This is a genomic window from Lentzea sp. NPDC004789 (assembly GCF_053601075.1).
Window position 1 is genome coordinate 1 of record NZ_JBSGBE010000027.1, and the last position, 107,074, is coordinate 107,074.

At 70.8% G+C, this 107,074-nt stretch carries 99 protein-coding genes and 1 pseudogene; 44 read left to right on the forward strand and 56 right to left on the reverse strand.

What is annotated here, in order from left to right; translation table 11 throughout:
- Window positions 1–183: 183 nt before the first annotated feature.
- Window positions 184–480, forward strand: coding sequence for a YiaA/YiaB family inner membrane protein (locus ACWEIJ_RS40215; RefSeq protein ID WP_449842536.1), 297 nt, complete (start codon window positions 184–186; stop codon window positions 478–480).
- Window position 481: 1 nt separating this feature from the next.
- Here ACWEIJ_RS40215 and ACWEIJ_RS40220 read toward each other — a convergent pair whose 3' ends face one another.
- From ACWEIJ_RS40220 to ACWEIJ_RS40230, 3 genes are read right to left on the reverse strand one after another with little or no spacing between them, the layout of a single operon-like run.
- Window positions 482–1,039, reverse strand: a complete 558-nt coding sequence (locus tag ACWEIJ_RS40220) for a hemerythrin domain-containing protein (RefSeq protein WP_449842537.1) — start codon at window positions 1,037–1,039, stop codon at window positions 482–484.
- A 13-nt stretch (window positions 1,040–1,052) separates the two neighbouring features.
- Window positions 1,053–1,709, reverse strand: coding sequence for a hypothetical protein (locus ACWEIJ_RS40225; protein WP_449842538.1), 657 nt, complete (start codon window positions 1,707–1,709; stop codon window positions 1,053–1,055).
- Between the two features lies 1 nt (window position 1,710).
- A complete protein-coding gene (locus ACWEIJ_RS40230; RefSeq protein ID WP_355455131.1) occupies window positions 1,711–2,037 on the reverse strand; it encodes a plasmid stabilization protein in 327 nt (108 codons plus the stop codon).
- A gap of 144 nt (window positions 2,038–2,181) precedes the next feature.
- On the opposite strand from ACWEIJ_RS40230, the gene ACWEIJ_RS40235 reads away from it, so the two are divergent.
- The 3 genes from ACWEIJ_RS40235 to ACWEIJ_RS40245 are packed head-to-tail and all read left to right on the forward strand — an operon-like array spanning window position 2,182 to window position 4,717.
- On the forward strand, window positions 2,182–3,330 hold the full coding sequence (locus tag ACWEIJ_RS40235) for a cytochrome P450 (protein WP_449842633.1): 1,149 nt from the start codon (window positions 2,182–2,184) through the stop codon (window positions 3,328–3,330).
- Complete coding sequence (locus tag ACWEIJ_RS40240; protein WP_449842539.1) at window positions 3,327–4,121, forward strand: SDR family oxidoreductase; 795 nt, start codon at window positions 3,327–3,329, stop codon at window positions 4,119–4,121. The genes ACWEIJ_RS40235 and ACWEIJ_RS40240 overlap by 4 nt, the downstream gene beginning before the upstream one ends.
- Window positions 4,121–4,717: a flavodoxin family protein gene (locus ACWEIJ_RS40245; protein WP_449842540.1), complete on the forward strand. Its 597-nt coding sequence runs from the start codon at window positions 4,121–4,123 to the stop codon at window positions 4,715–4,717. Before ACWEIJ_RS40240 ends, ACWEIJ_RS40245 begins: the two co-directional genes overlap by 1 nt.
- On the opposite strand, the gene ACWEIJ_RS40250 is transcribed toward ACWEIJ_RS40245, so the two are convergent.
- From ACWEIJ_RS40250 to ACWEIJ_RS40300, 11 genes are read right to left on the reverse strand one after another with little or no spacing between them, the layout of a single operon-like run.
- The gene (locus ACWEIJ_RS40250) at window positions 4,627–5,214 is read right to left on the reverse strand and encodes a phosphatase PAP2 family protein (RefSeq protein WP_449842541.1); all 588 of its coding nucleotides are present in this window, start codon (window positions 5,212–5,214) and stop codon (window positions 4,627–4,629) included. The two genes, ACWEIJ_RS40245 and ACWEIJ_RS40250, sit on opposite strands and share 91 nt — an antisense overlap.
- Before the next feature lie 35 nt (window positions 5,215–5,249).
- Window positions 5,250–5,921 carry an SDR family oxidoreductase gene (locus tag ACWEIJ_RS40255; RefSeq protein ID WP_449842542.1) on the reverse strand — a complete coding sequence of 224 codons (672 nt, stop codon included), beginning with the start codon at window positions 5,919–5,921 and terminating at the stop codon, window positions 5,250–5,252.
- On the reverse strand, window positions 5,921–7,198 hold the full coding sequence (gene rfaE2, locus ACWEIJ_RS40260) for a D-glycero-beta-D-manno-heptose 1-phosphate adenylyltransferase (protein WP_449842543.1): 1,278 nt from the start codon (window positions 7,196–7,198) through the stop codon (window positions 5,921–5,923). The genes ACWEIJ_RS40255 and rfaE2 overlap by 1 nt, the downstream gene beginning before the upstream one ends.
- Window positions 7,195–7,770, reverse strand: coding sequence for a D-sedoheptulose-7-phosphate isomerase (locus ACWEIJ_RS40265; RefSeq protein ID WP_449842544.1), 576 nt, complete (start codon window positions 7,768–7,770; stop codon window positions 7,195–7,197). The genes rfaE2 and ACWEIJ_RS40265 overlap by 4 nt, the downstream gene beginning before the upstream one ends.
- Window positions 7,767–8,966, reverse strand: coding sequence for a glycosyltransferase (locus ACWEIJ_RS40270; RefSeq protein WP_449842545.1), 1,200 nt, complete (start codon window positions 8,964–8,966; stop codon window positions 7,767–7,769). The genes ACWEIJ_RS40265 and ACWEIJ_RS40270 overlap by 4 nt, the downstream gene beginning before the upstream one ends.
- A complete protein-coding gene (locus ACWEIJ_RS40275) occupies window positions 8,963–9,835 on the reverse strand; it encodes a glycosyltransferase (protein ID WP_449842546.1) in 873 nt (290 codons plus the stop codon). The genes ACWEIJ_RS40270 and ACWEIJ_RS40275 overlap by 4 nt, the downstream gene beginning before the upstream one ends.
- Window positions 9,832–10,233, reverse strand: a complete 402-nt coding sequence (locus tag ACWEIJ_RS40280; protein ID WP_449842547.1) for a glycosyltransferase family 9 protein — start codon at window positions 10,231–10,233, stop codon at window positions 9,832–9,834. Before ACWEIJ_RS40280 ends, ACWEIJ_RS40275 begins: the two co-directional genes overlap by 4 nt.
- The gene (locus tag ACWEIJ_RS40285) at window positions 10,221–10,724 is read right to left on the reverse strand and encodes a glycosyltransferase family 9 protein (protein ID WP_449842548.1); all 504 of its coding nucleotides are present in this window, start codon (window positions 10,722–10,724) and stop codon (window positions 10,221–10,223) included. Before ACWEIJ_RS40285 ends, ACWEIJ_RS40280 begins: the two co-directional genes overlap by 13 nt.
- Window positions 10,721–11,236, reverse strand: a complete 516-nt coding sequence (locus ACWEIJ_RS40290) for a D-glycero-alpha-D-manno-heptose-1,7-bisphosphate 7-phosphatase (protein WP_449842549.1) — start codon at window positions 11,234–11,236, stop codon at window positions 10,721–10,723. Before ACWEIJ_RS40290 ends, ACWEIJ_RS40285 begins: the two co-directional genes overlap by 4 nt.
- A 52-nt stretch (window positions 11,237–11,288) precedes the next feature.
- Window positions 11,289–12,281 carry an NAD-dependent epimerase/dehydratase family protein gene (locus tag ACWEIJ_RS40295; RefSeq protein ID WP_449842550.1) on the reverse strand — a complete coding sequence of 331 codons (993 nt, stop codon included), beginning with the start codon at window positions 12,279–12,281 and terminating at the stop codon, window positions 11,289–11,291.
- Window positions 12,278–12,673 (reverse strand): ChaB family protein, encoded by a 396-nt coding sequence (locus tag ACWEIJ_RS40300; RefSeq protein WP_449842551.1) that lies wholly within the window; start codon window positions 12,671–12,673, stop codon window positions 12,278–12,280. The genes ACWEIJ_RS40295 and ACWEIJ_RS40300 overlap by 4 nt, the downstream gene beginning before the upstream one ends.
- A 45-nt stretch (window positions 12,674–12,718) precedes the next feature.
- Here ACWEIJ_RS40300 and ACWEIJ_RS40305 point away from each other — a divergent pair, with 45 nt between their 5' ends.
- Entirely contained in the window at window positions 12,719–14,071 is a 1,353-nt protein-coding gene (locus ACWEIJ_RS40305) for an aldehyde dehydrogenase family protein (protein WP_449842552.1), read from the forward strand.
- Window positions 14,072–14,176: 105 nt separating this feature from the next.
- On the opposite strand, the gene ACWEIJ_RS40310 is transcribed toward ACWEIJ_RS40305, so the two are convergent.
- Genes ACWEIJ_RS40310 through ACWEIJ_RS40330 form a run of 5 tightly spaced genes read right to left on the reverse strand, consistent with a single transcriptional unit; the run spans window position 14,177 to window position 19,624 of the window.
- Window positions 14,177–15,400, reverse strand: a complete 1,224-nt coding sequence (locus ACWEIJ_RS40310) for a UDP-glucose dehydrogenase family protein (protein WP_449842553.1) — start codon at window positions 15,398–15,400, stop codon at window positions 14,177–14,179.
- Window positions 15,352–16,221: a glycosyltransferase family 9 protein gene (locus ACWEIJ_RS40315; protein WP_449842554.1), complete on the reverse strand. Its 870-nt coding sequence runs from the start codon at window positions 16,219–16,221 to the stop codon at window positions 15,352–15,354. Before ACWEIJ_RS40315 ends, ACWEIJ_RS40310 begins: the two co-directional genes overlap by 49 nt.
- Complete coding sequence (locus ACWEIJ_RS40320; RefSeq protein ID WP_449842555.1) at window positions 16,218–17,117, reverse strand: glycosyltransferase; 900 nt, start codon at window positions 17,115–17,117, stop codon at window positions 16,218–16,220. Before ACWEIJ_RS40320 ends, ACWEIJ_RS40315 begins: the two co-directional genes overlap by 4 nt.
- Window positions 17,114–18,706, reverse strand: a complete 1,593-nt coding sequence (locus tag ACWEIJ_RS40325) for a carbamoyltransferase family protein (protein WP_449842556.1) — start codon at window positions 18,704–18,706, stop codon at window positions 17,114–17,116. The genes ACWEIJ_RS40320 and ACWEIJ_RS40325 overlap by 4 nt, the downstream gene beginning before the upstream one ends.
- Before the next feature lie 9 nt (window positions 18,707–18,715).
- A complete protein-coding gene (locus ACWEIJ_RS40330) occupies window positions 18,716–19,624 on the reverse strand; it encodes an NAD-dependent epimerase/dehydratase family protein (RefSeq protein WP_449842557.1) in 909 nt (302 codons plus the stop codon).
- 89 nt (window positions 19,625–19,713) lie between these two features.
- Between ACWEIJ_RS40330 and ACWEIJ_RS40335 the strand changes: the two genes are divergently transcribed.
- The 4 genes from ACWEIJ_RS40335 to ACWEIJ_RS40350 are packed head-to-tail and all read left to right on the forward strand — an operon-like array spanning window position 19,714 to window position 24,960.
- Complete coding sequence (locus ACWEIJ_RS40335) at window positions 19,714–20,688, forward strand: cation diffusion facilitator family transporter (protein ID WP_449842558.1); 975 nt, start codon at window positions 19,714–19,716, stop codon at window positions 20,686–20,688.
- A gap of 34 nt (window positions 20,689–20,722) precedes the next feature.
- Window positions 20,723–23,008 carry a molybdopterin oxidoreductase family protein gene (locus tag ACWEIJ_RS40340; RefSeq protein ID WP_449842559.1) on the forward strand — a complete coding sequence of 762 codons (2,286 nt, stop codon included), beginning with the start codon at window positions 20,723–20,725 and terminating at the stop codon, window positions 23,006–23,008.
- Window positions 23,008–23,469, forward strand: a complete 462-nt coding sequence (locus ACWEIJ_RS40345; RefSeq protein ID WP_449842560.1) for a hypothetical protein — start codon at window positions 23,008–23,010, stop codon at window positions 23,467–23,469. Before ACWEIJ_RS40340 ends, ACWEIJ_RS40345 begins: the two co-directional genes overlap by 1 nt.
- Before the next feature lie 3 nt (window positions 23,470–23,472).
- Window positions 23,473–24,960 carry an MFS transporter gene (locus ACWEIJ_RS40350; RefSeq protein ID WP_449842561.1) on the forward strand — a complete coding sequence of 496 codons (1,488 nt, stop codon included), beginning with the start codon at window positions 23,473–23,475 and terminating at the stop codon, window positions 24,958–24,960.
- Here the strand turns inward: ACWEIJ_RS40350 and ACWEIJ_RS40355 are convergent.
- Complete coding sequence (locus ACWEIJ_RS40355; protein WP_449842562.1) at window positions 24,957–25,556, reverse strand: hypothetical protein; 600 nt, start codon at window positions 25,554–25,556, stop codon at window positions 24,957–24,959. The genes ACWEIJ_RS40350 and ACWEIJ_RS40355 overlap by 4 nt on opposite strands.
- A gap of 106 nt (window positions 25,557–25,662) precedes the next feature.
- Here ACWEIJ_RS40355 and ACWEIJ_RS40360 point away from each other — a divergent pair, with 106 nt between their 5' ends.
- Window positions 25,663–27,144: a hypothetical protein gene (locus tag ACWEIJ_RS40360; protein ID WP_449842563.1), complete on the forward strand. Its 1,482-nt coding sequence runs from the start codon at window positions 25,663–25,665 to the stop codon at window positions 27,142–27,144.
- Here ACWEIJ_RS40360 and ACWEIJ_RS40365 read toward each other — a convergent pair.
- From ACWEIJ_RS40365 to ACWEIJ_RS40380, 4 genes are all read right to left on the reverse strand, one after another.
- Window positions 27,141–27,899, reverse strand: a complete 759-nt coding sequence (locus ACWEIJ_RS40365) for an endonuclease/exonuclease/phosphatase family protein (protein WP_449842564.1) — start codon at window positions 27,897–27,899, stop codon at window positions 27,141–27,143. The genes ACWEIJ_RS40360 and ACWEIJ_RS40365 overlap by 4 nt on opposite strands.
- Window positions 27,900–27,951: 52 nt before the next feature.
- On the reverse strand, window positions 27,952–29,937 hold the full coding sequence (fusA, locus tag ACWEIJ_RS40370; protein ID WP_449842565.1) for an elongation factor G: 1,986 nt from the start codon (window positions 29,935–29,937) through the stop codon (window positions 27,952–27,954).
- A gap of 298 nt (window positions 29,938–30,235) precedes the next feature.
- Complete coding sequence (locus ACWEIJ_RS40375) at window positions 30,236–31,108, reverse strand: helix-turn-helix domain-containing protein (RefSeq protein WP_449842566.1); 873 nt, start codon at window positions 31,106–31,108, stop codon at window positions 30,236–30,238.
- Between the two features lie 6 nt (window positions 31,109–31,114).
- A complete protein-coding gene (locus ACWEIJ_RS40380) occupies window positions 31,115–31,993 on the reverse strand; it encodes a Scr1 family TA system antitoxin-like transcriptional regulator (protein ID WP_449842567.1) in 879 nt (292 codons plus the stop codon).
- A 263-nt stretch (window positions 31,994–32,256) separates the two neighbouring features.
- Here ACWEIJ_RS40380 and ACWEIJ_RS40385 point away from each other — a divergent pair, with 263 nt between their 5' ends.
- Window positions 32,257–33,318: a helix-turn-helix domain-containing protein gene (locus ACWEIJ_RS40385; protein WP_449842568.1), complete on the forward strand. Its 1,062-nt coding sequence runs from the start codon at window positions 32,257–32,259 to the stop codon at window positions 33,316–33,318.
- Between the two features lie 12 nt (window positions 33,319–33,330).
- Window positions 33,331–33,891 carry an HD domain-containing protein gene (locus ACWEIJ_RS40390; protein WP_449842569.1) on the forward strand — a complete coding sequence of 187 codons (561 nt, stop codon included), beginning with the start codon at window positions 33,331–33,333 and terminating at the stop codon, window positions 33,889–33,891.
- Between the two features lie 4 nt (window positions 33,892–33,895).
- On the opposite strand, the gene ACWEIJ_RS40395 is transcribed toward ACWEIJ_RS40390, so the two are convergent.
- Window positions 33,896–34,522 (reverse strand): hypothetical protein, encoded by a 627-nt coding sequence (locus ACWEIJ_RS40395; RefSeq protein ID WP_449842570.1) that lies wholly within the window; start codon window positions 34,520–34,522, stop codon window positions 33,896–33,898.
- A 51-nt stretch (window positions 34,523–34,573) separates the two neighbouring features.
- On the opposite strand from ACWEIJ_RS40395, the gene ACWEIJ_RS40400 reads away from it, so the two are divergent.
- From ACWEIJ_RS40400 to ACWEIJ_RS40415, 4 genes are all read left to right on the forward strand, one after another.
- On the forward strand, window positions 34,574–35,170 hold the full coding sequence (locus tag ACWEIJ_RS40400) for an SGNH/GDSL hydrolase family protein (protein WP_449842571.1): 597 nt from the start codon (window positions 34,574–34,576) through the stop codon (window positions 35,168–35,170).
- Between the two features lie 71 nt (window positions 35,171–35,241).
- Window positions 35,242–36,390, forward strand: a complete 1,149-nt coding sequence (gene xylA / locus ACWEIJ_RS40405) for a xylose isomerase (protein WP_449842572.1) — start codon at window positions 35,242–35,244, stop codon at window positions 36,388–36,390.
- Between the two features lies 1 nt (window position 36,391).
- Complete coding sequence (xylB, locus tag ACWEIJ_RS40410) at window positions 36,392–37,777, forward strand: xylulokinase (protein WP_449842573.1); 1,386 nt, start codon at window positions 36,392–36,394, stop codon at window positions 37,775–37,777.
- An 82-nt stretch (window positions 37,778–37,859) separates the two neighbouring features.
- Window positions 37,860–38,999, forward strand: coding sequence for an ROK family protein (locus ACWEIJ_RS40415; protein WP_449842574.1), 1,140 nt, complete (start codon window positions 37,860–37,862; stop codon window positions 38,997–38,999).
- On the opposite strand, the gene ACWEIJ_RS40420 is transcribed toward ACWEIJ_RS40415, so the two are convergent.
- Window positions 38,956–39,261, reverse strand: coding sequence for a DUF6223 family protein (locus ACWEIJ_RS40420; RefSeq protein WP_449842575.1), 306 nt, complete (start codon window positions 39,259–39,261; stop codon window positions 38,956–38,958). The genes ACWEIJ_RS40415 and ACWEIJ_RS40420 overlap by 44 nt on opposite strands.
- A gap of 131 nt (window positions 39,262–39,392) precedes the next feature.
- On the opposite strand from ACWEIJ_RS40420, the gene ACWEIJ_RS40425 reads away from it, so the two are divergent.
- Together ACWEIJ_RS40425 and ACWEIJ_RS40430 are read left to right on the forward strand one after the other, a co-directional pair.
- Window positions 39,393–40,478 (forward strand): sensor histidine kinase, encoded by a 1,086-nt coding sequence (locus ACWEIJ_RS40425; RefSeq protein ID WP_449842576.1) that lies wholly within the window; start codon window positions 39,393–39,395, stop codon window positions 40,476–40,478.
- Window positions 40,475–41,149, forward strand: a complete 675-nt coding sequence (locus tag ACWEIJ_RS40430) for a response regulator (protein WP_449842577.1) — start codon at window positions 40,475–40,477, stop codon at window positions 41,147–41,149. Before ACWEIJ_RS40425 ends, ACWEIJ_RS40430 begins: the two co-directional genes overlap by 4 nt.
- Here ACWEIJ_RS40430 and ACWEIJ_RS40435 read toward each other — a convergent pair.
- Window positions 41,095–45,237 carry an nSTAND1 domain-containing NTPase gene (locus ACWEIJ_RS40435; RefSeq protein ID WP_449842578.1) on the reverse strand — a complete coding sequence of 1,381 codons (4,143 nt, stop codon included), beginning with the start codon at window positions 45,235–45,237 and terminating at the stop codon, window positions 41,095–41,097. The genes ACWEIJ_RS40430 and ACWEIJ_RS40435 overlap by 55 nt on opposite strands.
- Before the next feature lie 98 nt (window positions 45,238–45,335).
- Here ACWEIJ_RS40435 and ACWEIJ_RS40440 point away from each other — a divergent pair, with 98 nt between their 5' ends.
- Window positions 45,336–45,860 (forward strand): helix-turn-helix transcriptional regulator, encoded by a 525-nt coding sequence (locus ACWEIJ_RS40440; protein ID WP_449842579.1) that lies wholly within the window; start codon window positions 45,336–45,338, stop codon window positions 45,858–45,860.
- A 10-nt stretch (window positions 45,861–45,870) separates the two neighbouring features.
- Entirely contained in the window at window positions 45,871–46,788 is a 918-nt protein-coding gene (locus ACWEIJ_RS40445) for a peptidoglycan-binding protein (protein ID WP_449842580.1), read from the forward strand.
- Here the strand turns inward: ACWEIJ_RS40445 and ACWEIJ_RS40450 are convergent.
- A complete protein-coding gene (locus ACWEIJ_RS40450; RefSeq protein WP_449842581.1) occupies window positions 46,782–47,618 on the reverse strand; it encodes a patatin-like phospholipase family protein in 837 nt (278 codons plus the stop codon). The two genes, ACWEIJ_RS40445 and ACWEIJ_RS40450, sit on opposite strands and share 7 nt — an antisense overlap.
- A 156-nt stretch (window positions 47,619–47,774) precedes the next feature.
- On the opposite strand from ACWEIJ_RS40450, the gene ACWEIJ_RS40455 reads away from it, so the two are divergent.
- Together ACWEIJ_RS40455 and ACWEIJ_RS40460 are read left to right on the forward strand one after the other, a co-directional pair.
- Window positions 47,775–50,321, forward strand: coding sequence for an MGH1-like glycoside hydrolase domain-containing protein (locus ACWEIJ_RS40455; protein WP_449842582.1), 2,547 nt, complete (start codon window positions 47,775–47,777; stop codon window positions 50,319–50,321).
- Window positions 50,318–51,700 (forward strand): alpha-amylase family glycosyl hydrolase, encoded by a 1,383-nt coding sequence (locus ACWEIJ_RS40460; protein WP_449842583.1) that lies wholly within the window; start codon window positions 50,318–50,320, stop codon window positions 51,698–51,700. The genes ACWEIJ_RS40455 and ACWEIJ_RS40460 overlap by 4 nt, the downstream gene beginning before the upstream one ends.
- Here ACWEIJ_RS40460 and ACWEIJ_RS40465 read toward each other — a convergent pair.
- Together ACWEIJ_RS40465 and ACWEIJ_RS40470 are read right to left on the reverse strand one after the other, a co-directional pair.
- Complete coding sequence (locus ACWEIJ_RS40465; protein ID WP_449842584.1) at window positions 51,642–52,652, reverse strand: AI-2E family transporter; 1,011 nt, start codon at window positions 52,650–52,652, stop codon at window positions 51,642–51,644. The genes ACWEIJ_RS40460 and ACWEIJ_RS40465 overlap by 59 nt on opposite strands.
- Complete coding sequence (locus tag ACWEIJ_RS40470) at window positions 52,652–53,071, reverse strand: DUF7144 family membrane protein (RefSeq protein ID WP_449842585.1); 420 nt, start codon at window positions 53,069–53,071, stop codon at window positions 52,652–52,654. The genes ACWEIJ_RS40465 and ACWEIJ_RS40470 overlap by 1 nt, the downstream gene beginning before the upstream one ends.
- A 150-nt stretch (window positions 53,072–53,221) precedes the next feature.
- Between ACWEIJ_RS40470 and ACWEIJ_RS40475 the strand changes: the two genes are divergently transcribed.
- Genes ACWEIJ_RS40475 through ACWEIJ_RS40485 form a run of 3 tightly spaced genes read left to right on the forward strand, consistent with a single transcriptional unit; the run spans window position 53,222 to window position 56,052 of the window.
- Window positions 53,222–55,048 (forward strand): glycoside hydrolase family 15 protein, encoded by a 1,827-nt coding sequence (locus ACWEIJ_RS40475; RefSeq protein WP_449842586.1) that lies wholly within the window; start codon window positions 53,222–53,224, stop codon window positions 55,046–55,048.
- 36 nt (window positions 55,049–55,084) lie between these two features.
- Window positions 55,085–55,570 (forward strand): DUF1269 domain-containing protein, encoded by a 486-nt coding sequence (locus ACWEIJ_RS40480; protein ID WP_449842587.1) that lies wholly within the window; start codon window positions 55,085–55,087, stop codon window positions 55,568–55,570.
- On the forward strand, window positions 55,567–56,052 hold the full coding sequence (locus ACWEIJ_RS40485) for a potassium channel family protein (protein ID WP_449842588.1): 486 nt from the start codon (window positions 55,567–55,569) through the stop codon (window positions 56,050–56,052). The genes ACWEIJ_RS40480 and ACWEIJ_RS40485 overlap by 4 nt, the downstream gene beginning before the upstream one ends.
- On the opposite strand, the gene ACWEIJ_RS40490 is transcribed toward ACWEIJ_RS40485, so the two are convergent.
- The 3 genes from ACWEIJ_RS40490 to ACWEIJ_RS40500 form a co-directional block, all read right to left on the reverse strand.
- Complete coding sequence (locus ACWEIJ_RS40490) at window positions 56,018–57,307, reverse strand: MFS transporter (protein ID WP_449842589.1); 1,290 nt, start codon at window positions 57,305–57,307, stop codon at window positions 56,018–56,020. The two genes, ACWEIJ_RS40485 and ACWEIJ_RS40490, sit on opposite strands and share 35 nt — an antisense overlap.
- A gap of 268 nt (window positions 57,308–57,575) precedes the next feature.
- A complete protein-coding gene (locus ACWEIJ_RS40495) occupies window positions 57,576–58,280 on the reverse strand; it encodes a hypothetical protein (protein WP_449842590.1) in 705 nt (234 codons plus the stop codon).
- Window positions 58,277–59,278 carry a hypothetical protein gene (locus ACWEIJ_RS40500; RefSeq protein ID WP_449842591.1) on the reverse strand — a complete coding sequence of 334 codons (1,002 nt, stop codon included), beginning with the start codon at window positions 59,276–59,278 and terminating at the stop codon, window positions 58,277–58,279. The genes ACWEIJ_RS40495 and ACWEIJ_RS40500 overlap by 4 nt, the downstream gene beginning before the upstream one ends.
- 194 nt (window positions 59,279–59,472) lie before the next feature.
- Between ACWEIJ_RS40500 and ACWEIJ_RS40505 the strand changes: the two genes are divergently transcribed.
- Both ACWEIJ_RS40505 and ACWEIJ_RS40510 read left to right on the forward strand, forming a co-directional pair.
- Window positions 59,473–59,655, forward strand: a complete 183-nt coding sequence (locus ACWEIJ_RS40505) for a hypothetical protein (protein WP_449842592.1) — start codon at window positions 59,473–59,475, stop codon at window positions 59,653–59,655.
- 55 nt (window positions 59,656–59,710) lie between these two features.
- Window positions 59,711–62,302, forward strand: a complete 2,592-nt coding sequence (locus ACWEIJ_RS40510; RefSeq protein ID WP_449842593.1) for a LuxR C-terminal-related transcriptional regulator — start codon at window positions 59,711–59,713, stop codon at window positions 62,300–62,302.
- Between the two features lie 170 nt (window positions 62,303–62,472).
- Here ACWEIJ_RS40510 and ACWEIJ_RS40515 read toward each other — a convergent pair whose 3' ends face one another.
- The 3 genes from ACWEIJ_RS40515 to ACWEIJ_RS40525 all read right to left on the reverse strand — a co-directional run bounded on the left by ACWEIJ_RS40515 (window position 62,473) and on the right by ACWEIJ_RS40525 (window position 66,356).
- The gene (locus ACWEIJ_RS40515) at window positions 62,473–63,477 is read right to left on the reverse strand and encodes a glycoside hydrolase family 88/105 protein (protein ID WP_449842594.1); all 1,005 of its coding nucleotides are present in this window, start codon (window positions 63,475–63,477) and stop codon (window positions 62,473–62,475) included.
- A 1,021-nt stretch (window positions 63,478–64,498) separates the two neighbouring features.
- Entirely contained in the window at window positions 64,499–65,485 is a 987-nt protein-coding gene (locus tag ACWEIJ_RS40520) for a polyprenyl synthetase family protein (protein ID WP_449842595.1), read from the reverse strand.
- Window positions 65,475–66,356, reverse strand: a complete 882-nt coding sequence (locus ACWEIJ_RS40525; protein ID WP_449842596.1) for a phytoene/squalene synthase family protein — start codon at window positions 66,354–66,356, stop codon at window positions 65,475–65,477. The genes ACWEIJ_RS40520 and ACWEIJ_RS40525 overlap by 11 nt, the downstream gene beginning before the upstream one ends.
- 157 nt (window positions 66,357–66,513) lie before the next feature.
- Between ACWEIJ_RS40525 and ACWEIJ_RS40530 the strand changes: the two genes are divergently transcribed.
- Both ACWEIJ_RS40530 and ACWEIJ_RS40535 read left to right on the forward strand, forming a co-directional pair.
- Window positions 66,514–67,077: a DUF6230 family protein gene (locus ACWEIJ_RS40530; RefSeq protein WP_449842597.1), complete on the forward strand. Its 564-nt coding sequence runs from the start codon at window positions 66,514–66,516 to the stop codon at window positions 67,075–67,077.
- Window positions 67,074–67,493 (forward strand): DUF6114 domain-containing protein, encoded by a 420-nt coding sequence (locus tag ACWEIJ_RS40535; RefSeq protein WP_449842598.1) that lies wholly within the window; start codon window positions 67,074–67,076, stop codon window positions 67,491–67,493. The genes ACWEIJ_RS40530 and ACWEIJ_RS40535 overlap by 4 nt, the downstream gene beginning before the upstream one ends.
- 350 nt (window positions 67,494–67,843) lie before the next feature.
- On the opposite strand, the gene ligA is transcribed toward ACWEIJ_RS40535, so the two are convergent.
- The 4 genes from ligA to ACWEIJ_RS40555 are packed head-to-tail and all read right to left on the reverse strand — an operon-like array spanning window position 67,844 to window position 71,197.
- Window positions 67,844–69,835 carry an NAD-dependent DNA ligase LigA gene (gene ligA, locus ACWEIJ_RS40540; protein ID WP_449842599.1) on the reverse strand — a complete coding sequence of 664 codons (1,992 nt, stop codon included), beginning with the start codon at window positions 69,833–69,835 and terminating at the stop codon, window positions 67,844–67,846.
- A gap of 57 nt (window positions 69,836–69,892) precedes the next feature.
- Entirely contained in the window at window positions 69,893–70,363 is a 471-nt protein-coding gene (locus ACWEIJ_RS40545; protein ID WP_449842600.1) for a DUF6653 family protein, read from the reverse strand.
- The gene (locus ACWEIJ_RS40550) at window positions 70,356–70,934 is read right to left on the reverse strand and encodes a TetR family transcriptional regulator (protein ID WP_449842601.1); all 579 of its coding nucleotides are present in this window, start codon (window positions 70,932–70,934) and stop codon (window positions 70,356–70,358) included. Before ACWEIJ_RS40550 ends, ACWEIJ_RS40545 begins: the two co-directional genes overlap by 8 nt.
- Before the next feature lie 32 nt (window positions 70,935–70,966).
- The gene (locus tag ACWEIJ_RS40555; RefSeq protein WP_449842602.1) at window positions 70,967–71,197 is read right to left on the reverse strand and encodes a hypothetical protein; all 231 of its coding nucleotides are present in this window, start codon (window positions 71,195–71,197) and stop codon (window positions 70,967–70,969) included.
- A 53-nt stretch (window positions 71,198–71,250) separates the two neighbouring features.
- Here ACWEIJ_RS40555 and ACWEIJ_RS40560 point away from each other — a divergent pair, with 53 nt between their 5' ends.
- The 3 genes from ACWEIJ_RS40560 to ACWEIJ_RS40570 all read left to right on the forward strand — a co-directional run bounded on the left by ACWEIJ_RS40560 (window position 71,251) and on the right by ACWEIJ_RS40570 (window position 76,984).
- Window positions 71,251–72,303 (forward strand): pyridoxal-phosphate dependent enzyme, encoded by a 1,053-nt coding sequence (locus tag ACWEIJ_RS40560; RefSeq protein WP_449842603.1) that lies wholly within the window; start codon window positions 71,251–71,253, stop codon window positions 72,301–72,303.
- Window positions 72,290–73,399 (forward strand): M20/M25/M40 family metallo-hydrolase, encoded by a 1,110-nt coding sequence (locus ACWEIJ_RS40565; RefSeq protein WP_449842604.1) that lies wholly within the window; start codon window positions 72,290–72,292, stop codon window positions 73,397–73,399. Before ACWEIJ_RS40560 ends, ACWEIJ_RS40565 begins: the two co-directional genes overlap by 14 nt.
- 75 nt (window positions 73,400–73,474) lie before the next feature.
- A complete protein-coding gene (locus ACWEIJ_RS40570; protein ID WP_449842605.1) occupies window positions 73,475–76,984 on the forward strand; it encodes an nSTAND1 domain-containing NTPase in 3,510 nt (1,169 codons plus the stop codon).
- Window positions 76,985–77,092: 108 nt separating this feature from the next.
- Here the strand turns inward: ACWEIJ_RS40570 and ACWEIJ_RS40575 are convergent, their stop codons facing one another.
- From ACWEIJ_RS40575 to ACWEIJ_RS40595, 5 genes are all read right to left on the reverse strand, one after another.
- Window positions 77,093–77,467, reverse strand: a complete 375-nt coding sequence (locus ACWEIJ_RS40575) for a MerR family transcriptional regulator (protein ID WP_449842606.1) — start codon at window positions 77,465–77,467, stop codon at window positions 77,093–77,095.
- A gap of 164 nt (window positions 77,468–77,631) precedes the next feature.
- Entirely contained in the window at window positions 77,632–78,624 is a 993-nt protein-coding gene (locus ACWEIJ_RS40580) for an acyltransferase family protein (protein ID WP_449842607.1), read from the reverse strand.
- Entirely contained in the window at window positions 78,621–79,574 is a 954-nt protein-coding gene (locus tag ACWEIJ_RS40585; protein ID WP_449842608.1) for a D-alanine--D-alanine ligase family protein, read from the reverse strand. The genes ACWEIJ_RS40580 and ACWEIJ_RS40585 overlap by 4 nt, the downstream gene beginning before the upstream one ends.
- Window positions 79,571–80,680, reverse strand: a complete 1,110-nt coding sequence (gene alr, locus ACWEIJ_RS40590; RefSeq protein ID WP_449842609.1) for an alanine racemase — start codon at window positions 80,678–80,680, stop codon at window positions 79,571–79,573. The genes ACWEIJ_RS40585 and alr overlap by 4 nt, the downstream gene beginning before the upstream one ends.
- On the reverse strand, window positions 80,665–81,282 hold the full coding sequence (locus ACWEIJ_RS40595; RefSeq protein ID WP_449842610.1) for a M15 family metallopeptidase: 618 nt from the start codon (window positions 81,280–81,282) through the stop codon (window positions 80,665–80,667). Before ACWEIJ_RS40595 ends, alr begins: the two co-directional genes overlap by 16 nt.
- 145 nt (window positions 81,283–81,427) lie before the next feature.
- Here ACWEIJ_RS40595 and ACWEIJ_RS40600 point away from each other — a divergent pair, with 145 nt between their 5' ends.
- The 4 genes from ACWEIJ_RS40600 to ACWEIJ_RS40615 all read left to right on the forward strand — a co-directional run bounded on the left by ACWEIJ_RS40600 (window position 81,428) and on the right by ACWEIJ_RS40615 (window position 84,271).
- Window positions 81,428–82,222 carry an MBL fold metallo-hydrolase gene (locus tag ACWEIJ_RS40600; protein ID WP_449842611.1) on the forward strand — a complete coding sequence of 265 codons (795 nt, stop codon included), beginning with the start codon at window positions 81,428–81,430 and terminating at the stop codon, window positions 82,220–82,222.
- A 21-nt stretch (window positions 82,223–82,243) separates the two neighbouring features.
- Window positions 82,244–83,095, forward strand: coding sequence for an NAD(+)/NADH kinase (locus ACWEIJ_RS40605; RefSeq protein ID WP_449842612.1), 852 nt, complete (start codon window positions 82,244–82,246; stop codon window positions 83,093–83,095).
- Window positions 83,092–83,265 (forward strand): hypothetical protein, encoded by a 174-nt coding sequence (locus tag ACWEIJ_RS40610; protein ID WP_449842613.1) that lies wholly within the window; start codon window positions 83,092–83,094, stop codon window positions 83,263–83,265. The genes ACWEIJ_RS40605 and ACWEIJ_RS40610 overlap by 4 nt, the downstream gene beginning before the upstream one ends.
- 67 nt (window positions 83,266–83,332) lie before the next feature.
- The gene (locus ACWEIJ_RS40615; protein ID WP_449842614.1) at window positions 83,333–84,271 is read left to right on the forward strand and encodes an alpha/beta fold hydrolase; all 939 of its coding nucleotides are present in this window, start codon (window positions 83,333–83,335) and stop codon (window positions 84,269–84,271) included.
- On the opposite strand, the gene ACWEIJ_RS40620 is transcribed toward ACWEIJ_RS40615, so the two are convergent.
- Window positions 84,252–85,625 carry an MFS transporter gene (locus tag ACWEIJ_RS40620; protein ID WP_449842615.1) on the reverse strand — a complete coding sequence of 458 codons (1,374 nt, stop codon included), beginning with the start codon at window positions 85,623–85,625 and terminating at the stop codon, window positions 84,252–84,254. The genes ACWEIJ_RS40615 and ACWEIJ_RS40620 overlap by 20 nt on opposite strands.
- A 315-nt stretch (window positions 85,626–85,940) precedes the next feature.
- Between ACWEIJ_RS40620 and ACWEIJ_RS40625 the strand changes: the two genes are divergently transcribed.
- Window positions 85,941–86,609, forward strand: coding sequence for a TetR/AcrR family transcriptional regulator (locus tag ACWEIJ_RS40625; RefSeq protein ID WP_449842616.1), 669 nt, complete (start codon window positions 85,941–85,943; stop codon window positions 86,607–86,609).
- 105 nt (window positions 86,610–86,714) lie between these two features.
- On the opposite strand, the gene ACWEIJ_RS40630 is transcribed toward ACWEIJ_RS40625, so the two are convergent.
- On the reverse strand, window positions 86,715–87,707 hold the full coding sequence (locus ACWEIJ_RS40630; RefSeq protein WP_449842617.1) for a helix-turn-helix domain-containing protein: 993 nt from the start codon (window positions 87,705–87,707) through the stop codon (window positions 86,715–86,717).
- 118 nt (window positions 87,708–87,825) lie between these two features.
- On the opposite strand from ACWEIJ_RS40630, the gene ACWEIJ_RS40635 reads away from it, so the two are divergent.
- Window positions 87,826–88,788: an alpha/beta hydrolase gene (locus ACWEIJ_RS40635; protein ID WP_449842618.1), complete on the forward strand. Its 963-nt coding sequence runs from the start codon at window positions 87,826–87,828 to the stop codon at window positions 88,786–88,788.
- Here the strand turns inward: ACWEIJ_RS40635 and ACWEIJ_RS40640 are convergent.
- From ACWEIJ_RS40640 to ACWEIJ_RS40680, 9 genes are all read right to left on the reverse strand, one after another.
- A complete protein-coding gene (locus tag ACWEIJ_RS40640; protein WP_449842619.1) occupies window positions 88,772–91,273 on the reverse strand; it encodes a hypothetical protein in 2,502 nt (833 codons plus the stop codon). The two genes, ACWEIJ_RS40635 and ACWEIJ_RS40640, sit on opposite strands and share 17 nt — an antisense overlap.
- An 11-nt stretch (window positions 91,274–91,284) precedes the next feature.
- Window positions 91,285–92,094: a carbohydrate ABC transporter permease gene (locus ACWEIJ_RS40645; protein WP_449842620.1), complete on the reverse strand. Its 810-nt coding sequence runs from the start codon at window positions 92,092–92,094 to the stop codon at window positions 91,285–91,287.
- Complete coding sequence (locus tag ACWEIJ_RS40650; protein WP_449842621.1) at window positions 92,091–92,954, reverse strand: carbohydrate ABC transporter permease; 864 nt, start codon at window positions 92,952–92,954, stop codon at window positions 92,091–92,093. The genes ACWEIJ_RS40645 and ACWEIJ_RS40650 overlap by 4 nt, the downstream gene beginning before the upstream one ends.
- A gap of 8 nt (window positions 92,955–92,962) precedes the next feature.
- Window positions 92,963–94,258, reverse strand: a complete 1,296-nt coding sequence (locus ACWEIJ_RS40655; protein WP_449842622.1) for an ABC transporter substrate-binding protein — start codon at window positions 94,256–94,258, stop codon at window positions 92,963–92,965.
- Complete coding sequence (locus ACWEIJ_RS40660; protein ID WP_449842623.1) at window positions 94,255–96,384, reverse strand: glycoside hydrolase family 36 protein; 2,130 nt, start codon at window positions 96,382–96,384, stop codon at window positions 94,255–94,257. The genes ACWEIJ_RS40655 and ACWEIJ_RS40660 overlap by 4 nt, the downstream gene beginning before the upstream one ends.
- 103 nt (window positions 96,385–96,487) lie before the next feature.
- The gene (locus tag ACWEIJ_RS40665; protein ID WP_449842624.1) at window positions 96,488–97,510 is read right to left on the reverse strand and encodes a LacI family DNA-binding transcriptional regulator; all 1,023 of its coding nucleotides are present in this window, start codon (window positions 97,508–97,510) and stop codon (window positions 96,488–96,490) included.
- 42 nt (window positions 97,511–97,552) lie between these two features.
- A complete protein-coding gene (locus ACWEIJ_RS40670; protein WP_449842625.1) occupies window positions 97,553–97,879 on the reverse strand; it encodes a hypothetical protein in 327 nt (108 codons plus the stop codon).
- Window positions 97,880–97,927: 48 nt separating this feature from the next.
- Window positions 97,928–98,467: a DUF6232 family protein gene (locus ACWEIJ_RS40675; RefSeq protein WP_449842626.1), complete on the reverse strand. Its 540-nt coding sequence runs from the start codon at window positions 98,465–98,467 to the stop codon at window positions 97,928–97,930.
- 12 nt (window positions 98,468–98,479) lie between these two features.
- Entirely contained in the window at window positions 98,480–99,007 is a 528-nt protein-coding gene (locus tag ACWEIJ_RS40680; RefSeq protein WP_449842627.1) for an RICIN domain-containing protein, read from the reverse strand.
- Between the two features lie 77 nt (window positions 99,008–99,084).
- Between ACWEIJ_RS40680 and ACWEIJ_RS40685 the strand changes: the two genes are divergently transcribed.
- The 6 genes and pseudogenes from ACWEIJ_RS40685 to ACWEIJ_RS40710 all read left to right on the forward strand — a co-directional run.
- Window positions 99,085–99,912, forward strand: a complete 828-nt coding sequence (locus ACWEIJ_RS40685; RefSeq protein WP_449842628.1) for a hypothetical protein — start codon at window positions 99,085–99,087, stop codon at window positions 99,910–99,912.
- A gap of 707 nt (window positions 99,913–100,619) precedes the next feature.
- On the forward strand, window positions 100,620–103,262 hold the full coding sequence (locus ACWEIJ_RS40690; protein ID WP_449842629.1) for a glycoside hydrolase family 9 protein: 2,643 nt from the start codon (window positions 100,620–100,622) through the stop codon (window positions 103,260–103,262).
- Window positions 103,263–103,373: 111 nt separating this feature from the next.
- Window positions 103,374–104,396, forward strand: a complete 1,023-nt coding sequence (locus tag ACWEIJ_RS40695) for a LacI family DNA-binding transcriptional regulator (protein ID WP_449842630.1) — start codon at window positions 103,374–103,376, stop codon at window positions 104,394–104,396.
- 248 nt (window positions 104,397–104,644) lie between these two features.
- Window positions 104,645–105,925, forward strand: a complete 1,281-nt coding sequence (locus tag ACWEIJ_RS40700) for an ABC transporter substrate-binding protein (RefSeq protein ID WP_449842631.1) — start codon at window positions 104,645–104,647, stop codon at window positions 105,923–105,925.
- Window positions 105,922–106,881: a carbohydrate ABC transporter permease gene (locus tag ACWEIJ_RS40705; protein WP_449842632.1), complete on the forward strand. Its 960-nt coding sequence runs from the start codon at window positions 105,922–105,924 to the stop codon at window positions 106,879–106,881. Before ACWEIJ_RS40700 ends, ACWEIJ_RS40705 begins: the two co-directional genes overlap by 4 nt.
- Window positions 106,878–107,074: pseudogene (locus ACWEIJ_RS40710) on the forward strand (carbohydrate ABC transporter permease); the annotation flags it as partial. The gene ACWEIJ_RS40705 and the pseudogene ACWEIJ_RS40710, both read left to right, overlap by 4 nt.

The following is a 107,074-nucleotide window of genomic DNA, read 5'->3' on the forward strand; positions in this document are numbered from 1 at the left end:
CGCGCGCGGGCGCCGCGCGCCCCCCCCGGCGCGGGGGGCCCCGGCCGTCCCCCCCCCCCCGGGGGGGGGGTGTTGGCGCCCTCGCCCCCCTACTTCCGGTCGCGGGACGGCGACCAGGTCGTGACCCGGACATGAGTAGCAGTACTCATGACACTCCCGCGGTGACGCAGGACTCTCAGGATCATGACTTCTTCCAACTCCGCGCACACCCCGACGACGCCCGCGTTCTACCTGCAGGCGGTCCTGTCGTTCGGGCTCTCGCTGACCGCCGTCGGCATCGGGGTCGTGTTCCTGCCCGTTGACGGGTGGGTGCGCGCGTTCCTGGGCATCGCGATGCTCTACACGGTCACCTCGGCGTTCACGCTGGCCAAGGTGATCCGGGATCGGCAGGAGGACAGCTACATCGCCAGCCGGGTGGACAGAGCCCGGCTGGACAAGCTGCTCACCGAGCACGACCCGTTCAAGCTCGACGTGCCCTGAGCTACTCGGCGGCGGCCTTCTGCATCTCCTTCTGCAGCTCGGCCTTGGTCATCGACGAGGCGTTCTCCACACCGTAGTTGCGGGCCTGCGCGAGCAGTTCCTCCCTGCTCGCCTGGCCGGGGATGTCGCCGAGGTGCTCGGCGCGCACCCGCGCGAACTTCTCACCGAGCTCGTGGCGGCGTTCGTCGCTCAGGCGGGTCTTCATGCCCGGCAGGACGGACTTCTCCTCCTCCTGGACGTGGTGCGTGATCGCCTCGACGACCTTTTGCAGCATCTCGTCGTACTGCGGCGAGTCGTAGTCGCAGTCGAGCAGCTTCGCGAGCAGCTGCTCGGCCTCGGCGTGCTCGTGCTGGCTGTGTTCGACCTCCTCGGTCTCGCCCGCCTCCTGCTTGGCGACCGGGTAGACCTCGGACTCCTCCGCCCGGCTGTGGGCGACGAGCAGGCCGCAGATCACCGGGGTGAGCAGCGGGCGTTTCTCCGGGTGGTTCTTCAGCTCGTCGAACAGGCGCTCCACCTCGCGGTGGTCCTGCATGATCAGGTCGACGACGTCGTACTGCACGGCGGTCCTCCTCTTAGTCGTTCCTGGGATAGCGGGTGCTGATGGGCGCGACGCCGCGCCGTCCGATCCGTCCGAGAGCCACGCCGAACGCGCTGATCACGGCCACCGCGGTGCCCGCACCGACGGCGATCGACCACGTCAGGCCCGCGTCGAGCAGGCCGCAGGCCGCGCCCGCGATGGCGCCGGCGACGAGTCCGTTGACCAGGTTCACGAACCCGGCCACGCCCAGCGTGGTGCCGATGAGCCGGGGTCGCCTGGCCTTGCGCCACCCGGTCTGCCCGGAGTCGGCCTCCACGGCCGCGGTCTCGTCGTGCATCTGCCGGACGAAGACGTCCTTCGTGGACGGTTCGAGATCGCCGTAGACGTGCCGGATCCGGTTGATGCCCAGGCCCGCCTGCACGTCCTCGATCGTCAGCTCCACGGTGCGGAACAGGGTGGCGAGGCCGATCGCGAACAGGCCGGTGAAGAGCACCAGCACGAGCGTGAGCAGCACCTTCAGCGGCACCACCTGGGCGACGAACCCGAGCGCGATCATCGACGCGGAGATGGTGGTCAGCAGCTGACCTGCCCGGCTCGCCGCGTCGGTGATCGTCGCGGTGCGCACCATCTGCAACGTGTAGTGCTCAGCGGTGAGGATCGTCAGCGCCGAGGTCTTGTCCACTTCGGCCACGTCAGCGTCCCAGCGCGTCCGCGAGCTCCTTCTTCGTCATCGTGGAGCGTCCCCTGATGTTCTTCTTCTTGGCCTCGTTGTAGAGCTGTTCCTTGGTCGGCCCCTTCGGCCTGTTGGTGCCCGACCGCTGCCCGCCGCGCTTCTGCGGCGACATGTCCTTCGTGGACGACTTGCTCGCCGTCTTGGACTCGCCGGACTGGGCGCGGTTCTTGTTCACCGTGCGGGCGGCGATCTCCTTCGCCCGCTTGGGTGAAGCGCCACGGCTGCGGGCGGAGTCCTTGATGTGTTCGTACTGGCGTTCACGTTTCGCGTTCGATCCCGCTGGCATCACGACCTCCTGGTTCGAGCCGATCCGCGAATACCCCCGGTCAGGGCGGTTCACACCTGGGTCACCCAGTGCCGTGAGGTGTCCTGCTGAGCGTCGAACACGCGGTGAAGGTTGGCGGTCACGGCACTGTGGGTAGCCGTGACCATGGCGATCTCTTCACGACTCGACACGACCCGAGTGCTGGCGAAGGTGCTGCTGCCCACGCTGGCCAAGGGCGTCATCGTGCGCCGGCCGGGCGTGATGGCGTTCTCCGAGAAGATGCAGTCCGACGCGACCGCCATCGACGCGATGCGGCACCTGCGCGACCGCTACGGTCCGGAACCGGTGCGGTTGCGCATCACCGGGCGCAGCGTCGCGGTTCTGGTCGACCCCGCGGACGTCGGCCGGCTCCTCGCCGAGTCGCCGGAGCCGTTCGCACTGGCGACCGAGGAGAAGAAGGCCGCGCTCAAGCACTTCCAGCCGCACGGCGTCCTCATCTCGGAGGGCCAGGACAGGGAACGGCGCCGGGAGCTCAACGAACGCGCGCTGAGGCCCGACCGCGAGCGGATCGACGCGGTGGTGCGCGACGAGGCCGATCTGCTGACCAGGCACGTGATGAGCACCGGCGAGCTGACCTGGGACTCGTTCAACCAGGCGTGGTGGCGGATCGTGCGCAGGATCGTGCTCGGTGACCGCGCCCGCGACGACGACCAGCTCACCGACGACCTCAAGGCGCTGCGGCAGAACGCGAACTGGGCGTTCCTGCACCCGCGGCAGGAGGATCTGCGGGAACGGTTCCAGCGCAGGCTCGACGAGTACCACCCCGAGCTGCCCGACCAGGTGCCGCACTGGCTGTTCGCGTTCGACGCGGCCGGCATCGTGACCATGCGCGCGCTGGCCATCGGCGGACGCGGCACGCACGGCATCCTGGAATCGGCCCGGCTGTGGCCGACGACGCCGGTGATCCTGCGCGAGAGCACCCAACCGACGCGCTGGCACGGCACCTGGCTGCCGAAGAAGACCGAGTTCGTGGTGTTCACGCCGTTCTTCCACCGCGATCCGGACCGCCTGCCGTACGCGGACCGGTACGCACCGGAGATCTGGGACCGGCCGCTCGACCCGGCGATCGTGCCGTTCAGCGGCGGGCCAGGCGTGTGCCCCGGCCGCGACCTCGTGCTCACGACCGGCAGCGCGATGCTCGACGCGCTCAGCGAGCACCTCACGTTCCCCGCGCTGGGCGAGCCGCTGCCCAAGACGCTGAACCACTTCGGCCTTCGCATGTCCGCGAAGCCCGTGGGTACACGCCTGCCATGAACGCACTCCTCTACGCCGTTGTGACAGGGTCGGACTCCGGGATCGGCAAGGCGGTCGCCGTCGCGCTGGCGGGCGGTGGTGTCGACGTCGGCATCACCTACCACCGCGACGCCGACGGTGCCGCGCAGACCGCCGACCAGGTGCGCGAGGCCGGCGCCAGGTGCGCGGTCCGGCAGCTCGACCTCACCGACCTGCCCACCGCGGCCGCCGTCGTCGACGAACTGGCCGAGGAGCTGGGCGGGGTCGACGTCCTGGTGAACTGCGCGGGCACCGGCAGCAGCCAGAAGGTGATGGACATGCCGTTCGACACCTGGCGCTCGGTGCTCTCGGTCGACCTGGACGGCGCGTTCCTGTGCTGCCAGCGCGCGGCCAAGCACATGATCGACGCCGGGCGCGGCGGCCGGATCATCAACATCACCTCGGTGCACGAGCACCTGCCGCGCGTCGGTGCCGCGCCCTACTGCGCCGCGAAGGCCGGGCTCGGCGCGCTGACCCAGGTGCTCGCGCTCGAACTGTCCGAGCACGGCATCACCGTCAACTCCGTGGCACCCGGCGAGATCTCGACGCCGATGACCGGCCAGGAGGACGTCGACCCGCACACCCAGCCCCGTCCCGGTGTGCCGCTCGGACGTCCCGGTCACGCCCAGGAGGTCGCGGCCGTGGTCGCGTTCCTGGCCACCCCCGCCGCCGGTTACGTGACGGGCGCGTCGTTCGTCGTGGACGGCGGCATGTCGCTGATGGGCCCGCAGGCCAGTGGAATGCTCACCGACGTGAAGTGGAGGCAGCCCTGATGCGTGCCGTGGTGCTCAACTGCACCCTGAAGAAGTCACCGGAGAAGTCCAACACCGACCTGCTCGCCCAGGTGGTCGTCGACGAGCTGACGAAGAAGGACGTCGAGGTCACCACGTTCCGGCTCGCGGACCACGACGTCCCGCCGGGCGTGCGGACCGACGAGGGGCCCGGCGACGAGTGGCCGCGCATCCACGCCGCCCTGCTGGACGCGGAGATCCTGGTGTTCGCGACGCCGACGTGGGTGGGGCGGCCGTCCTCGCTCGCGCAACGGGCGCTGGAGCGGATGGACGCGATGATCTCCGAGACCGACGACGAGGATCGGCCGGTCGCCTACAACCGGGTCGCCGGGGTCGTGGTGACCGGCAACGAGGACGGCGCCCACCACGTGATCAGCGAGATCAGCGGGGGCCTGGGCGACATCGGCTACACCATCCCGGGCCAGTCGTGGACGTACTGGAACCGCGGACCGGGGCCGGGCCCGAGCTACTCCGAGACCGACGAGGGTCACGAGTGGTCGGAGAGCACCGGCCGCACCATGGCCGCCAACCTGCACGCCGTCGCCCTGGCCCTGGCGGAACGGCCGATCCCTGCCTGAGCCAGTGCGACCAGCGCGCCGATCGCCAGGCCGCCCAGGACGTCCGTGGGCCAGTGCACACGGGTCCTGAGGCGGCTGTAGGCGACCAGGAGCACCAACGGCGTCACGAACACCGCGGCCTCGCGGTCCTCCAACGCGGTGGCGGTGCCGAACGCGGCGGCCGTCACCGCGTGCTTGGACGGGAACGACGACGAGTCCGGGTGTTCCGGCAACGCCCGGCGCGCGGGCATGTTCGCCGCCGGTGGCCTGCGGCGGTGCACGACGAGGCTCACGAGGTGACCGACCGGCATCGCCACGGCCGCGGCGGTGAGCGCGCGCCTGGCGGCCTTCTTCCTGCCCGACAACGCGAGCAGTCCCGCGACCGGGAGCCAGAGCAGGCCGCCGCGGGCCGTGACGCTGGCGGCGATGATCAGCGGGTTCGGGCGCTCGGCAGGCAACGCTTCGCTGTCGTGCAACGACTCCTCGTCCAGCTCTTCGAGCTCGTCCTCACCGTTCATGCGGGACTATTACCCGAAAGAGCGAAAATCCGAACCTACGGCCAAGAGGGCTCTTCGGCGTGCGCGATCACCAGTTCGCGGAGCTCGCAGTCCTTCGGCTGGGTCAGCGCGAACAGGATCGCGGCCGCCACCCGGTCCGGCGGGTTGAGCTTCTCGAAGTCCGTCGGACGGTACTGCTCGGTCCGGTCGTCGAAGAAGTTCGTCCGCATCCCGCCGGGCACCACCAGCGTGACCCCGACGCGGCCCGCGGTCTCCGCGGCGAGTGCGCGGGTGAACCCCACGACCCCGAACTTCGAGGCGCAGTAGGCCGTGGCGTCGCTGACCGCCCGCAACCCGAGCGTGGACGCGACCGTCACCACCCGCCCGTTCTCCAGGTGCGGCAACGCCGCCCGCACCACCGCCGCGGTGCCGAACAGGTTGACCCGCACGACCTGTTCCCACTCCTCGGCCGGCACCTCGGCCAGCGTGCCGCACCGGTCGATCCCGGCCGCGGTCACGACTCCGCTGAACCCGCCACAGCGCTCGGCCAGCGTCCGCACCGCGGCCTCGGCGGCACGTCCGTCGGCCAGGTCGACCAGTTCGAACTCCGCCGTCGAGGGTGCCGACTTGTCCAGCACCAGCGGTGTCCCGCCGGCCTCGCGCACGGCCTGGACGACCGCCGCCCCCAGCCCACCGGCACCTCCGGTCACCAGCACGTTGCCCAGCATCAACCCCTCCTCGCCAAGATCTCGGTCGTCGAACGTCCCCGGTGGTACGGCACGATGACCGTGCGCCCACCCCAACGCCGCAGCACGGCGGCTTCCGGCAGCAGGTCGGCGCTGTAGTCGCCGCCCTTCACCCACACGTCCGGCCGCAACCGGCCCAGCACGTGCTCCGGTGTGTCCTCACCGAACACGACCACGTCGTCCACGGACTCCAGCGCCTTCAACACCTCGACGCGCTCGTCCTGGCGGTTGACCGGTCGTCCCTCACCTTTCAACCGCCGCACCGACAGGTCTGAGTTCAGGCACACCACGAGACAGTCGCCCAGAGCACGTGCGGCGGCCAGCATCCGCACGTGTCCGGTGTGCAGGACGTCGAAACAACCTCCGGTCGCGACGACGATCCCGCCGCGCGCCCTGACCTCGTCCACAGTGGACGGAAGCGGAGCGCGCATACCGGAAACCCCGCCGTGCGCGAGGAACTCGGCCGCGGCCGCCACCGCGTCGGCCACGGCGTCGTCCGGAGCGGCACCGGCCGCCAGCCGCACGGCCGCCGTCACGGCGAACCGGTCCCCCGCACCGCAGGGGTCGGCCACCGGCACCGGCGGCGCGGGCACCGCGATCGGCGTCCCTCCACAGTGGAGCAAGGCACCCTTGCCGCCCAGCGTCACCACCACGGCCCGTGCCCGCCAGTCCGCCAGCAGCGCACGCGCCGCCTCGTCCGGGTCGGCCACGCCGCTGAACTTCGCCGCCTCGGCCAGGTTCGGTGTCGCGAGCCGCACCCCGGCGACCGGAGCCGGGCCGCGCGGATGCGGATCCCAGACCACCGGCACGCGGGTGAGCACCGACCGCAGCCGTTCGTCGCGCAACAGCCCGCGGCCGTAGTCGGACGCCAGCACGAAGTCGGCGGACAGCACCACGTCCAGCATGTCGTCGGTCACCCGCGGCGGCCCGGACGTGCCACCGCGGTCGACTCGGGCCAGAGACGTTCCGTCGCACCGCAACCGGGTCTTCGCCGGCACACAGTCGGTACGCCCGAACACTCCGGGAACGTCGATCAGCGACCGCAGCCGCTCGCCCGTCTCGTCGTCGGACAGCGCGCTGACCAGCGTCACGTTCACGCCGTCGCGGGCGGCCATGGTCGCCGCCAGCGCCGCCCCGCCGGCACGGGCGTGCTCACCGACGACGTCCAGCACCGGTGCCGGAGCGTCCGGGCAGACCCGCGAGACCGTGCCCTCCACGTCGACGTCCAGCAACGCGTCGCCCACCACGACCAGTCTCACGACGCCCTCCGGAAGGCCGAGGGCAGCGCGGCTTCGAAGGCCTCGCACAACGCGTGCACGACCACCAGCTGCGCCTCCTGCACGTGGCACGGGTCGCCGGGCAGTGCGAGCGTCTCGTCGGCCAGGGTGGCCAGCGGGTTCGGCACCGGTCCGGTCATCGCCCACACGGTCGCGCCCGCCAGCCGGGCGGCGTGCGCCGCCTCCAGCAGGTTCGGGCTGCTTCCGCTGGTGGACAACAGGATCACGAGATCGCCGGGACGCGCGTGCGCGGTCACCTGACGGGCGAACACCTGGTCGTAGCCGTAGTCGTTGGCGATCGCGGTGACGCTGGAGGTCTCGGCGCACAGTGCCAGCGCGGAGAACGGCGCGCGGTCGTGCCGGTAGCGGCCGACCAGTTCGGCGGTGAGGTGCTGCGCCTCGGCGGCGGATCCGCCGTTGCCGGCCGCGAGCACCTTGCCTCCGTCGGAGAGCACGCGGGCGAGCAGCGTGCCCCAGCGACTGACGCGCGAGGCCTGTGCGCGCAGGCCTGCCAGCGTGTCGGTCAGTCCGTTGAGGTGCTTTTCGACCGTCACCGGGCCACCGCCAGACCGCCGCCGATCCGCACCCGCCGGTAGATGAGCTCCGTGCGGGCCGCGACCTCGTCCCACGTGTACCTGGCGTCCACCCGGTCCTGCCCGGCGATGCCGAAGGCCATGCCGCGGGACGCGTCCCCGAGCACCTTGCGCAACGCGCGGCCCAGATTTCTGGGATCACGGGGTGGGGTCAGCAGACCGGTGACGCCGTTGACCACGGTGTCGGTGAGCCCACCGACCGCCGAGGCCACGACCGGCACGCCGCACGCCATCGCCTCCAACGGCACGATGCCGAACGGTTCGTACCACGGCACGCACGCCACCACGTCCGCAGAGCGCAGCAACGCGGGCATGTCCGTGCGCGGTACCTGTCCGATCAGGTGCACACGGTCGGACACCCCGTGCGCCTCGGCGCACGCGAGCAGCCGTTGCGCCTCGGGGTCGGACTTCAGGTCGGGCGGGCCGCCCGCGATCACCAGCTCGGTGTCCGGGACCAGCGGCAGCGCGGCGATGAGGTCGTCGAACCCCTTGCGCCGCACCAGCCTGCCGACCGACACGATCCGGTGCTGCGCCGACCGGCCGGCGACCGGCCCGGCGGGGGTGAACAGCTTCGTGTCCACGCCACAGGGCACGACCGTGATCTTGTGCCGCCTCAGCCCCATGGCGATCAGCTCGTCGACCTCGTCGTCGCACGTGGCCGCGATGGCGTTCACCTCGTGCCCGACCAGGCGTTCCATGGTGATCCGGTCGTGCGGGCTGGTGTCCTGCTCGCCCTGGTGGCGGCGCTTCACCGTGCCGAGGGCGTGATAGGTGTGCACGACCGGGATGTGGTCGCGCCGCACCGCCAGCACCGCGGCCAGGCCGGACATCCAAAAGTGGCTGTGCACCACGTCCGGTCGCGCGTCCTGCCAGTCCTTCATCAGGAACCGGGAGAAGTCGGTCATGTGCGGCAGGAGCTCGTCCTTCGGCACGTGCTTCGCCGGTCCGGCCGGCACGTGCACGACCATGTAACCGTCAGGGGTGTCGGCGCGTTGCGGCAGTCCGCGGGCATCGCGCCTCGTGTAGACCACGACCTCGTGACCTCGTCGTACGAGTGCGGCCGCCAGGGCGGCCACGTGCACGTTCTGCCCTCCCGCGTCGGCACCACCCAGAGCCGCGAGCGGGCTGGCGTGCTCCGACACCATCGCGATCCTCATCCGATCACCTCCTTCAGCAGCACGTCCCAGTTGCGCAGGAACGCATCGAGCCCGTGGTGAGCCAGCGCGAACTCGCGGGCCCGTTGTCCTTTCTCCTTCGCCAGTGCGGGATCCGCGATCAGCTCCCGCGTCGCACCGACCAGTTCGTCCACGTTCGTCGAGATCGCGCCGACGTCCGCGGACACGGCGCGCACGGCCTCTGTCGACGCCAGCGCGACCACCGGCATGCCGATGTGCATGGCCTCCAACAGGGACAGCCCGAGCGACGTCCAGCGCGCGGTGTGCACGTAGACGCGATACCGCGCGAGCTCGTGGTGCAACGAGTCCAGGTCATGGTCACCTCTGCCGCCGGGAAGCTGTTCGGTCCCCATGCCGAACACGTCGATCGGCGCGAACCTCGGCAGCAGGTCCGCTCCGACGATCCGGCCGCGCCGGACCGGTTCGTTGATCACCGACGCCGCCCGCGCGAGCTCGCCGGTGTAGAGCGGCCCCGGATCGACGACACCGTGCTCGATGACGACGGTCCTGGTGGAGCCGCAGTCCCACATCAGGTCGTTGAAGTGCGTGACGTGGACCAGCACCCCGTCCCAGTCGGCGAGCGGGTGCTCCTCCGCCGGTGCGCGCGGTGTGTTGTGCTCCAGGTACACGACCGGGATGCCGGCCGGTACCTGCGAGAGTTCCTCGACCCGTTGCACGACCGCGACGTCGACGCTCTCCGAGTCCAATTCGGACAGACGGACTTCCTTCGCCCGCCACGGACGTCCGGCGAGCCCGAGTCCGTCCGGCGGTCCGGGGACCAGGTAGTCGTGTCCGCCCTGGACGAACGCGTGCGTCCAGGAACCGTGCACGTGCCACAGCAGAATCCTCATGCCGTCACCTCGGCGACCGCTGCGACGACGTCGGCCGGGTCGACCAGGTCGAGACAGGGATGGCCGGGCACCGGGCACTCGCGCGCCCGGCTGCCGCGACACGGCGCGTCCTGGTCACCGAGCAGCACGTGCCTGCCGTGCGGTGCCCACCTGGACGCCGGGACGACCGGGGCGAACAGCGACACGACCGGCGTGCCGACGGCGGCCGCGAGATGCGCGGGGCCGGTGTTGCCGACGACGACCGCGTCGGCACCCGCCAGCACCCCGGCCAGCTCGCGGAAGCTGGTGCGCCCGCCCAGATCGGTCCCGCACGCGCCCGCGACGTGCTCGGTCAGGTCGGTCTCGGCCGGCCCTCCGGTCACGACGACGCGGTACCCCGCCGCGGTCAGCGCGACCACGGGGTCTTCGGCGGCTCGACGACCGCGAGCGAGCAGTCCTCCAGGTCGAACCCGGCGGCCCGCGCGACCTGCAGCGCCCGTTCCGCCTCCGGGATGTCCGGGTCGTCGCGCAACCGCACGTCCAGCAGCGAGCCGGGGTAGTCGACCGACCGCGCGACGATCTTGGGCACGCCCGCCAGCCGGAACACCAGTGCGAGCGGCAGCGGGCTCTGGTGGAACGACGTGAGGATCAATGCCACGTCAGCGCGAATACCGCGCACCAGCGCCGTCACGGCCTCGATGTCGAGCGCGCGGACGTCCGGCGCGGGGTGGACGATCCACGGGCACTCCCACTCGACGATCCTGGTGACGCCGGGCAGCAGTTCCGCCGCATGCACGCCGTGCGGACCGCACAGCAGCACGACCTCACCGGCCGCCGCGGCCGCGCGGATCGCGGGGCCGGCGAGCAGCACGTCGCCGTCACTGTCGAGTCGCGCCACGAGCGTCCTCACCTGATCATCTCCATCACGGCCAGCAGGTCCGCGGCGGTGCGCGGGGCGCGTTCGACCTCTTCGCGCCTGGTCACGCCGGTGGGCACGAGCAGCGGCACCGCACCGGCCGCCTCGGCCGCCGCCACGTCCGCGCCGATGTCGCCCACGACGATCGTGCGGTGGGGGCTGACGCCCAGCGCCGCGCAGGCCGCGAGCACCAGGCCGGGCGCGGGTTTGCGGCACGCGCAGGCGTCCTCGGGCGCGTGCGGGCAGATCTGCCAGGTGCCGAACCGGCCGAGCAGCTCCTCCACCCGCGCGTTCACCGCGGCCACCTGCGGCTCGGTCAGCAGTCCCCGGCCGATGCCGGACTGGTTGGTCACCACGCCGGTGCGCAGGCCGTGTGCGCGCAGGTCACGCAGCACCTCGCGCGCTCCCGGCATCGGCGTGACGCGGGCGGGATCGCCGTTGTACGGCACGTCTGCGATGAGTGTGCCGTCGCGGTCGAACAGCACCGCGTCGAAAGTCCGGTCCATAGAGGAGATTTAGCCGCGAAAGGCGGCTTGAAACGCTACTGCGCGAAGCGATTCACAGGACCGGGCTCGCCGGGACCTCCCGCCCGGTCCCGATTCCGCGCAAAAGCGCCTGAAGTGCCTGCTGCGCGTCGTACTTCGGCTCCCAGCCGAGTTCCGCCTTCGCGCGGGTCGCGTCCAGCAGAGGGGCGGTGAGGGCCAGATCGACCCACCCCGGCGGAGTGGGCTGCAGCCGCAGTCGCCAGGTCACGTTCGCCAGTAGACGCAACAGCCACGCCGACATCGGGACGTGCCTGCCGCCGAGGACCTCCGCGAGAACACGGGGAGTGACGACCGGCTCGGTCACGAGGTTCACCGGACCGTGCGGCCGTTGCCTCAAGATGCGGGTGATGCCGTCCGCGACGTCGTCGGCGTGCACGAACTGAAGCACCAGGTCACGCGGCAGCGGCAGGATCGGGATCCGGTGCCGGAACAGCGCCTTCGGCACCAGACGTCCGAGGAAGAGGTCCCGGATCTCGGACCCCGCGTCGGACTGCAGGATCAGGCCGGGCCGCGGCCGGGAGATCAGCATGCTCGTCTCGTACTGGTTGAGCAGGTGCTCCACGGCCGCCTTGTGCCGGCTGTAGAAGGACGTCTTCACGCCGTCGACCGGCCACTGCTCGTCGACCCTGCGGGTCTTGCTGGACGGCGAGTACGCGCCGACCGACGACATGTGGACGAGGTGCGGCACACCGGCTTTCGCCGCGGCGTCGAACACGCGGGCGGATCCGGCGACGTTCGTCCGGTACAGCTCGCGTTCGTCGTGCGACGGCTGGATGAGCCACGCGAGGTGGACCACGGCGTCGGCCTTCTCGAACGCCGTTCGCAACGGCTCCTCGGCGCCGGGCCGGCCGATGTCGAGCGGTGTCCAGCCGATGCCCTGGTACGGCGGTGCGTCCGCGGGCGGGCGGCGGGAGATGCCGTGCACCTCGATGTCGGGTTCCTGCGCGAGCCTGCGCAGGAGGGCGGTGCCGACGTTGCCGGTCGCGCCCGTGACGACGACCTTCACGATCGCGCTCGCGCGGTCTCGCGGTTGTTGGCCTTCCGGATGGCCTCGACCAGCTCGTCCTTGGTCATCTGCGAGCGGCCCTCGATCTTCAACCGCTTCGCGATGTCGTAGAGGTGCTGCTTGCTCGCGTTCGCGTCCACGCCGCCGGCCGTCTCGCCCTGCGCCGGCGTGCTGCGCTCCGCCTGCGCGTCGGACGGCCCCTTCTCCTGCTTGGGCTCCCAGTGGTCGCCGACCTTCTCGAAGCTGTGCTTGAGCGCCGAGAACGCGGTGCGGTGCGCCCGTTCGCCCTCTCCGTACGTCTCGACGGCCGAGTCGTGCGCCTTGATCCACGTCCGCTGCGCCTTCTTCGGCGAACGGGCCACCGTGCTGGGCAGTTCCTGACGTCCGGGCATGACCCCTCCAAGGTTTCGACCTGCGCTGACGGGTACCCGCGAGCCATGACCGCCATGCACGCCATCGACGTCCACAGCCCCCGCGACTCGCAGCTGATCGGCTGGCTTCCCACCGCAACCCCCTCCGACGTCACCGCCGCGCTGTCGGCCGCGCGGTCCGCCTTCGCGGCATGGGCGGCGGTACCGGCCGCCGAACGCGGCGCGGCACTGCACGAGGCCGCCTTTTCGTTGCGGGCGAGGGCGAGCGATCTGGCGACGGTGGTGGAGACCGAGACGGGACGGCCGTTCGCGTCGGCCCGCGAGGGTGTGCTGGCGGGCGCCTCGACGTTGGCGCAGTACGCCGAGCTCGGTCCAGTCCATCGTGGACGGTCGCTGCTCGGTGCCGCGGTCGACTTCATGGTTCCCGAACCGCGCGGTGTCGTGGTGGCGCTGACGCCGTGGAACGACCCGGTCGCGGTCGCGTGCGGCCTGCTGGGCGCGGCTCTGGTGACCGGGAACGCCGTGATCCACAAGCCGAGCGAACGCTGCCCGCACACCGGGCTGCTGCTCGCCACCGTGCTGCGGAGCTGTTTCCCGGACGGCGTGCTGCAGACGTTGGTCGGTGATGGTTCGGTGGGTGCGGCGCTGGTTCGCTCCGACGAGGTCGATGTCGTCGCGCACGTCGGCAGCACCGCCACGGGCCGGGCGATCGCGCAGGCCTCCTCCGCGAAGCTGTTGCTGGAGAACGGCGGCAACGACCCGTTGCTCGTCGACGACGACGTGGACCCCGTGTGGGCGGCGTCGCAGGCGGCCTTGGGGGCGTTCACCAACGCGGGCCAGCTGTGCACGTCGGTCGAACGGATCTACCTGCACAAGGCGATCGCGCCGGCCTTTTTGGAAGCGCTGTGCGCACGGGCGCGGGAGTGGAACGCGGACCCGCAGCCGTTGGTGGACATCCGGCACCGGTCGTTCGTGCACGACCAGGTGGCCTCGGCGGTGGCGGCGGGGGCGTCGGCGCTGGTCGGCGGGGCGGTGCCGGAGGGACGCGGCGCCTACTACCCGGCGACCGTGCTCACCGACTGCACGGCCGCCATGCGGATCATGTGCGAGGAGACGTTCGGCCCGGTCGCGCCGGTGCAGCTGGTGTCGTCGTTCGACGAGGGGCTGGCCGAGGCGTGCTCCGGGGAGTACGGGCTGGCCGCGACCGTGCTGACCAGCTCGATGGAGCACGCGCAACGGGCGTGGCGGGCCTTGCCGGTCGGGACGGTGAAGGTCAACGCGGTGTTCGGTGGCGCGCCCGGTGGTGCGGCTCAGCCGCGCGGGGCGTCCGGGACGGGGTTCGGGTACGGGCCGGAGCTGTTGGACGAGATGACCACGACGAAGGTGGTCCACCTGGGCGTGCCCACCGTACGGTCCTGACTCGGTAGCCGGCTGGCCGCCCGCCCTACCGTCCGGTCGTGAACTCGGTGGCCGGCCGGCCGGCCACGAGGGCGGCGCGTTCAGCGACCCGGCCAGCGCCCGCCCCTACCGTCCGGTCCTGATCAGCCGGAACCCCGCCTCCCGCACCTTCTCCTCCGGCACCACGTTCCGCGTGTCGAACAGCCGCGGGTCCGCCATCCGCTCCGCCAGGTCCGGCCAGTCCAGCTCGGTGAACTCCGGCCATTCCGTCAGCACCACCAGCAGGTCCGCGTCCCCGGCCACCTCCGCCGCGCTGTCCCGGACCGCGATGTTCGGCCGGCTGTCGCTGACGCACGGGTCGTAAGCCGTGAGCCGGGCGCCTTCCTGCGCGAGCAGTTGCGCGACCACCAGTGCGGGTGAGTCGCGCAGGTCGTTCGTGCCTGCCTTGAACGTGAGCCCCAGCAGCCCGATCGCGGCACCGTCGAGCGTGCCGACCTCCTGCCGGATCCGGTCGACCACCCGGTGCGGCTGGTGGCGGTTAGTCGTGACGGCGGCTTCGAGGGTCGTGAAGTCGACGCCGGCCGCCCTGGCCGTCGCGAGCAGCGCTAGGGTGTCCTTGGGCAGGCACGAACCGCCCCAGCCCGGCCCCGGCTGCAGGCACGACGTGCCGATCCGGTCGTCGAGCCGCATGCCCTCGGTGACGCCGTCGATGTCGGCGTCCAGGTGCTCGCACAGTTCCGCCAGCGTGTTGACGTACGACAGCTTCAGCGCCAGGAAGCAGTTGCTCGCGTACTTCACCAGCTCGGCGCTCGTGTTGTCGGTCAGCACCACCGGCGCGCCGGTCGCGGCGTACAGCTCGGCCACCGCGTGCGCCTGGCGTTCGTCCTGGGCGCCGACCACGATCCGCTGCGGGCGCAGGAAGTCCTCGACGGCGTGGCCTTCGCGCAGGAACTCCGGATTGGACACGACACCGGGATACCGCGCCGCGGTGCCCACCGGCACCGTCGACTTCAGCACTACACCGCGCGAGGCCTTGTCCAGCACCGCTTGCACGGCCGTCAGGTCCGCCGCGCCGTCCGCGCCGGTCGGGGTCGGCACGCAGACGAACGTGAAGTCCACATCGGACACCGCGCTGCCGGTCACGAACCGCAGGTCGCCGGTCGCCAGGCCCTTGACGACCAGGTCGCGCAGGCCGGGTTCGTGCAACCAGACCTCGCCCGCGTTCAACGCCTCGATCTTGGCCTCGTCGGAGTCGGCGCAGACCACCCGGTGGCCGAGGTGCGCGAAGCACGCGGCCGTCGTCAGACCGACGTAACCCGCGCCGATGACGCCGATTCGCTTCGACCGCACAGCACACCTCCTACCGCTTCCAGAACTTCGTCCTCGGTGATCCGCAACAGGCCGGGATCGGGCTCGTCGGCGAACGTGTCGCCGGTCCGGCCGTGCCAGAGCACCCGGTGCGGGCCGCGTCGCGGGCCCCAGAGACGGGGTGACACCGGGCCGAACAACAGCACCGATGGCGTGCCGTAGGCCGTGGCGACGTGGGCGACGCCGGTGTCGCCGCAGATCACCAGCCTGGCGGTGCCGACCAGGTCCATCAGCTCGGCAAGGCTGCCGCTCACGACGTTCGGCGCGACCCGACGGGCCAGGTCGACCTCGCCTGGACCTGCGGTGACGACGACGTCCCCCAACGCACGGGCGACCGCCGCGTACCTCTCCGCCGGCCACCTCCGCGCGCCGGTGCTCGCACCGGGGTGGATCACCACCCGGTCGGTGCGTTCGCCGAGCGGGCGCAGCCGGAAGTCATCCGGATCGCAGTGGATCCCGTTGCGCTGCAACAGGTCGCACCACCGGACGAGCTCGTGCTTCGGGCCACGCTCGGGAGCCGTGATGATCGCACGCGGCCGTGTCTCCATCAGCCGTTCGGTGCTCTGCGGCCCGACGCCGTGCAGGTTCACCGCGAGGTCGGGCCGGTCGAAGTCGATCGGCGCCAGCTCCTCCGTCGGCAGCAACCGGTCGACCGCCTCGATCCGGTCGACCGCGTCCCGCAGCCACGCCGGCGCCGCGAGCGTGATCTCCGACCGCGGGAACGCCGCCCGCAGGCCGCGCAGCGCGGGCACGACCGTCAGCAGATCGCCCAGCCCGAGCGCCCTCAGCACCAGGATTCTCACGGCCTCACCCGCCGATGGCGCAGCTCACCGCGCACGCGGTGCCAGCAGGCGGCGGGCGGGATCAACGCGCTCGTCACCACCATCCGCACGACCTCGTCGGCCGTCCGCGGTCCCGGCACGATCCGCCGCAGCGCGAACCACCCGGTCAGCGCCGCCCACACCGCACCCAGCCGCACCGCCGCGCGCCGCCACCCCAGCAGTCCACAAAGGACGGCACCGATGCCGGCACCCGTGGTCAGCACGTGCGTCCGGAACCGGCCGGGCCGTCCGCCGATGCGGGCACGCCACCCGGGGCCCACCAGCCGCCGCATCAACGCGTCGTCGGCGTTCCCGCGCTGCTGGTCGACGCTCGTCAGGAACGTCGCGGGCTTCACCGGGTGGGTGGTCACCCGCTTGCCGCGCACGATCCGATAGCCGAGGTCCTGCACGCGCAACGCCAGTTCGGCGTCCTCGCGGTAAGCCCGCGGGAACCGTTCGTCGAAGCCGCCCGCCCGCGCCAGCGCTTCCCGCCGGTACGCCATGTCCGCGGTGATCCACCGCGCGGAGGCCAGCCCGGCCGTGCCGCGTTCGGCGTCGGTCGGCCTGCGGTCCTCCGGCAGCGGCACCACGATCCTGGCCTGGCTCGCGCCGACGTCGTCGGGGAGGTCCGCCAGGTCAGCGCACAGCTGGGCCTTCCAGTTCTTCGCGAGCACCACGTCGTCGTCGACGAACGCCACCCAGTCACCGCGGGCCTCGCGCCAGCCGCTGTTGCGCGCGGCGGCCGGGCCGAGCCGGGTCTCCCGGTCGTCCACGACGATGATCTCCAACGGCTCCGGCCCCTCGCCTTCGACGAGTGCGTCCAGCAGCTCGTCGAGGGCCGGGCGGCCCACGGTCGGGATCACGACGGAGTACTTCATCGGCGCACCGCGTACGGGCCGATGGCGAGCAGGTCGATCGGCGAGGAACCGAAGCACTCCAGCGCGTCGCGCGGGCTGTCGACCATGGGACGACCGGCGGTGTTGAGGCTGGTGTTGACCACGACCGGCACACCGGTCCGCGCCTCGAACTCACGCAACATGCTTTCCAGCAACGGGTCGTCGGCCACGGTCTGCGCCCGCGCGGTGCCGTCCACGTGCACCACCGCCGGAATCCGGTCGATCCACTCCGGACGGACGTCGTGCACGAAGAGCATGTAGGGGCTGGGCAGCGGGCCGCGTTCGAACACGTCGGCCGCCCGATCGGCCAGCACCATCGGCGCCACCGGGCGGAACTGCTCGCGCCCCTTCACGTCGTTGAGCCGCGTCAGGTTCTCGGGGAAGCACGGGTTCGCGAGCAACGAACGGCGGCCGAGCGCCCTCGGCCCGTACTCGCTGCGGCCCTGGAACCACGCCACGATCTTGTTCGCGGCCAGCGCTTCCGCGACCTCGGCGGCGATGTCCGCGGGTTCGGTGAACGGCACCGCGGCGGTCCGCAGCACCGACTCGATCTCGGCGTCGGAGAAGCCGCGGCCGAGGTCGGCACCGGGCATCGCGGACACCCGGTCGGACACGTGCAGAGCCGCGCCCAGTGCCGTTCCGGCATCACCCGCGGCGGGCTGAACCCACACCTCGTCGAACGGCCCCTCGGCGAAGATCCGGGTGTTGGCGACGCAGTTCAGCGCCACCCCGCCGGCCATCGTCAGCCGCCGCTCGCCGGTGTGGTCGTGCAGCCAGCGCACCAGTTCCAGCAGCACCTCCTCCAGCCGCACCTGCACGCTCGCGGCCAGTTCCGCGTGCTCCTGGGACAGCTCGTCGTCCTTGCCGCGCTGCTTCGCGAGCGTGTTCCAGTCCAGCGGGCGGATCTCGAAGCCGCCGTCGCGCACCAGCACGTGCTCGCGCATGAGGTCGAGGTGCACCGGCTTGGCGTGCGAGGCCAGGGCCATCACCTTGTACTCGTCGCTGGACCGCAGGAACCCCAGGTGCTCGGTCAGCTCCTCGTACATCAGGCCGAGCGAGTGCGGCAGCCGTTGGGACGCGAGGGTCGTCAGCTGCTGGTCGACGTACCGTCCGGCGAGATGCGATCCGCACTCGCCGCGCCCGTCCGCCACGAGCACCGCGCAGTTGCCGTCGAACGGCGCGGCGAGCCCGGTGGACGCGGCGTGGGCGACGTGGTGCGGCACGAACCGCACGATCTCCGGGTCGAGACCGGGCAACGCGGTCGCCAGGAACTGCGGTGCCTTGCGCGCGTACGTGGTGCGCAGGTCCTCCCACGGCGCGTACTCGGCGTCGACCAGGTCCGGGTCGTAGGAGTACGCCACCGCGTCGAGGTCGGCCGGGGTCAGCCCGGCCTGGTCGAGGCACCAGCGCGCGGACAGCTCCGGCAGCTCCCACGCCGAGAACGGCACCGGGCGCTTGCCGTGCTTGCGGCGGGAGAACCGTTCCTCCTCCGCCGCCGCGACGATCGAGCCGTCGACCACCAGTGCGGCGGCCGGGTCGTGGAAGACCGCGTTGATCCCGAGAACTCGCATGACGTGCGGCTACCCGGCGAACTCCCGGGCAAACGACCGAAGCCCGTCCTCCAGCGCAACCTTCGGCTGCCAGCGCAGGATCTCGCCCGCCAGACTGATGTCCGGCCGCCGCCGGCGCGGATCGTCCACCATCGACTCGACGTGCCGCACGACCGACGAGCTGCCGGTGACCTCGATGGTCTTGCGGGCGACGTCCAGCACGGTGACCTCGGCGGGGTTGCCGAGGTTGATCGGCCCGGGATGATCGCTGCGCGCCATCGCGAGCAGCCCGCGCACCAGGTCCGAGACGTAGCACAGCGACCGCGTCTGCAGCCCGTCGCCGTGCACGGTCAGCGGCTCGCCGGCCAGGGCCTGCCGCAGGAACGTCGGGATCATCCGGCCGTCGCGCGCCCGCATCCGCGGCCCGTAGGTGTTGAAGATCCGCACGATCCCGGCGTCCACCCCGTGTTCGGCCCGGAACGCCATCGTCATCGCCTCGCCGAACCGCTTGGCCTCGTCGTAGACGCTGCGCGGCCCGATCGGGTTCACGTGCCCCCAGTAGGACTCCCGTTGCGGGTGCTCCTCCGGATCTCCGTACACCTCGCTGGTGGACGCGACGACGATCCGCGCTCCCTTGCGGCGCGCCAGGTCCAGCGCGTGGTAGGTGCCGAACCCGCCGGTGCGCAGGGTGTCGACCGGCATCCGCAGGTAGTCGGCGGGCGAGGCCGGGCACGCCAGGTGCACGATCAGGTCGACCGGCCCGAGCAGGTCCAGCGGTCTGGTGACGTCGGCCGCGACCACGCTGACGCCGTCCGGCACGTTGTCCCGCGAGCCGGTGCGGAAGTCGTCGACGCAGACGACCTGTGCGTCCTCACGCAACAGTGCATCGCAGACGTGCGAGCCGAGGAAGCCCGCACCACCCGTGACGACAGCCCTCACGTTCGTCTCCTCCCGTTTGTCGGCTGGTTCCCCCAGACGAACGGCGCAAACACGTGTCACCCGATGCTCCAGCGGGTAGCTGGAACCACATGGCTGGAAGAGAAGGCAGCAGCTTCACGGTCCTGCTCGCGCTGCTCGCCAACGCCGGGGTCGCGGTCCTCAAACTGGTGGCGGGCCTGCTGTCCGGATCGGGCGCCCTGCTCTCGGAGGCCGCGCACTCGGTCGGCGACACGTCCACCCAGATCCTGCTGCTCACGGCGGTCAAGCGGTCCGAACGCCCGGCCGACGCCAAGCACCCGTTCGGCTACGGCAAGGAGCGCTACTTCTGGTCGTTGCTCGCCGCGTTCGGGGTCCTGATCTCCGGCGCGGTGTTCTCCCTGTACGAGGGCGTGCACACGATCATCGACCCGCACGAGCAGAGCACCTACGTGTGGGTGAACTACGTCGTGCTCGGCGTCGCGTTCCTCATGGAGGGCACCTCGCTGCTCCAGGCCACCCGCCAGGTCCGCAGGGAGGCCGCGGAACACCAGCTCTCCCTGGTGGGCGAGCTGGCCGGCGGCGACGACCCGACACCCCGCGCGGTGTTCACCGAGGACCTGGCCGCGGTGATCGGCATCGTGCTGGCGGCGGCCGGCGTCGGGCTGCACCAGCTGACCGGGTCGGCGGTGTGGGACGGCGTCGCGTCGATCCTGATCGGGGTGCTGCTCGCGGTGGTGGCGGTGCTGCTCGGCAAGGCGTGCAAGGGGTTGCTGATCGGGCGGCAGGCCGATCAGCGGCTGGTGCGGGCCGTGTGGGAGCACGTCGAGCGGCAGCCGGAGGTGGATGACCTGGTCGACGTCCAGACCATGCTCACCGGAACGGACAAAGTTCTCGTATGTGCACGAGTCGACTTCATCGACACCTATTCCGCCGGTGACGTGGAACAGGCGTGCATTCGCATCGACAACGAGCTGCGCGAGCTCTTCCACGACGTCGACGAGGTGTTCATCCAGCCCGTACCCAGGACGAACGCCGATTTGCGCGACCGCGTTCTGCGCCGCTACGGGCGGGCGCTGACCGACTGAGTTTCATTTCGACCGAGCCGGGTACTGCCATTTCGTGGATCGCATTTCCGACGTATGGGGACCACGCACTCCGCACGGACGTGAGACGCACTGGCCGGTCCGGGTCGACCAGCAGCTCGCGGACGGCCTCGGCGAGTCCGATGTGGACCGGTGGGTCCAGTCGGCGTGCGTGTTGTGCAGCAACGGGTGCGGCTGCGACATCGCCGTCAAGGACGGCAGGATGGTCGGTGTTCGCGGGCGTGCGTCAGACATCGTCAACCACGGCAGGATGGGTCCGAAAGGTCTCTACGGCTCGTGGGAGGCCCATGGCAAGGATCGCCTCACGAAGCCGTTGATCCGCCGTCACGGTGAGCTGGTCGAGACCGACTGGGACACCGCGATGGACACGATCGTGCGACGCTCCCAGGAGCTGCTCGCCGAGGTCGGCCCGTTGTCGCACGGCTTCTACACCAGCGGCCAGCTGTTCCTGGAGGAGTACTACACGCTCGGCGTGATCGGGAAGGCCGGCATCGGCACGCCGCACATGGACGGCAACACCAGGCTGTGCACGGCCACCGCCGGGGCGGCGCTGAAGGAGTCGTTCGGTTCGGACGGCCAGCCGGCCTGCCACGCCGACATCGACCTGTGCGACGCGCTGTTCCTGTTCGGGCACAACATGGCGGCCACGCAGACCGTGATGTGGGCGCGCGTGCTGGACCGTCTCGCCGGACCGGAGCGCCCGCGCCTCGTCGTCGTGGATCCCCGGCGCACGCCGACCGCGGAGGCCGCGGACGTGCACCTGGCGCCGTTGCCCGGCACGAACCAGGCGCTGATGAACGGGCTGCTGCGCGCGGTGATCGAACGCGACTGGCTCGACCACGACTACATCGCCGCGCACACCCTGGGGTTCGACGAGCTGAAGGCCACCGTCGAGCCGTACACGCCCGAGCACGTGGCTGAGATCTGCCGCATCTCCCCCGTCGACCTGCTGCGGGCCGCCGAGATCTTCGGCACCTCGCGGCGCGTGCTGTCGACCGTGCTGCAGGGCTTCTACCAGTCGCATCAGGCGACCGCGGCGTCCTGCCAGGTCAACAACCTGCACCTGCTGCGCGGCCTGCTCGGCAAGCCCGGCAGCGGCGTGCTGCAGATGAACGGCCAGCCGACCGCGCAGAACACCCGCGAGTCCGGCGCCAACGGCGACCTGCCCGGCTTCCGCAACTGGGACAACGAGGAGCACGTCCAGGAGCTCGCGCGGCTGTGGAACGTCGACCCGCTGACCATCCCGCACTGGGCGCCGCCGACGCACGCGATGCAGATCTGGCGGTACGCCGAACAGGGCTCGATCAAGTTCCTGTGGATCTCCGCCACGAACCCGGCCGTCTCGTTGCCGGAACTGCCGCGCATCCGCGAGATCCTGCGCAGGGAGGACCTGTTCGTGGTGGCGCAGGACGGTTTCCCGACCGAGACCACCGAGCTGGCCGACGTGGTGCTGCCGGCCGCGCTGTGGGGCGAGAAGCAGGGCACGTTCACGAACCTCTCGCGCGTCGTGCACCTGTCCGAGCAGGCCGTCGAGCCGCCCGGTGAGGCCCGCAGCGACCTCGACATCTTCCTGGACTACGCCACGCGCATGGGGTTCAAGGACCTCGACGGCAACCCGTTGATCAAGTGGAAGGACGCGGAGGGCGCGTTCGACGCCTGGCGCGAGTGCAGTCGCGGCCGTCCGTGCGACTACACCGACCTCTCCTACGACCGGCTGCGCGGCGGCAGCGGAATCCCTTGGGGCGGCAAGGAAAGGCTCTACGCCGACGGCGTCTTCCCCACCGCGGCCGACTACTGCGAGGACTACGGCCACGACCTGCTCACCGGCGCGTCGACCACGCCGACGGACTACCAGGCGCGGCGACCTGACGGGCGGGCGTTCCTCAAGGCCGCCGAGTACACGCCACCGCCGGAGCAGGCGAACGCCGAGTACCCGTTCCTCTGCACGACCGGGCGTTCGGTCTACCACTTCCACACCCGCACGAAGACCGGCCGCACGCCGCAGCTGCGCAGGGCCGAGCCCGAGCCGTGGGTGGAGATGTCGCCGGAGGACGCGGCGGAGCTCGGTCTCGCCGAGGGCGACGTGGTGCGCGTCGAGTCGGCGCGCGGCAGCGTCACGGTTCCGGTCCGGATCGGACGGTGCCGCGGCGGTGTGGTGTTCCTCCCGTTCCACTACGGCTACTGGGACGTCGAGCCGGGCGGGCACGAGCGGGCGGCGAACGAGCTGACGCTGACGGAGTGGGACCCGGTGTCGAAGCAGCCGCTGTTCAAGATCAGCGCCGTGCGGATCAGGAGGGCCTGATGCATCTCGCGACCTACCTGGGACTTCTGCACACGTCGCTGCAGACGCTGGCCGGCGCCTTCCGCGAGGTCGCGAAGGGCCACGGCGACGAACCGGACGTCGAGCACACCTGCCAGGTGCTCGCGAAACGGCTCGACGGGCAGGTGGAGCAGCTCGCGCCGATCGTCGAACGCTACGGCGAGGACCGCGAGCCGGAGCCGGAACGCCTGCACGCCGCGGAGTTCGAGGAGACCCGCAGCGGCGCGGTGGGGTTGTTGCGCGACCTGCAGGACCTCTACGCGCTGGCGTCGTTCACCGACGTGACCTGGACCGTCGTGGGCCAGGCGGCACAAGGCCTGCGGGACAAGGAACTCCTGCAGGTCGTCAGTTCGTGCGAGCAGGACACCGCGCAGCAGCTCGCGTGGTTGAAGACGCGGATCAAGCAGAGCGCCCCGCAGGCGCTCATCGCGGCGAGGGGCTGAGAGATGGACACTGGGGTGCGCACCCTGATTCCGGCGAGGATCGACCGGTTGCCGTGGTCGCCGTTCCACACCCGCATGGTCGTGGCGCTGGGTGTCGCGTGGATCCTGGACGGCCTGGAGATCACGGTCGCCAGCGCGATCGCCGACACGCTCACCAAACCGGAGACCCTGCACCTGTCGTCGACCGCGGTCGGCCTGCTCGCCACGGTCTACCTGATCGGCGAGGTCGTCGGCGCGCTGTACTTCGGTCATCTCTCCGACCGGCTGGGCCGCCGCAAGCTGTTCATGCTGACCCTGGGGGTCTACCTGGTCGGTTCCGGCCTCACCGCGCTGACGCTGGGCAACGGCGCGGGCTGGGTGATCTTCCTGTACCTGACCAGGTTCGTCGCCGGCATGGGCATCGGCGGTGAGTACGCGGCGATCAACTCCGCGATCGACGAGCTGATCCCCGCGCGGTACCGCGGCCGCGTCGACATCGCGGTCAACGGCACCTACTGGGCGGGCGCGGTGCTCGGCACGCTCGGCTCGTTCATCCTGCTCAACAAGATGGACCTGTCGCTGGGCTGGCGGCTCGGCTTCCTCATCGGACCGGTGCTGGGCCTGGTGATCCTGGTGGTGCGCAGGCACCTGCCGGAGAGCCCGCGGTGGCAGATCATGCACGGCCGCAACACCGAGGCCGAGGAGTCCATCACCGAGATCGAGCGGGAGGTCGAGGAGACCGGCAGGACGCTGCCGCCGGTCGACGAGAAGAAGGCCATCGAGGTCAAACCGGCCGAGCAGATCGGTTATCTGGCGCTGGCCCGCGTGCTGTTCAGCGAGTACCCGTCACGGGCGGTGCTCGGCGCGACCCTGATGATCACGCAGTCGTTCCTCTACAACGCGATCTTCTTCACCTACACGCTGGTGCTGGGCAAGTTCTACGGCGTCTCGTCGGAGTCCACACCGCTGTACCTGATCGCGTTCGCGGTCGGCAACCTGGTGGGACCGTTCACGATCGGGCACCTGTTCGACACGATCGGCCGCCGCGCCATGCTGTTCTGGACCTACGTGCTCTCCGGCGCGCTGCTCGGCGTCACGGCGGTGCTGTTCTACGCCGGCGCGCTGAACGCGATCACGCAGACCATCGCGTGGTGCGTGATCTTCTTCTTCGCCTCGGCGGGCGCCAGTGCCGCGTACCTGACGGTCAGCGAGATCTTCCCGCTGGAGGTGCGGGCGAAGGCGATCGGCGTGTTCTTCGCGATCGCGCAGTGCTTCGGCGCGCTCGGGCCGGTGATCTACGGCGCGTTGATCGGGACCGGCGAGCACCCGGTGCGGTTGTTCATCGGGTACCTGATCGGTGCGGTGATCATGATCATCGGCGGGCTGGTGGCGCGGTTCCTCGCGGTGGACGCGGAGAACAAGTCGCTGGAGGAGATCGCCCTGCCGCTGTCCGCCACGGCCCGGCGCGGCCGCACCCGTGCCGAGGGCGCGGCCTCACCGTTCTCCACCTAGAGGCAGGGCGGCCGATACCCGTCGATCTTGAGGCCCCGGAACTCCAGGTCGTTCGGCGTCTTGCCGACGAAGACCAGGCCTCGGGCGTCCCTGAGCGCCTCGGTCAACGGGTAGGCCGGCGTGCCGAGCTCGGGCAGGCTCGTCCAGTCCTTCGGGTCGAAGCCGAAGAACCTCGTGACGAGCCTGCCGCGGGTCGACGGGATCCTGGTGACCCACTTGTCGCCGCCGCTCCAGTGCGAGGCCGGGCGCAGCTGGACGTACAGGTCGTCGGTGGCGCGGTAGGTCATCAGGAAGCCGCGCGACCTGGTCAGGTCGGCCTGGGCCTCGAACCTGTTGCCCAGCCACACGACCATGACGTGCCACTCGTTCCGCAGAAACTTGATCTTCGCGGAGTACTCGTGGCGGTTGCGGGGCACGAGGATGCTGCCGGTCGCGGGTTCGGTGGCACCCTCACCGCTCGCGAGCCACTGCTGCAACCGGTCGATGGACGGGGTGTCGCACTCGCGGCCGGGCGAGGCGTTCGCGGTGGGACCGAGGAGGAACAGCAGCGCGCACGCGATCACCGCGACGCGGCCGAGCGTCGAATTCAAGCGCATCTCGCGGACCGTACCCGCAATTGGTTGAACCATTGCGCGTTCACGGTTGACCGCGACACCCCGACAGCGGATTGTGAATCCGGCTCACGATCGTCAGAGTGACGGCGTGCGCCCTGCCAGATGGCTTGGATTCATCGCCGCCACAACGACTTTCTGCCTGCAGCTGACCGCACCGGCCGCCCCGGCCTCCTGCACCGGCGACCTCGCGCCCGCCTCGACGCTGCACTCCCTGAACGCCACCGTCGCCGGGTTCGGGCTTCGCTCCACCGGCAGCGCCGCCCACAACCGGCTGATCTCCTGGCTGGAACGCGGCGTCTCCCGCCTGCCGGGGATGACCGTGCGGTCCGAGCGCTTCACCATCCAGCGCTGGCAGCCGGGCCCCGGCCTGCTCCTGTCCGGCGGCGCCGTCCCGGTCGCCGCCCCGATCCCCTACTCCGCACCGGGTCTGCGTTCCGGCGAGCTCGTCCACCTGCCCGCCGGCACCCCGATCACCGCCGCGAACTCCTTCGGCAAGGTCGTGCTGCGCGACTTCCCCGCCGTCGACCGCGGCTACCTCGCCGAATCCCAGCTGCACCAGGACATGATCGACGCGGGCATCGCCGGGGCCGCGGGCGTCGTGGTGGTGTTCCCGTTCCCGCACTCCCAGGTCCGCGGCTACTGGGACCCGCACACCGGCACCCACTACCGCGTGCCGGGCGTGTTCGTCGGCGCCGACGCTCGGCTCCAGGTGGGCAAGCGGGCGACCATCGGCGTCCTGGCGGGCCGCGCACCGGCCGTGACGCGGTCGCTGATCGCCACCCTGCCCGGCCGCAGCGCCGAGCGCATCGTCCTCGACACCAACACCGACGGTGTGGGATGGGTGCAGGAGAACGGAACCGTGGCGCTGCTCGCGCTGGCCGAGCACTTCGCGCGGCTGCCGTTGCGGTGCCGTCCGAGGACGCTGGAGTTCGTGTTCGCGACGGGGCACCTGCACCGGCCGGCCGAGGGCAGCGAGTTCCGGGCGCGTGCGCTCGACGCCGAGTACGACTCGGGGTCGGTCGCGTTCGCCTTCGTGCTGGAGCACCTCGGGACGCGCGAGTTCCTGCCGAGCGCAGGCCCGCCGGTGGGTACGGCGGGCTCGTCCGGCTGGTCCCCGCCCAGCCCCGTGTCCCTCAAGCCGACCGGCGCCGCCGAACTGTCCGGCTGGTTCGCGGGCAGCCCCGTGCTCGCCCAAGCCGCCGCCACCGCACTGACCGCGCGAGCGGTGGACCGCACCTTCGTGCTGCCCGGCAGCGATCCCCCGGTACCGGGCCGCGCCCCGACGCAGTGCTCGTTCGGCGGCCTCGGCACCCACTTCCACTCGCACCTGGTGCCCACGATGGCGATGATCTCCGGCCCGTGGACGCTCTGGGCACCGTCGTTCGGCGCCGAAGCCGTCGACCACGAACGCATGCGCCGCCAAGTGCTGGCAGCGGCCGACGCCATCACCGCGCTCGCACCCGTGCCACGGGACCAGATCGCCGGGCCGTACCTCGACCTGCGGAGGGCCAGGGCCGGTGGCGCGCCGACGTGCTCGCACGAGCTGCCGCCGGAGTGGGCGCCGCGCTAGAACCGGAGCAACGCCTGCACCGGCAGGTGGTCGGACGGGTACTGGCCGTCCCGCCGGTAGGTGTTGATCGCCGCGGACTCGACCGTCACGCCGCGGGTGAGGATCCAGTCGATGCGCGGCCCGTCCGGCACCAGCGGGCCGTAGCCGTGGAAGGTCCCGTAGGCCGGTGTGGTCTGGCGGCCCGCGAGCCACGAGTCCGCGAGCACGCCGGTCAGGATCGAGTAGGGCTGGGACGCGCCGGCCGCGGCGTTGAAGTCGCCGGTGAGCACGACCGGCAGTGTGAGTCCGGAGAGCCGGTCGCGCACGTACTCGGCGCTGCGGACGCGGGAGTTCTCCGACTCGTGGTCTAAGTGGGTATTCACGACGACGAACTGGGTGCCGGTCGCGCGGTCGGCGAACCGGATCCAGGTGACCATGCGGATCACCCTGTTGCCCCACGACGTCGAGCCGACGACGTTCGGGGTCGCGGACAGCCAGTGGTGGTCGTACTCGAGCGGTTGCACGCGGAGGGTGTCGAAGAAGATCGCCATGAACTCGTCGTGGCTGCCGCCCGCCCGGCCCAGGCCGATCCAGTCGTAGTGGTCGGGCAGGTCGTGCGCGATGTCGAGCAGCTGGCCGTAGAGGCCCTCCTGGGTGCCGAGCACCGCGGGCAGCTCGGTCAGCAGGAGCTGGGCCATCGCCGGGCGTCTGGCGGCCCACGAGTTCGGCTCGGCGGTCGAGGCGTAGCGCAGGTTGAACGACATGACGCTCAGCACCCGGCCGATCATGGCACAGGCCCGCTCTCGCCGAGAGCGGGCCTGCTTTCACCTATGCGGGCGCGTAACCGGTCAGGCGGCTGGTGAACGCGCCGCGGCCTTGCGTCCGGCTGCGCAACCGCGTCGCGTATCCGAACAGCTCCGCCAGCGGCACGCTCGCCGTCACCACGGTCTCGCCGGTCCTGGCCTCGGAGCCCAGGATCCGGCCACGGCGCGCGCCCAGGTCACCGAGCACGCCGCCGAGGTACTCGTCCGGCACGGTGACCGTGACCTCGGCGATCGGTTCGAGCAACGTCGTCGCGCCCGCCTTCAGGGCCTCGCGCAGGCCCTGGCGGCCTGCCGTGCGGAACGCCATCTCCGACGAGTCCTTGACGTGCGTGGACCCGTCGGTGAGCGTTACGCGCAGCCCGGTCACCGGGTGGCCGAGGGGTCCCTCGGCCAGTGCGTCGCGGCAGCCCTGTTCGACCGCGCGGACGAACTCCTGCGGCACACGCCCGCCAGTGACCGTCGAGCGGAACTCGAACCCGGTCTCCAGCGGTTCCGTGTCGATGACGACGTGCGCGAACTGTCCCGCACCTCCGTCCTGCTTCACATGCCGGTGGACGAATCCCGTGACACCGCGCGCGAGGGTCTCGCGGTAGGCGACGCGGGGTCGTCCCGTGGTGATCTCGACGCGGTGCTGCGTGCGCGCCTTCTCCACCGCGACCTCCAGGTGCAGCTCGCCCAGCCCCGACAGGACGGTCTGGCCGGTCTCCGGGTCCGTCCTGACCTGCAGCGACGGGTCCTCGTCGACCAGGTGCGCGAGCACCTCGGCGAGCCGCGCGTGGTCCGCGGCGGTCTTCGGCTCGACGGACACCGACACGACCGGATCGGCCGAGGTCGGCGGTTCGAGCAGCAGCGGAGCCGTTGGCGCGCAAAGGGTCGTCCCGGTGCGCGCCGACTTCAGCCCCACCAGCGCCACGATGTCGCCCGCGGTGGCCTGGTCGACCGGCGTGTGCCGATCGGCCTGGACGCGCAGGATCCGGCCGACGCGCTCCGTCCGCCCGGCGACCGCGACGGTGTCTCCCTTGTGGACAGTGCCGGAGTACACGCGGACGAACGTCAACCGTCCCGTGGTGTTGGCGTTCACCTTGAACACCAACGCCGCGAAGGGTGCGTCCGGATCCGCCTGCCGTTCCTCGCCGTCGACGCCCCGCACCGGCGGAACGTCCACAGGGGACGGCAGGTACGCGATCACGGCGTCCAGCAGCGGCTCGACGCCCCGGTTCCGGTACGCCGAGCCGCACAGCACGACGGTTCCGGCGCCGTCACGGGTCAGGTCCCGCAGCGCCTTGCGCAACGTCTCATCGGACAAACCTCCTGCGAAGAACTCCTCCAGCGCCTCGGGATGCAGCTCCGCCACCGCCTCCTCCAGGAGACGGCGCCGCCGTCGTGCCTCCGCCAGCAGCGTTTCCGGCACAGGACCCTCGACCAGCGACGGGTCCCACGTCAGCGCACGCATGCCCACGAGGTCGACGACGCCGACGAACGCGTCCTCGGCCCCGATCGGCAGCTGCACGACGAGCGGAACGGTGTGCAACCGCGTCCGGATGGACTCCACGGCCCGGTCGAGATCCGCACCCGCCCGGTCGAGCTTGTTGACGAACGCGATCCGCGGCACGCCATGCCGATCCGCTTGGCGCCACACGGATTCGCTCTGCGGCTCCACCCCCGCGACACCGTCGAACACCGCGACAGCCCCGTCCAGCACGCGCAGGGACCGCTCGACCTCGTCGGCGAAGTCGACGTGCCCTGGCGTGTCGATGAGGTTGACGCGATGCCCGTCCCACGTGCAGCTGACGGCCGCGGCGAAGATCGTGATGCCGCGGTCGCGCTCCTGCGGGTCGAAGTCCGTGACGGTGGTGCCGTCGTGCACCTCGCCGCGCTTGTAGGTGCTGCCGGTGGCGAACAGGACGCGTTCGGTGAGCGTGGTCTTGCCCGCGTCGACGTGGGCGAGGATGCCCAGGTTGCGGACGGTGTTCAACGTGGTCGTGCGCATGGCTGAAGCGCCTTTTCTTTGAAGAGAAAGGAACTACGAGGTCAGCGCGATGAACCGACGAACGGGAGGGCGTTCGTCAGACACTCCGGTGCCCGGCGCGCAGCGGGCGACCGGGGTGCGAGGACACGAGGATCACGTCGAAACGCGACGAGGGAACGACGGCGGCGATGCGCACGGCCGGTCTCCCTTCGTCACTCGGTGATGTCGATCGTGGAGTGTAGACGGATCATGCCCTGCCGCGAAGCGGGTTTTCCAGGACGTTCGTTCACGTGCAGTGGGGGCATGAAACCGCGATCCGTCAGTCGGCGCCGTCCTTCAGCAACTGCGCGGCCTCGACCAACCTGGCGGCGGTGTCTCTCGCGGGCAGCGCCATCGTGACCAGCCGCTCGAACGTCGCCGCGTACGGCTGCCGCTCCCATTCAGCTTCCAGCCATGTGCCGCCGTGCAGGTTGTCGAGATGCACCACGTCGTCGAACTCGTCCTCGCGGAAGGACAACAGGGCGAAAGACGTCATCCCAGGGAAGGCACCGATCTCGTCCGGCACCAGCCGCAGCCGGACACCGGGAAGGTCGGCAAGCGCGACCAACCGCAGCAACTGATCCGCCATCACCAGCGCGCCCCCGACCGGGCGCCTCAGGACTGCCTCTCCCACAACGAGATCCAGCCGCAACGAAGGCCCTGTGCTGAGGTGTCGCAGCACCTGCTTCCGCTGAGCACCAGCGTAGTGACGATGTCCCTGGCCGGACACCGCGTCCACTTGGACGCCGTGCAGCGCAGCCTCGTACTCCGGTGTCCGGACGAATGGAGGCAGCACGTCCAAGGCGACTGTCCGCAGGTAGCTCGCTTCGGCCTCGACCTCGGCACACGTCCAACCGACACAGGACTGAGCGTCAGCGGTCAACAGGTCGAACCTCAGCGGGTCACGTACCCGCTGCGCCCCCAGCACCACCGGTTTTCGACGCACGCCGCTCACCCCGTACGCCAGGGCGAGTGCCACAACGTCAGCGTCGTTGATCGGGACGAGCGCGTTCTGCATCATCGAAGTCTTGGCGGGCGACCAGCCCACACGCTCACTGACCTCCACCAAGCTCAATCCACTTTCCTTGCGCCACAACGCAAGCGCGCGACCAACGGCGCGGTTCTGAAGGCTGGACTTGAAATTCTTGGGCATCTTCGCTCACTCGGTCCGCTGCAACGCCCGTGTCTCGCCCTCGATGGCGCTTGACGCGCAGTACAGGCGGATGATCAGGTCTTTGGAGTCAGCCTCGTCCAGACTGTTCTCGTCGAGTGCGTGCACGACGTTGTCGTAGCCCTCGATCGCGTCCTTCTCCTCAACGAGGAGGCTGGAGTTCTCAGTCTCCACCCACACCAGTGGTTCGTACTTCGGGAAGCTCAGATGCGTGAACGGCCCAGCAAGGCCGGCGTGCGCGCCGAGTGTGGCCGGCACGATCCGGATCGTGACATTCGGCCGGTTCGCCATGTGCAGCAGGTGCAGCAGTTGTCCGGCGTGCACCTCGGCTCCGCCGACCTTCAGTTGCAGCGCCAATTCGTGGATGAAGTAGGTGCACTTCACGTCGTGTCGTAGTGATTCCTGGCATGCGAGCAGCGCCTCCACTCGATCTCGAAGCTCGGCCACCGGCGCCGTGGACGACGCGAGCAGTACCTCTCGCAGGTAGTCCGCCGTCTGCAGAAAGACCGGCACCATGTGCGTATGCCAGCTGGTCAGCGTTTCCGCCACCGTCAGGTGTTCCACGACGGTGCGGAGCCGGACCGGCGCGCACGTTCCGTGCTGCTGCCACCAGCCCTTGATGTGCGTTTCCGGGTACAGGGACAGCAGATGACAAACCTCGGCGGCCTTGACCCGGCAGGCACCCAGCAGCGTGGCGATTTCGATCTTACTGGCGCCGCCCTTGCCGTTCACCACATCCGAGAGCTTCGCCTCGTCCCAGCCGAGGATGTCGGCAACCGCACGCGAGGTCAGCCCGGCATTCGCAATGGCCGCTCGTATACCGGCACCGAACTCACGGCCACGTGCGGTGGAGGTCCTCTTCGGCATGTCGGTTTCCTTCCACAGGTTCTGCGGGTTGTCAGCTGCTCCGTTCACAAACGCCGTGGCCGCAGTCGCCAAACCGCATGAACAACGCCGTCTCCTACCACGACCCGACAACCTCAGGGCGTGACGCTACGATCAACGGAGAACAAGCAGAACGGACCGCGAGTACGAGTGCGGTTCGACCGGAGTCGGCCAGACCTGGAGCGTCCGTGGGCGGAGGATCGGCAACACCGACGCGCAGTCAGGGTTCCCGTGCGGTCGGCATCGTGTCCGGTTACGTCCTCAAGCTCGCACGCCAGGCGGCGGGCCTGACACAGGAGAGTTTCGCGGAACATCTCACCGTGGACGTGAGCACCGTTCAAGGGTGGGAGTCGGGACGACGACCGCTCGCCGCGATGAACGCGGGCGACTTCGTCCGGCTCTGCGCTCGGCTCCCCCGGCTCGGCGCGCCCCCGTCGACCGGCCGGCACCTCCGCACGGCGGTCGAAGCCGATCTGGTCCTCTCCACCGGAATCACTGCCGGAAGTGCCTGGGTCGACCCCAACGTGCACCCGCTCGCCGCGAGCGTGCACCGCAAGACCCTCACCAATCTGATCACGTGGCCGTTCACCGGACAGCTTCCGCCCGAGCTGCACGGCTTCACACCGAAGGTCCCCCGCCGGGGACCCGTGGCGTCGGGCCCCACGCTCAGCACCGACGAGCGCACCCGGTTCTTCGATCATCTGATGACCGTCGCGGAACGCGGCGTGCACCCCGGCGAGGCACTACTGCGCCGGCAAGCGGTGTACCTGCTCGGATTCGACCAGCGCGACCAGGTCGCCGAGTGGCTGCGCGACGAATGGGAAAATGCCGGGCGGCGTCCTGTCGCCGATGGCGACGTGACCAGCCTGCTCGAAGCCCGCTCGGCGTCGGTGGCACTCGCGTCGACCGGCGACGGCACTCACCTGCACGACTTCGTCGCCCGCACCGCCGACACCCCTGCCGAGCTCGCGAACCTCAACTACTGGGCGCACTGGATCGGCGAACTCGGCGACGACCAGACCGATGACGAGTTCATGGTCGCCGACGACAGCAAAGCCTGGTCGGGCGTGCGGCTGCTCCACCACCTGGTCAGCCGCCTCGCCCCGTCCTCACCTCACCTGCCGCTCAACCTGCACACCCTGCACACCCTCGTGGCCAGCCGTCCGGCTCTGCTGACCGGACAACCCGCCGACCGCGACGCGCTGACCGGCGCGCTCGACACGCTCACCTCGGCGGATCTGCTGACTCGTCGCGGCCGCGACGAGGTCGCCGGACTTCACTACGCTCTGCGTCTCGCCGACCATTAGGGAGAGCACCTCATGCCAGACGAGCCCACCGCGATCGCCGCGTTCGGCTACGAGCTCGGGTTGCTCAAGCGCATCCGCCGTGCGGGATGGTGGCACGTCGGCGTCCGGGATCCCGAGTCGGTCGCCGAACACAGCTTGCGGACCGCCCAGATCGCGGCTCTGCTCGCCGCGGAGGAAGGTGCGAGCCCTGAGCGGGCCGCGTTCCTCGCGCTCTGGCACGACACGCAGGAGACCCGGACCGGGGACATCCCGCACACCGCGACCAAGTACCTGAGCAAACCCGAGCCCCGCGAGATCACCGCCGATCAGACGGCCGCCCTGCCGGGCACCTCACGCGACCTGGTCCGCGCCGCCGTGGACGAGTACGAGACCCGGCAGACGCTCGAGGCGCTGTGCGCGAAGGATGCGGACAAGCTCGAAATGCTGCTTCAGGCCGTCGAGTACCGGGAGACCGGAGTCGAGCGCGTCGCCGGGTGGATCGACTCCGCCAGGAAGGGACTGGCGACCGAGACAGCGCGACGCGTCGCCGAGGCGGCCGTGACGCTCTCCCCGCTGGCCTGGCGGGACCGCTAGCTGTTCAGCGACTCAGGAGCGCCTGCGTCTTCCTCGCGACAGCACGAACCACCGGCCACAGCTCGTTGTCCGCCCAGTTGGTGACACCGGCCGCCGCGATGGTGTCCAGGAGTTCGCGCAGCTCCCGAACCGCGTCCACCTCCTGCTGATCGCGAAACACCTCGCCGAGGTCGAACGAGAGCTTCGGGTTCATGACGTCCTGGACGGCCCATTGCTGGAGGACGTTTCCCGGCAGCACCTCGGCGAGCCGGTAGTAGAAGTCGACTCGCTGCAGTGGCCAGCGCACCCCCTCGTAGATGGCCGCGTCCCTGGCCCACCACTCGGCGACCTTCTCTGCTTCCTCCTTCGACGCCCACTGCCCGAGCTCCTTGCGCTTCAACGGCTTCGTGAGCTGGCGGTGCACGGCAGGCTGGTAGACCCCGCGCACCCGGAAGTTGGTCAGGTGCACTCGCGGCACGACCATCTGGGACACCGGCCCCGGGCTGCCGCGGTGCCGGCCGACCACAACGAGGTCCTGCCCGCCGTCACCCCACTGCGGCGGCAGCACCCACAGTTTCGTGCCGGCCGAGAAGTGCTTCAGATCGGTGGCGCCGACGTTCGCGACCACGCACCAGCCCAGCAGTTCGTCCACCGTCACAGTCTGACCAGGAACATCGCCTCGACGCTCGTCGTTTTCCCGGGTATGCGTCTGCGTTTGCTCGGTGACTCCATCGCCGCGGGCGTCGGCAGCACCCGTCGTGAGGACACCCTCGGTCCGCTGCTCGCCGGACGTCTCCGCGCGGCGGGCCACCAGGTCGACCTGAGAGTGCTCGCCGTCCCCGGTGCCCGGTCGGCCGACCTCAGCACCCAAGTGAGGGCCGCGATCGCGAGCGGCGTAGACGTCGCCGTGGTGGTGATCGGGGCGAACGACCTGACGAGATTCGTTCCCGCGCACGTCGGCGCGCAGCAGCTGCACGACGCCGTCGCGGAGCTGCGCCGGGCGGGCGCTCATGTCGTCGTCAGCACGGCTCCGGACCTGAGCGTGGTCGCGCACGTGCCGCCCGCGTTGCGCGACGTCGTGTCGGCGGTGAGCCGGGACTACGCGCAGGCCCAGGTGCAGGCCGTCATCCGGGCGGGCGGCGTGGTCGCCCACGTCGAACGCGCCGTCTCGGCACGGTTCGCGACCGACCCCTCGCTCTTCGCCGCCGACCGCTTCCACCCGTCCGGGGCCGGCTACCGGGTGATCGCCGAGGCGCTCGCGCCCGCGGTCCTGGCCGTCGCCGAGGACCTGAGCGCCTGACCGATTGCGATCACGGGCCTGGCGTCGTACTGTCCGCACTAAGTTCAAGCATTGAACGAATGAGGTGGATCATGACCACGCCCACTCCGGCGGACAAGTTCTCCTTCGGTCTCTGGACCGTGGGCTGGCAGGGCCGCGACCCGTTCGGCGAGGCCACGCGGCCCGAGCTGGACGTCGTCGAGGCGGTGCACCGGCTGGCCGAGCTCGGTGCCTACGGGCTGTCGTTCCACGACGACGACCTGTTCGGTTTCGCGGCGACGAACCGCGCGCAGCAGATCGATCGGCTGCAGACCGCGCTGAAGGACACCGGGATGATCATCCCGATGGTCACGACGAACCTGTTCAGCCACCCGGTGTTCAAGGACGGCGGCTTCACCAGCAACGACCGCGGGGTGCGGCGGTTCGCGCTGAAGAAGGTGCTGCGCAACATCGAGCTGGCGGCGGAGCTCGGCGCGAAGACCTACGTGCTGTGGGGCGGGCGCGAGGGTGCCGAGTACGACACGGCCAAGGACGTGCGGGCGGCGCTCGACCGGTACCGCGAGGGCATGAACCTGCTCACCCAGTTCGTCACGGACCGGGGCTACGACATCCGGTTCGCGATCGAGCCGAAGCCGAACGAGCCGCGGGGCGACATCCTGCTGCCGACGATCGGGCACGCGCTTGCGTTCATCACGACGCTGGACAAGCCGGAGCTGGTCGGGCTCAACCCCGAGGTCGGGCACGAGCAGATGGCCGGGCTCAACTTCGTGCACGGCATCGCGCAGGCGTTGTGGCACGACAAGCTGTTCCACATCGACCTGAACGGTCAGCGCAGCATCAAGTACGACCAGGACCTGGTGTTCGGGCACGGCGACCTGATGAACGCGTTCGCGCTGGTCGACCTGCTGGAGACGGCCGGCTACGACGGGCCGCGGCACTTCGACTACAAGCCGTCGCGCACCGAGGACATCACGGGCGTCTGGGACTCCGCCAAGGCGAACATGAGCACCTACCTGCTGCTGCGCGAGCGCGCGCGGGCGTTCCGGGCCGACCCCGAGGTGCAGGAGGCGCTGCAGGTCGCGGGCGTGGCCGACCTCGGCAAGCCGACGCTGGGCGCCGGCGAGTCCTACGAGGACCTGCTCAACGACGACAGCTTCGACCCGGACAAGGCCGGCGAACGCGGCTTCGGGTTCGTGCGGCTGAACCAGCTCGCGCTCGAACACCTCGCCGGAGCGCGCTGACATGACGCTCGTCGCGGGCGTCGACTCCTCGACGCAGTCGTGCAAGGTCGTGGTGCGGGACGCGGAGACCGGCGAGCTCGTCCGGGAGGGCCGCGCGGCGCACCCGGACGGCACCGAGGTCCACCCCTCGCACTGGTGGACGGCGCTGCAGTCCGCGGTGTCGGACGCGGGTGGGCTCGACGACGTCGCGGCGGTGAGCGTCGCCGGGCAGCAGCACGGCATGGTGTGCCTCGACGAGGACGGCACCGTCGTGCGGGAAGCCCTGCTGTGGAACGACACCAGGTCCGCGGCGGCGGCCGCGGACCTGGTGGCGGAACTGGGCGCGCAGCAGTGGGCCGAGCGGATCGGCCTCGTGCCGGTCGCGTCGTTCACGATCACGAAGCTGCGCTGGCTCGCCCAGCACGAACCGGCCAACGCCAAGCGCACCGCCGCCGTCTGCCTGCCGCACGACTGGCTGACGTGGCGGCTGCGCGGCACCGGTGACCTGGCCGACCTGGTCACCGACCGCTCGGACGCCTCCGGCACCGGCTACTTCGACTCGGTGACCAACGCGTACGTGCCTGAGCTGCTGGAACGCGGTTTCGGTCGCGCGGACGTGGCGTTGCCGCGCGTGCTCGGGCCCGCCGAGTGGGTGGACGGCGGCGCGGTGCGGCTGGGTGCCGGTGCCGGTGACAACGCGGCGGCCATCCTGGGTGTCGGTGCGGGGTCGGAGGTCCTGGTCTCGCTCGGCACGTCCGGCGTCGTGACCGCGACCAGCGAGGTGCGGGCCGCCGACGCGTCCGGCATCGTCGCGGGCTTCGCCGACGCCACGGGCCGCTACCTGCCGCTGGCGTGCACGCTCAACGCCGCCCGCGTGCTGGACGCCACCGCCCGCATGCTGGGCGTCGACCTCACGACCCTCAGCACCCTGGCCCTGTCCGCGCCGTCCGGTGCGGAAGGTGTCGTGCTGGTGCCGTACCTGGAGGGCGAACGCACGCCCAACCTGCCGGACGCCACGGGCGCGCTGCACGGCCTGACGCTCACCAACGCCACGCCCGCGAACATCGCGCGTGCGGCGGTGGAGGGCATGCTCTGCGGGCTCGCGGTGGGCCTGGACGCGCTCGCCGCGCAGGGTGCGGACGTCACCGGCGTGAACCTCGTGGGTGGTGCGGCGGTCTCTCCTGCCGTGCGGGAGATCGCGCCGACGGTGTTCGGTGTGCCCGTGACGGTTCCTGCGCCTGGTGAGTACGTGGCGGACGGTGCGGCACGGCAGGCTGCGTGGACGCTCACGGGTGGTACGACGCCGCCGGAGTGGGCGGGGGCGGAGAGCAGGCGGTACGAGGCGGACGCGGTGCCGGAGATCCGGGCGCGGTACGCGGACGCGGCCCAGAAGTACCTGAGCCGATGACCACCTGCCCCAGGCGTCGGACCGCGCTCGGACTCGGAGTCCGAGCGTGGTCCGCCGAGGCCGCGCAGCGATACTTGAGCCGATGACCACCGTCGACCACCTCCGTCAGGTTCGCCTCGGCAACCTGCGGACGGTGCTGCTCGCCCTGGTCGACCGCCCCGGCTCGCGGGCCGAGCTCGCGGCCCGCACCGGCCTCACCAAGGCCACGCTGTCGAACCTCACGGAACCGTTGCTGGCCAACGGGATCCTCGTCGAGGACGCGGCCACGCTGGCCGGCATGGGCAGGCCGTCCAAGCCGTTGCGGTTCCACCCCGACGGCCCGGTGGCGGTCGGGGCGGAGATCAACGTCAGTCACCTCGCCGTCGAGACCCTGGGCCTCGACGGCGAGACCATCGACCGCCGTCTCGTCCCCGCCGACACCCGCACCGGCAGCCCGGACACCGTGCTCGACCAGGTCGCCGCGCTGGTCCGCGAGATCATCCCGAACCGGCCGGTGCTCGGTGTCGGCCTCGCGGTACCCGGGGTCGTGCACGACGGCGTGCTCGTGCGCGCCCCCAACCTGCCCGAACTGGTCGGCGCGCCGCTGGCCGAGGCGCTCTCGGCCAGACTCGGTCTCGACGTCGAGCTGGACAACGAGGCCAACCTCGCCGCCCTCGCCCACCTCTGGCCGCGGCACCTCGCGGGCGAGGACTTCGTGCACGTCTCGGCGGACGTCGGCATCGGTGCGGGCGTGGTGCTCGGCGGCGAGGTGTACCGCGGGGCCAGCGGGTTCGCCGGCGAGCTCGGCCACGTGGTGATCGAACGCGACGGCCTCAGCTGCACGTGCGGCAGCCGTGGCTGCGTGGAGCGGTACGCGGGGCTCGACGTCATCCTCCGCGAGGCGGGCCGGCGGCGGCTCGACTCGCTCGCGAAGGCCCTGAAGGCCGGGGACCCCAAGGCGCTGCACGCGGTGCGCAGCGCCGGCGAGGCGCTCGGGGTCGGCCTGGCGACGCTGATGAACCTCTTCGACGTGCCGACCGTCGTGCTCGGCGGCAGCTACGCGGTGCTGCACGAGCACCTGAGCGCGGCCGCTCAGTCCGAAATGGACACCAGGGTGCTCGCGGGAGGCGAACGGCACACGCGGCTCGTCGCCTCGCCGCTCGGCGAGTTCGCCGTCGTGCGCGGGGCGGCGGGACTCATCACGAGGCGGGCGGTGCTGCAGCCCGAGCGCCTCGTCGGATGACGCCCAGCACGACCGCGAGCACGCCCACCACCAGTGCGAAGTAGCCGCCGACGATGCCGTAACCCGTGCCCGGTCCACCGCGAGCCATCAGCACGACCAGCGCACCGATCACCACGCCGACGGCACCGCAGGCCATCGCCGCCACGCCGAGGCGCCGTGCGGCCAGCACGACACCGGCCACGCCCAGCACCATGCCCACCAGAGACCAGGCACGGCCGGGAGTCAACCCGTAAACGTCAGCAGCAATCACAGAAAGGGACATGGCACGAGGATCGTCGCCGCGCAGCCGCACGTCGTCGTGCGCGCGCAGACAGCGTCTACTGCGGGCGCAGCAGGCCGGAAGTCCTCCCGCCGCAGGATCTACCAGCGCGAACCCGGGTTTAAGGTGCACGCATGAGCAAGCGCTGGCTGGACTGGGTGATCGCCGCCGGGGTGGCGGCGAGCCTCGTCGTCGCCGGGCACCCCACCACCCCGGCGGCCTACGCGCTCCTCGCCGCCGGCGGGCTCGCGCTCGCCGCGCGACGCCGCGCCCCGATCGCCGTGCTGGCCGCGACCGGGCTCGCGGCACTCGGGTACCAGGCGCTCGGCGTCAACGTCCCGGTGATCGCCTTCCTGTTCGCGGTCTACGCCACGATGAGGGCCGGGCACCGCGCGGTCACCGCGGTCGGTTCCGTCCTCATGCTGGCCGCACTCCCCCTCGCCGCGATCGTCTCGCCGCGCGACCTCACGACGTACGAGGCGTTCGCCCAGACCCGTGACGTCCTCCAGATCGCTTGGCTGATCGCCGCCGCGGCCGCGGGTGAGGCGCTGCGGCAGGCCGAGAAACGGGCCGACGAGGCCGAACGCACCCGCGAGGAGACCGCGCTCCGGCGCGCGAACGAGGAACGCCTGCACATCGCCCGCGAGCTGCACGACTCCCTCACCCACCAGATCTCGGTGATCAAGCTGCAGGCCGAGGTCGCCGTCCACCTGGCGCAGAAACGCGGCGAGCAGGTGCCCGAACCGCTGCTGGCGATCCGCGACGCCGGCCGGGAAGCCGCCAGGGAGCTGCGCGCGACGCTCGAAGCGCTGCGGGACGACGACAAGAACCCGCCGCACGGCATCGATGACGTCCCCGCGCTCGTCCAACGGGCGAGGTCCACCGGCCTGGACGCCGAGCTGAGGATCGAAGGCGCGCCCGGTGACCTCCCCGCGGCCGTGGCGCGAACGGCCTACCGGATCGTTCAGGAGTCGCTCACCAACATCGCCCGGCACGCCGCCGCGGCGACCGCGAAGATCCTCATCGACTACCGGCCGGACGCGCTCGTCATCCGGGTCGACGACGACGGCAGCGCGAAACCGAACGGGGCGACGACTCCCGGCGTCGGCCTGCTGGGCATGCGCGAGCGCGTCACCGCGCTCGGCGGCAGGCTCGACGCCGCACCGCGCGACGAGGGCGGCTTCACCGTCCACGCCGAACTTCCGGTGGCACAGCCGTGATCCGCGTCCTGCTGGTCGACGACCAGCCGCTCATCCGCAGCGGTTTCCGCGCGTTGCTCGACGCCGAGGACGACATCGAGGTCGTGGCCGAGGCCGCGGACGGACGTGCAGGCGTCGAGCAGGCCCGGCGCCACCACCCGGACATCGCCCTGGTCGACATCCAGATGCCCGGCCTCGACGGCATCGAGGCGACCAGGCGCATCGCCGCGGACCCGGACCTCACCGGCACCCACGTCGTGATCCTCACCAACTACGGCCTCGACGAGTACGTCTTCCACGCGCTCAAGGCCGGCGCCGCGGGGTTCCTCGTCAAGGACGTCCAGCCGGAGGACTTCCTGCACGCCGTCCGCGTCGCCGCGCGGGGTGACGCGCTGCTCGCCCCGTCCATCACCCGCAAGCTCATCGACCGCTACGTCAGCCGCCCGCCGCACCCCGGCGGCGACCTGCCCCAGCTCACCGCACGCGAGCGCGAGGCCGTCGTCCTGGTCGCGCACGGCCTGTCGAACGACGAGATCGCCGGACGCATGGTGATCAGCCCGCTCACCGCCAAGACCCACGTCAACCGCGCGATGACCAAGCTGCACGCCCGCGACCGCGCCCAGCTGGTGGTGATCGCCTACGAGGCCGGCCTGGTCGTGCCGCACAGCTCCAGTTCTTCGCCACGCAGGTAGGCGGCCCGTTCCGCGTCGGTCAGGTCGCGCCCGGTCTCGGCGCAGATGCGCCTCTGGGCGTCCGAAGTGGACAAAGACCAGCGGATGATCCGCGCGTCGTTCGCCCCGGAGACCAGTTCGTCGTCGCGCGTGAACGCCACCGCCTGCACCGGGCCGGTGTGGCCGGTGAGCGTCGTGCCCGTGCGGGTGCTCAGGTCCCACACGACGACCGAGTGGTCCTCGCCGCCGGACGCCAGCGTGGCGCCGTCCGGGCTGAACGCGAGCGTCACGACCGGCGCCGAGTGGCCCGTGAGCGTCATCAGCTCCGCACCCGTCGCCACGTCCCACACCTTCACCGTCCGGTTGGCGCCCGCGGTGGCGAACCGCCTGCCGTCCGGGCTGACCGCCACGTCGCGCACATCGCCCTGACCGGTGCTGACGCGGCGCTCCAGCCGGTCGGCGGCGACGTTCCACAGCATCGCGCCGCCCGCCGGGTCAGTGGAGATCAGCAACCGGCCGTCCGGGGTGAACTCGACGGCGCTCGCGATCGACGGCGCACCGGGGAACGCGCTCTGCCTCAGCTCCGGCAGGCTCCAGCGGAACCGGCCGAGCGACGCCGTGACGATGCCGCGCCCGTCCGGCTGGTAGGCGAGGTCGGTCGACGCCCCCAAACCGCTGTAGGACAACGACGACAGCCGTTCGCGCCTGGCCACGTCCCAGATCGTGACGGTGTGGTCGCGGGTGACCGAGGCGATCTTCGTGCCGTCCGGGCTGAACCGCGCCGCCTCCACCCGGTCCGGATGACCGTCCAAAGTGGCCACCGCGGTGCCGTCGGTGCGCCACAGCCGCACGGTGCCGTCGTCACCCGCGGAGGCCACCAGGTCCTGGTGCACGTCGAGGTCGTTGATGCCGTCGGCGTGCCCGGTGAACGGCGGCACGGCGTTCTCGCGCACCGCCACCACCCGGCCGAACCCGCCGGACACCAGCAGCGTGCCGTCCCGGCCGAGCGCGAGCGCCCTGGACTCGGTGCGGCCGCGGTCGCGGTAGGTGGTGATCGGGCGGCCGGCGCGGATGTCCCAGATGGTGATCAGGCCGTCCTCGTCCGACACCGCCATCCGGTCGCCGGCCGGTGCCGACGCCTCCCACGCGTACGGGCCCTGCTTCGGCAGCTCGGACTTCAGGTGCCCGTGCACGTCCCAGAACTTCACCCCGCTCTGCAGCGTGGCCGTGACGACCGTCCGCGGGCCGTCGAAGTAGACGCTGTTGACCTCCAGCGACGGTATCTCGCCCACGCGAGCACCCGAGGCCACGTCCCAGACCAGCGGTGAGTCGTCGCGGTTCGCCGTGGCGAGCAACGTGCCGTCCTCGTTGAACGCCAACGAGTCGACTTCGTGCGCATGACCGCGCAGCGTCCGCTTGGTCCGCGTCGCGACGTCCCACACCTCGACGTCACCGTTCGCGACACCGACCGCGAACGACGTGCCGGCGGGGTGGACGGCGAGCCCGGTGGTGATCAGGTCGAACCGTTGCGAGAACACGGGTCTGCCGGTCGTCCGGTCCCAGACCACGACGTCACCGGGACTGCCGGTGAGCGACGGTTTCGTGGAGCTGGAGGCGAGGTACCTGTCGTCCGCGCTGAACTCGGCCTGCCGCGCGTAGCCGCCGTCGGTCAGTCCATTGTGGTCGGACAGCACCACCTTGCGCTCACGGGACTTGAGATCCCACACCGTGACGAAGCCGTCCCGGTCCGCGGTCGCGATCACGTCGCCCCGGTGCGACACGGTCACGTCCAGCACGGGTGGCCCGTCGGTGTTGAGCTCGACCCGCCGGCGAGGTGCCGAGGCGGTGCTGAGCAACGCGCCTCGCGTGTCGTCGTCGGCGTGCAACCGGAACGCCGCCAGCGCCAGCAGCCCGGCCAGGTCGGGGGCCGTCTCGACGAGACCGCGCGCGCTCAACGCGAGCTGGTGCGCCTGGTCCGCCCGTTGCCGCAGCCGGGCTTCCGCGGACTGCCACCACGCGACGCCACCGCCACCGGCGGCCAGCAGGAGCAGCACGCCCATGATCGCGACCAGCTTGGTGAGCAACCTGTTGCGCCGCTTCACGCCGGCCTGCTCGGCCTCCTCCCGCGCGCGGCTCGCCAGGAGGAACTCGGTCTCGGCCGCGTTCAGCTCGCCGGGGTGGTCCTGCGCCCACGCGGAGGCCGTGACCAGCTGCGCGCCGCGGTAGAGCGCGCCCTCGTCGTGACCCAACTCGGTCCAGGTGTGGGCGGCCGAGGTCAGCCTGCGGTGCACGAGCAGCGTCGAGCGGTCGTCGGACAGCCAGCGCTGCAGCCGCGGCCAGGCCCGGATCAGGGCCTCGTGCGCGATCTGGGCGGTGTCCTCGTCGAGCACGACCAACCGGTCGGTGACGAGCCGGGTGAGCACCTTCCCGACGATCTTCGGCCAGGCGATGCCGTCGAGCTCGGCGCGGCGGATCGGTCTGCGGGTGTCCTCGGTGCCGTCACCGAACGCGGTGAGCCGCACCAGGATCCGGCGCATCGCCTGCTGCTCGGCGTCCGCCAGCTCGGCGTGGGCGCGCTCGGCGGTCTGGGCGATCGCGCCCCTGACACCACCACCGGCCCGGTACGCGGCGAGGGTCAGCTCGGTGTTCGACCGTTGCCACGTCTCAACGAGCGCGTGCGACAGCAACGGCAGCGCGCCGGGTTCGGCCTCCACGTCGGCCAGCACGGTGGCCAGCAGGTCGGCGGCGACGGACAGGCCGCTCATCGCGGCCGGGCGGAGCACGATGTCGCGCAGGTCGGCCGTCGAGGGCGGCCCGACCAGCACGGTGGCCTCATCGGCCAGCGCCCGCACCAGGGCCGGGTGCTGGGTGATGTGGGCGAGGAAGTCCGCGCGGACGCCGAGCACGACCCGCGTGCGGCGGTGCGGTCCCCTGGCCGCGTCCAGCAGCACCTCGACGAACCGGGCGCGCTCGCTTTCGTCGGTGCACAGGGTGAACAGCTCTTCCAGCTGGTCCACCACGAGCAGCACGCGCACGTCGTCCGGCCCGCCCGCCAGCATCGTCCTGACGGCGAGGTCGAACGCCGACGGGTCCGCGAACAGGTCGAGCCGGGTGCCGAGCGCGCTGCCGAGAGCATCGAGCGGTCGTGCGGTCGGGGTGATGACGATCGGCCGCCACGTCTCGTCCAGCCCGCCGACGACACCGGCGCGCAGCAGCGACGACTTGCCGCTGCCGGACGCCCCGAACACGCCGACGACCGGGTAGCGGTCGATCCGGCGGGTGACCAGCTCGACCAGGTGGTCGCGGCCGAAGAACCACGGGTGGTGCTCCGGCTGGTAGGCCATCAGGCCGCGGTACGGGCAGTCGGCGCGGGTGTTCTTCGGCGGCGCGGGTTCGGTCAACGCCCGGCCCTGCAGCATCGTCTCGTGCAGGCCGCGCAGTTCCGGACCCGGTTCGATGCCGAGGTCGGCCACCAGCCGTTCGCGGGCGCGCCGGAACGCCGCCAGCGCCTCCGCCTGCCGGTTCGCGCCGTAGAGCGCGGTCATCAGCTTGGCGTGCAACGGTTCCCGGTACGGGTGCTGGTGCGCCAGCTCCTGCAGCTCGCCGACCACCTCGGCGTGCCGGCCCAGCGCCAGCTCGGCGCTGACGCGTGCCTCCACCGCCCGCAGCCGCGTCTCGTCGAGGCGGGCCGCGAACTCGCCGGGCAGCTCCGCGCACGCCGGTCCGCGCCAGGTGGCCAGCGCCTCGGTCAGCAGCTCGACGGCCTTGGCGTGGTCGCCGTCCGCGAACGCCCGTTCGCCGTCCTCGGTCAGCCGGTCGAACCGGTCCGCGTCGAGCTCGCCGGGTGCGACGGTGAGCTCGTACCCGGCGGGCCTGCGGGTGATCCGGTCACCGATGTGCCGTCTGAGCTGATAGACGTGCAGCCGGACGTTCTCCTGCGCCGAGGCCGGCGGTTCCTCCCACAGCGCCGCGATCAGCCGCCGCGGTGACACGGGCGTGTTCGCGTGCCGCAACAACATCGCCAGCACGACCCGCTGCTTGGCCGAGCGCAGCGCGATCTCCTCGTCGTCACGGACGACCACGAGCGGACCGAGCACCCGGAACTCCACGCACCCACCCCCACGAGTCGGCGCGAACGGTAACAACGACCAGGCGTTATACGCAGGCGATACGGAGAAATACGGCCCTATGCCGAGCGTCTTGGACTATGCGGACAATCCAGGTCGCGCTGTCGTTGCACAGCGCATTGCTGGCCGATCAGATCTTCTCGCGCCTCGCCACGACCCCGTGGTGCCGCCCCGGCACCCCCGCCGACGTGACGGTGGTCGACGCCTCCCGCGCCACCGGGCCGAGGACGGTGGCGGTCCTGTCCCGCGTCGGCCCGGTCGACCACCTGCTGCGGGCGGGCGTCACCGGCCTCGTGCTCGCCGACGACCCGGTGGACGACATCGTGCGGGCGATCCACGACGTGCACCGGTTCGGCGGCTGGGTGTCGCCGAGGCTGGTGCCGTCCCTGCTGCCCGATCCCCCGCCGGCCACGCTGACCGCGCGCGAGCGCGAGACGTTGCGGCTGCTGGCGGAGGGCTGGGAGAACGCCGAGATCGCCGCCGCCATGTTCATCACCGTCAGCGCGGTCAAGTACCACGTGTCGAACCTGCTGAGGAAGTTCGGCTGCCGCGACCGCACGCAACTGGTCTCGCGACTAGGGCGGACCGCGGCGGTCGCTTCCTAGCGTGCGTGGCATGAGAATCCTCGTTGCGGGTTTGATCGCGTTCTCCGTCCTGATAGGACTGGTCAGCCCGGCCCAGGCCGCCCTGCCGGCCTGGCCGAACGTCAAGATCGGCGCCACCGGCGACACCGTCCTGACCGCCCAGCACCTGCTGCGCCACCGCGGTTACAACATCGCGGCCGACGGCGACTTCGGCTCCGGCACCCAGGCCGCGGTCAAGCAGTTCCAGTCGTCCGCCGGGCTGTCGGCCGACGGCGAGATCGGCCCGCTGACGTGGCCCAAGCTGATCGTGAGCGTCAAGCGCGGCAACAACAGCGAGGCCGTCCGCGCCGCCCAGGTCCAGCTCGACCGCTACGGCTACGGCCTGTCCGTGGACGGCGACTTCGGCGGCGGCACGCACAACGCCGCGGTCGCGTTCCAGAGCGCGCACGGCCTGTCCGCCGACGGCGAGGTCGGCCCGAACACCTGGCAGGCCCTGGTGGGTGGCACCCCGTCGTCCGGCGGCGGCGCCTACAGCCTGCCGCTGGCCCGCAGCGCCCTGCCGCGCAGCGAGTACGACGACCCGCACCACGACTACCCCGCCATTGACCTGCCGGTGAACACCGTCCCGGCGTACGCGATGGTCACCGGCACCGCCTACCGCCTCACCGAGCCCAACGGCTGCGGCAACGGCCTGCGGATCGTCAAGAGCGGCGTCGACTACCTCTACTGCCACCTCTCGGCGTGGTCGGTCGCGAACGGCGCGTCGGTCAGGGCCGGTCAACGGGTCGCCACCACGGGCAACACCGGCAACTCGACCGGACCGCACCTGCACATCGCGATCAAGATCAACGGGACGTCCTACTGCCCGCAGAACTTCCTGCTCGCGATCTACGACGGCCGCACGCCGCCCGCGCCGTCGTCGCTGCCGAGGACCGGCTGCTTCTACTGAACCGTCGGCGCGCAGGTGTGCCCGGAACCGGCCGGGCACCCTGCCGCCAGCCATTCGCGAGTGCGCGCGTACGCGGCGTCGATCAGCTCACGCGCCCGGCTGAAGTCACCGGGCGACACCCGCAGCGGGCACAACGCCGGCACCACCCGCAGCTCGATCTTGCCCCGGTAGCGTTCGACGTCCACCGCCAGCCGGTGGTTGACCAGCAACGTCAACGCCTGCAACGCGACACCGAGAGCACTGCGCGGCGGCGAGGTGAGGTCGCACGCGTACCCGGTCGGCAGCACCCACGCCTGGTCCGCGCCGAGGTCGACCGCGTACGACAGCGGGTTGTTGTTCACCGCGCCGCCGTCCATGAGGTAACGGCCGTCGAGCTGCATCGGCGGGAACACGCCGGGGATCGCGGTCGAGGCGAGCACCGCGTCGACCGCGGAGCCCTTCGACAGCACCACTTCCGCGCCCGACAACACGTCGGTGGCACCGACGTGGACGGGAATCACCGTGCCGGTCAGGTCGATCTGGCCCAGCGAGCGTTCCAGCAACCGGCGCAACGCGGTGTTCGGCACGAGGTGGTCGCGGACGCCCAGCAGGCCGAGCAGCCCGGTCACCGGCCGGATCGGGAAGACGTCGGTGCGGCGCAGGGAGACCCACCGGTCGACCAGGGAGTCCACATCGGACGGATGCAGCGCGAACCACGCGGCGTTGGCCGCGCCCACCGAGGTGCCGACGACGAAATCCGGGCTGACGCCGGCACCGGTGAGCGCGGCCAGCATGCCGACCTCAATCGCGCCCAAGCTCCCACCGCCTGCGAGCACGAACGCGGTCGCCATGCCCCTCATCCTCCTCGCACCACGGGTGTGGAAGCGAGGGGCCAGCTCGTCCGCCACAGGTGGCAACCGGACGTCCGAACCACCCCCGCGAGGTGAACCGGCGGACCCGATCTCCCGGCCAGCCTGGGTTTTCCGGACGAACGAGAGGTGGGCGACGTGGTCAGCGCGGAGAAGCAGAGGCTGCAGGACGCCGGTCCGTGGCGCAGGTGGGGCCCGTACCTGAGCGAGCGGCAGTGGGGCACGGTCAGGGAGGGCAACGACGCGGGCGACGCCTGGACGTCGTTCACCCACGACCAGGCCAGGTACCGGGCGTACCGGTGGGGCGAGGACGGGCTGGCCGGGTTCAGCGACGACCGGCAGCGGATCTGCCTGGCGCTGGCGTTGTGGAACGGCAACGACCCGATCCTCAAGGAGCGGTTGTTCGGCCTCACCAACGGCGAGGGCAACCACGGCGAGGACGTCAAGGAGTGCTACTTCTACCTCGACGCCACCCCGACCTCCTCCTACCTGCGGATGCTCTACAAGTACCCGCAGGCGAAGTTCCCGTACGAGGACCTGGTCGCCACGAATGCCGCCCGCTCCCGGTTCGACCCCGAGTACGAGCTGCTCGACACCGGGGTGTTCGACGACGACCGCTACTTCGACGTGGAGGTCGAGTACGCGAAGGCGGGTCCCGAGGACGTGCTGATGCGGATCACCGCGCACAACCGCGGGCCGGAGGACGCGACGCTGCACCTGTTGCCCACGCTGTGGTTCCGGCACACGTGGTCGTGGGCGGGCGACGTCCGCATGCCGTCGCTGCACGTCTGCGAACCGGGCACGGTGCGCGCCGAGCACCCCGACCTCGGTGTGCGGTGGTGGTACGTCGACCCGCCCGCGCCCATCCTCGTGACCGAGAACGAGACCGACAACGAGCGGGTGTTCGGCTCGCCCAACGTCACCCCGCACGTCAAGGACGGCATCGAACGCGCGGTGGTCCACGGGGACCAGACCGCGGTCGCCGCGGACGGCGTCGGCACGAAGGCCGCCGCTCACCACGAGATCCGCCTCCCGGCCGGAAGGTCCGCCACGGTCAGGGTCCGGCTCAGCGACGCCAGTCTCAGCGACCCGTTCCTGGACTTCGACGCGGTCGTCAGCCGGCGGCGTGACGAGGCGGACGACTTCTACGACGAGGTGCTCGGCGGTGACCCGCGCGGCGAGGAACGGCTGGTGTGCCGGCAGGCGCTGGCCGGGCTGCTGTGGTCGCGGCAGTACTACGCGTTCGACGTCGAGCGCTGGCTCACCGAACGAGGCGTCGATCCCCTGGGCGAGGACCAGAACTGGCGGCACCTGGTGGCACAGGACGTCTTCGTCATGCCGGACAAGTGGGAGTACCCGTGGTTCGCCGCCTGGGACCTGGCCTTCCACGCCGTGCCGCTGGTGATCGTCGACCCCGAGCTCGCCAAGCAGCAGATCGAGCTGCTGCTCGGCCGCCGTTACCTGCACCCGAACGGCCAGATCCCGGCCTACGAGTGGAACTTCGGCGACGTCAACCCGCCGGTGCACGCGTGGGCCGCGTGGTTCGTCTACCAGTACGACCGCGACAAGGAGTTCCTCGCCCGCGTGTTCCCGCCGCTGCTGCGCGCGTTCGGGTGGTGGCTCAACCGCAAGGACGCCGACGGCCGGAACCTGTTCCAGGGCGGGTTCCTCGGCCTGGACAACATCGGCGTGTTCGACCGCAGCGCTCCCCTGCCCACCGGCGGCCGGATCGACCAGGCCGACGGCACCGCGTGGATGGCGTTGTACTGCCAGAACCTCATCCAGATGGCGCTCGAACTCGGTGAGGTCGAGCAGGCGGCCACCCTGCTGGAGAACCTCGCGTGGATCGCGGCGGCCACCGGCCACGTCGGCAGCGGGCTGTGGGACGAGGAGGACGGCTTCTTCCACGACGTGCTGCGCCATCCGGACGGCACGTCCACGCCGTTGAAGATCCGCTCGGCCGTCGGGCTGCTGCCGCTGGCCGCCGCGACCGTGATCAGCCCGGACGTCCGGCGCGAGCACCCCGAGCTGATCGACGGCATGCGCGGCTTCCTCGACCGGCACCCGGCCGTGCGGGCCGCGTTGTGGGGCCACGGCGCGCAGGCCGACGCCACCGGACCGGTGCTGTTCTCGTTGTTCGACGAGAGCCGCCTGCGCCGGATCCTCGCGCGGATGCTCGACCCCGGCGAGTTCCTGTCACCGCACGGCATCCGCTCGCTGTCGCGCTGGCACGCCGAGCACCCGTACGTGCTGACCGTCGACGGCGTCGAGCACCGCGTCGGCTACCTGCCCGCCGAGTCGGACTCCGGCATGTTCGGCGGCAACTCCAACTGGCGCGGCCCGGTGTGGCTGCCGATCAACGTGCTGGTCATCCGGGCGTTGCGGCACCTGCACGAGTACTTCGGCGACGGTTTCACGGTGGAGTGCCCGACCGGTTCCGGGCGGTACCTGAACCTCCGCCAGGTCGCGGACGACATCGCCGAGCGGTTGCTCGACACGTTCCGGACGGGGGTGGACGGGCGTCCGGTCCACGGTGGACAGACGCGGTTCCGCGATCCGCACTGGCGGGATCTGCCGTTGTTCTACGAGTACCTCCACGGCGACAACGGCGCGGGCATCGGTGCGAGCCACCAGACCGGTTGGACCGCGCTGGTCGCCCTGCTGCCGCTGGAGGTGGCGCGATGAGCTGGCCGGAGCAACCCGTGATCTACGAGGTCAACACCGCCGTGTGGCTGGGCGAGCTGTCCCGGGCCGCCGATCGCCAGATCACCCTCGGCGAGGTCCCGGCGTCCGCCTGGCACGAGATCACGCCGGCCGGGGTCGACGCCGTGTGGCTGATGGGCGTGTGGGAGCGCAGCGTCCTGGGCCTGGCGATCGCCAACGGCCACCCCGGCCTGCGGGCGTCGTTCCAGGAGGCGCTGCCGGACCTGCGGCCGGAGGACGTCATGGGGTCCCCGTACTGCGTGCGGCGCTACATCGTGGCCGACGAGTTCGGTGGCGACGAGGGCCTCGCGAAGGCACGCGCCGAGCTCGCGGCACGCGGCGTGCGGCTGGTCCTCGACTACGTGCCGAACCACGTCGCGCCGGACCACCCGTGGGTCGAGGAACACCCGGAGTTCTTCGTGCGCAAGGAGAACGGCGACCTCGAACGCGGGAAGGACCCGTACTTCCCGGCCTGGCCGGACGTCGTGCAGCTCGACGCCTTCTCCCCCGCCCTGCGCACGGCCGCCACGATGACGTTGTCGGGCATCGCCGCCCGCTGTGACGGCATCCGCTGCGACATGGCCATGCTGCTGACCAACGAGGTCTTCTCCCGCACGTGGGGAAAACCGGCGCCGGAGCAGGACTTCTGGCCGGAGGTGATCGGCGGCCTGCGCGCCGACCACCCGGAGACCGTGCTGATCGCCGAGGCGTACTGGGACATGGAGTGGGCGTTGCAGCAGCAAGGCTTCAACTTCTGCTACGACAAGCGGCTCTACGACCGGCTGGTCAGCGGCCAGGGCGTGCGCGAGCACCTGCGGGCCGATCCCGGCTACCAGGTCAGGCTGGTGCGGTTCCTGGAGAACCAGGACGAGCCGCGCGTCGCGAGCGTGCTCTCACCCGCCGCCGCGCGGGCCGCCGCCGTGGCGATCGCGACGCTGCCCGGCGCGACGCTGTGGCACGAGGGCCAGTTCGAGGGCAGGCGGGTCCGGCCGCCGGTGTTCCTGGCCCGGCGACCGGACGAACCGCTCGACCACGACCTCGCCGCCTGGTACCGCAGGCTGCTCGCGGTGGTGCACGACCACCACGTGCGGCGGGGCGAGTGGCGTCTGCTCGACGCCGAGGGCTGGCCGGACAACCAGTCGTGCCGGCGGTTGCTCGCGTGGTCGTGGACGGCCGCGGGCGGTGCGCGGCACGTCGTGGTCGTGAACTTCTCCGACCGGCCCGCCCAGGGCCTGCTCCCGGTGGAGCTGCACAAGTACACCGACCTGCTCGACGGCATGGTGTACGAGCACGAGGACGACCTCAGTCCCCTGTACGTGGCACTGGCGCCATGGGGATGTCATCTTTTCGCGGCGGCCTGAGCAGGGCCGCCGCCCAGCCCGCCGCCGGGTCGATGTCGACCAGCAGCACCTTCACCAGCACGGTGAGCGGCACCGCCAGCAACGCGCCGAGCGGGCCGAGCACCCAGGCCCAGAACACCAGCGCCAGGAACGTCGCGGTGGTCGACAACCCCGCGGCGTCCCCGGTGAACCGGGGCTGGATCAGCGACTGCACGACGAAGTTCAGCACCACGTAGAACACCAGCACGGCCAGCGCCCGGCGCGGGCCGTGCTGGAGCAGTGCCAGCACCGCCGGTGGTGCCACGCCGAGGATGAAGCCGATGTTGGGGATGTAGTTGGTGACGAACGACAACACGCCCCACAACAGCGCGAGCGGAATGCCCAGCACCGCCAGCGCCACCGCGTCCAGCACGGCCACGATGAACCCGAAGATCGTCGTGACCAGGATGTAGCGGCGCGTCCGGCGGACGAACTCCTCCAGCGCCTCCCGCAGGTTCGGCCGGTCCGCGGCGATGTCGGCGAGCCGCGAGTGCGCCCAGCCCACCTCGACGCCGAGGAACAGCAGCAACGCCAGCAGGAACACCAGGCTGGTGGTGAGGCTCGTCAGTTCGTTGAGCAGCCCGCCGATCGCGCCCATCAACCTGCCGCGGTCGAGGCCGTTGATCGCCCGCTCGGCGCGCGCGACGAGCTCGTCGCGCGCGAACTCCGGCAGCATCGAGGCCAGTCGCACACCGGACGCCGCGACCGTCACCGCGACGACCGCGAGCACGCTGTACACACCCGCGACCACCGTCAGCGTCGCGAGCCACGGCGGCGCGCCGCGGTCGCGCAGCCACCGGTGCACCGGACTGATCGCGATGACGACCAGCAACGCCAGCATCGCCGGCGCCACCAGCCACGCGACCGCCCGCACCCCGGCGACCACGACGACCGCGGCCGCACCACCGAGCAGGATCGTGAGTGCGCGCGGCATCAACGGTGGGTCGACTCGTACTTGGCCGTCGTGTTGTTGATGTCGGCTTCCTGGCCGTGGACGACCACGGCCCATATGACGGTCACGCACAGGGCGATGACGATCGTGGACCACAGCGGGTGCACCGACGCGAACGCCAGTTGCGCGACCGCGTTGAAGACCGCGAGCACCACGGCGACCACCCTCGCCCACGCGGCACCGGACAGCAGCGCGCCGCCCGCGAGCGCCACCAGGATCCCGATCAGCAGCGTGATCCAGCCCCACGTGGTGATGTCGAAGACGAGCACCTGGTGTTCGGTGACGACGTAGTACTCACCGCGGAACAACGCCACCAGCCCCTCAATGGCGTTGAACGACCCCATGACGATCATCATGATGCCCGCGAACCAGATCCAGCCGAGCCAGCCTGTCTCCCGCATCGTGCCTCCGTTCGCTCGGGACGGGAATTGCCCGGCCACCGTGACACCGGCGTCCGCAGCGGATCTTCACCCGTTTCGCGCGAGAGGAGGCGCGGTGGTCCGTCCGGACGGGTGAAGACCCGCCCCGGCCCCGCCGAGAGTCTCGTCCTCATGACGACACAACCGGTGTATCCACTGATCGCCGACCACGGGCTGATCGGCGACCTGCAGACGTCCGCGCTGGTGTCCACCGACGGCACCGTGGACTGGTTCTGCTGCCCGCGGTTCGACTCGCCGTCCGTGTTCGCCTCCCTGCTCGACCGGCAGCGCGGCGGCTTCTGCCGCATCCGGCCCGCCGGCCACCCCGGCGCGGGACGGCAGCTCTACTTCCCCGACACCGCGGTGCTGATCACCCGGTTCATGACCGAGGAGGGCACCGGTGAGGTCGTCGACTTCATGCCACCGCTGCCCGACCACGACGCGACCGACCGGCATCGGCTCGTGCGCATCGTGCGGTGCGTGCGCGGGCGCGTGACGTTCGAAGTCGACGTGGCGCCACGGTTCGACTACGGCCGTCGGTCCCATCGCGCCCGGATCACCGACGACGGGGTGATCTTCGACTGCGGCCAGTTCGGGCTGGTGCTGCACGCGGTGCGCGAGCCCGGCGATCCCCGGCTGGTGTCCGGGGAGATCACCAGCACGCAGGACCTGCGCGCCACGCTGTCGCTGGTCGAAGGACAGACGCGCGGCATCGTGCTGGAGTCCGGTGTCGCCGGGCCACCGCGTGCCGTGACCGCGGCGCAGGCGCGGGAGCTGTTCGAGAGCACCGTGTCGTTCTGGCACAACTGGATCGCCCAGTCGACCTACCGGGGCCGCTGGCGCGAGGCGGTCGACCGGTCCGCGATCACGTTGAAGCTGCTGACCTACGCGCCGTCCGGAGCGCTGGTGGCGGCACCGACCACGGGACTTCCCGAACAGCTCGGCGGTGAGCGCAACTGGGACTACCGCTACACGTGGGTGCGTGACGCGTCGTTCGCCGTGTCGTCGTTGCTGCGCCTGGGTTTCACCGAGGAGGCGGCGGCGTTCGGGCGATGGCTCACCCAGCGCAGCCAGGAGGGTGGCCCGCTGAAGGTGATGTACGCGGTGGACGGGTCGGCCGACCTCGCCGAGCAGGTGCTGGAGCACTTCGAGGGTTACCGGGGGTCGTCACCGGTGCGCGCGGGCAACGGCGCGGCGGGTCAGCTGCAGCTCGACATCTACGGCGAGTTCCTGGACAGCGTGCACGCGGCGCACCTGTGCGGGCTGCGGATCTCGCACCGCGGCTGGCACGCCGTGCTGGAGCAGCTGGAGTGGCTGACGCACAACTGGGACCAGCCGGAGGAGGGCATCTGGGAGACCAGGTCGGGCCGCGCCGACTTCACCTACGGCCGGGTGATGAGCTGGGTCGCGTTCGACCGCGCGATCCGCATCGCCACCGCGGAGGGGCGGCCGGGACCGGTGGAGCGCTGGCGTTCGGTGCGCGACCGGATCTACGGCCAGGTGTGGGACCGCGGCTGGGACCGCAAGACCGGCGCCTTCGTGCAGCGCTACGGCGCTACCGCACTCGACTCGTCGTTGCTCCGGCTGCCGCAGGTGGGGTTCGTGGCGCCGCGCGACCCCGTGTGGCTGGACGCGTTGGCCGCCATGGAAGCCTTGGTCCACGACAGCCTGGTGCTGCGCTACGACACCGAGGCCGCGCCGGACGGGTTGCGCGGCTCGGAGGGCACCTTCTCGTTGTGCACCTTCAACTACGTGACCGCGCTGGCGTTGTCCGGACGGGCCCGCGACGCGCGGCTGGTGTTCGAGAAGATGCTGACCTACGGCAACCACCTCGGGCTCTTCGCCGAGGAGATCGGCCTGACCGGCGAGCAGCTCGGCAACTTCCCGCAGGCGTTCACCCACCTCGCGCTCATCGACGCGGCCGTCACCCTCGACGACCGGCTCACCCGTCGCGGGTGAGGACTCGTGCCGCGGGTCTCTCGCACAGTTTCGGTCATGGCCACTTTGACCGTGTGGAAGTTCGACACCTCCGAAGGGGCGCACAACGCGCTCGATCTGCTGAAGAAGCTCCAGGACCAGCAACTGATCACCATCCGCGACGCGGCGTACGTCTACTGGGAGGCTGATGCCAAACGCCCCAAGACCAAGGAGATCGGCAGGTTCACCGGTGCCGGCGCGCTCGGCGGAGCGTTCTGGGGCCTGCTGTTCGGGCTGATCTTCTTCATCCCGGTGCTGGGCGCGGCGATCGGCGCGGGCGTCGGCGCGCTCGCCGGGTCGCTGTCCAAGGCGGGCATCGACGACGACTTCATCAGCGAGGTCAGGGCGAGCGTCACACCGGGCACGTCCGCGCTGTTCGTGATGTCCGAGTACGCGGTCGTCGACAAGGTCGCCGACCAGTTCAAGCAGACCGGAGCCCACCTGATCACCACGAACCTGTCGGTCGACCAGGAGAAGCTGCTGAAGGAGACGTTCACCTCTTGATCCACGGGGTGACCTGGGCGGTGGTGCGGCCGGCAGCGACTGTCGGGGTGCTGCTGCTGGTCTACTACCGCCTGCCGATGGACCGGCCGGAGGACGGATTCACCGTGCTCCGGCTGGTCGCCGGTCTGCTGCTGGTGGCGCTGGTGCTGTGGTGGCAGGTGCGGATGATCGGACGCGTCAAGCACCCCGGCCGGCAGGGCGCCCAGGCGCTCGCGCTCGTGGTCCCGCTGTTCCTGCTGGTGTTCGCCCAGGCGTGCTTCCTGCTGGAACGGCACCAGCCCGGCAGCTTCACCCTCCCGCTCAGCCGGACCGATGCTCTCTACTTCGTCGTCACCGTGTTCGCCACCGTCGGATTCGGTGACATAGCACCGGTCACGGCCGCGGCTCGGGTCCTCATGACCGTGCAGATGCTCTGCGACCTGCTGGTGGTGGGCGTGGCGCTGAAGGTCATCCTCGCCGCGGTTCGCCGTCGCTCCGGATGAACAACGCGAACACCAGCCCCACCACGGAAATGAGCACCAGCAGCGTGAGCGCCGCGCGGTACGGGTGCCCCGCGCCGGTGAGGACCGAGCCGACCAGCGCGGTGCCGAACGAGGACCCCAGGTTCGAGACGGCACGCGACACCCCGGACACGTCCGCCTGGTCGGCATCGGGCCACCGCGACTGCACGACGTTCACCGAAGCCGTCAGCATGATCCCGATCCCGGCCCCCAGCAGGAACAACCCGACCGGTTGCTGCAACGTGCCGGCGATCGTCAGCACGAACCCGGCGCGGATCAACGTGCGCTGCGCGTACCGCTTGGCCAGGCGCCCCGCCAGCGCGGAGGTGACCAGCATGCCGGCCGTGGCGGGCAGCAGCGCGACACCGGTCTCGATCGCGCTGAGGTGCTGCTCCTGCTGAAGGTGCACGGACAGCACGAAGAACGTCCCTTGCAGCACCAGCCACTGCACGAGCTGGGTGCCCAGGCCGAGGTTGGACGTGCGGTCCTGGAACAGCTTCGGCTCGCACAGCGGGTCCTGCGCTCTCGTGATGTGCCACCCGAACAGGCCCAGTGTCCCGACACCCGCGCCGATCAGCAGCCACGTGGTGGCGGACCAGCCGTTGACGTTGGTGCGCAACACCCCCAGCACCACCAGGAACAGCCCCGCCCCGGACAGCACCGCTCCCCTGAGGTCGAACTTCGTCGGCTTCGGCGTCGTCCTGGGGATGTTCCTGGCCAGGGCGATGATCAGCAGCACCACCGCGACCTGCAGGAGGAACGAGGCCCGCCAGCTGAACGCGGTGGTGATCAGACCGCCCAGCAACGGCCCCGCCGCCGCACCCAGCCCGCCCGCGCCCGAAACCGCGCCGAACCCCTTGGCGCGTGCCGTCGGATCCGGTGCCAGCGCGGTGACGAGGATGTAGATGGGCGGGATCATCAACGCCGACCCGACGCCCTCCAGCACCGCATACCCGACCAGCAGCACGCCGGGGCCGGGCGCGAGGGCCGCGAGCAGCGCGCCGGCACCGTAGATGGACAGGCCCAGCACGAAACACCGGCGGCGGCCCCAGATGTCGGTGAGCTTGCTGCCCGGCACCATCAGCGCGGCCATCACAAGGGTGAACATCGTGATGATGGTCTGGACGCCGGTGATCGTCGTGCCGAGGTCGTGGGCGATCGTGCTGATGGCGACGTTCATGTTGGTGGCGGCGTAGCTCGCGATGAACTGGGCCAGCGCCAAGGGAAGGATCTTCACCGGCCACCGCCGGTGGGTAAGGCACCACCCGCGCTCGTCGCGCACCCTCCACCCGCGGGCAAAGCACCGCACCCACCCGGCACCACCCACTCCGGCACCCCCGACACGCGCCCTCCGCCCGAGGGCAACGCACCGCCCGCTTCCGTCACGCGCCCTCCGCCCGCGGGCAAGGCGCCACACCCACCCGGCACCACCCACTCCGGCACGCCCGACACGCACCCTCCGCCCGTGGGCACACCACCACACACGCCCAGCCCCACCACGCCCCTCACACGCCCTCCCCGACGTGCAGATGCCCCGCCGCCTTGCCCAGCAACGCGTGCACGATCCGCAGCACGTCCGCCACCCGGTCCCGGTGCTCCCGCAGCACCTCCACCTGCCGCGCCGCCTCCCGCACCATCCGCTCGGCCCGCAGCCGCGCGGTCTCCTCCACGAGCTGCGCGTCCCGCAGGGTCTCCTTGCGCCGCAACGTGAGCGCGAGCTCGAAGTCCTCCGCCACCTGCTCGCGCTGGCGGGCCGCGGCCTCGTCCAGTGCGCGGCGACGGGCTTCGCCCTCCCGGACCAGCCGGCTCATGCGTTCGCGCGTCGTCACCAGGAGGTCGCGGTGTTCGGCGTGGGTCCGCTGGGCCGAGGACCACACGTGTTCCTCGATCGCGGACGCGCGTTCGACGATCGCGGCGGCCTCCGCCAGTGCCGCGTCGACGGCGTGGCGGAGACGTTCCCCGACCGAGTCCGGCGACAGCGGCTGGCGGCACAGACGCTCGATGCGGTCGCGCAACGCGCGGTTCTCCTCGCGCGCGGCTTCCAGGGCCCGCGTGAGCGAGCGGGCGCGGTCCTCGCAGGCGTCGCGGTCGGCGGCCAGCAGTTCGAAGTCCCGTTCGGTCACGCCGACGTAGTGCTGGACCTGGTCGCGCCGGTAGCCGAGCCACGCCACGTCGAAGGCGGTGCGCAGCGGCACCAGTTCGGTCGTCATGAGCGCACCAGGGCGAGCTGGGCGCGGCACAGGCCGCCGATGCCCTCGGCCGGTGCGGCCGGGGTGCCCGCGGTGATCACGTGCACCCGCGTGCGGCTCAGCAGTGCGGCGCGGACCGCCACGTCGGCCAGCAGGCCGCAGCGGCGGGAGGGAGACCAGCCGCGCGTGACGTCGGTGGGGGCCGGACCGTACCAGGCGGTGGCGGTGACGTCCTCCGGGTAGCCGACGATCAGGTCGTCCAGGCGGCCGGCGGCGAGCGCGGCGAGGGTCTGGTCGGCGCCTTCCACGGCCAGCCGGCGGGCGCGGCCGCGGTCGTTGAAGTCGGCCAGCACGCCCTCGGTCCACGTGCGGGCGGCGGCGCGGGTCTCCGAGGCGATGCGGTTCGGGGTCAGAGCGCGACCAGTCCAGCGCACCACGACGTCGCGGCGGACGGGGGCGGGCAGCGCCTCCCACAACGCGCCCACCACCTCGTCCTCCCCCGCGATCACCAGGAGCCGGGCCTCCTGGCGTTCGAGCATCTCCGCGCACGCGGCGGCAGCGGACCGCACGCCGTCCAGCCACGTCTCGGCCGGGTAGTTCAACGAGACGTGTTCGTTGCCGGCCACCAGATCCGCGCTGCACCGGCCCGCGGTCACGGCGACGCGCGGCGGGCGGTCCTGCAGCCAGCCGAGCACCGGCAGGACGTGGGCCGGTGAGCTGAACCAGGCGAGGTCCAGATGGCGCAGCCCTGGCGTGTGGAAGACGCGCGCGGGCAGGTCCTCGCCGGCGAACGCCACGAGCGTGTCGGCGGTCGGGTACAGGGAACGGGCTCGCTGCAGCACTTCGCCGATCGTGTCGATCAGGTCAGGGCCGGCACCGTCGGCGCGCAGCTGGTCGGCCAGGCGCAGCCAGCGCGCCCGGTACGCCCGCAGCGGGCTCGATCCCAGGTAGACGGAGGCGACGGGGCGTGCGGGGCGGACGACGTCGATCAGGTCGCGCAGCGCAAGTCGGTGGCTCATGGGGCAAAGGTTCTTCGGGCGCCGACCCCCGCTGCTTCACCCGCCGCAGGTGAACCCCCTCCCGCACGGCCCGCCGGTACCGCCCGCCGCGGGGGAGGCCGCACACGTGTCCGGGCGAGCAGCGTCGGCGGCGGAGGTGACCGATCTTGAGCCGTCAACCCGATCGTTCCCGTTCCCGGCGCATCGTGCTGACCGTGGCCGTGTTCCTCGCCGTCGTCGTCACCGGCGGCGACGAGAACTGCGGCCCGACCAGCGAGACCGGGGCGCTGGCGACCCTGAGCCTGCTTCCGCGGCTGATGGGTGTGGTGGGCCGGGGACTGTGGCTGATTTCCGTTTCTGACAAGGCGAACGAGTCCGAATGTCCGCCTTCGCGGTGATGCGGTTCGATCACGCGATCATGCACTGACCAACTGCATCGGGAGACAAAACGCAATGTCCGACAGTTCGGAGTGTGAGCCTTACAGTCCTGAGACCGGCCAGGCGAAGCTGCGCCTGCCCACCACGGCGACACCGGTCGTGACACGTGTCGCCCTGCTATCCACAGTGGACGGACATGTGTCGTCGGCGCCGGTCACGGTGGTCACCGGTCCCCCTGGGTGCGGCAAGACCACGCTGCTCGCGGAGTGGGCGCGGCGGCGCGACGACCGAGTGGCGTGGCTGACGCTCGACGAGCACGACAACGAACCAGTGCGGCTGCGGGCCGCCTTCCGCGACGCCCTCGGGTTGTCCGAGGCGATCCCCTTGAGCGAACCGGGTTTCTCCTCGGCGGTGATCGCCGCGTTCGACCAGGCACCCGCCTCGGTGTGCCTGGTGCTGGACAACGTCCACGAGATCCGCGACGCCGAGGCGCTCGCGAGCATCGACCTGCTCACCCGCCGGCCACCGGACCGGCTGCGCCTGGTGCTGCTGGGGCGGTTCCCGCCGCCGTTGCACCTCGGCCGCCTGCACCTGGAAGGACGGTTGAGCGAGGTGCTGCCGCACGAGTTCGCCTTCACCCGCACCGAGACAGAGGAGCTGCTCGCCGCGCACGGGCTGCAGCTCTCCCCCGACGACATCGACCTCCTGTTGAGACGCACCGAGGGGTGGATCGGCGGACTGCGCTTCGCGGTCATGCGCCTCGCCACCACCGCGGCCAGGCCGCACGATCTGCTGATGTTCGGCGGCCTGGACCAGATCGTCAGCCGCTACCTCAGCGAAGAGGTGCTCGCGCGGCATCCGCAGCGGGTGCGGGACCTGCTCGTCGCGACCAGCGTGTGCGACACCGTGAGCGCGGAGCTCGCGGGTGAGCTGACGCGGCATCCCAGCCCCGGCGTGGTGCTGGACGCACTGGAGCGCACCAACTCGTTCGTGAGCAGGCTCGAAGCCGCGCCGGAGTGGTATCGCTGCCACCCGGTGCTGCGGGCTCATCTGTCGGCCGAGCTGCGCCGCTCCCGTCCGGCGGACGAGACGGCGCTGCACCGGACGGCGGCGCACTGGTACCACCGCAACGACGAACCCACCGTGGCACTGCGGCACGCGTTGCGGGCCGGTGACGACCAGCTGACCGCCGAGATCGTCGAGCACTCGGTGCTGCCGGAGGTGTTGCGGGAGGGCAGCGGCCGGCTGCGCGAGGTGTTCGACTCCGTGCCAGGTCACGTGCTGGCCCGTCCACAGGTCGGCGTCGTCGCGGCACTGGTCGCGATGGACGCGGGTGACGTCGCGGCCGCGGACCGCGTGCTCACCGCGCTGGGCGGCGAGCCGCTCGCGTTGCGGCAGGACCGGGTGCGGGTCCTGCACGCGACGGCGTTGCTGCGGCGGGGACGCTTCGACGCGCGGCTGGGTGAGGCGCTGAGGGTGATGGCACGCACGGCGGCGGGGCGTGGCGGCACCGATGCGGAGGTGGCCGCGTTGCTCAACCGCGGCGTGGCGGCGTTGCTGTCCGGCGATCACACGAACGCGGAACACGACCTGGTGCGCGCGGCCACGATCGCACGGCAGGAGCGGTTCGACCACGCGGTGCTCGACTGCCAGGTCCATCTGGCGGCGCTGACGAGTGCGTCCGGCGACATCCGCACCGCGGCAAGGCAGGCCGGCGAGGCACTCGAGTTCGCCGAGGAGAAGGGCTGGGAGTCGCACTTCGTGTGCGCGCTCGCCTACACGTTGGTCGGCGTGCAGGCTTATCTGCGGCTGGACGACATTCGCGCGGCCGACCTCGCGGGCCGCGCGGTGCGGGCACTGGGCGACCGTCCCGACCCGGCGACCGGGCTGGCGGTGTCCACTTTGGACGCTGCCGTGTCGTTCCCGACGGCCGGTGACCCGCGGGCCGTCGTCGGCCGCATCCGCGAGCAGTGGCAGGACGTGGCGGGACGACAGGTGATACCACCGGTCATCGCACACATAGCACCGGCCGTGCAGCGCATAGCGTTGCGCTCGGGGGACGAGCAGTGGGCGTCCACGATGGCCGACGAGATGGAGGCGATGTTCGGCCCGTGCGGCGAGGAGGCGGTGCTGCGCGCGGTCGTGCACACCCACCACGCCCGCGTTTCGCAGGCCCGCAAGATCGTCGAACCGCTGCTCTCGGGCGACCTGCCCGCACTCGCGGCACCGACGGTCGTCGACGGCTGGCTGCTGGAGGCCGTGCTCGTCGAGCGTTCGGGCGACCAGCGGCGCGCACACGAGGCCGTGACGCGCGCACTGGCCGCCGCGGAGCCCGCCGGCGCGCTACGCCCGTTCCTCAACGCGGGCAAGCCCGTGCGCGACCTGCTGGCCCGCGGCGCCGGCCGCTTCGGCAGGCTGGAGTCGTTCGCCACGACAACGATGACAGCGCTGCCGGCCGCGTCGACGGCCTCCACCGACGTGCTGACCAGCCGGGAACGCGATCTGCTCCTCGAACTCCCGTCCATGCGGACCACCGAGGAGATAGCCGACTCGCTGTTCGTCTCGGTCAACACCGTGAAGACACACCTGCGCGGCATCTACCGCAAACTGGGCGTGAACCAGCGCCGCGACGCCGTGCTCGCCGCACGAAAGCTGGGTCTGATCTAGGTTTTGGCCCCTTGGGCCGTCGTGGCACGACCGCGACACTTGATCCACGCGAGCTCGCTGACACGATCGCCAGGCTCGTCCTCGCCACTGGCGAACCAATTTCCGCGCCACCGGCACCCCCGGCCGTGCGCTGCCATGCGCCGCGCACGACCGGGCGGGGTGCCGCCACGTCAGATCTTCGCCACCTCGGAGGAGGCCAGCAGGAACGCTCCCACACCGAAGTTCCACGTGTCGTTGCGCCCCACCGGCTGATGGTCGGAGGGTTGCTGCCCCGCGCCTTGCACGTACCCGAGCCTGCCGTTCGACTGCAGCGCGACCCGGACCATGCCGTCCCACGCCTTCACGGCCGCCGGTTTGTACGTCGCCGCGCCGAGCACACCCGCCCTGATGCCCCACGCCAGCCCGTAGGTGAAGAACGCCGTGCCGCTCGTCTCCGGCCCCGGATGGTCGGCGGGATCACCCAGGTTGACGTTCCAGAACCCGTCCGGCCGCTGCACCTGCACGAGCCGCGCCGCCATCTGCCGGAAGTCCGCCAGGTAGCCCACCCGGTACGGGGAGTCCCGCGGCAGCACGTTCAGCACCTTGGCGAGTGCGGCGACCGCCCACCCGTTGCCGCGCGACCAGTAGACGTTCTTGTTGACGTACTTGCTGTCGCGCCACCACAGCCCGTTGTTCCACAGCCGCTGCCGGGTGTACCGGTAGAGCCGATCGCCGTAGTCCATCCTGTTCAGCCGTGCGTAGAGCGGCATCGCCATGTGCAGCGCGTCCACCCACCACCAGTAGTCGGTGCGGCCACTGGCGATGGTCGCGTCGATCTCCTTGACGATCGCCGCCCGCCTGCGCGGCTCGGGGTCGTCCTCGTACAGGTCCAGGTAGGGCTGCCCGGCGGCCTGGTAGTCGGCGAAGTGGGGGTTGCCCGACGAGCTCTTGAGGCCGAAACTGTGCCGGTTCGCCCAGCTCAGCGTGTAGTCGCGGTACTTCGTGTCCCCGGTGGCCCGGTAGAGGGCCATGACGCCGCTGTGCAGGGTCGCGTCCTGCCAGTCGTTGCCGCCGAGGCTCTGCGTGCGGATCCAGTAGTCCGCGGCCGCGCGACCGGCGTCGAGCGGGCCGGCTGCAGCCGTGGTCAGGAATGGCAGGGCCGATGCACCCAGCAGGAACGAACGCCGCCTCACCATGCAGGTTCTCCAACCTTGTGACAGGGGCGGCGTCGTCTCCTATTAGAACCGGATTCGTCCGTCCGGACCAGGGTTCCGCCGGATTCACGGGCTCGGTGTCGCGGGTGAGCGACCACACAGATCATCCGGAAACACCGGAGGGCATCGTGCCGTTGTAGGTGATGGTCGGTGCGGTCCGTGTCCCCCGGGCCTCACCTGCATCGCCTTCGCGGAAGACCGTCCGGCTGGTACCGCGTCGAGCCACTCGCCGAGAGGCGACCGCCGCACCGACCACCTCAAGCTCGTCCTCAGGCCGTCACTCTCCCCCGACGGACGGCCTGAGGGCGTCCTCCTGCAGATCACCTGGAAACACAACGGTTCTCCGTGTCGTTGCCTTCAGCCCCATTGGCACGGAAGAGGATCCGAGCCCGCACACTTGCCCCCAGACCGTCGCGTTCTCCCCCGACGACGGCCTGGGGGCATCCCGCTTTCCCTTGCGACATGGGAGCTTTCAGCGGTGAGGCACCACACAGATCATCCGGAAACACCAGCGGGGCAAGCGCCGTTGTAGAGAGTGGTCGGTGTGGTTCAGGTCCCCCGGGCCTCACCTACATCGCCTTCGCGGAAGACCGTTCGGCTGGTACCGCGTCGTGCCCACCGCCGAGAGGCGACCGCCGCACCGACCACCAAAGACCAACCCTCAAGCCGTCTTCCTCCCCCAGGCGGCTGGAGGAACATCGCCCTCAGGCCGTCACTTCAGTCCCCCGACGGCGGCCGTGGGGGCGCGCCCTCAGGCCGTCACACCCCCTCGACGGCGGCCTGAGGGCTTTTCCACATCTCGGGTCCGCGCCGGGAGCCAGGTCCACGATCGGGCGCCCGGCTCGAGTCCTTCCTCATCTCGCGCACGCGGCACGCCCACTTCCCTTCTCCCGGCTCAAAGGCTTCCGACGACTCCGCGTGCGCACAGCTGACGTTCACCAAGCCGTTCCGGGTCTGGCTTCTTCGACCATCTGCCTGCGCGAACTCATGTTGACCTGATCACTCAGCAGCGGCGGCTGATGCTGAGTTCGGTGTAGGCGCGGAGGTTGTCGCGGTGGTGGCCGGGCGGGAGGCGGAGTGCGTGTTTGTCCGCGCGCAGGGCGAACTCCCCGGCGATGGTGTGGGCGCGGTCGAGTGCGCCGGTCTCGGTGAGCAGTGCCTTGAGTTCGGCGTGGGCCTGCTCCGGTGACACGGAGCCGTCAAGAGCGCGGTCCAGGGCGGCCCAGCCGGTGGCGGAGGTGGCTTGGTAGGCGAGGATGAGGGGAAGGGTGAGGCGCTGGTTGTCGAGGTCGCTGATGACGGGTTTGCCGACGGTGGCCTGGTCGGAGAGGTAGGGCAGCAGGTCGTCTTGGATCTGGAAGGCGACGCCCAGGTTCTCTCCGAAGTCGGCCAGGGCCTGGACGGGCTCGGAGGTGGCGCCGGCGAGGATGCCGCCGACCTGGCAGGCGGCGCGGAACAGGGAGGCGGTCTTGTTCCGCACCACGTCGAGGTACTCCCCGATGGTGACGTGGGTCGAGCCGATGAGTTCGAGTTCCTGGTGCTCGCCTTGGCACAGGTCGCGGCACGCCGTGGCCCAGACGGCCGTGGCGTCGATCAGTCGTTCGGCGGGGATGCCGCGGTCGCGGCACATCAGGAGGTTGTCCACCGAGCGGGAGAAGAGCAGGTCGCCGGCGAGCAGGGCGGTGGCGAGGTCGTAGCGGTGCTGGACGGAGTCCCGGCCGCGTCTCATCTCGTCGTTGTCGAGGATGTCGTCGTGCACGAGGCTGGCGACGTGGGCACATTCGACGGAGACGGCGGCCGGCAGCACGGCTTCCACGCTGCCGCCGACGGCCAGCGCGGACTCGATGAGCAACACCGGGCGGAGCAGTTTGCCTGTGGGTTCGAGCGCGTACGCGCAGACCGCGTCGAGGCTGGTGGCCGGGTTCTGGGTACGGCGCAGCAACTCCTCGCGCACCAAGGTGGTGAGGTCGGTGGTGCTGTTATCGGGCATGGGTCAGAGCTCCCAGGGTGCGGACGCGGAACCGCGGTGTTCCGGCGGAGATGTCGTAGTTGCGGCGCTCGAACTCCACGACAAGAGCCTCGAGTTCACGGATCCCGCGGTGCAGCCAGGCTCGGCATTGCGGTTCCACCGCGTCCACAATTCCCTTCCCGTGTTCCCAGAGGGACTGAACGCGTTCCATCTGGAGTCGGATGAGGTTCTGGACCTGCGGATTGTGGTTGCCGGAAATGATGTCGCGCGGGACGAGGCCGAATGCCCGCAGGTCGCTCAGCGGGAGGTAGGTACGGCCTTCGCCGGCGTCTTCGCGGACGTCGCAGACGAAGTCGGCCAGTTGTGCGGCCGTGGCGAGTGCGAGGGCGCGATCGGTGGCGTCGTCACGGATCGGTTCCATGATGTTCAGACCCAGGCGCACCAGTGGTCCGTCGACACGGTGGATGTAGTCGCGCAGATCGCCGAAGGTGGAGTATTCGGTGACCGTGAAGTCTGCGCGAAGCCCGTCGAGATAGGCCTCCACGTCGGCGGCCGCCATCCCCCAGGTCTGCACCGTGTGGAGCAGGGCAGCGCAGATGGGGTGGTCGGACTGCCCTGTCGCCAACGCGTCCCGCACCTGCCGGCACCACACGTCGTACCGCACTGGCCGCAGTGCCGGATCGCCGGTGTCGACCAGGTCGTCGGTGTAGGCCGCGAACGCGGTGAGCGCCCACATCGGTGGACGTTTCCGCAGCGGCAGCAGCGCGGTGCTCGCGCCGAGCACTGCCCGGTCCTCGGACTTGTCCAACACGGCGCGGCAGAACAGATACGCGTCCCGCAGCGCGGGGCCGAGAATGGCCGCACGGTTCAGCGCCTTGCGGTTCAGATACACCGAATTTCCTCACAAGTTCCGCGACAACCGGTGCACTCAACCAGCCGGATGTATGACAGGCAAGAGATCCGCTGAGTGAATCGGCCTGGTTCATTCGATGGGATGAACAACAACTTGTCGCGACGGTGGTGCGGAACTCTTCCCCTATTCTCTCGCCGTGCTCACGGAAGAGGACAGACGCGCCGGCCACACCAGTTGGCGACGGTTCCTGGTCATTGTCGCGCCGACCGTCGCCGCCGCCACGGGCTTGGTTTGCGGCATCGCCAACGGTGCAGTGCCGGTCTCGTTCGCGAATGCGACACCGTTCCGGGTGACCGTGGAACGCATCGACGCCAATGGCTTTGGATTCACCCCCGGAATGTCTCAGCAGACCGGGGCGCTCGCCATCCGCACGAGCCTGTCCGGTGCCACGGTGACCGGGATGTGTCAGTCACAAACCGTGGAGCTGCCCGTGATCGGTGCGGTCACCATGAAAGTGACCGCGAAGACCGTGCACGCCACCAATCTGGTCATCGACGCACACAGCGCCTCCGGGCAGCTCGATCTCCAGAAGCTGGTCATCGGCCCGACCGACAGTGTCACCGGCTACCGCTCCGACGCCGCCGTGCTGGAGAAGGTCACCATCGAGGCCGGTTCAGCGACCGCGGGCACCTTCGCCGCCGACGACGTGAACATCACCATCCGCCCCGGCGCCGCCCCCTGCCCGGTGCCCGCTCCATGAATCGGCTCATCAGGCAGAAGCTCAGGTTGTGGCGTCGTTCGTCGCCGTTCATCGGCGCCCTGCTGACCACGGCCGCCGGCGCAGAACTGGTCGGCGTGGTGCTCACCGCACCGGGCCTGCTCTCAGTGTCCGGCGCCGCCGCACCAGCCAGCTGGCTGCTCGGCGTTCTGCTGATCGTCGCCGGGCTGACCACGCTGTCCGACCCGCGTCTGCGCCACTTCGCCGGCGCCGTCGCAATCGTGTGCGGCCTGCTCAGCCTCGTGCTGTCCAACCTCGGCGGCCTCCTGGCCGGCTGCCTGCTCGCCCTCGTTGGCGGAGCACTCACCCTGGCCTGGGTACCCGCCCCGGACACCGGCACAGGCGAACCGGCAGAGATCTCCGGACATGCGCTCTCAGACGAGAAGACCCCGCGGTGACATCCGATCACCCTCACGCAGCCGGAATCGGCGATCCATCAAGAGTCCGAAGTGGACGGCATCCAGGTTCGGGCGGTCGAGGAGAGAGCCGACCGAGCCCAGCCCAACGGATCTGGGCGACCCGGCAGCTGGATCCACGCGATGAGCGGTCGTGTCGGTATCCCGCTGGCCGTGCGCGTGTCCGCGGTCAAGACCTCCTCACGCACACCGTGATCTCGAAACGCCCTGCTCTGCAGGCAAAGCCGGCCCGCCGGCTCATTGTGAACTGATCACTGCGCCGCACACGCCGACCCCACGCGCGCGGGTCCACCGGCGCGGGCGCGCCGCACGCGAGCGCGCGGGCCGGGCGGTCAGGCGATGCCCGCGCCGATCAGCACCGACCAGATCTCGGCCTGGTCCACCACCTCGACGCCGAGCTTCTCGGCCTTCGTCAGCTTGGCGGCGCCCACGCCGGCGCCGGTGATCAGCATGTCGGTGTTCGCGGACACCGAGGACGCGGCTGTGGCGCCCGCGCGCTCGCACATCTTCTGGAAGGTGGGGCGGGCCACCTTCTCGCCGGACCTCGGGTCGCTGATCGAGCCGGTGATCACGACGGACTTGCCGTCGAGCGGGGCGCCCGCGACCACCTTGGGCGGCAGGTCCTCCTCGCGGACGTCCAGCGACACGCCGCGGGCCCGCAGCCGTTCGATCTCCGGGCGCAGGCGGGCCAGGTGGTGGGTGAGGGACTCGGCGACCTTCTGGCCGATGTCCTCGACGGCCACCAGTTTCTCGACGCCCGCGTCGGCCACCTCTTCGAGGGAACCGAAGCCCGCGCGGCACAGCCTCGCCGCGGTGCCTTCGGAGGCCATCGGGATCGAGAGGCCGATCAGGGCTCGGCGCAGGCCCACGGCGCGGCTGCGGTCGATGGACTCGATCATGCGGGTGGCGGAGACTTCGCCCACGCGGTCGAACTCCAGGAGGCGGTCCTTGGTGAGCGTGTAGAAGTCGGACGGGTTCACCAGGTCGCCGGTCTCGGCGAGGCGTTCGATCCAGACCTGGCCGATGGCGTCGATGTCGGCGGCGGCGCGGGAGGACCAGTGGATCAGGCGGCGCACGGTCTGGGCCGGGCAGGCCTCGTTGGTGCAGAAGAGCTCGCGGCTGTTGCCCTGTTCGGTCAGCTCCTGCTCGCACGACGGGCACGTCGAGGGAGGGACGATCTCGCGCTCGGTGCCGGTGCGCTTCGAGGAGTCGAGGACGCCCGCCACGAACGGGATCACGTCGCCGGCGCGGCGGACCAGGACCGTGTCGCCGATCTTGATGCCGCGTGAGCGGATGACCTCCTGGTTGGCCAGGGTGGCTCGGGTGACCGTGGTGCCGCCCACGAAGACCGGCTCCAGCCAGGCCACCGGGGCGATCTTGCCGGTCTTGCCGACGTCCCAGACCACGTCGAGCAGGACCGTCGTCTTCTCCTCGGCGGCGAACTTGTAGGCGATGGCGCCGCGCGGCGAGGACGACCTGGTGCCCGCGGCGGCGAACGCGTCGCGGTTGGCCAGGCGCAGAACGGCGCCGTCGAGGTCGTAGTCCAGCGAGTTGCGGGCCTGTTCGATGCCCTCGATCAGCTTCTGCGCATCGGCCGCCGACGAGCAGTGGCTCATCTCGGCCACGGAGAAGCCCAGCTTGCGCAGGCCCGCGTCCAGGTCGGAGTCGGCGCTCTCCGGCTCGGTCGTCAGGTCGAACGCGAAGAACTGCATCCGGCGGCCCTCGACGGCCTTCGGGTCCTTCGCGCGCAACGTGCCCGCGGCCGCGTTGCGCGGGTTGATCAGCGGTTTGTCCGGGTGTGCCGCGTTGTAGGCGTCGAACGTCGAGCGCAGCATCACGCACTCGCCGCGCACCTCGACCCGGCCTGGGGCATCGACCTTGTCCGGCACGCCGTCGCACAACGCGCGCGTGAGGAACGTGACGTCGTCGCCCGTCGTGCCGTCGCCGCGCGTGACCGCCCGCGCGAGCCGCCCGTTCTCGTAGACCAGGGCGAGCGAGAGGCCGTCGAGCTTCGGCATGACCACCACGGGCTGGCCGGGGAACCGCGCGAAGAACGCCTCGACCTGCTCGGGCTTGTTCGCCTTTTCGAGTGACAGCATCGGCCGCGAGTGCCGGACGGGCGCGTGCAGCACCGACGGCGCGCCCACGTGGTCGAGCGGGTTGTCCTCCGGCGCCAGCTCCGGGTGCTTCGCGACCAGCGCGCGGAACTCGTCCTCGATCGCGTCGTACTCGGCGTCGGCCACCAGCGGCTCGCCCTGGTAGTAGGCGTCGCGCAGCTCCACGATCCGCGCCGCGAGCTCTGCAATCCGGTCCCCAGCTGTCATGGGCAGGACGTTACCGGGCGGCACCGACAATTCCGTGCAGTCGCGATCGAGCGCCGCTCAAGCCGCGTTCACGCGCTCCCAGAGCCACCCGAACCGGTCAATGCGCCACAGCTGCGCGAGCACCACGAGCGCCGCGCCAGACACCGTCGGCCACAGCCGCAGCGCCACCAGTCCCCAGATCATCAACGCGAACCCGACCGAGCCCACCGCCACGAGCAGCCGCAGCACCGCGCGGTGGTCGGCAGGCACCGACGCACGGTTCTCCAGCCACGCGCGCTCGCCGTAGATGCCCCGCGACGTCCAGCTGCGCGGCTCGGCGACCGGCGGGAACACCTTCACGTTCAGCCACAGCCACCCGGCCACGACGAGCACCGGCACCAGGCACCACCAGCCGATCCACGTGCGGCTCCAGATCGCGAGCAGCATCGCGGGGATCGCCGCGAACCGGGTCCACACGCTCCACGGGTTCGCATGCCTGCGCCACGCGTCGTCGTCCATCCGGAACAGCTTGGCCACCGACTCAACCATTGCCGACCTCCTTGAACGCCACGAGGAACCGGTCATCGGCGAACAGCCCGTGCGTCAACATCTCCAGACCGGCCCGCGCGCCGCGCACGGCCGTAGCGGTCTCCGCCGGATCACCGCCGAGATGCCTGCTCACGTGCCCACTCAGCACCAACGGCGCCAACAGCCACGACACGTACGTCACGGCACGAGCGCGCGCGTCCGCAGAAGGCCGCACCCACCCCTCGTCCTCTCCCTCAGCGAGCCACGCCGAGGTACGAGCCACGATCGAATCGAACAAAGCGGACGCGCTCTCGGTGCCGTCCAGCAACGCACGGGCCAGATACCGGCGAACGGGCGTGGCCGCCTGCAGCACCTCCGCGAGGTCCGCCTCGGAGTCGACGCCCTCCAGCACGTGCTCGTCGCACGCCTGCCGCAGCCCTTCCTTGGACCCGAAGTGGTGCAGCACGAGCGCCGCGGACACGCCGGCATCGGCCGCCACCGCCCGCACGGACGTCCCCGCCACCCCGTCCGCGCCGAACCGGGCCAGGGCGGCGTCCCGGATGCGAGCACGCGCCGTCAGGTCTGAACGCATGTTCAAAGTATTGAACAAACGTTCAGCAAAAGCTAGTCCCGCGGGCCCCGGAGCGTCAGCACGACCCGCAGGACGTGCTCGACGGCCGCCGGGAACACCGCTCCCCGCAGCTCGTCGCGGTGCGCGAGGGTCTGCCCGGCGAACTCGAGCATCCGCTCCGGCCCCACCCGCCGGACCACCAGCGCGGCGACCTCCTCCAGGTCGAGGCCGGGATGGTCGAGACGGGTCAGGGCGAACTCGACGATCAGCTCCTCATCGGTCAACCGCCACCTCCCAGGCGACTCGTCGGTTTTTCCCACCGATACGGATCGAGAACGTGCGCTGGACCGACGATCGGCGTCACCGCACGCTGGTGCTCATGAAGTTCATGCGGCCAGACGCCCGCACCTGGAGGTGCCCGCCCGCCTCCACCGAGGCGCGGGACTTCCACGCGGCACTTCCCGGTTACGCGCCCACTCCGCTGACCGAACTCCCGGCATTGGCGGCCGAACTCCAAGTCGGCCGGTTGTTCGTCAAGGACGAATCCTCCCGGCTGGGCCTGCCCGCTTTCAAGGCCCTCGGCGCGTCCTGGGCGGTGCATCAGGTGCTGAAAGACCAAATCGGACAGACCACGATCACCACGGCGACCGATGGCAACCACGGCCGCGCAATCGCCCGTATGGCACGAATGTTCCGCCAACGCGCGCACATCTTCGTGCCGCACAACGTGCATCCGCACGCCATCAACGCCATTCGGGCCGAACAAGCCGAAGTGACCGTCGTCAACGGGACCTACGACGACGCGGTCGCCATGGCGGCCAAGGCAGATGGAATTCTCATCCAGGACATGGGTTGGCCCGGCTACGAGGAGATCCCGGCCTGGATCGTCGACGGCTACCGCACGCTGTGCGCGGAGATCGACGAGCAGCTGCCGGAGGAACCGGATCTCGTCGTCATCCCCGTCGGCGTCGGCTCGTTCGCCCAGGCCGTGATCACCCACTACCGCGGCCGCGACTCCCGCACCCGCCTGCTGGCCGTGGAACCTGACACCGCCGACTGCGTCCTGACCAGCCTGAAAGCAGGTGAGCTCAGCACCGTCCCGACCGGCGACACGATCATGGCCGGGTTGAACTGCGGCACCCCGTCCGCCACCGCGTGGCCGTTCCTGCGCCACGGCCTGGATGCCGCCGTGGCCGTCTCCGACGCCGAATGCGCCCGCGCGATCGAGGATCTCGCCGCCCTGAACGTCCACTCCGGACCGTGCGGCGCCGCACCGCTCGCGGGACTGCGCGCCGTTCGCGAGGACCTGGGCACCCTGGACACCGTGGTGCTGATCAGCACCGAAGGACGCGACGCCAACCCGAGGGGAGCCGCCGGTGAACCCGCGTGACCTGCTGGCCGAACTGGTCGCCATCGACTCGGTCAACCCGGACCTCGTCCCCGGCGGCAACGGCGAGGCGGCCGTCGCGGACTTCTGCGCCGAATGGTTCAAGCACAACGACTTCGAGATTCACCGCTTGGAGCAACGCCGGTGCAGACCGTCGATCGTCGCCGTACGGAAGGGCACCGGCGGCGGCAGGTCGTTGATGCTCAACGGCCACATCGACACCGTCGGCACCGCGAACTACGACGGCGACCCGCTCAGGCCGGAGATCAGGGACGGCAGGATGTTCGGCCGCGGCACGTTCGACATGAAGGGCGGCGTGGCGGCCATGATGGTCGCCGCCGTCAGAGCCACCGAACGCCCACTGCGCGGAGATGTCATCGTGGCGTGCGTGGCAGACGAAGAGCACGGCAGCTTCGGCACAGAAGAAGTGCTCACCCGGTTCACCGCCGACGCCGCCATCGTCACCGAACCGAGCCACCTCGAAGTCACCCTGGCGCACAAGGGTTTCGTGTGGTTCGACGTGGAGGTCGAGGGCAGGTCCGCGCACGGCTCGCGGCCGGAGCTGGGCGTCGACGCGATCGCCAAGGCCGGCCACTTCCTGGTGGCGCTGGACCGGCTCGACCTCACCCGCGAACACCACCTGCTCGGCAGGGGAACGATCCACGCGTCGCTCATCAGCGGCGGCGAGGAGGCCTCCACCTACCCGTCGAGCTGCCGGATCACGCTGGAACGCCGCACGGTCCCCGGCGAGACCCCGGATCAGGCCGAAGCCGAGCTGACCGGCATCCTCGACCACCTCACCGCCACCGTCGAGGACTTCCGCGCCACGCTCACCCGCGGCCTCGCCAGGGACCCGTTCGAAGCCGACCCGGACGCGGAGATCGTCCGCACGCTCGTGGCCAACCTCGGCGCGCCACCGGTCGTCCGCGCGGAGCCGTTCTGGACCGACTGCGCCCTGCTCGACCGGGCCGGCATCCCGTGCCTGCTGTTCGGCGTCGACGGCGCGGGAGCCCACGCGGCCACCGAGTACGCCGACCTCGCCTCCCTCGACCGCGTGACCGACGTCCTCACCGGCACGATCATCGACTTCTGTCGATGAAATCCGGGAGACAGTCGCACGAGACCGCGTGACACTAGATTTTTCCCGCCGGACGAAGTCACGGGGGAACAGGCAATGCCACGCAAGGAACGGCCGCTCGACGCGGGTGACTCGGCGGTGCTCACGTTCGCGCGCGAGCTCAGGTCATTGCGGGAGAGGGCGGGGAGGCCCACCTACCGCGAGCTCAGCTCGTTGACGCACTACTCGGAAGCCGCGCTCTCCCAGGCCGCGGGCGGGCGCAAGCTGCCGACGCTGCAGGTCACGCTCGCCTACGTGCGGGCGTGCGGCGGCTCGGAGGAGGAGTGGGAACAACGCTGGTACGCCACGGCCGCGGACGAACCGCACCAGCAACCCGACGCCACCGCGCCCTACGTGGGCCTGGCACCGTTCCAGCAGGAGGACGCGACCCGTTTCTTCGGGCGGGACCGGTTGGTCGCCCAGCTGGAGGAGCAGGTGGACGAGCACCGCGTCGTGCTGGTCGTCGGCGCTTCGGGTGCGGGCAAGTCCTCGCTGCTCAGGGCCGGTCTGATGCCGCGGCTGGGCAACCGCGCGGTCCTGTTCACGCCGGGTCCGCGCCCGCTCGACGAGTGCGTCAAGGTGCCCGCGACCGCCGACACCGTCCTGGTCGTCGACCAGTTCGAGGAGATCTTCACGCTCTGCGAGGACCGTGAGGTCCGACGGCGTTTCGTCGAGCAGATCACCGAGCATCGCGTCGTGCTGGGCGTACGGGCGGATTTCTACGGCCACTGCACGGACTTCCCCGCGCTGGTCAAGGCCATGGGCACCGCACAGCTGACCGTCGGCCCGATGACCACCGACGAGCTTCGTGCCGCCATCATCCAACCCGCCCGCACCACCGGGCACACCGTCGAGACCGCCCTGGTGGCCGAACTGGTCGCCAACTGCGTGGAGCAGGCGGGCGCGCTGCCGTTGCTCTCGCACGCGCTCCTGGAGACCTGGCACCGCCGCAAGGGCAACACCCTGACGCTGCAGGGCTTCCGCGCCGCCGGCGGGTTCGAGGGCGCCCTGAGCCGCACGGCCGAGGCGGTGTTCGGCGAGTTCACGCCGCGGCAGCAGGAGCTGGTGCGGTCGTTGTTCATCCGGCTGACCGCGGTCGGCGACGGCACCGAGGACACCAAACGCCGCATCAGCCGCGCCGAGCTGGACGACGAACCGGAGGCCGCGCTGGTCCTCGAAGCCCTGACCGGCCACCGGCTCGTCACGGTCGACCAGGACCGGATCGAGATCACCCACGAGGCCCTGATCCGCTGCTGGCCCCGGCTGCGGGAGTGGCTCGCGGCGGACCGCGACGGCCTGCGCGCCCACCGCGACCTGGCCGAGGCCGCGGCCGTGTGGGAGTCGCTCGACCGCGACCCCGGCGCCCTGTTGCGCGGCGCCCGCCTCGCGTCGTTCCGCTCCTGGCTCGCCGAGCCGCCGCAGCCGCTCACCACCCGCGAACGGGAGTTCCTCACCGCCGGTCTCAGCGCGGAGTCCGCCGGTCGCCGCCGGCTGCGACTGCTCGTGGGCCTGCTGACCGTGCTGCTGGTCGCCACCACCGCGGTCAGCATCGCGGCGCTGCGGGCCACCTCGGAGGCCACCGACCAGCGCAACAACGCGCTCTCGCAGAAGGTCGCCCAGGACGCCAAACGACTGCACGGCACCGATCCGGCCCTCGCCGCCCAGCTCGCCCTCGCCGCCTACCGGGTCGCCCCCACGCCGGACGCCCGCGGCGCGCTGCTCAGCGCGTTCACCCCGTCCTACGCCACCCGGTTGACCGCCCACCGCGACAACGTCAACTCCGTCGCGTACGCGCCGCGAAGACGGCTGCTCGCCAGCTCCAGCCGGGACCGCTCGGTCAGGCTGACCGACGTCGCCGACCCGCACCACCCGCGCGAGGTCGCCACTCTCACCGGCCACACCGACAACGTCGTCAACGTCGCGTTCAACTCCGACGGCACGATCCTCGCCACCGCAGGATGGGACCGCACGGCACGGTTGTGGGACACCACCACCGGCACCGTGCTCGCCACCATCAGCCAGGCCGATCTCGTCAACGCCGTGGCGTTCAGCAGCGACAACCACGTCCTGGCCACCGGGAGCGCCGACCGGACCGTCACGCTGTGGGACCTCACCGACCCGCGCGAACCACGCCGGACCGCCGTGCTCCCCCACTCCGGCGCCGTCATCTCACTCGCGTTCAGCCCCACAGCGCCGTTGCTCATCGCGGGCGCCACCGACGGCGTGGCCCGCCTATGGGACTTGAGCGGCACCCCGGCGTCACGTGACCTCGTGGGCGACAACGCGGTCGCCTTCAGCCCCGACGGCCGCCAGATCGCGACGAGCCGCGACCGCACGGTCCGCGTCTGGCCGGTCGCGGGCGGCGAACCGCGCGTCCTGGCCGGGCACACCGACGTCGTGCGCGGCCTGGCGTTCAGCCCGGACGGCCGCCTCGCCAGCACCGGCGTCGACCGCACCACCCGCGTCTGGGACCTCGGCGCCGACGACCCGCTCGTGCTCACCGGCCACACCGCCGCGGTCGTCTCAGCCGCGTTCGCCGGCACCGCGCTGGCCACCGCGAGCGACGACCACACCGTCCGGCTCTGGGACCTGCCCGGCGACCTGCTCCAGGCCCACAGCGACTCCGTGTACTCCGTGGCCACCCATGGCGCGCTAGTCGCCACCGGCAGCTACGACCGCACGGTCAAGCTGTGGCACGACGGCCGCCTCCTGACCGTCCTCAGTGGACCGACGGATGCCGTGAACACCGTCCGGTTCTCCCCCGACGGCAGGACGCTGCTCGCGGCGAGCGCCGACCACCGCGTGCACCGCTGGAACATCACCGACCCGCGGAGACCCGAGGTGCTCCCCGCGCTGGCCGGCCACTCCGACGCGGTGAACGCCCTGGCCGTCAGCCCGGACGGCACCCTCGTCGCCTCCGGCAGCACGGACCGCACCATCGTCCTGTGGGACGCGCACACCGGTACCTCGCTCGGCACCCTGACCGGCCACACCGACTCGGTCGAAGCACTCGACTTCAGCCGAGACGGCCGCCTGGCCAGCGGTTCCGCCGACTTCACCGCCCGCATCTGGGACGTCGGCCGGCGCACCGTCGTCACCCACCTCGACGGCCAGGACCACGCCGTCAAGTCGGTCGCGTTCAGCCCCGACGGCACCCGGCTCGCGACCGGCGGCACCGACTTCGCCGTCCGCGTCTGGGACACCGCCACCGGCGCCCGCACCGCCGAGCTCACCGGCCACACCGACACCGTGCACGCCGTCGCGTTCTCCCCCGACGGCAGCGTCCTCGCCAGCGCCGGTGCCGACCACGACGTGCGGCTCTGGCGGCCGGCCGACCACACCCCGCTCGCCACCCTCACCGGCCACGCCGACCGGGTCTACGCGCTGACGTTCGGCCAGGACGGCACACTGCTCAGCGCGGGCGGCGACCGCACGGTCCGGCGGTGGGAGACCGACGACCGGCACGCCGCCGAACGGATCTGCGCCACGGCCAGCCCACCGCTGACCGAGCCGGACTTCGACCGCTACTTCCCCGGAGTCGACCACACCTCGCTCTGCTCGAACTGACGGTCACGACGATCGCGGCAAACCGACATCCCTCATGACGACCTGTCTAGCCGCCAGGAATTCTTCACGTTCGAGGTCAGCGCACTGATCAACGAACGTCGAACAACGTCAGGGCGCCAGCCTCCGCTTGAAGTCGGGGCACTCGACCAACGGCTCGTGCGTGCACGTCGAGGCGTGGTCGAGGCTGTCGCGCATGCGTTGCAACCGCGCGATGTCCTCTTCGAGCTCCTGGGCCTTCTCGGCCATTCTGGCGCGCAACGCGGTGTCACCCGGCGTCGCGACGAGGAACCGGCTGATCTCCGCGATCGAGAACCCGGCCCGGCGCGCGCAGTTGATCAGCTCCAGCCGGGCCAGCACCTCGGGCGCGTAGGTGCGGCGCAGACCGTTGCGGCCGCTCGGCTCGAGCAGGCCCTTCTTCTCGTAGAACCGCAGGGCCGACGGTGCCAGCCCCGTCTTCTCCGCGACTTCGGCGATGTCCAGCACGTGATCGAGGCTAACCGCGATCTTGACGATCCTCGAACAAAGCCCGAACCGCTCCCAGTCGCGGCAACGTAGCGTCCCGAACGTTTTGCTGACGACGCCGTCGCCCTGGAGAAGGCCCTCGACGTGCTACTGCGCCGACCCCGCCGCGCCCGGCGGCCGGCACCTCAAGCCGGCCTGGCCGGCTCTGGTGAACGGCTACCTCGCCGCATGACCGGCTCCTCGACGTAACGCCAGCTCAGCGCCGCCGCCACGACCGTGAGGACCGCGGCGATCGGTCCGGCGGCGGCGCCCAGTTCCGGACGCAGCCACAACGTCAGCGGGTAGTTCCACAGGTAGGCGCCGTACGACAGCACGCCCAGCGCCACGAGCGGGCGGATCGGCGTCGCCACGGTCTCCCACTTCGACCAGACCAGCAGCAACACGGCCGTGCAGCCGGAGATCGCCGGACCCGCGACCAGGTACGTCAGCACATTGCCGCGCAACGGGATCACCGACAGGACGGCCAGCCCCACCAGCGCGACCGGGACCGCCCACCTCGGTGCGCTGGTCAGCTTGAGCCTCGTCGCCGCACCGATCACGAAGCACACGAACCACGACGTCGGCAGCGCGTAGGCGTTGTCGGCGTTGGGCCACAACCAGATCAGCGTCGCGGTGCAGGCCGCGAGCGCGGCCAGTGCCGTGACCACCAGGACCGCGCCCGTGCGGTTGCGCACCCACGCGAAGGCCAGCAGGGCCGGCCACAGCAGGTAGAACTGCTCCTCGGTGGCGAGCGTCCAGCTGTGGAACGCCGCCGGGCTGACCCCGCCGATCGGCAGGTTGCCGGTGAACGTCACCAGCACCACGGCGGTCCTGAGCAGCTTGTCGCGTTCGCCCAGCGGGTCGAACACGAGCGTGACGAACGCGAAGATCACCGTCAGCACCAGCAGCGCGGGCAGCAGCCTGCGGGCCCGGCGCAGGTAGAACCGCTTGAAGTCGACGCGCCCCTTGCCGCGCAGCTCCCGGCTGAGCACACCCGTGATCAGGTAGCCGCTCAACGTGAAGAAGACGACGACGCCGACCACACCGGCGCCGGGGAACACGTCGGGGAACGCGTGCCGCAGCATCACCAGCAGAATCGCGATGCCGCGCAACACGTCCAGACCAGCGATGCGCTTCACCGCACCGCCCCGCGGACGAGCTTGTCCAGCAGGTCCGAATAGGACAGACCGGTGGCCTTGAACATCTTCGGCACCTGAGACTCCGACGTCATGCCCGGCATGGTGTTGACCTCGTTGAGCACCAGGCCGTCAGCGGTCAGGAAGAAGTCGACCCGCGCCAGGCCACGACAGCCGAGCGCCTCGTAGACCCGCAGCGCCGCGTCCTCCAGCGCCTTGAGCTCGGTGTCCGCGAGCGGCGCCGGGATGAGGAACTTGGCGCTGCCGTCGTACTTCACCGCGGTGTCGAACAGGCCGGGGACCTGGATCTCCAGCGGCGGCCCGGTCCTGCGGCCCTCGTCCGGGTCGTCGAGCACGGCGATGTCGATCTCCCTGCCGTGCAGGACCTCCTCCACGAGCACCCGGTCGTCCAGCTCCAGCGCCTGGCGGACCGCGGGTTCGAGGTCCGCCTCGTGCTCGACGAGCCGCACCCCGAAGCTCGACCCCGCCGCGACCGGCTTCACCACCACCGGGCCGGTGAAGTCCACAGTGGACGGATCGGTGACGAGCTTCGCCGCCGCGGTGCGAACCCCGACCGCCTCGGCGACGAGCTTGGTGGCCCACTTGTCCATCGCCAGCGCACCGGCCCGCAGCGGCGAGCCCACGTACGGCACGCCGGCCAGTTCGCACAGGCCCGCCAGCGTGCCGTCCTCGCCCAACGGCCCGTGCACCAGCGGCAACACGACGTCGCAGGTCGCCAGCACGTCGAGCGCGGCGGCGAGGCTGCCGGAAGTCCGCGTGTCGAGCACCTGGCCGCTCTGCCCGCACCACCTGCCGTCGCGGCCGATGGTGAGCGAGACGGCCTCGTACCTGACCGGGTCGAGCGCGGCCCGCACCGATGCCGCCGACGCGACCGACACGTCGTGCTCGCAGTTCTGCCCGCCGCCGATGACGGCGACGCGGGTCCTCCTCATCGCACGAACCTCCGCACCCGCGCACCGATCCCCGTCACGATCTCGTGCGGGATCGTGCCCGCCCACAACGCCCAGTCCGCCACCGTCGGCTCGCCCTCGTCCCCAGCTCCGAACACCACTGCCTCGCCCCCCGGCACCACCGCGTCGTCCCCTACGTCCACCACGACCTGGTCCATCGAGATCATCCCCACGACCGGACGCCGGCGTCCGGCCAGAAACACCTCCGCACGCCCGGAGGCCGTGCGGGGCAAGCCATCCGCGTACCCGACCGGCAACAGCGCCAACGTCGTCGCACGCTCGGTCACGTGCACATGGCCGTAACCGACACCGGTCCCCTCGGACACCCGTCGCACCTGGACCACCGGCGCCGTGAACCGCAGCGCGGAACGCAGCCGGGTGGTCCCGGACGGGTCGATGCCCACCAGACCGGCGCCGATGCGGACCAGGTCCAGATGGGTGCCGGGATCGGTCAACGCCGCGCTCGTGGCGGCCAGATGCCGCACCGACGGCCGCAACCCGGCCTGGCGCGCCATCGCCACACCACGCATCAGGGCGCGCCGGCCGGCCGCGTTGGCGCCGGGCGTGTCCGCGCACGGCAGGTGCCCCATCACGCCGACGACCGAGATCCTCCCCGCCAGCTCGGCCCGCCGGGCCGCGGACATCAGCGCGAGCCACGTGTCCGGTGAGGCGCCGTCGCGGGCCATCCCGGTGTCGAGCTGCAGGTGCACCCGCACCGGCCCGGCCTGCTCGACCGCCGCGAGGTGTTGCAGGCTCGGCACGCTCAGGTCGATCCCGTACCGCACCGCCGTCCTGACGTCGGCGTCCACCGGGTTCAGCCAGCTGAGCACCGGAACGTCCACACCGGACTCGCGCACCGCCACCGCCTCGGCGAGCGACGTGACGCCGAGCCACGTGGCACCGGCGGCGACCGCCGTCCGCGCGACGTCGCGCAGCCCGTGCCCGAACCCGTCCGCCTTCACCACGGCCATGACCTCGCCGCGGGCCAGCTCCACGAACCGCCGGGTGTTGGCCGCCACCGCGGCGAGGTCCACCGACAGCGACGGCTCGGCCGCGGCCTGGCGAATGCTCGTCACGAGCGCGCCCACGCAGGCACCTCCGCTGGTCCGTAGAGGGCGAAGTCGGCGCCGGTCAGCAGGGCCCAGTAGCGATCGCCGTAGGACCAGTGCCACCACTCGGTCGGATAGTTGACCAGCCCGGCCCCGCTCAACGCGTCGGCCAGCACGGTCCGGTTGCGCCGTGCCTCCGCGTCCACCTCGGCGGCGAAGAAGCACGCGCCGTCGCTCTGCTCGGGCGTGGCGTCGACCGCGGTGCCCATCCACAGCTCGTCACCCCAGTCGTCGACCAGCGTGAGGTCCACCGCGGCACCCGCCACGTGCGGCGCGACCGCCAGCGGCGCGACGAACCGGCTCGACAAGCGGTCCAGCTCGACCGCGTCCGCGTCCGGGTGCAGTTCCCGCAGCTCACCGGTGTACCGCTCGATGATCGCGCTCTGGTCGGCGATGCTGCGGTGCCCCTCGATCACCTTGAGGTCCACACCGGACGGCAGCGCGTTGCGCGCCTCGACGAGCCGCAGCGCGAGCCCCTGCCTGACGAGCACGTCAGGCGCGAAGACTAATGGCACCAACGGATCACCGTTGTCGAGCACGCGAACGGCGCGCACGACCGGATCTGCCAGCAGGATGGTCATGTGGCCAACCTAGGAAGGCACGCCCCCACCGAACTCCTCCTCAAGGTCACCCCGCCCAGCCGAACGGCTGGTTCGACAACGTCCACATCGGCCGATCGGCTGAGGGCTTGACTTGAACCGTGCTTCAAGTCGCACTCTCGACGGCATGAAGATCCATCACCTGAACTGCGGTTCTGTCCGCGAGATCGACCATACCTGCGGAGATCTGCCGAGCGCACACGCTGTTAATCACTGTCTTCTGCTGGAAACCGACACCGGACTCGTGCTGGTCGAAACCGGACTCGGACTCGACGACATCCACCGTCCAAATGAGACGCTCGGCGCGGAATGGGTGCAGATGGCCCAACCGGCGTTGAACGAGGAGGAAACCGCCATTCGACAGCTGGAACGCCGTGGTTTCGACCCGGCGGACGTCCGGCACGTGCTGCTCACCCACCTCGACGTCGACCACTGCGGAGGCCTGCCGGACTTCCCGCGGGCCGCGGTCCACGTGCTGGACGCCGAACTGCGCGCGGCACTGGCACAGGCCCCCAGCCGCCGCTACCGCCCGGCGCACTGGGCGCACGGTCCACAGTGGCGCACCTACGAGTCCACCGACGACACGTGGTTCGGGCTTCCCGCGATCCAGCCCACCGGCCTGCCCGACACGGTCAAACTGGTCCCGCTGGGCGGCCACACCGCCGGCCACACCGGCATCGCGGTGCACGACGGCACGCGGTGGCTCCTGCACTGCGGGGACGCCTACTACTACCACCGCGAACTGCTGGCCGACCCCGAACCGCACCCGATCCTCGACATCGTGCAGACCTCCTCCGAGGTCGACCACGACAAGAGGATCACCACCCAGTCCCGGCTGCGCGCCCTCGCCCGCGACCACGCCGACGAGGTGACGCTCTTCAGCGCACACGACCCGTGGGAATTCGGCAGACTGGCGGGGTGACCCGACTGAGGAACCGCTGACGTGCACGCCGCCGGCCTGGTGCTGCACCCGCAACGAGACTCCGCCGCCGCCGTCGAGGCCGTGCTCGGCTGGGCGACCAGCCGCGGTGTCGAGATCCTCGGCATCTCCGACGAGATCCAGCGACTCCGCTGCGAGGCCACCCCGGTCTCCGCGCAGGAGCTGGCGCGCCGAGCCGACCTGGTCGTGAGCCTCGGCGGTGACGGCACGATGCTGCGCGCCATGCGCATGGCCGACGGCGAGCACGCCCCTGTCCTGGGCGTCAACCTGGGCAAGCTCGGCTTCCTCGCCGAGGTCGACGTCCCGGACCTGCCCGCCGCCCTCTCCGCGATCGACGCCCACGACTTCACCGTCGAACCCCGCCTGGCCGTCGACGCGGTGTTCAACGGCAGCAAGGTCACGGCGTTCAACGACATCGCCGTAGTACGCGTACCGGGCGACGGCAGCGCACGGGTGGCCGTGCGCGTGGCCGGCCAACCGTTCGTCAGCTACGCCGCGGACGCCGTCATCGTCGCCACCCCGACCGGCTCCACGGCCTACAGCTTCTCCGCGGGCGGCCCGATCACCAGCCCGTCCGTGGAAGCCCTGCTGGTCACCCCGGCCGCACCGCACTCCGCCTACAGCCGCGGCGTGGTGCTGTCGGTGCACGACGAGGTCGACCTCGACCTGCTCCCGTCCAGCGGCCGCCTCGCCGTGGAGGTGGACGGCATCGTCGCCGGCTACCTCGAACCGGGCTCGCGCATCTCGCTGCGGGGACGGCCCGGCGCGGCTCGGGTGGTGCGGCTCGGGATGACCACCTTCTACCAGCGAGCGCGGCGCAAGCTGCACCTGACGGACTCGGCGGAGCTGTCGTGAGGCTGCGCGAGTGGACCGTCGAGGACGCCGGTGAGCGCTGCGGCAACGTCGCGGTGGACATCGAGAACGGCGTCGGTCACGTGTCCGGTCCGTTCGTGGCGTGGACCTTCGCGCACCACGACGTTCGTGATCCGGTCTGGCCGACCGTGGCGTGTCAACTGACTCCCTGAGGCCGGTCCCGCCACCTAGGCTCTACGCGCGCTCGGCGAGCGCCGGGCTGAATGGGGGCACCGAGAGATGTCAGAGCTGAACAGACGCAGCGTGTTCGCGCTGGGCGCGGCGCTGGCGGCCACGACGGGCACCGGGGTCGCGGCCGCCGGCAGCGAGCACGAGGCGGAGCTGCCAGGCTTCCGGCACAACCACGCGCAGGTCAACGGGGTGCGTCTGCACTACGTGACGGGTGGGCGCGGTGAGCCGCTGGTGTTGTTGCCGGGCTGGCCGCAGACGTGGTGGGAGTTCCACAAGATCATGCCCGCGCTGGCCGCGCGGTCCCGGGTGATCGCGGTCGACCTGCGCGGGATGGGCGGGTCGGAGAAGCCTCAGGGCGGGTTCGACAAGAAGACGATGGCGACCGACATCCACGAGCTGGTCAAGAAGCTCGGGTGTGCAAAGGTCAACATCGCCGGGCACGACATCGGCAGCCAGGTCGCGTTCAGCTTCGCGGCGAACTTCCCGGACGCCACGCGCAAGGTGGCGTTCATGGACGTCCTGCACCCCGACGAGGGCTACTACCACATCCCGCTGTTGCCGCCGCCCGGTCAGTTCAGCCTGTGGTGGTTCGCGTTCAACCAGGTGCAGACGTTGCCCGAGCAGTTGCTCGCCGGGCGGTTCCGGTTCCTGCTCGACTGGTTGTTCGCCAACACCGCGTTCAACCCGGACGCGCTCGACGAGCGGTCCCGGTCGATCTACGCGCGGGCGTACGACACGCCGGAGGCGATCCGGGCGAGCAACGGCTGGTACAAGGCGTTCCACCAGGACATCGCCGACGGCAAGACGTACGCGAAGCTGACGCCGCCCGTGCTGGGGCTTGCTTCCGTGTTGTCGCACGACCAGATGGCCGCGGCGCTGCCGAACGTCGCGACCACCTTCAAGACCGTGGCGATCAACGCCGGGCACTGGCTCGCCGAGGAGCAGCCGGACGACGTCGCCCGTGAGCTCACGGAGTTCTTCGGCTGACCCGCGGGATGAACGCCGCGACCGCCACTGCCAGCAGTGCGGTCGCGGCACCCAGACCCATGATCAGGCGGAAGCTGAACGGGATCGTCACCTGCGTCAGGACGACGCCCGCCACCGCGCTGGAGATCGACGTGCCGATCGCGCGCATCAGGGTGTTGAGGCTGTTGGCGGCGGCGGTTTCGGACGTCGGCACGGCGCCCATGATGAGCGCGGGCATCGCGCCGTAGGCCAGGCCGATGCCGGCGCCGATCGTGGCCGACACGACGACCAGCTGCCACACCGCGGACATCAGGAAAACCCCTGCGCCGTAACCGAAAGCGACGACGAGCGCGCCGAGCATCAGGGTGGCCCGCGGTCCCCGTGCCGTGGTGACCCGTGCCGACACCGGTGCCATCGCCATCATCACCAGCCCGGACGGCACCAGCACGAGGCCCGTGACGAGCAACGACTGACCAAGGCCGTGCCCGGTGGCCTTGGGCAGCTGCAGGATCTGCGGCAGCACCAGCGACTGCGCGAACATGGCGAACGCGAACACCGCCGAGGCGACGTTGGTCAGCAGCACCTGACGTCGTGCCGTGGTGCGCAGGTCGACCAGCGGCTGGGTGATCCGCAGCTCCCACCAGCCCCACAGCAGCAGCGTCACGGCGGCCGCCGTGAACAGGCCCGTGGTGGCACCGGCGCTCCACGAGGACGCCTTGGAGACGCCGAGCAGCAGGCAGATCAACGCCACCGAAAGGCCAAGTGCGCCAACGAGGTCGAAGCGGCCACCGCTGCGGACCGCCGACTCCGGCACGAAGATCAGCACCGCGGCCAGCACGAGGACGCCGGCCACCGCCGCGGTCCAGAACAGCACGTGCCAGTCGCTCTGCTCGGCCAGGAACGCGGCGGCGGGCAGACCCAGCGCTCCCCCGACGCCCAGCGAGGCGCTCATCAGCGCGGTCGCCGACGCCAGCCGTTCCGCGGGCAGCTCGTCGCGCATGATGCTGATGCCGAGCGGGATCACGCCGACCGCGAGCCCCTGCACGACCCGGCCCGCGATCATGGGCAGCAGCGAGTGGCTGAGCGCGGCGATCGCCGAGCCCAGGACCAGCATGACCAGGCTGACCAGCAGCATGCGGCGCTTGCCGTACATGTCGCCGAGGCGGCCGACGACCGGTGTCGCGACCGCGCCGGCGAGCAGCGTGGAGGTGATCACCCACGCGGTGTCGCCCGGTGACGAGCCCAGGAGCTGCGGAAAACGCGGCAGGAGCGGGATCACCAGCGTCTGCATCAGCGACACGACGATGCCGCCCAGAGCCAGCACGGCCACGACGACGTTCGGCCGGGTCACCGGCCGCGTTTCTGCGAGGAGCACGTCGCCATCCTAAGTCAGTCACTTGACTTAAAGCGACCCCATGGACATGTTGGAAAAGCAGACGAACTGCCGCGTTTCCCGTCTCCGCCGACGCGGCGCTGGAACCGCCGGCCGAGTGGGCCGAGCTGTGGTCGAAGTGCCCGTGGCGCACTGGCGTCCGAGTTGGGCCTGCGCCGCAGCCCCGACCGGCACCTGGCCTTCGGTGCTGCCGCAGGCTCCCGTCGCTCGACCTGGCCGTTGAGGTGCAAGATCTACGACGGGTCGAGGGGCTCGCCGTCGGCGGGCTCGTGGAACTACCGGTGCGATGGTGATGTGATGAACAAGGTCGACGACAACACGCCCAGGGCGGAGCGGACCCGCGAGCTGATCCTGACCGCGGCGGAACGGCTCTTCGCCGAGGACGGCGTGTTCGCCGTGTCGAACCGCCAGGTCAGCGAGGCTGCCGGGCAGGGCAACAACACGGCCGTCGGCTACCACTTCGGCACCAAGGCGGACCTCGTGCGCGCGATCGCCCGCAAGCACCTCGCGCAGATCGAGGAGGTCCGGCAGCAGCTCGTCGCCGAGATCAACGGCAGCACCGACGTCCGCGACTGGATCGCGTGCCTGGTGCGGCCGGTCACCGAGCACCTGGCGGCGGTGGGCAGCCCCACCTGGTTCGCCCGGTTCGGCGCCCAGGTCATGACCGACCCCGCACTGCGGCCGATCATGATCGAGGAGACCCAGTCGTCGCCGTCGCTGGTGCGGATCCTCGAAGGCATCGACCGCTGCCTGCCGGACCTCCCCGCGGACGTGCGCGCCGAGCGCTACGACATGGCGAGGCAACTGCTCGTGCACATGATCGCCGAGCGGGAACGCGCCCTCGCCGAGAACACCCCGACCCCGCGCGCCAGCTGGCACGACGCCGCGACGGGCCTCATCGACGCCCTCGTCGGCCTCTGGCTGGCGCCGGTCACCGCTGGCCCCACGAGACGCTCGGCAGGCTGATCCGGCCGGAGAACCGGGCCAACGCCACCGAGCAGGTTCTGGACCGGCCAGTTCGACGCGAAGATCCAAGGGAAGCGTGGCCGAAGGTCGTTTCGTGGTGGGGTGTCACCGCGACGCCGAGTTGTCGCGCAACCGTCGCAGCATCAGCGCCAGCTGGAGCCTGAACCGCCCGGCGGCCGAGTCGAGCTCGAACCCGAGCACCGACTCGGCCCTGGCGAGCCTCGCCGGCATCGTGCTGTGGTGCCGGTGCAGCAGTGCCGCGGCCTTGCGCACCGATCCGGTGGCGCACAACGCGTCCAGCGTGGCGATCACGTCCGGCTCGGCCGCCAGCCGGTCGAGCGCGCGAACGTCGTCCAGCTGCGCGATGTCCGCGTGCTCGATCCTCGCCAGCAGCCCGAGACCGCCGAGCCGCTCCCACCACACCACCGGCTCACTGTCCGATGTGTACAGCAGTGCCGTGCGCGCGGCCTGCCACGACCTGGCCGCGTCGATGGCGGGCAGCAGCGGCCCGACGCCCAGCCGCCCGTCCGTCGCCGGAACGTCCTCGCTCAGCACCGCACGCACGGTCCCCAGCAGCACCGACCGTCCCGGCACCTCCCCCGTCGCGGCCAGCACCCGCAACGGCGCGGTGGCGGCGATGCCGAGCAGGTGCAGCGCGCGGGACCGTTCCGCCGTGCCGACGCTCTCGGACAGCACCAGTTCGACGAGCGCCGGATCGCCGAGCTCGGGCAGCGGAACGCTGGAGTGGTCGAGCAGCACGGCGGCGGCGATGGCGAAGCGTTCGAGCAGCATGTCGTCCAACGGCGCGGGCTTGCCCTCGCGCGCCACCCACACCTCCACGCCGCCTTCGAGCGACCGCACGGCGGCCCGCACCGGCACCGGACCGGTCACGACCACACCGCCGGGTTCGGCGCGCAGGCACAGCCCCTGGCCGGGGGCGTGCAGCCCGACCGGGCAGCCGGCCAGCTCGGCGGTGGTGCGCACGAGGGTGTCCAGGCCGGCGCGCTCGGTGATCAGGCGGTCGAAGAACCCGATCACGCGGACGGCGTTCTCGGCGTCGGCGTCGAGGCCGGACAGGCGCAGCAGCAGGCCCTTCATGACGTCACGATAGTCCCAGCACGAGAGGGCGCGGCCCGCCATCTGGCGAGCCCGGCCCGCGAATCGCCCGCCACGTGTCGGATGCCCCGGCCACCACGCAGACCCGAGGATCGTTGCCATGAGCTACGCCATCGACGCCGAGCTGCTGCCCTGGGTCGACATGATGCCCAAGGTGCACCTGTCCGACTACGACTCCCTGCTGGCCGCGCGGGCCGGTCAGTCCGAGCTGCGGGAGGCGCTGGCGACCTACGAGCCGGTGCACCCCGTCGACATCCGGGACACCTCGGTGCCCGGTCCCTCCGACGCCCCGGACGTCCCGGTGCGGATCTACGCCCCGGCGAACCGCCAGGGCGTCGTGCCCGGCCTGCTGTACATCCACGGCGGCGGGTTCGTCCTCGGTGACCTGGACATGTTCCACGCGCACGTGCTGAGGCTGGTCGACGAGCTGGGCGTGGTCATCGTGTCGGTGGACTACCGGCTCGCGCCCGAGCACCCGTTCCCCGCCCCGGTCGAGGACTGCTACGCGGCGCTGCAGTGGGTCGCGGCCAAGGCCGACGAGCTGGGCGTCGACCCGGAGCGCATCGGCGTGGCCGGGGAGAGCGCCGGTGGCGGGCTCGCGGCCGGGGTCGCGCTGCTCGCCCGCGACCGCGGTGGACCTTCGCTGTGCTTCCAGTTCCTCGGCATCCCCGAGCTGGACGACCGGCTGGACACCCCGTCGATGCGCGAGTACGTCGACACGCCGCTGTGGAACCGGCCCAACGCGATCTACAGCTGGACGGCCTACCTGGGCACCGAGCCGGGCGGCGACGACGTGTCGCCGTACGCCGCGCCGGCTCGGGCCACCGACCTCTCCGGACTGCCACCCGCGTTCGTGACGACCTGCCAGTTCGACCCCCTGCGGGACGAGGGGATCGAGTACGCGCGACGCCTCGCCCACGCGGGCGTGCACGCCGAGCTGCGCCACTACCCCGGCACGTTCCACGGGTCGTCGTTCGTGACGAGCGCGGCGATCACGCGCCGGATGTTCGCCGACGAGCTGGAGGGAATGCGCCGGGGACTGCGGATCACGACCGACGGGTGACCTGAGAGGACACCACGAGCGGGGCGAGCTGGATCCAGTCGACGTTCGGCGCCCAGGCCGCCGGGTTGCCGAACGTCAACGCCCCGCCGGACGTCGTCAGGTCGAGCGGCGTCGTCTCCGGCCAGAAGCCGTCCCACGTGTAGTTGTGGCGGTACCGCGCGGACGTGGTCGTGCCGCCCGCCTCCGAGACGACCATCGTGCGGTTCACGATGTCGGTGTTGTACGGGTGCCCGGTGTTCTTCTCTGCCTGGGCGTAGCCGACGGTCAGGTTGTACTGGCCGGGACCACTGGTGCGCGGAACGGTGAGCGTGCCACCACGGCCCAGGTAGCCGACGTACGAACCACCGGACGCCCACGGTCCGGACGCCACCGCCGCACCACCGGCGAGCTGCCCGGACTCCGCCTCGACGCGGACCGCGTTCCGGTCGGCCGAGGTGTCGCGCACGACGGTCAACGTGCCCATGGCCAACGGGCTCGTGCCCGCGTTCGACAGCACGACCTCGGTGACGCCCGCCTTGAGGTGCACGGTGGCGTCACCCGTGTACGCACCCGCGCGGGTGGCGGCGAGGTCGGTGGCGTGGCGGCCGGACAACGCCAGTGCCAGCTTGCCGCGCCCGGTCGCGGTCCACGTGGTGGAGAGCCGGTAGTAACCGTCCTCGGCGGCCGACACGTACGTCCGCATCGAGGCACCGGCGCACAGCACCGGTCCGGCGCCTCGCGCGTCGGACAGCGGGTAGACCGTCCTTTCCGGACCGACGACCTCGGTCAGGTCGAAGCGGTCCAGGGTCACGTCGGAGGCGGCACCGAGGAAACCGCCCGGTCCGCTGGTGCGCAACGAGATCCGGTGCGTGCCGGCCGTGAGCTGGACAGGTGTGTCGTACCGGCCGCGGTAGGTCCAGCCCAGGGTCGCGGGCAACGTCAGGTTCCGCACGTGCGCGTCGTCCACGTACAACGCCTGCTGACCGACGTAACCGTTGGTGCCGTAGAAGACACCGAGCTGATAGGTGCCGGTGCGCGGCACGGAGACGTCGACCGTGACGCGGGAACCGGGCTGGTTCATCGAACCGACGTCCTTGCGCCCGGACGTGGTGTAGCGCATGGCCATGTCCCACGAGCCCGAGCCGTCGTCCTGGGTGTACACGGTGGCGTTCTCGACCGTGCCGAGCTCGGCCTCGTAGCTCGCCTGCCACGGCACGTTCGCCACCGGTGCCGCACCCGCGGCCGGCGTGACGATCACCTGGTAGGCGGCGAGCTGGTCGCCACCGGGCACCTTGATCGTCGCTTTGCCGTCCTTCACGCGCACCCGCGACGCCGCGACGACCGGTGGCTGCCCCGCGTCACCCTCGTAGCCGGACCAGGTGGTCCGCGAGACGCGCACGTCGACCTGGTCGCCGAACACCCTGCGGTCCAGGCCGGTCAGCGCCACGTCCACCGCGTTCGCCGTGCCGCCGAGCAGCACCGTCGCCCGGTCGCGGTCGAGGGTGGCGAGGCCCTGCACCGTGTCGCGGGTGTTCGGACGCGGTGGCGTCACGCGGACGGTCCGGCCGGACAGGTCGGCGTACCACTTGGTGAGCCACCAGCCGCCGTTGGCGCGGCCTGCGCGAACGGCGTGGTCGCTCAGGTTGCCCGCCATGGACCAGAACGCCATCTGACCGTCCACTTTGGTGTCTTCCAGCATGGTGATCCACTGGATCATCTGGCCGGGCACCGAGGTGTCGCGCTTGTTCGAGTACTCGTTGATGGTGATCGGGCGCGGCGAGATGCCGAGCGACCGCTCGATCTCGCGGTAGTCCGCGTAGTGGCCGCGGTACTCCGCGAGCGAGTCGGGGCCGAGCTCGTGCCAGGTGGTGATGTCCGGCAGCACGTTCTGGGCCTTGGCGTAGGTGAGGAACTCGCGCAGGTGGTCCGCCCGGTACCGGGTCTCACCAATGCCCGCGATCCGCGCGTTGGGCAGCACCGACCTCACCTCCCGGTACACCCGCGTCCAGTCGGCGAAGAACTTCTCCTTCTTGTTCGCCCAGTCCGAGTACCAGATCCCGTCCGGCTCGTTGAAGATGGTCCACACGAACCGGTCGCGGTCGGGGCGCTGGGCGACCTTCGCCAGCTGCGGCCGCAACCGGGCGACGTAGTCGTCGATGCCCAGCTCCTCGTACGGCCACTTGCTGTAGGCGTCCTGGGCGTAGATGTGCACGTCCGTGCCGCCCGCGGCGAAGAAGCCGTCGGCCACCTGCAGCGCGTCACCGTTGGGGTGCTGGTCGCCGTCCGGCGCCTTCTGCGAGATCGTGCGCGGCCGCATGCCGGCGATCAGGTCCTGTGACGGCACGCCGGGGTCGGCCAGGCCGTAGAGGATGCCGGTGGCGCCGCCGTGGAACGCACCGGTCGACGACGCGAGGTCGACGCGCAGGGTCTCCGCCGCGGCGACGGCGGGCGGCGAGAGCGTGGTGAGCACTAGCAAGGCGGTCAGCGCGACAGCAGGGGATCGCATCGGAGCTCCATTCATTTGACCGCACCACCGGTGATGCCGGAGATGATCTTGCGTTGGGCGACGGCGAGGACGACGACGAGTGGCAGGCTCATCAGGACTACGTAGGCGAAGATCAGGTGCCAGTTGTTGAGGTGCAGACCCGCGCTGGCGACCCGGAACAGGTTCAACGGCAACGTGTCCAGGCGTCCGCCGATGACGAAGAACGCGTAGAAGACGTCGTTCCACACGTAGAGGCAGATCAGGATCGTGGCGGTGGCGAGCACCGGCCGCAGCAGCGGCAGCACGATCCGCCAGAACACCGTGAACGGACCGGCGCCGTCGATCTGCGCGGCCTCCTCCAGCGCCGGTGGGATCGTCCGCACGAACCCCGTGACGAAGAAGATCACCGTCGACAGGTAGATGCCGGTGTAGACGCCGATCATGCCGATCGCGCTGCCCGCGAGCCCGAGCCGGCGCAGCAGCAACACCACCGTGACCACGGCCGGCGGCAGCACGATCCCGCTGATGCCCAACGCGTACAGCACGGCGGTGAGCCGGGTGGCGCGCCTGGCCAGCACCCACGACGCCATCGAACCGAAGATCAGCAACGCCGCCACGGTCGGCACGACCACGAGCAGGCTGCCGAAGAACGCCACGGGCACGTCACCGTCGGACCACACCTGCCGCAGGTTCTCCAGCAGCTGCCACCGCTGCGGCAACGACAGGTCGGGGTTGAGCGCCTCCCCCTGCGACTTGCCCGCGGTCACCACGACGAGCCACAACGGGATGCCGATGAGCACCAGCACCAACGCGACCACCGCGACCGGCTGCACTCGCCTCACAGGATCGCCTCCCGCCTGCGCAGCGTGCGGATCACCGGGAACGCCAGCAGCGCCACCAGCAGGAACAGCACCAGGCTCATCGCGGTGGCCTGCGCGAACAGGCCCTGCCCGAACGTGCGGTAGATGAAGATGTTGAGGATCTCGGTGGTGCGCGCCGGTCCCCCGCCGGTGGTGGCCTGGACGATGTCGAACCCGTTCATCGAGCCCAGCAGCGCGGTGGCGACGTTGAACGTGACCGCGGGCGCCAGCAACGGGAACCGGATCGTCCAGAACGCCCGCACGCGTGACGCGCCGTCGATGTGCGCCGCCTCCACCAGGTCCTCCGGGATGGTCTTGAGACCGGCGAGGTAGATCAGCATCGACAGGCCCATCCACTTCCACGCGTGGATCAGCGCCACCACGACGATCGACCAGGTGGTGTCACCGAGCCACGCGTAGTCGATCCCGAGCAGCTGGTTGAGGCTGCCCCGCGGTTTGAGCAGCGCCTGGAACACGTAACCCACCGCGAGCGCGGACATCAGCACCGGCACCAGGAAGAACACCCGCGCCACGCGGTTGAGCCAGGTGTCGCGCTCCAGCAGGACGGCCAGCGCGAACCCGAACAGGTTCTGGAAGACCGCGACCAGCACCGCGTAGACGAGCGTGATCCGCACCGCCCGCAGCAGCGTGCCGTCCGACGCGAGCTGGGTGAAGTTGTCCAGCCCGGCCGGGCGGATCGCGCTCTTGAAGCCCGACCAGTCGGTGAACGCGTAGACGAAGTTGAACAGCGTCGGCAGGAAGAAGAACACGAGCAGGATGGCGAACGCCGGCGCCAGGAACCAGAGAGGATGCGTCTGCCGGTGCACGGATGGCTGCTGCACGACGGTCATCAGAAGCCCGGTGCCCCGGCCGCCTTGGCCAGCTGCGCGAACTGGTCCTGAGTGGACTTCGCGACGTCTTCCGGCGTCATCGTGCCCACGATCATGTCCGCGAGGTTGAGGTACAGGTCGGGGTTGGCGACCGCCAGCGCCTGCATCGAGCCCACCGCGGTGCCGAGCGAGGCGTGCACGTCGAGCAGCGCCTTCGGCACGCCGGCCGGGTTCGGGACCGCGGGCTGCAACGACACCGTCTTGCGCGCGTTCACGAAGTCCGCGTAGCCGGGCCCCATCCAGTACGCCAGCAGCTGCCGGGCCGCCGCCTCCCGCTTGGCGTCACCGGTGCGGAACGCCACGAGCGCGTTGGACTGGTCCGGGATGAACGTGCCGACGTGCCCGGACGGCGAGATCGGGAAGAAGCCGATCTTCTCGTCGAGCGCGGCGGTGTCCGCCTTGGCCTGCAGCTGCCCGAAGAACGAGTTGACCTGCACCACCATCGCGGCCTTGCCGGCGAGCAGCGCGGCACCCTGGTCCTCGAACTTCGCGGTCTTGATGTCGGCGTTGAACAACCCCTCGTCGACGAGCGCCTTGTACTTCTTGATGGCGTCGAGCACGACCGGGCTGCCGAACGTCTCCTGCCGCTTGTTGATCTTGTCCCAGAGGCCGGCCTTGGCGGCGTCGGCGAGCTGGACCTGCACCCACCACTGCGTGGCCCACCGGTCGCCGGCCATCTCGAAGAACGGCGTGACGCCCCTGGCCTTCAGCGACCGGGCCGCGGTGATCATGTCGTCGAAGTTCTTCGGCAGCTCGGTGATCCCGTTGGCCGCGAAGACCTCCCTGTTGTAGTAGACGCCCTCGACCGCGGGGCTGGTGACCAGCGCGGCGTAGCGGGTGCCGTCGAGGATGCCGGTGATGTCCTTGAGCTCCGGCGCCAGCTTCGGCAGCCACGGCGCGTCGGTGAGCGGCTGGAGGTTCGACTTCGCGTTGATCGCGGTGAGCATCGACGCGGTCGGCTGCCAGAACGCCAGGTCCGGCTTGTCGCCGGTGGCCACCTTGGTCTGCACGCCCTGCTCGTACGGGTCGGGGATGGTCACCACGTCGACGTCGGCACCGGTCGCCTTCTCGAACGCCGCCACCACCTGCTCCGGCACGGTGTTGCTGTTCTGCGCGGCCCAGACCGTCAGCTTCACGCCGTTCAGCGACGTCGTGGGGTCCGGCCAGCCGGCGGGACCGCCGGAGCCGGCGTCCGCGCCGGGATCACTGCACGCGGTCAAGGCCAGCACGAGGGCAACGCCGATCCACTTCTTCATCGCGCGGTTCCTTCGGTGAGTGCGGAGACGGGGAGCTTGCGGGTGATGCGGAAGAGCCGCGCGGAGGCGGTCGCGGGAGTGGCCGTGAGGGTCAGCGATCCGGCGTCCCAGTGTGAGGTCCAGGCCGGCAGATCGCGCGGGTAGAGCACCTCGACGTCGATCTCGTGGCCTTCGAGGTGCGGCAACGACAGGGTGACCTCCTGCTCACCGCCGCGCTGCCACACCGCCAGGTAGGTGAGCTCGCCGGACGTGAGCGCCAGGCTCAGCCACCGGTCGCGCCAGCCGGGCAGACCCAGTGGCCACAGTGGAACCGCGCTGGCCAGCACGGCACGGATCTCGTCGTGCGCCTCGACGGCGGCTCGCACGGACGCGAGCTGTCGTTCCGACATGAGGTCGAGCCGCCCGGACAGGTAGAGGCGGCCGAGGAGCCCCGTGCACAACGAGAACGCGAAGTCCTCTTCGGACATCTCCGGCTGCGGGTAGGCCCAGCTGGCCGACTGCTCCGGCAGCACGGACAGCGGCGCGGCCACCGCGATCGGCGGGTAGTGCAGGAAGTCCTGCTGGTCGCTGGTGGACTGCAGCTGCGTGCGGGACAGCATCGCGTAGTCCATCCGCATGGCACCGGACGCGCAGTTCTCCAGCACCAGGCCGGGATGCCGGTCCAGCACGCGGTCGAGCCACGCGAGGTGGGCCCGGTTGTGCGCGAGCAGGCCGGCGCCGACGCTGTCGGTGGCGAGGTCGGTGCCCGCGCCCGCGTCGACGTTGTAGTCGAGCTTGAAGTAGCCGATCCCGAGCTCGCCGACCAGGCGGTCGATCACCGCGTCGAGGTGGGCGACGGCCCGCGGGTGGCGCAGGTCGAGGTGGTAGCGGCCGTGCTCGATCAGCCAGACACCGCCGCGCTGCAGGAACGCCGACGAGGGCAGCCGGTCGGCCATCGGGCTGCGCACGCCGATCACCTCGGGCTCCAGCCACAGCCCGGGCACCATGCCGCGCCGGTGGATGTGCGCGACGACCTCTTCGAGCCCGCCGGGGAACCTCGTGGTGGACGGCAGCCACTCGCCGACGGCGTCCCACCAGCTCGACCCGTTGTCGTACCAGCCGGCGTCGATGCAGAAGATCTCCGCGCCGGCCTCGGCCGCCGCGTCGATCAGCGGGAGCAGCTTCGCGGTGGTGGGGTCGCCCATCAGCGTGTTCATGTAGTCGTTGAACACCACCGGCAGCGTGGCGCGGTCGACGTGCGGGCGGACGAGCTCGCGGCGGTGCGCGGTGAGCGCAGCCACGGCACCGTCCACACCGGACTCCGACACGGCGACCGACACCGGCACGGTCGTGAAGGACTCGCCGGGCTGCAACCGCTGCTGCCACTGGTGGTCGATGTCGGTCGGCCCGAGCAGCGCGAGGTACGCGCCTTCCCTGCGCTCGCCCACCTCCCACCGCCACGCGCCGTTGTGCTCGATCTGCCACAGCCACGCCCGGCCGGTGCGGCGGTCGACGAGCCCGCCGGTCGGCAGGACCGTCCCGGTGGACCACGTGCCGGTGCTGACCGCGGCGAACCGGCCGCGGCCGTCCTGCCCGTGCAGCGCGAGGTTCAGGTCGGGGACGTCGTCGGCGCGCAACGGCTGCCGGGTCCACCGGCCCTCGCCGAGCCACTCGCTGCGCCCCCGCACGAGATCGACGTCCTCGATCCGCGCACCGCCGAAGCCCGCGGCGAACGAGGTGACGCCCTGCAGCAACAGCGGCGTCTCACCGTGGTTCGTGACGGTGGTGATGACCTGGCAGGCGGCGACCCCGTCGACCGAGCGGAACGTCGTGCGCGCGACCAGGCCGGTCCGGTCGTCGCGCTGGTCGACGTGCAGCTCGTGCCAGCGGCCGTCGGTGTTGCGGGCGGAACCGGCGTAGACCAGGCGCGTGCCGACGGCCGTCTCCGAGAACCGGTGTGAGACCCTCGCCCGGCCGTGTCCCGCGACCAGCAGCTCGACCAGGGGTTGTGCCGAACGCGGGAGGTCCTGGCCGCCCGCGCCGCCGAGGGCGCGGACGCCGACCGGCCCGTCCGGCGACACGTCCACCACGAGCTCCAGCGCCGCATGGCCCCAGACCACGGTGGTGGCGGACTCGATCGAGATCATCTGGCCTCTGCTCTCCCCGACCCGACGCCATGTGACCGGTCACATGGCTGCGAATGCCGAGTAGTGTGAGCGTTAACACTGCTGGGTGAGAAGACCGCGTTACCTACTCGTTACGGGCGGGTGCCGTCGACTCGCGGACCACCAGCGACGGCGGCGCGAGCGCGGTCACCTGCGGCGGCGCACCCGCCAGCACGGCCGTGATCGCGGCCAGCGCGGCCCGTCCGAGCGCCGCGAAGTCCATCCGCACGGTCGTGAGCGCGGGGGTCCAGTAGGCGGCGCCGGGCACGTCGTCGAAACCGATGATGCTGACGTCGCGGGGCACGTCCCGCCCGGCCTCGAAGAGCGCCCGGCGCACGGCCAGCGCGGTGTCGTCGTTGCCGCACAACACCGCCGTCACACCCGGATCGGCCGCCAGCCGTTGCCCGGCCAGGTACGCCGACCGCACGTCCCATCCCGCCCTGATGACCTCGGGCACCGGCGCGTTCGCCTCTTCGAGCGCGGTGCGCCACCCCGACTGACGGGCGCTGGTGCCGGTCTCGGACGGGATCGCGACATGGTGCACGGTGCGATGACCCAGGTCCAGCAGGTGTCTCGTGGCGTCCGCGGCCGCGGGCCGTTCGTCCAGGAAGACCATCGACCGGTCGATGCCCGCGAGCCCGCCGGCCTCGGTGGCGGCCACCGCCGGCACGTCCGCGGGCAGCGTCCGCAGCACCTCGGCGCTGGCGGCGTCGAAGGCGATCACCACGACCCCGCCCGCGTTGGGGTCGCTGACGTGCTCGACCGCGAGCCGCACGTCGGCGGGCCGGTCCGACTCGACCACCCGCACGCCGACCGCGAGACCGGCCGACCGCGCCGCCTCCTCGATGCCCTGCAACGTCGTGGCGTACCCGTACAGCGCGGTGTTCGCGGCCACGACCGTGACCGTGCTGGCGCGCCCGGAGCCGAGCGCGCGCGCCGCCCGGTTCGGCCGGAAGCCGAGCCGTTCGATGGCGTCGAGCACCTGCCGGCGGGTGTCCGGGTTGACCCTGGGCGAGTCGTTCAGCACCCGTGACACCGTCTGGTGCGAGACACCCGCGGCCGCCGCGACGTCACGGATGCTCGGGGTGGCGGAAGACCGTCGTGTCACCCCGACATCGTGATCGTTGCCGTTCTCCGCGTCAAAATCCGGTCAGAGCGCGCCAACGAGCGCCACGACCATGGCGGCCACCCCACCTCGCACGACGGACAGCACCGCGTCCTTGGCGCCCGCGCCGATCGCCTTCGCGAGCGCCCTGAACCGGCTCGGCTGCTGCTGCACGGCGTTCACGACGGCGGCGGGGTCGCGCACGGTGCCGTCGGCGGTGACGGCACCGGCACGGGCCAGCTCGGCGATGAACGACCGCAGCTCGGCCACGGCCGCGTCGAGGTCCGCGCCAGCCGCGGTCTTGTTGCCGACGGTGAGGTCGCCGCCGATGTTGCCGATGGAGCCGGAGTTGTGGAAGACGTTGCCGGACATGGGTTTCCCCCTTTTTTGTTGCGGGCGGCGGGAGCGCCGCCGGACGCGTCAGCCCCTGTTGCCGACGGACAGATCGCCGCCGACGTTGCCGATGCGCCCGAAGTTGAGGAAGCGGTTGCCTTCCTTGTTGCCCATCACGAGATCGCCGTGGATCCGCACCGAGTGCTCGCGCTCCGGCGGGTTCTCGATGGCGCCCACGATCACGCCCTCGATGCGGCGGATCTCCTCGAGGTCGGTGCCGTGCAGCGCGGTGTACTGGGTGCCCGCGGTCTCCAGCATCAGGGCGTACCGCCGGCGGCGGAACAGAAGGCGGTACAGGAAGACGCAGAGCATGAACGCCACGCGGACCGCGATCAGCGCGGTCAGCACGACGCCTGCCTGGCCGAAGCGCAGGTGCTGCGCCGCGGCCGCGATGCCCAGCGCCAGCGCGCAGAGCACGATGATCTCGCCGATCGGGTACCAGGTGGTCCAGCGGCCGCGCCAGACGAGCCGCAGCGTCTGGACGCGGGAGATGTTCGCGAGCGGGTAGGTCTGATGTCCAACCCGCACCACGCGTTTGCTGATGCGGATCTCTCCGACCTGTGCCATGGCGTCTTCCTGTCAGAAGTGCGGAACGATCCACCGCTGGTTGGCCTGGGACTCGGAACCGACGCGGTCCCACAGCTGGATCGGCGTGCCGTTCGCGCCGTTGTACTGGGCGGCCGCGTCGAGGACCTTGAACGAGTGCTGCTCCACCAGCCAGACGGCGCCGGGCGTGTTGGTGGACTGGGCGTGCCAGATCTGGTTCTTGTTGCCCAACCCGAAGCAGTCCCACAGCTGCAGCCTGGTGCCGGAGATCGTGCCCCAGTCCTTGGCCTCCAGGCAGCGGCCGCTCGCGACGTTGACGAGCTGGAAGTCCCACTCCGTGAGCCAGTGCACGCGCCACATCTGGTTGTACTGGGTGGGCGGGTAGCAGTCCCACAGCTGGATGGGCGTGCCGTTCGCGCCGTTGTACTGGGCCGCCGCGTCGAGGCAGCGGCCGCCGGCGACGCTGGTGATGTAGACGGGGTCCTCGGCGGCGCGGGCGGCGCCACCGGAGACGAGGACGAGGACGAGTGCCGCGATGACGGCCAGTGTTTTCCGAAGCATGCCACCCAGCGTCGAAAGTGGTCCGATGCTGGTCAACGGCCTGAGAACTGGTGAGAAGACATGAGAAACTCACGTTCATGACCAGCGCCCTGCCCGGTGATCCCCAGACGTGGCGGGAGCTCCGTGCCGCGCTGCGCAACCTCATGGCGAGAACCGAGACGACGGCGCTCGCGGTGGAACGCAGGTCGCGCGGGCAGGACAGCATCTCCGACGCCACGGTCGGGCGGAAGCTCGCCGACTCCGACGCCCCGCTCGACGCGCGGTCGTTGCGGATCATCGTCAACGCCTGCGCCCTGGGGGCGAGGGAGAAGGGTCTGCCGACCGGCGACGCGGACGTGGAGGCGTGGCTCGCCGCGCGCACCCGGCTCGTGGAAGGCCCGCCGCCCCAGCCGGAAACGGCCGGACCGGCGGGACGGCCGCGGCGATTCCACCTCGCCTGGATCGGCGCGGTGCTCGCGATGGTGCTGCTGGTCGGGGCCGACGTGCCGCCTGTGGAGCCGGTGGCGACCAGGACCAAACCGTGCCGCAACGGACCGGACCGGCCGGACGCGGAGGGCCTGTCGATCAGCACGCCGAAGACGAACGCCGTGATCGACGGCGACGAGATCCCGGTGGCGGGCACGATCGGCCTTCGGCCGGACGAGAAGCCGTGGCTGTTGCTGTACGCCGTGGGCGAGTGCAAGTTCTACATCGTGTCGACCGTGCGGGTCGACGGAACGACTTGGCACGGCACGCTCTACGTCGACCCGGCGCAGCACGGACCGTACGGCGCCTACGTGGTGGTGGTCGACGCCGCGACCGACCAGCACCTCTACGAGCTGCAGACCGCGGGCGGGTCACCGTTCGTCGACACGCTGCCCGCCGGTGCGCGCGAGGCCCACGTGACCGTCCGCTGCTGCACCTGAGGACGCGACCTAGACGGGCACCCCTTCCTTGGCGCGTTCAGGAAGGGGTGCTCGTCGGGACCGGCACGGTGGCGAGCCGCCGTCGGGGACGTCGGGGTGGCCTCCACGGCGCCGCACCGTGTCGGTTGATCCGCGTCCCACTCCCGACCCGGGCCGGATACCTGGGAACGCTCCCAGGTGGTCCAGGACTTTAACCACGCGAACGGCGCGACGGGAAGTGTTGTCGAATTGTGGTCGAAACAGGAGTGAACTTCATGTTGCACTTCTCGTAATCGACAACGGTCTCCGCCGCAGGCGCATTCCGGTCAATCGCACCACCGGAATGGCCGCACAAAGACACGCGCGGTGAACGAATGTACCGAACTCGCTCCGCCATTCCGGTGAAGCACCGGAAAAGCAGAACCAGGTCCCTGGCGTGACAACCAGGTAAAAGTTGCGCCGAACGGGCGAGCGCAGTTCGATCCCAAATGGTACGAACCCCGGTCGACCTGCGCTTTCTTGCCGTCGAAAGCATTTGCGGACCCGTTCGGCAGAGCGCGGACAGAGGCATTCGGGCCAGTTCGGCGGCCCAGCCGCAGGCATTTCCCGGGCTATTCGACGAGCTCCCCTGTCGGATTGGTTTCATGACCGTTACAGTCGCCACTCTGGGAGCGCTCCCAGGTCAAATGGTCCGAACTCTGTCCTCGGAGGCTCACATGCACCGTCGCATGGCGAGAGCTGTGACGGCCGTCCTCCTCGCGCTGCTCGCGGGATCGGCCGGCCCGCTGGTGTCCGGATCGGCCGCCGCGCCCGCGTTCAACTACGGGGAGGCGCTGCAGAAGGCGGTCTGGTTCTACGACGCCCAGCGGTCGGGCAAGCTGCCGCCGGACAACCGGGTGAGCTGGCGCGGGGACTCGGCGCTGAAGGACGGTTCCGACGTCGGGCTCGACCTGTCCGGTGGCTTCTACGACGCCGGCGACCACGTGAAGTTCGGGCTGCCGTTCGCGTTCAGCATGTCGATGCTCGCCTGGGGCGCCGTCGAGAACCGGGACGCCTACTCCAGCTCCGGGCAGCTCAAGCCGCTGATGGCGAACCTGCGGCAGGGCACGGACTGGATCATCAAGGCGCACCCGTCCCCCAACGTCGTCTACGGCCAGGTCGGCGCGGGCAACCCGGACCACGCCTGGTGGGGCTCGGCGGAGGTCATGCCGATGGCCCGCCCTTCGTACAAAGTGGACGCTTCCTGCCCCGGCTCCGACCTCGCGGGCGAGTACGCGGCGGCGATGGCGTCGGCCTCGATGGTCTTCAAGGACACCGATCCCACCTACTCGGCGACGCTGCTCACGCACGCCAAGCAGCTCTACAGCTTCGCGGACACCTATCGCGGCAAGTACAGCGCGTGCATCACCGACGCCGCCAGCTTCTACAACTCCTGGAGCGGCTACCAGGACGAGCTGGTGTGGGGCGCGATCTGGCTGCACCGCGCCACCGGTGACGCGAGCTACCTGGCCAAGGCGAAAACGGAGTACCAGAAGCTCAGCACCGAACCGCAGAGCACCGAACGGTCCTACAAGTGGACCATCGCGTGGGACGACAAGTCCTACGGCGCCTATGTGCTGATGGCGCAGCTGACCGGCGAGCAGACGTACATCACCGATGCCAACCGGTGGCTGGACTACTGGACCACCGGCTACAACGGCAACCGGGTGCGGTACTCCCCCGGCGGCCAGGCGGTGCTCGACAGCTGGGGTTCGCTGCGGTACGCGGCCAACACCGCGTTCGCCGCACTGACCTACTCGGACTGGCTGTCCACACGGGACAGTGCGCGGGCGAGGACCTACCACGACTTCGGTGTGCGGCAGATCAACTACGCGCTCGGCGACAACCCGCGCAACTCCAGCTACGTCGTCGGCTTCGGCGCCAACCCGCCGCGCAACCCGCACCACCGCACCGCGCACGGCTCGTGGGCCGACAGCATCCAGGAACCCGTGACCAGCAGGCACGTGCTGTACGGCGCGTTGGTCGGCGGTCCGACCACCAACAACGACGCCTACGCCGACAGCCGCAGCGACTACACGATGAACGAGGTCGCGCTCGACTACAACGCAGGGTTCACCAGCGCTCTCGCCCGGCTGTACCAGGAGTTCGGCGGCACCCCGCTCGCGAACTTCCCGACGGCCGAGACGCCCGACGGCCCCGAGCTGACCGTGCAGGCGTCCGTGACGCAGAGCGCCGCCCAGTTCACCGAGATCAAGGCGTTCGTGCTGAACAAGAGCGCCTGGCCCGCGCGGACGTTCAACGGCACCCTGCGCTACTACTTCACGCTCGACGGCACCACCACGCCGAGCCAGCTCACCGTCACCACGAACTACAACCAGTGCGGCGCGGCGAGCCCGCCGACGCAGTACCGGGGCTCGATCTACTACGTCGAGGTGCCCTGCACGGGCATCGCGCCGGCCGGACAGTCCGCGTACCGCAAGGAGGTCCAGCTCCGCATCACGAGCGCCGGCACGTGGGATCCCTCCAACGACTGGTCCTACACCGGCCTGGGCACCGGCAACACGGTCCTGCAGACCGACCGGATCGTGCTGCGCCAGGACGGCAAGGTGCTCTGGGGCACCGAACCCGGCGGTGGCGTCGACGACACCCAGCCACCGACCGTCCCCGGTGGACTGACCGCGACGAACGCCGGCAGCAGCAGCGTCACGCTGAGCTGGACCGCCTCGACCGACAACGTCGGCGTCACCGGCTACGACGTCCTCGACGGCAGCACCGTCGTCGGCTCGGCGACCACGACCGGCCTCCAGCTGACCGGCCTGACCCCCGACACGGCGTACTCGTTCTCGGTGCGCGCCAGGGACGCGGCGGGCAACGTCTCCGCCGCGAGCCCACCCGTCTCCGTGCGCACCCTGCCCGGCACGAGAAGCACGCTGACCGTCCAGCACCGGGGCACCGGCGCGGCGTCGTCGAGCCAGATCGGCGCCACGCTCCAGCTCACCAACCGCGGCACCACGTCCGTGAGCCTCACCACGACGACGATGAGGTACTGGTTCACCGGCGACCCGGCGTCGTCGACCTACCAGGTGTGGTGTGACTGGGCGCAGCTCGGCTGCGCGACCGTGCAGGCAAGAGTGGTCAAGCTCGCCACCCCGCGCCCCGGCGCCGACGCGTACCTGGAGGTGGCCTTCACCTCCGGCGGCCTGGCCGCGGGTGCGAGCACGGGCGAGATCCAGCTGCGGGTCGCGAAGTCCGACTGGTCGGCGTTCAACCAGGCCGACGACCACAGCTACCGGGTCAGCAACTCGCTCACCGACTTCGACCGGGTGACGGCCTACAGCGGCGGCGTGCTCGCGTGGGGTGCCGAACCCTGACCGAACCTCGGTGCGGGACGTTCTGCGCGCCCAGGCGTCCCGCACCGATCCCAGACACGCCCGTTTCGACCACATTCGAACTGACGGCCGCTGACTCCTACGATGAGCGGCATGACGGAGATTGACCGGCAACGCCGGCCCGGCCCGCGCATCGAAGAGGTCGCGCGGCTCGCCGGCGTGTCCAAGTCGACGGTCTCCAGGGTCATCAACGACGAGCAGTACGTGAGCGCCAGGGCCCGCGACGCGGTGCACGCGGCGATCACCCGCCTCAAGTACAGCCCGAACCAGGCGGCGCGGTCGCTCGCGGGCAGCCGGGCGAACGCCATCGCGCTGATCGTGTCCGAACAGGGCAGCCGCGTGCTCGGCGACCCGTTCTTCGCCGGGGTGCTGCGCGGCGTGCACGCGGAGCTGGCCGGGCGGCACGTCCAGCTGCTGCTGATGCTCAGCCGGCCGGAGGACCACGACGACCTCGTCACGTACCTGGCCGGCGGCCACGTCGACGGCGCCCTGCTGGTCAGCCTGCACGGTGACGACCCGCTGCCGAACCGCCTGCACGAGCTCGGCCTGCCGGTCGTGGTCGGTGGCCGTCCGCTCGGCACCGCCTCCGTCCCGTTCGTCGACTCGGACAACTTCACCGGCGGGCTCGACGCGGCACGGCACCTGGTCTCGCTGGGACGCAACCGGATCGCGACCGTGGCGGGGCCGCGCGACATGGCCGCCGGACAGGACCGGCTGAGCGGCTGGCGGCGCGGCCTCGGCGAGGCCAAGCTGGCCGTGGACCTCGTCGCGGAGGCCGACTTCACGCCGGAGAGCGGTGCTCGTGCGATGGCCGAGCTGCTCGACCGCGAACCTGACATCGATGGCGTCTTCGTCGCCGCCGACATCATCGCGCTGGGAGCGCTGCAGGTGCTGCGCGCCCGCGGCAGGCGCGTCCCGGAGGACGTGGCGGTGATCGGGTTCGACGACTCGTTGCTCGCCTCGACCGCGACACCGCCGCTCACGACGGTCCGGCAGGACGTCGAGCAGCTCGGCCGCACGATGACGTGGCGCCTGCTGGGCGAACTCGCCGGCGAGGACAGCCTGCCGCCGTCGTTGTTGCTGCCGACGTCCTTGGTACGCCGAGCGAGCGCCTGACTGACCTAACGCGCTCAGTGCTGGAAGAAGTACGCGCTGTTAACCCTCCCGTCACGTGTCCGGGAACGCTCCCAGTTTTCCCAACTGTGACCTAGGCCGGAAACGACGAGGTCATCCCATTCGTCGGCCCCGGAAATACCTGATGCGGCGCGGAGTGTGTCTTGACACACGTTTGACGCCAGGGCGACACTCTGCCGCACCTGGGAGCGCTCCCAGAATCCGCCCGCCGAGACCAGAGGAGTTCTCCCGTGCGACACCGTTGGGTCAGCGTGCTGATCTGTGCCGCCGTGTCCGCCGCCGCCACCACCGCGTGCGGGTCGGGCGGGGCCAGTCAGAACGGGGACGGCAAGACCGAACTCACGATCGCCACCTTCAACGAGTTCGGCTACGAGGACCTGTTGAAGGAGTACGAGGCCGCGCACCCGGACGTGAAGCTCACGCAGCGCAAGACCGGGCAGGGTGGGCCGCACCACGAGAACCTGTTCACCAAGCTCGGCGCCGGGTCCGGGCTCGCGGACATCGAGGCCGTCGAAGAGGGCTACCTCTCCCAGGTCATGTCGAAGTCCGGTCAGTTCAACGATCTCAAGGAGATCGGGCCGAAGATCGAGGACGGCCGCTGGCCGCAGTGGAAGTCCGACGCCGCCACCACCAAGGACGGCAAGCTGATCGGGTACGGCACGGACATCGGCCCGCTCGCGATGTGCTATCGCAAGGACCTGTTCGACAAGGCCGGTCTGCCGTCGGACCCCGAGGCCGTGAAGGCGTTGTTCTCCACGTGGGACAGCTACTTCGCCGCAGGTGACCAGTTCATCGCCAAGAGCGGTGGCGTGGCCTGGTTCGACAGCTCCGCGCAGGTCTTCAACGCCATGCACAACCAGCACAAGGTCGGCTACTTCGACCAGGACGACAAGCTCGTCGTCGAGTCCAACCCCGACATCAAGGCCGACTGGGACGCCGTGACCAAGGCCGCTCTCAAGGGCCAGTCGGCGAAGCTCACGGCGTTCAGCCCGGAGTGGAACAGCGCGTTCAAGCAGGGCACCTTCGCCACGAAGACCTGTCCGTCCTGGATGCTCGGTGTGATCGAGACGCAGGCCGGGCCGGAGAACAAGGGCAAGTGGGCCGTCACGGACGCGTTCCCGAACGGCGGCGGCAACTGGGGCGGTTCGTACCTGACCGTGCCGAAGCAGAGCAAGAACGCGAAGAAGGCCGCCGAGGTCGCCGCCTGGCTGACCGCGCCGGAGCAGCAGATCAAGGCGTTCCAGGCCAAGGGCACCTTCCCGAGCCAGGTCAAGGCGCTCGAAGCCCCCGCGCTGCTGAGCCAGACGAACGCCTACTTCGGTGACGTCAAGGCCGGCGCGCTGTTCGCCACGCAGGCGAAGAAGATCACGGCCGCCCAGCACAAGGGGCCGAAGGACGGACAGCTGCAGGACAACGTCTTCTCCCCGGCGTTGCAGTCCGTCGAGCAGGGCAAGAGCGCTGACGAGGCGTGGAAGACGGCCGTCGAGGGCGCCCAGAAGGCAGCCAAGTGACCGCCGTTCTCTCCAAGGTCGACCGCGGGCGAGCGGAGGAGGCTCGCCCGCGGTCGCCGCGGCGCTACCGGTGGTCCAAACTGGACTCGAAGGTGTCGCCGTACCTGTTCGTCGCGCCGTTCTTCGTCCTGTTCGGCGCGATCGGGTTGTTCCCGTTGCTGTACACGGCGTACGTCTCGCTCTTCGACTGGGAGCTCGGTGACGACAACCCGACCTTCATCGGCCTGAAGAACTACGGGACCCTGTTCGCGGACGGGCAGTTCTGGAACGCGCTGTTCAACACCGTCAGCATCTTCGTGCTCTCCAGCGCCCCGCAGATCGTCGTCGCGGTGCTGCTCGCGGCCCTGCTCAACGCGAACCTCCGCGCCAAGACGGCGTGGCGGATGGGCGTGCTGCTGCCCTACGTCGCGTCGCTGGTGGCACTGGCGGTCATCTTCGGCAACCTGTTCGGCACGCAGTACGGCCTGGTGAACAGCCTGCTCACCACGATCGGCCTCGGCCCGATCGACTGGCAGGCCAACACCTTCGGCAGTCACATCGCCATCGCGTCGATGGTGAACTGGCGGTGGACCGGGTACAACGCGTTGATCGTGCTCGCCGCGATGCAGGCCATCCCGCGTGAGGTCGACGAAGCCGCTCGGGTGGACGGCGCGGGAGCGGCGCGCCGGTTCTTCAGCATCACGCTGCCCATGCTGAAGCCCACGCTGATCTTCGTGATCGTCACGTCGACCATCGGCGGTCTGCAGATCTTCACCGAGCCGAAGATGTTCGAACCGGCCGGCGGCAGTGGTGGTGGGTCGCAGCACCAGTACCAGACCGTCGTGCTCTACCTGTACCAGACGGCGTTCCAGGGCCTGGACCTCGGCTACGCGTCCGCCATCGCGTGGGTGCTGTTCCTGGTCGTGATCTCCGTCGCCGGACTCAACTTCTGGCTCACGAGGAGGGCCGTGCGATGATCACCCGCAGGCCCTCTTTCCTGGTGTACGGACTCCTCGCCGCGTTCGTGCTCGGGTCGGCCTTCCCGTTCTACTGGTCGTTCCTCGTCGCGAGCCGTGACGGGGCCTCGGTGACCGGTGACTTCTCCCTGATCCCCAGCGGCCACTTCTTCGCCAACGCCGCACGGGTGATCAACACGATCCCGTTCTGGAA

Bases quoted from the DNA above. Each gene is read 5' to 3' on its own strand.
- ACWEIJ_RS40215 (WP_449842536.1), top strand. From the start codon at position 184: ATGACTTCTTCCAACTCCGCGCACACCCCGACGACGCCCGCGTTCTAC.
- ACWEIJ_RS40230 (WP_355455131.1), bottom strand. From the start codon at position 2,037: ATGCCAGCGGGATCGAACGCGAAACGTGAACGCCAGTACGAACACATC.
- ACWEIJ_RS40235 (WP_449842633.1), top strand. From the start codon at position 2,182: ATGGCGATCTCTTCACGACTCGACACGACCCGAGTGCTGGCGAAGGTG.
- ACWEIJ_RS40240 (WP_449842539.1), top strand. From the start codon at position 3,327: ATGAACGCACTCCTCTACGCCGTTGTGACAGGGTCGGACTCCGGGATC.
- ACWEIJ_RS40245 (WP_449842540.1), top strand. From the start codon at position 4,121: ATGCGTGCCGTGGTGCTCAACTGCACCCTGAAGAAGTCACCGGAGAAG.
- ACWEIJ_RS40250 (WP_449842541.1), bottom strand. From the start codon at position 5,214: ATGAACGGTGAGGACGAGCTCGAAGAGCTGGACGAGGAGTCGTTGCAC.
- ACWEIJ_RS40255 (WP_449842542.1), bottom strand. From the start codon at position 5,921: ATGCTGGGCAACGTGCTGGTGACCGGAGGTGCCGGTGGGCTGGGGGCG.
- ACWEIJ_RS40270 (WP_449842545.1), bottom strand. From the start codon at position 8,966: ATGAGGATCGCGATGGTGTCGGAGCACGCCAGCCCGCTCGCGGCTCTG.
- ACWEIJ_RS40275 (WP_449842546.1), bottom strand. From the start codon at position 9,835: ATGAGGATTCTGCTGTGGCACGTGCACGGTTCCTGGACGCACGCGTTC.
- ACWEIJ_RS40290 (WP_449842549.1), bottom strand. From the start codon at position 11,236: ATGGACCGGACTTTCGACGCGGTGCTGTTCGACCGCGACGGCACACTC.
- ACWEIJ_RS40300 (WP_449842551.1), bottom strand. From the start codon at position 12,673: ATGCCCGGACGTCAGGAACTGCCCAGCACGGTGGCCCGTTCGCCGAAG.
- ACWEIJ_RS40305 (WP_449842552.1), top strand. From the start codon at position 12,719: ATGACCGCCATGCACGCCATCGACGTCCACAGCCCCCGCGACTCGCAG.
- ACWEIJ_RS40320 (WP_449842555.1), bottom strand. From the start codon at position 17,117: ATGAAGTACTCCGTCGTGATCCCGACCGTGGGCCGCCCGGCCCTCGAC.
- ACWEIJ_RS40325 (WP_449842556.1), bottom strand. From the start codon at position 18,706: ATGCGAGTTCTCGGGATCAACGCGGTCTTCCACGACCCGGCCGCCGCA.
- ACWEIJ_RS40335 (WP_449842558.1), top strand. From the start codon at position 19,714: ATGGCTGGAAGAGAAGGCAGCAGCTTCACGGTCCTGCTCGCGCTGCTC.
- ACWEIJ_RS40345 (WP_449842560.1), top strand. From the start codon at position 23,008: ATGCATCTCGCGACCTACCTGGGACTTCTGCACACGTCGCTGCAGACG.
- ACWEIJ_RS40350 (WP_449842561.1), top strand. From the start codon at position 23,473: ATGGACACTGGGGTGCGCACCCTGATTCCGGCGAGGATCGACCGGTTG.
- ACWEIJ_RS40355 (WP_449842562.1), bottom strand. From the start codon at position 25,556: ATGCGCTTGAATTCGACGCTCGGCCGCGTCGCGGTGATCGCGTGCGCG.
- fusA (WP_449842565.1), bottom strand. From the start codon at position 29,937: ATGCGCACGACCACGTTGAACACCGTCCGCAACCTGGGCATCCTCGCC.
- ACWEIJ_RS40375 (WP_449842566.1), bottom strand. From the start codon at position 31,108: ATGCCCAAGAATTTCAAGTCCAGCCTTCAGAACCGCGCCGTTGGTCGC.
- ACWEIJ_RS40380 (WP_449842567.1), bottom strand. From the start codon at position 31,993: ATGCCGAAGAGGACCTCCACCGCACGTGGCCGTGAGTTCGGTGCCGGT.
- ACWEIJ_RS40390 (WP_449842569.1), top strand. From the start codon at position 33,331: ATGCCAGACGAGCCCACCGCGATCGCCGCGTTCGGCTACGAGCTCGGG.
- ACWEIJ_RS40400 (WP_449842571.1), top strand. From the start codon at position 34,574: ATGCGTCTGCGTTTGCTCGGTGACTCCATCGCCGCGGGCGTCGGCAGC.
- xylA (WP_449842572.1), top strand. From the start codon at position 35,242: ATGACCACGCCCACTCCGGCGGACAAGTTCTCCTTCGGTCTCTGGACC.
- xylB (WP_449842573.1), top strand. From the start codon at position 36,392: ATGACGCTCGTCGCGGGCGTCGACTCCTCGACGCAGTCGTGCAAGGTC.
- ACWEIJ_RS40415 (WP_449842574.1), top strand. From the start codon at position 37,860: ATGACCACCGTCGACCACCTCCGTCAGGTTCGCCTCGGCAACCTGCGG.
- ACWEIJ_RS40420 (WP_449842575.1), bottom strand. From the start codon at position 39,261: ATGTCCCTTTCTGTGATTGCTGCTGACGTTTACGGGTTGACTCCCGGC.
- ACWEIJ_RS40425 (WP_449842576.1), top strand. From the start codon at position 39,393: ATGAGCAAGCGCTGGCTGGACTGGGTGATCGCCGCCGGGGTGGCGGCG.
- ACWEIJ_RS40440 (WP_449842579.1), top strand. From the start codon at position 45,336: ATGCGGACAATCCAGGTCGCGCTGTCGTTGCACAGCGCATTGCTGGCC.
- ACWEIJ_RS40445 (WP_449842580.1), top strand. From the start codon at position 45,871: ATGAGAATCCTCGTTGCGGGTTTGATCGCGTTCTCCGTCCTGATAGGA.
- ACWEIJ_RS40450 (WP_449842581.1), bottom strand. From the start codon at position 47,618: ATGGCGACCGCGTTCGTGCTCGCAGGCGGTGGGAGCTTGGGCGCGATT.
- ACWEIJ_RS40460 (WP_449842583.1), top strand. From the start codon at position 50,318: ATGAGCTGGCCGGAGCAACCCGTGATCTACGAGGTCAACACCGCCGTG.
- ACWEIJ_RS40465 (WP_449842584.1), bottom strand. From the start codon at position 52,652: ATGCCGCGCGCACTCACGATCCTGCTCGGTGGTGCGGCCGCGGTCGTC.
- ACWEIJ_RS40470 (WP_449842585.1), bottom strand. From the start codon at position 53,071: ATGCGGGAGACAGGCTGGCTCGGCTGGATCTGGTTCGCGGGCATCATG.
- ACWEIJ_RS40475 (WP_449842586.1), top strand. From the start codon at position 53,222: ATGACGACACAACCGGTGTATCCACTGATCGCCGACCACGGGCTGATC.
- ACWEIJ_RS40480 (WP_449842587.1), top strand. From the start codon at position 55,085: ATGGCCACTTTGACCGTGTGGAAGTTCGACACCTCCGAAGGGGCGCAC.
- ACWEIJ_RS40495 (WP_449842590.1), bottom strand. From the start codon at position 58,280: ATGACGACCGAACTGGTGCCGCTGCGCACCGCCTTCGACGTGGCGTGG.
- ACWEIJ_RS40500 (WP_449842591.1), bottom strand. From the start codon at position 59,278: ATGAGCCACCGACTTGCGCTGCGCGACCTGATCGACGTCGTCCGCCCC.
- ACWEIJ_RS40510 (WP_449842593.1), top strand. From the start codon at position 59,711: ATGTCCGACAGTTCGGAGTGTGAGCCTTACAGTCCTGAGACCGGCCAG.
- ACWEIJ_RS40515 (WP_449842594.1), bottom strand. From the start codon at position 63,477: ATGGTGAGGCGGCGTTCGTTCCTGCTGGGTGCATCGGCCCTGCCATTC.
- ACWEIJ_RS40520 (WP_449842595.1), bottom strand. From the start codon at position 65,485: ATGCCCGATAACAGCACCACCGACCTCACCACCTTGGTGCGCGAGGAG.
- ACWEIJ_RS40535 (WP_449842598.1), top strand. From the start codon at position 67,074: ATGAATCGGCTCATCAGGCAGAAGCTCAGGTTGTGGCGTCGTTCGTCG.
- ligA (WP_449842599.1), bottom strand. From the start codon at position 69,835: ATGACAGCTGGGGACCGGATTGCAGAGCTCGCGGCGCGGATCGTGGAG.
- ACWEIJ_RS40545 (WP_449842600.1), bottom strand. From the start codon at position 70,363: ATGGTTGAGTCGGTGGCCAAGCTGTTCCGGATGGACGACGACGCGTGG.
- ACWEIJ_RS40550 (WP_449842601.1), bottom strand. From the start codon at position 70,934: ATGCGTTCAGACCTGACGGCGCGTGCTCGCATCCGGGACGCCGCCCTG.
- ACWEIJ_RS40570 (WP_449842605.1), top strand. From the start codon at position 73,475: ATGCCACGCAAGGAACGGCCGCTCGACGCGGGTGACTCGGCGGTGCTC.
- ACWEIJ_RS40585 (WP_449842608.1), bottom strand. From the start codon at position 79,574: ATGAGGAGGACCCGCGTCGCCGTCATCGGCGGCGGGCAGAACTGCGAG.
- ACWEIJ_RS40595 (WP_449842610.1), bottom strand. From the start codon at position 81,282: ATGACCATCCTGCTGGCAGATCCGGTCGTGCGCGCCGTTCGCGTGCTC.
- ACWEIJ_RS40600 (WP_449842611.1), top strand. From the start codon at position 81,428: ATGAAGATCCATCACCTGAACTGCGGTTCTGTCCGCGAGATCGACCAT.
- ACWEIJ_RS40615 (WP_449842614.1), top strand. From the start codon at position 83,333: ATGTCAGAGCTGAACAGACGCAGCGTGTTCGCGCTGGGCGCGGCGCTG.
- ACWEIJ_RS40625 (WP_449842616.1), top strand. From the start codon at position 85,941: ATGAACAAGGTCGACGACAACACGCCCAGGGCGGAGCGGACCCGCGAG.
- ACWEIJ_RS40630 (WP_449842617.1), bottom strand. From the start codon at position 87,707: ATGAAGGGCCTGCTGCTGCGCCTGTCCGGCCTCGACGCCGACGCCGAG.
- ACWEIJ_RS40635 (WP_449842618.1), top strand. From the start codon at position 87,826: ATGAGCTACGCCATCGACGCCGAGCTGCTGCCCTGGGTCGACATGATG.
- ACWEIJ_RS40640 (WP_449842619.1), bottom strand. From the start codon at position 91,273: ATGCGATCCCCTGCTGTCGCGCTGACCGCCTTGCTAGTGCTCACCACG.
- ACWEIJ_RS40655 (WP_449842622.1), bottom strand. From the start codon at position 94,258: ATGAAGAAGTGGATCGGCGTTGCCCTCGTGCTGGCCTTGACCGCGTGC.
- ACWEIJ_RS40660 (WP_449842623.1), bottom strand. From the start codon at position 96,384: ATGATCTCGATCGAGTCCGCCACCACCGTGGTCTGGGGCCATGCGGCG.
- ACWEIJ_RS40670 (WP_449842625.1), bottom strand. From the start codon at position 97,879: ATGTCCGGCAACGTCTTCCACAACTCCGGCTCCATCGGCAACATCGGC.
- ACWEIJ_RS40675 (WP_449842626.1), bottom strand. From the start codon at position 98,467: ATGGCACAGGTCGGAGAGATCCGCATCAGCAAACGCGTGGTGCGGGTT.
- ACWEIJ_RS40680 (WP_449842627.1), bottom strand. From the start codon at position 99,007: ATGCTTCGGAAAACACTGGCCGTCATCGCGGCACTCGTCCTCGTCCTC.
- ACWEIJ_RS40685 (WP_449842628.1), top strand. From the start codon at position 99,085: ATGACCAGCGCCCTGCCCGGTGATCCCCAGACGTGGCGGGAGCTCCGT.
- ACWEIJ_RS40690 (WP_449842629.1), top strand. From the start codon at position 100,620: ATGGCGAGAGCTGTGACGGCCGTCCTCCTCGCGCTGCTCGCGGGATCG.
- ACWEIJ_RS40695 (WP_449842630.1), top strand. From the start codon at position 103,374: ATGACGGAGATTGACCGGCAACGCCGGCCCGGCCCGCGCATCGAAGAG.